Source organism: Streptomyces diversicolor, from assembly GCF_057537855.1.
In genome coordinates, this window is the sequence record NZ_BAAJXA010000015.1 from 113,536 (window position 1) to 214,199 (window position 100,664).

Genomic DNA, 100,664 nt, shown 5'->3' on the forward strand with positions numbered 1-100,664 from the left:
GCGGCCGACCTTGGTGGCGACGAAGGCGCCGCCGCCGGCGACGACGAAGCTGCCGGACATGACCCGGTCGCCGGGATGCTTGACGACGGGGTCGGCCTCGCCGGTGAGCAGTGACTCGTCGATCTCCAGACCGTCGGTCTCGGCGCACACGCCGTCCACGACGATCTTGTCCCCGGGGCCGATCTCGATGAGGTCGTCGAGCACGATCTCGGAGGTGCCGATCTCGACGGCGTCACCGTCGCGGCGGACGGTCGGCCGGGCCTCGCCGATGACGGCGAGCGAGTCGAGGGTCTTCTTCGCGCGCCACTCCTGGACGATGCCGATGCCGGTGTTGGCGAGGATCACGAAGCCGAAGAGGCTGTCCTGGATCGGGGCGACGACCAGCATGACCAGCCACAGGACGCCGATGATCGCGTTGAAGCGGGTGAAGACGTTCGCGCGGACGATCTCGGCGAGGGAGCGGCTGGAGCGTACCGGGACATCGTTGACCTGACCGCGGGCGACGCGCTCGGCGACGTCGGCGGCGGTCAGACCGGTCGAGGGGGTCGACGGAACGGGTACCGGGTGCACAGGATCCAGTTCGGCGCCCGCGTCGATGTGCGTCATGCCATCGACGGTACGTGTGCTCCTGCGGCTTCACCCGCCGAGGGGGCAGAAGATCCGACCTGGGGAGGAGACGGGTCGTGCAGTGGTAGTACGAGTCGGGCGGCGGGTAGGAGAGGCGGCCCGCCTCCGGGTCATTCCGCGGTCGTCGGACGGCCGGTCCCCCGCTGCTCGGCGGCCCGCTTGATCGCCGCGTCCCGCTTGCGGACGTACCAGATGCCGATCAGGCCGAGGCCGCCGCCGGCCAGGCAGGTCCACAGCCACCAGGTGTGGCCGTGCTCGTCGAACCAGCCGTAGAAGGGGAGTTGGACGAGGAAGAGGACGAACCAGATGATCGTGCCGCCGGTGATGGTGGCGACGACGGGGCCTTCCAGGGGCTCCGGTGCCTCGTGCTGGGGGGATCCGGAAGAGAGAGCGGCCATGCGCACAGCTTACGAGGCGCTGTGCCGACGCCCGCCGCCCGCCGTGGTCTACGCGCGGAGATAGCGATCTGGACCTTATACGTTCATACTGAAACCGTTTGTCTCTGGCCACTTCTGTTCGTATGAAACTCCAACGCGGTGAGGGGGAATCCCCGTTGGTGATGAGGTCCCGCATGTCCACCTCGGCACGCGCCAAGGTTCCCGCCCCGGAGCAGCCGGGCGGGGCGCCCGCCTTCGGCGCCCTCGACCGCCACTTCAAGATCTCCGAGCGCGGCAGCACCCTGGCGCGCGAGATCCGCGGCGGCTTCGCCACGTTCTTTGCGATGGCGTACATCATCGTGCTGAACCCGATCATTCTCGGCAGCGCGAAGGACATGTACGGGCATCAGCTCGATCACGGCCAGCTGGTGACGGCCACCGCCGTGACGGCCGCCTTCACCACCCTGCTGATGGGCGTCATCGGCAACGTACCGATCGCGCTCGCCGCCGGCCTCGGTGTGAACTCCGTCGTCGCGCTCCAGCTCGCACCCCGGATGTCCTGGCCCGACGCCATGGGCATGGTCGTCCTCGCCGGCTTCGTGGTGATGCTGCTCGTCGCCACCGGGCTGCGCGAACGCGTCATGAACGCCGTGCCCTACGGCCTGCGCAAGTCCATCTCCATCGGCATCGGCCTGTTCATCATGCTGATCGGGCTCGTCGACTCCGGCTTCGTCAGCCGTATCCCGGACGCCGCCCAGACCACCGTCCCGCTCCAGCTCGGCGGCGACGGCCATCTCAACGGCTGGCCGGTCCTCGTCTTCGTGCTCGGCGCGCTGCTCACCCTGGTGCTGCTCGTGCGCAAGGTCTCCGGGGCGATCCTCATCTCGATCGTCTCGATGACGGTGCTCGCGCTGATCATCAACGCCGTCGCGACGGTGCCGTCCTGGGGCCTGACCACCCCGAAGTGGCCCGGCAACCCCGTCGCCACCCCCGACTTCGGACTGCTCGGCAAGGTCAGCCTCTTCGGCGGGTTCGACAAGGTCGGCGTCCTGACCGGCATCCTCTTCGTCTTCACGGTCCTGCTGTCCTGCTTCTTCGACGCCATGGGCACGATCATGGGCGTCAGCGACGAGGCCAGGCTGACCGACGCACAGGGGCAGATGCCCGGCATCAACAAGGTCCTCTTCGTGGACGGCATCGCCGTCGCCGCCGGCGGCGCCAGCTCCTCATCGGCCACCACCTGCTTCGTGGAGTCCACGGCAGGCGTCGGCGAGGGGGCCCGCACCGGCTTCGCCAACATCGTCACCGGCGCGCTGTTCGCGCTGGCCCTGTTCCTGACGCCGGTCGCCACGATGGTGCCGTCCCAGGCGGCCACCCCGGCGCTGCTCGCGGTCGGCTTCCTGATCCTGGCCGGCTCGGTCAGGGAGATCGACTGGTCCGACTACACGATCGCGATCCCGGCGTTCGTCACGATGCTGATGATGCCGTTCACCTACTCGATCACCAACGGCATCGGCATGGGCTTCATCACCTTCGTGGTGCTGCGCCTCGCGGCCGGCCGCGCCCGGGAGATCCCCGTACCGATGTACGTCGTCTCCGCGGTCTTCGCCTTCTACTACCTGATGCCGGCCCTCGACCTGACCTGAGCGGGGGCCTTCGGCCCGACCTCAGCGGGGGCTCTCCGTTCGACCTGGGCCGGGGCTCTCGGCTTGGCCTGGGTGGGGGTTTTCGGTCTGGCTTGGGCGGGGACTTTCCGCCCGACTGGAGCGGGGGCTCTCGGCTCGACCTGGGCCAAGGCTCTCGGTCTGACCTGAGCGCGGGCCTTCGGCCCGACCTGAGCCGGGACCCGAGCGGGGATCCTCCGTCCGACCCGAGCCGGGGCGGTGCTCGGCCCCACCTGAGCGGGGATCCTCCGTCCGGCCTGAGCCGGGGTGCTCTGCCCCACCTGGGCCGGGGCGCTCGGGTCTACCCGGGTCGGGGGCGTGTCCCCCGTTCATCTGACCCCGTAGAACTTCTCCGTCTCCTCGACGGCGGTCTGGAACCGCTCGTCGAAGTCGTTCCGAATGAGCGTCCGGACCACATAGTCCTGGACGCTCATTCCTCTTCTGGCGGCATGGTGCCGGAGTCGTTCGAGCAGGTCGTGGTCTATCCGCAGGCTGAGCACACTGGTCCCCATGGACACGAGGGTCGCGGCAGTCACCGGAGCGGTGCGTCACGTTCCGCATCCACATCACCCGTATGAGTGACGATGGGAATCAGTGGCCGGGGTCACGGGCATCCGTGGCGCCCGGAGTGGTCTTTAGTCAGAGTAATGAGTTACCCTAACAAACATGTCGGACCTCACCCATGGCGACGACGCCGCCGCCGTGAACTCCCTGCGCTCCGCCGTGATGCGGCTGTCCCGTCGGCTCAAGCACCAGCGGGTCGACGAGTCGCTGAGCCCCACCGAGATGTCGGTGCTCGGCACCCTGTCCAACTGCGGCCAGGCCACCCCCGGCGAACTGGCCCGCAAGGAGCACGTCCAGCCGCCGTCGATGACCCGCATCGTGGCGCTGCTCGAAGCCAAGGGACTGGTCCGTCTGGAGCCGCACCCCGAGGACCGGCGCCAGAAGGTCGTCACCAGGACCGAGCAGGCCGAGGCGATGCTTGAGGAGAGCCGCCGCAAGCGCAACGCGTTCCTGGCCGGCCTGGTCGACGGCCTCGACGAGGACGAGTGGGCCACACTCCGCGCCGCCGCCCCCGTCCTGGAAAAGCTCGCACACCTGTGAACCCCGCCCGGCCCGTCCGGCCCCGCGAGTGAGCCGCAGGGGCGCACCGGCACCGGCGCAACGCGCCGGCGGCGGGCGCCCCGTTCATCATGACCAGTTCAAGAGGAGGCGAACCCTTTGAGTACGGGATCCGGAGCAGCTTCCGCCCCCGCACCGACCACTACCACCACTGCTCGCACCCGCCGGTCCTCGATGTTCAGCTCGCTGAAGATCAGGAACTACCGGCTCTTCTTCATCGGCCAGGTCGTCTCCAACACCGGCACCTGGATGCAGCGCATAGCCCAGGACTGGCTGGTGCTCAGCCTCACCGGTTCCTCCACGGCCGTCGGCGTCACGACGGCCTTGCAGTTCCTGCCGATGCTGCTGTTCGGCCTCTACGGCGGCGTCCTCGTCGACCGTCTGCCCAAGCGGCCCACCCTCCTCGTCACCCAGACGTCGATGGCCGTCACCGGCCTCGCGCTCGCCGCGCTGACCCTGTCAGGACACGTCCAGGTGTGGCACGTCTACCTCGCCGCCTTCGCCGTCGGACTCGCCACCGTCGTGGACAACCCCGCCCGCCAGTCCTTCGTCTCCGAGATGGTCGGCCCCGACCAGTTGCAGAACGCGGTCAGCCTGAACTCCGCGAACTTCCAGTCCGCCCGGCTGATCGGCCCCGCCGTCGCGGGTGTACTGATCACCGGCGTCGGCACCGGCTGGGCCTTCCTGTTCAACGGTCTGTCCTTCGTCGCCCCCATCGCCGGACTCCTGCTGATGCGCGCCCGTGAGCTGCACGTCGTCGAGCCGACCCCGCGCGGCAAGGGCCAGCTGCGGGAGGGACTGCGCTATGTCGCGGGCCGTCCCGAGCTGATCTGGCCGATCGTCCTGGTCGGCTTCATCGGCACCTTCGGCTTCAACTTCCCGGTCTGGCTGTCGGCCTACGCCGACGACGTCTTCCACGCGGGCGCCGGCGCCTACAGCCTCTTCAACACGCTGATGGCGGTCGGTTCGGTGGCTGGCGCGCTGCTCGCCGCCCGCCGTGGCACCGCACGGCTGCGGATCCTGACCGCCGCCGCGGTGGCCTTCGGCACCCTGGAGGTCGTCGCCGCGCTCGCCCCGTCCTACTGGCTGTTCGCACTGCTCATGGTCCCGATCGGGATCTTCGGGCTGACGGTCAACGTGACCGCGAACACCTCGGTCCAGATGGCCACCGACCCGGCGATGCGGGGCCGGGTGATGGCCCTGTTCATGATGGTCTTCATGGGCGGTACGCCGCTGGGCGCCCCCGTCGTCGGCTGGATCACCGACGCCTACGGCCCCCGGGTCGGCTTCGCCGTCGGCGGCGTCATCTCGGCCGCGGCGGCCGGCGTCATCGGCGTGCTCCTGGCCCGCATCGGCGGACTGCGCCTCGCGGTGGGCTGGCACCACGGCCACCCGCAGGTCCGCTTCGTACGGCGTGAGCCGGAGCGCGAGCCGGAGCTGGCGGCGGCGAGCCGCCGAGGCACAGCACAAACGCACGCCTGACTTTGGGGGATTAGCCGGGAGTTCACCTGGCGAGACACGGCGGCATCCGAAGGTCCGATCGCGGGCGGGGCACTCTACCGGCAGGGTCTGACAATCGGCCTCGCCCGAACCTCGTGTCGCCGGCACGCCTCACCGTACGGCCCAACACCGACACCCATGCCGGACCGCACAGCGTCCGCCGCGCCCACGCGTCCAACAGTCCACGTGGGACCCCCAGTACGCGCACCGTCACAGATCGAACTCCAGGTGTTCCACGTCGGTGAACTCCACCTCCAGGCCGTGGGCGCGGCGGCCGCTGTCGCGGAAGTAGATCTCGCCGAGCGTTTCGGCGGCGGCCTGCCGCAGCTGGTCGTCGGTGGCGCCGGCGTCCTGTGCCCGGAAGAGGCAGGCCGTGATCCGGGCCGTCAGGGCCTTGTGCCTCCTGCCCGGGAGATCAGTGGTTGCTGCCCAGGCGGTCGAGGACCGCGCCGACCGGACGGGCGGCGCGGTGGGGTTCGAGTTCGGTGGCGAGGCCGGCGAGCAGGGTGGTGCACCGGCCGGACTCGACCATGGCGGCTATGTCCATCGCGGTGGTCGCGGTCTCGGCGGCCGCGTCGAGGTCGCGGCGGCGGGCCTGTGCGGTGGAGATCCAGGTGAGGTAGAGAGAGGACGCGGTCGCGCATCGCGCCCGGCTCCAGCGCGGCCAGACCATCGGTCAGCAGGCTCTCGGCCGTCGCGGGGTCGCCCAGATCGAGGAAGGCTCTGCCGGTCTCGGCCATGTGGCTGGGCCGGCACATCCAGTACGCCCAGCCTGGGTTGTCGTCCCCCGTACGGGCGCGTTCGTACTCGGTCTCCGCTTGCGCCAGGAGGTGGGCGGCCTGCTTGGCGTCGCCGGTGGCCGCGGTCGCACGTACCCGCCAGGCGTCGATCATCGAGGCCACCAGCGGCGTCGTGCGGGTGCCGGCGATGTCCCGGGCGGTGGCGAGTAAGTCGCTGCCCATGCCGGGCTGATCGTCGTAGACGCAGGCCAGGGCGAGGTTGGCGAGCAGGTAGGCGCTGTGGGCGGGGTCGGCCGCTTCGGCGGAGGCCCGCAGGGCGGCGTGCCAGGCGCGCTGGGCGCCGGGGGTGTTGCCGGCGTCGAACTCGGCCCAGCCGAGGAAACGGGCGTACTCAGCGGCGAGGAAGTGGAGGTCAGTGGTGAGCTGGCCAAGTGTGGCGGGCGTGCCGCAGCAGCTTGGTGACCATCTTCAGGTCGGCGCGGGCGCTGGTGGTGCAGGCGGTGCCGCCGAGGGAGCGCTGCTGGCCGTCACCTATACCGATGAGCGCATGGGCGAGCAGGATGATGTCCTGTACGCCGAGCGGATCGCCGCGGACCGCACCTCGATCACCCACGCGTGGGTGCACGGAACGAGGGACAGTGTCCAGCACTTCGATGGACTGGCGGATCCGGCCGCGTTGCCGTTCACCGACACGCCGTGGTTCACGCTCGGGCTGCTGGCCATCAAGGCCGCCCAGCTCGCACCCGTGACCGCGTACGGTTCGGCCGCGCATCTGACCGGCCGCGGCGGCGACGACGTCCTGGACGCCGTGCCCAGCATGGTCATCGACCAGTACCGTTCCGGGAAGCGCCTGGGGTGGTTCCAGGACCGCTCCCATACGCCGGAACCCGACGGGTTCGGCGCATGCCGGGGCGGCCCTGACGGGCCAGCGGCGCTCCGGGCACGGCAGCCCGCCCGCAGGGTCAGACGTTCTCCGGGTCAAGGCCCTGCGCCCGTGCGAGAGCGGGCAGCACGCGCTCGATCATGTCGAGACGCTGGGTGACCCTGAGCACCACGTTGAAGAACGCCCACCCGCAGCAGCTCGTCGACGACATCCTGCGCGTCATCGCGGCCGATCAGTAGGGCAAACAGGAGGTCGCCGACGGGGTCGTGGTTCGTGGGCCGAAGCTGACCACGGCCGGGCCGAAGTGGAAATCGATGTGGGAATGGTGACTGAGCGCTCCACTTGGCGGATGAGCGGTCGATTTGGCGGACTGAGCACGCTGCATGGCGGGTGTGGAGGGTTGCCCGCAGGTGGATACGGGGGCCTGCCGGATGGCCTGCGCCCTGCGTGCGCGGTCAGGCTGTCGGGCATGACAAAGAGCCCCGGGACCCTGCTCAAGATTTTTGTGCTGGCGGGAGTGGCCGCGGTCCTGGCGACCCGTGCCTTCCTCGCCCTGACGGGTTACCCCAAGCTGGGCGGCGGCCCGGGCAGCCATTTGCACATCGCACACATGCTGTGGGGCGGTCTGCTCATGCTCGTGGCGTTGGTCTCGCTGCTGCTCGTGCCGACGCCTCGCGTGCGGCTGTGGGGCGGCGCAGTGGCCGGGGGCGCCGGCTTCGGGCTGTTTATCGACGAGGTCGGCAAGCTCGTCACCGACATCGGTTACTTCTACCGCCCGGCGGCCGGGATCATCTACCTCTCATTCGCCGCGCTGGCCGCACTCGCCTGGCATACGGACGGCCGGACCGGCACGCCACGAAGGTGCATGCTGCGCCCTGCCGCAGACCGCGTTGCGAGGAGCCGTCCGCTGGTCGCCGCCGTCGTTGCCTATACCGCTGTGCACGGCTGCCTGCTGCTCGGTGGGATCGCTGCCGACGCCGCCGCGGGTGACCTGGCCGGCGAGCGCGAGTGGGGCGCAGTCAGTGCGGCGGCCGGATGCGCGGCCGCCACGGTGGCGCTGAGCACACGGGGCCTGCTCCTATGGCGCCGGGATCGCCCCGCCGCGCTGCGGGTGCTGCGCGCATCGCTACTCGTGGACCTGCTGTTCGGGCAGGCATTCCTGTTCACCATCAACCAGTTCTCGGCCGTAACCGGATGGGCCCTCGGCCTGGTGCAACTCTGGGTGCTCTCGGCTGAGCTGAGGCTGCTCGACGCCACCATAGGAAGGAGAGGCCACCGGGATCCCCGCCCGCAGGACCGTCTCGCCGGCGCTGAGACCACACCCGCCAGCTCGCCTGCTCAACTCCGCCAACCAGAACGCTCAGTCGCCGACTGAAACACTCAGTCACAGGAATGCGGCCGTCGCGCCAAGAGACGACCGGCTACAGGCCGAACTCCAGGTGTTCCACGTCGGTGAACTCCACCTCCAGGCCGCGGGCACGGCGCCCGCTGTCGCGGAAGTACACCTCCCCGAGCGCTTCGGCGGCGGCCTGCCGCAGCTGGTCGTCAGTGGCGCCGGCGTCCTGGGCCCGGAAGAGGCGGGCCGCATGCTCGGGAGGCAGGGCGAGGGTGAGGTGCCGGAGGCGGGCGTCGTCGGTGGTGCCGGGCGCCGCGGTGAACCCGAAGCGGGCCCTGGTCTCCACACCGCTGGCATTCCCCGCGGCACCGGGCGCACAGCCCGTGTGGCAGGCCGTCCAGATGCGAGGCCGGACGCCTGCCGCAGCCGCGGCAGCACTTCGCGCACAGGGAACACAGGCGTTCGTTGCCGACGTACGTGTCCCACGGACGGCTCTGGCAGCGGCAGCACAGGTTGCTCTGACCTCCCGCGGGGCGGGCCGGCTCCCGCGGGGTGGGCCGGAGACGGCACCCGTCCCGGCCGACCCGGGAGGCACCTGCCGGGCTGACCCGGGGTGGGCCGGGGCGGCGCCCGCCCCGGGTCACACCCTGCGGGCCAGCACCTGCCCGGGCCAGGCATGCTCGCCGACCGTGAAGGACTCGGCCGGCGTGAAGCCGTTGCGCTCGTAGTAGGCGACCAGTTTGCGGTCGCCGCCCGCGTAGCAGTCCACCCGCAGCAGCGAGACGCCCGAGCGACGGGTCTGCGCCACCGCGTGCCCGAGCAGCGCGGCCCCGACACCGAGGCCCTTGAAACGGCGGTCGGAGGCCAGGATGTGGATATAGCGCTCGGGCTCGTCCGCGGGCCGGACATAGGGCGCGGGCGCGTCGGTGAGGGTGAGCGTGGCCGCCGGCACCCCGTCGTACTCGGCGATGAACGGGGTGCCCTCGGCGACGTACCGCTCGACCAGCGCCACCGCCCGCGGATTCGCCGACCAGGGCGTCGACCCCCACTGCTCCGTGCGCCCCTGGGCGACCAGCCACGCGACACCGCTGTCGAACATGCCGAGGATCAGCGGGACGTCGTCCGCCCCTCCCGCCCTGATCGTGATCTTCTCGCTTCGCTCCACGTCCGCCATGATGCCCCCCTCGGCCCGTCTGGGAGGGTGAGGTATGAGACTTTTCGCCGCCGTGCTGCCCCCGGAGGACGTCGCCGGTGAACTCGCCGCCGAGATCGCCCGGTTGCGGCGGCTGCCCGGCGCGGACGGGCTGCGCTGGACCGGCCGCCCCGGCTGGCACTTCACCCTCGCCTTCTACGGCGAGGTCGACGACACGCTCGTATGGGACCTGTCGGACCGCCTGGCGCGCGCGGCCGGGCGCAGCGCACCCTTTCCGCTGGCGCTCGCGGGCGGTGGGCAGTTCGGCCACGGGCAAGCGGTGTGGACCGGGGCGCGGGGCGATCTGGAGGCGCTGCGCCGGCTGGCCGGGCGGGCGGAGGCGGCGGGACGGAAGGCGGGGGTGCCGATGGGGGAGCACCGGCACTACAAGGCCCACCTGACCGTGGCCCGCGGCCGTGGCCCGGTGGACGCCCGGCCGTACGTCCGGGATCTCGCCGCCTTCACCAGCCGGACCTGGACCGTGGCCGACCTCGTCCTGGTGCGCAGCAACCTGCCGAGGTCAGGGGTCCCCGGCGAGCAGCCCCGTTACGAGTCGGTCGCCCGCTGGGCGCTCGGCGGGGCCGGTTAACCTCGGATACGTGGACCCGAAAACCCGGAACCGGATCATGGCCGGTGCGCTTGTGCTCTTGCTCGTCGTGGTGGCCTTGGCGGCGGCGTTCGGCTGACCGCGCTGGCCTTCGGCGACTTGGCCGTTTGTTGGGTGCGGTGCCGTCGTGGCTGTTTGCGCAGTTCCCCGCGGCCCCTTCGGGGACTTCGGCCGTCGGTTGGGTGCGGTGCCGTCGTGGTTGTTCGCGCAGTTCCCCGCGCCCCTTGGGGGGCTTTGGCTGTTGGTTGGGTGCGGCGTCGTTGTGGTTGTTTGCGCAGTTCCCCGCGCCCCTTGGGGGGCTTTGGCTGTTGGTTGGGTGCGGCGTCGTTGTGGTTGTTCGCGCAGTTCCCCGCGCCCCTTGGGGGGCTTCGGCTGTTGGTTGGGTGCGGCGCCATCGTGGTTGTTTGCGCAGTTCCCCGCGCCCCTTCGGGGCGGTTGCCGGGGAGGTTGTGTGTTGAGACGGTGCGGTCGGCCACAGGGGGTGGCCGGCCGTGCCGTGTGTTTTTCGTGCCGTCGTCGGCAGTCGCCCCGGTCGTGGGTCGGCTGCCGGAGGCTTCGGGGGTGTTACCAGGCGAAGGCCTCCGGGGAGGGGCCGGGGCCCGGGAAGATCTCGTCGAGGCCGTCCAGGAGGTCCTGGGACAGCTCCAGGTCCACCGCTCGTAGGGCCGACTCCAACTGCTCGGCGGTGCGCGGGCCGACGATCGGGCCGGTCACGCCGGGCCGGGTCAGCAGCCAGGCCAGGGCCGTCTCGCCCGGGTCGACGCCGTGCTTGTCGAGCAGGTCCTCGTACGCCTGGATCTGCGCCCGCCGGGAGGTGTCGGCGAGTGCGTCCGCCGCCCGGCCCGAAGCGCGCCTCCCGCCCTGTGCCTGCTTCTTGAGCACGCCGCCGAGCAGCCCGCCGTGCAGCGGCGACCACGGGATGACCCCGAGGCCGTATTCCTGGGCCGCCGGGATGACCTCCATCTCGGCGCGGCGCTCGGCGAGGTTGTACAGGCACTGCTCGCTGACCAGCCCGATGGTCCCGCCCCGCCGCTCGGCGACCTCATTGGCCTGGGCGATCTTGTAGCCGGGGAAGTTGCTCGACCCGACGTAGAGGATCTTGCCCTGCTGGACGAGGACGTCGATCGCCTGCCAGATCTCCTCGAAGGGGGTGCTGCGGTCGACGTGGTGGAACTGGTACAGGTCGATGTGGTCGGTCTGCAGGCGCTTGAGGCTGGCGTCCACCGCCCGCCGGATGTTCAGCGCGGAGAGCTTGTCGTGGTTGGGCCAGGCGTCGCCGTCGCCGGCCATGTTGCCGTACACCTTGGTGGCGAGGACGACCTTGTCGCGCCGCTCGCCGCCCTTCGCGAACCAGTTCCCGATGATCTTCTCGGTGCGGCCCTTGTTCTCACCCCACCCGTAGACGTTCGCGGTGTCGAAGAGGTTGATGCCCGAGTCCAGCGCCGCGTCCATGATGGCGTGACTGTCGGCCTCGTCCGTCAGCGGGCCGAAGTTCATGGTGCCGAGGACGAGGCGGCTGACCTTGAGTCCCGTGCGTCCAAGCTGCGTGTACTTCATGGACACCCAGCCAACGACTTGGAGTGCGCTCTATGCAAGCGCATGGAGAGGACGGATACCCTTCGTGGACGAGGGCTGCCGCGCGGTGCAACGGTACGCTCGGTGACCGGGACACGGGGAGAGTGGCACATGTCCGGTGATGACGGCGTCGGCATCGTCGTACGGCTCGTTCGTCGTGTTCTCGGCGATGGCGTGCTCGGTATCTATCGGCACGGCTCCGCCACCCTGGGCGGTCTGCGTCCGGACAGCGATCTCGATGTGCTCGTCGTCGTACGTGAGCGGCTGACGGACGGTCAACGCCGGGAGCTGACCCGGGACTTGCTCAAGATCTCGGGCCGTGACGGGCGGCGCTACGTCGAGCTGACCGTCGTCGTCCAGTCGGACGTCCGCCCCTGGCGCCACCCGCCCGTCTGCGACTTCCTGTACGGCGACTGGCTGCGCCCCGACTTCGAGCGGGGCGCGGTGCCGGCCCGGGAGCCGAGCCCCGACCTCGCCCCGCTCCTCACCATGACCCTGCTGGCCGGCACACCGCCCCTCCAGGGCCCGCCGCCCGCCGACGTCCTCGACCCCGTTCCGCACGAGGACCTGCTGCGCGGCATCACCGCCGGCATCCCGGAACTGATGGCCGACATCGAGCACGACACCCGTAATGTCCTGCTCACCCTCGCCCGCATCTGGACCACCGTCGTCACCGGAACCGTATGTGCCAAGGACGCCGCCGCCGACTGGGTGCTCCCTCGGCTGCCCGAGCCGCACCGGCCGGCCCTGACGCTGGCCCGGGACGCGTACCTGGGCCGCACCGCGGACGACTGGACCGACCGTCTGCCGCAGGCCCGCGCGTGTGCCGAGCACATCCGGCTGGCGGTCGCGACGGCATCCGCCACGCATGACCGCGGCGTTCCCGAACGGTCCTGGTCCGGTCCTAGTCCGTGGGGAACTCGTCCGTGTTGAGGATGAGGTCGACCACCGTTCCGGTCAGGTCGATGTCGGTGCCGAAGTCCACCCTCGTCTGTACTGCGTAGTCATCGCCCTTGGGGTTGGTGTGGACGTGGCACCGCCTCTGGTAGGGGTCGACGATGACGTAGACGGGGACTTCGGCGACCGCGTACGCGGCCTTCTTGGGGCCGTAGTCGTTGGCGGCCGTGCCCTTGGAGATGACCTCGGCGACGAACTCGACGTCGCCGCACCGCCACAGGCCGCCGGGTGTCCGCTCGGCTCCCTCGGCCACGAGCGTGACGTCCGAGGCGAAGCCGTTGAGGTGGCCCGGGTAGTCGATGCGGACGTCCGACTTCACGCGCTTGCGCGGATACTTGGTGCGCAGTTGGTCGTAGATGTCGGCAATGATCTCCCAGTGCGTGTCCCGCTGCGGCGACATGAAGACGGCCCCCTCGACGATCTCGACCTTGTAACCCTCGGGGGTGGTTCGCTCCAGTGACTCGAACAGATTGTCCAGAGTCAGCTCTCCGTCTTCCTCAGCCATCTCGATCCTGTCTGCAAGGACGGTCATCGTGGCGCTCCTCCCCGGCCGCCCCACGGACAGGTGCGGCCGCGCGGTACAACGATACGCACCGTGACCAGGAGACGCCGTAAATCGGTCAACTTGTTCCGGCCGCGTACTGGTGCCCGATCCCCCACGCCCCCCACATCGCCCCCGCGAACGCCTCCGCCAGTTTGTGTTCGCCGCTCCGGTTCGGGTGGGTGCCGTCGTAGGTGTCCGTGTGGATGTCGTACGGCTCCGGTAGGGAGGCCAGCAGGAGCGGGGAGGACGGCTCGTCCAGGTCCGCCACCGCCTTCGCCAGCAGTTCGTTGAACCGGGTCACCTGGTCGGCGAAGTGCGGGTCCGTCGCGGCGCGGATGTTCGGGATGACCGGGAGCAGCACCATGCGGACGGCCGGGTCGGCCTCGCGCGCGGCGGCGACGAAGGCGCGGGCGTTGCGGGCGGTCTGCTCGGCGTCCGTGTAGAAGCCGAGGTCGATCAGGCCCAGCGAGACCAGCAGCACGTCCGGCCGGCGCTCGCGGATCGCCTCGCCGATCAGCGGGGCCATGTGCAGCCAGCCCTCGCCCCAGCCGGCCAGGTGGCCGCGGGGGAAGTCGGGCTCGGCGTAGGCGTAGGAGGTCGGCGCGTCCGCGGACTTGTCGTACAGCGTCTCCCGCGGGCCGACGAGCGTGAACGGGCCGCCGTACGTCGCGCACAGGTGCCGCCAGAGCCGGTAACGCCATGTGTGGTCGCCCGCGCTTCCGATGGTCATGGAATCACCGACGGGCATCAACCTGAGCATCCGCTCATGATGGTCGATCACGGCGGCGGGCGGGGTGTGAGGCCCACCACGTCGGGCCGGCCGCGGGCCGGGATGGCAGGCTTGGGTCATGCGTCGATCGTTGGCCCTCTTCGCCGGGGCCCTGCTCACGGGTGCCCTCGCCGTGCCGCCCGCCTCCGCGGCCGACGGTGACGGGGGGTTCACGATCCAGGACCCGCGGATCACCGAGTCCAGTGGCCTGGCCGCCTCCCGGCTGCACCCGGGCATCTACTGGACGCACAACGACAGCGACGACGGGCCGTACCTCTACGCCGTGGACGGCGCCACCGGCAGGACCGTCGCCACGGTGACGCTGAGCGGCATCGGTTCCCCGCGCGACGTCGAGGCGATCTCCATCGGACCCGGCAACCAGATCTACGTCGGTGACATCGGCGACAACCTCGACGGCTCGTGGCCGTACGTCTGGATCTACCGGCTGCCCGAGCCCAGGACGCTGAAGGACCAGACGATCCGCGCGACGCAGTACGTGGTGAAGTACGCGAACGGCGCGCGCAACGCGGAGTCGCTGGCCGTGCACCCCACAACGGGACGGGTGTACATCATCGACAAGAAGGAGGACGGCGGGCACCTGTACGAGGGGCCCGCGCGGCTGTCGGCGTCCGGCACCAACGTCTTCGAGCCGGTCGCGCCGGTCGACCTGTGGGCCACCGACGCCGCCTTCTCGCCGGACGGCCGGCAACTCGCGGTGCGCGGCTACTTCGGCGGGATCCTCTACGACTGGAACGGCGGCGACATCCGGCGCCGGCAGCGGCTCGACGTGCCCTTGCAGCGGCAGGGGGAGTCCGTGACCTACTCGGCGGACGGGACCAAGCTGCTGTACGGCAGCGAGGGCGCCGGTAGTTCGGTGACGGCCGAGGACGCGCCCGGGGGCGGCGGGGGCTCCGCCCCGTCCTCCGGTAACGGGCACGCCGCGGCCGGCGGGGCGGGCGGCGTGAGCGCCGGCTCCGGCCTGAAGGTCGCCGGGCTCGTCGCGGTGGCCGCCGTCGCCCTGCTCTGGCTGCGTCGGCTGCGCCGCCGCGACTGAGCGCGGGCGGCGCGTGCCGCGCATCTTGACGCGTGCATGGTGTGCCAGTTTGCTGGGTGGTGCGCGGTGCATGGGAGCGCTCCCATGAGTTCCGGGGCCGCGCCTCCCCGAGAGGACTCAGCCATATGTTCCGCTGCCATATGTCCGACCCACACGTGTCCGGGCCGCACGTGTCCGGCCCTCACGTGTCGGACCGGAACATGTCGGATCGGCACGTGTCCGACCGCTCTATGTTCGGCTGGCACACGTACGGCCGCCCTATGCTCGACCGCCGCGCGTCCGGCCGCTCTATGCCCGGCCGCCGCGCGTCCGGCCGCTCTATGGTCGGCCGCCACACGTCCGGCCGCCCCATGTCCCGCTTCCGCGGATGGCGAAGGGCGCTGTGTGCCGTCGCCGCGGCGCTCCTGTTACCGCTGTTCTCCCTGGCCGCCCTGGTCGCCGCCGGGCCCGCGCACGCCGCGGCCGACGCCGGGGCCGGCTACTGGCACACCAGCGGCCGGCAGATCCTGGACGCGGCCGGACAGCCGGTGCGCGTCGCCGGCATCAACTGGTTCGGCTTCGAGACCGGCAACCACGTCGTGCACGGCCTCTGGTCCCGCGACTACAAGAGCATGATCGACCAGATGAAGTCGCTCGGCTACAACACCATCCGGCTGCCCTACAGCGACGACATCCTCAAGTCCGGCACCGTCCCCGACAGCATCGACTTCTCCGGCGGCAAGAACGCCGACCTCCAGGGGCTCACCTCGCTCCAGGTCATGGACCGCATCGTGGCCCACGCGGGCCAGGACGGCATGAAGGTCATCCTCGACCGGCACCGCCCCGACTCCGGCGGCCAGTCGGCGCTCTGGTACACCGCAGCCGTCCCCGAGTCGACGTGGATCGCCAACCTCAAGGCGCTGGCGACCCGTTACCGGGGCCAGGACACCGTCATCGGCATCGACCTGCACAACGAGCCGCACGACCCCGCCTGCTGGGGCTGCGGCGACCAGGCCACCGACTGGCGGCTGGCCGCGCAGCGCGCCGGCGACGCCGTCCTGTCCGCCAACCCCGACCTGCTGGTCTTCGTCGAGGGCGTGCAGACGTACAACGGGGTCTCCGGGTGGTGGGGCGGCAACCTGATGGGCGTCGCCCAGTATCCGGTCCAGCTCGACGTGCCCAACCGGGTCGTGTACTCGGCCCACGACTACGCCACCAGCGTCGCCCAGCAGAGCTGGTTCAGCGACCCCACGTTCCCCGCCAACATGCCCGGCGTCTGGGACAGGTACTGGGGCTACATCTTCAAGCAGAACATCGCCCCCGTGTGGGTGGGTGAGTTCGGTACGACGCTCCAGTCCACCGTGGACCAGAAGTGGCTGGCCGCCCTGGTGGACTACCTCCGGCCGACGGCGGCGTACGGCGCCGACAGCTTCCACTGGACGTTCTGGTCGTGGAACCCCAACTCCGGTGACACCGGCGGCATCCTGAAGGACGACTGGACGACCGTGGACACCGTGAAGGACGGATACCTGGCGAGCGTCAAGGCGCCCGGCTTCCCGGGCGGCGGTGGCGACGACGACGGCGGCGGGAGCACGCCCGCGTGCAGCGCCGTCTACACCGTCAGCAGCGACTGGGGCAGCGGCTTCAACGCCGATGTGCGGATCACCAACACCGGCACCACCCCCATCACCTCCTGGAAGGTGACCTGGACGTGGAGCGGCGGGCAGCGGGTGACCTCCCTGTGGAACGCCACGTACACCCAGAGCGGGGCGAGCGTCACGGCGGTGAACGCCGCGCACAACGGGGCGATCGCCGCGGGCGGTTCGGCCGGTTTCGGTTTCGGCGGCGCGCCGGGCGGCGGCAGCGTGCCGAGCCTGACCTGCACGGCCACCTGACCGGCCCGCACGAGCGAAGGGCGCCCGGCGACGAAGCACCGGGCGCCCGTGCGCCGTACCGGAAGCGGCGGGTCAGCGCCGTACGGAAGCGGTCAGAGCTTTTCGATCACGTAGTCCACGCAGCGGGTCAGCGCCTCGACGTCCGCCGGGTCGACGGCCGGGAACATCGCGATGCGCAGCTGGTTGCGGCCGAGCTTGCGGTACGGCTCGGTGTCGACGATGCCGTTGGCGCGCAGCACCTTGGCGACGGCCGCCGCGTCGATGTCGTCGGCGAAGTCGATCGTGCCGACGACCTGGGAGCGCTTGGCCGCCTCGGCGACGAACGGGGTGGCGTACTTGGACTCCTCCGCCCAGGAGTACAGGCGGGTCGAGGAGTCCTTGGTGCGGGCCGTGGACCAGGCGAGGCCGCCCTGGCCGTTGAGCCATTCCAGCTGCTGGTTCAGCAGGAACAGGGTGGCCAGCGCCGGGGTGTTGTACGTCTGGTTCTTGCGCGAGTTGTCGATCGCCGTGGGCAGCGAGAAGAACTCGGGGACGTGCCGGCCGCTCGCGTGGATCCGCTCGGCGCGCTCGATCGCCGCCGGGGAGAACACGCCGATCCACAGGCCGCCGTCGGAGGCGAAGGACTTCTGCGGGGCGAAGTAGTAGACGTCGGTCTCGGCGATGTCGACCGGGAGGCCGCCGGCGCCGCTGGTCGCGTCCACCAGCACCAGCGCGCCCTCGTCGGCGCCGGCCACCCGCCTGATCGGCATGGCGACACCGGTCGAGGTCTCGTTGTGCGTGAAGGCGTAGACGTCGACGCCCGCCTCGGCCCGTGCCTCCGGGTGGGTGCCGGGGTCGGTGGCGATGACCGTGGGCTCGGCCAGCCACGGCGCCAGCTTGGCGGCCTTGGCGAACTTGGACGAGAACTCGCCGAACGTGAGGTGCTGCGACTTGTTCTCGATCAGCCCGTGGGTGGCGATGTCCCAGAACGCGGTGGAGCCGCCGTTGCCGAGGACGACCTCGTAGCCGTCCGGGAGCGAGAACAGGGCGCCGATGCCCTCGCGCACCTGGCCGACCAGGTTCTTCACCGGGGCCTGGCGGTGGGAGGTGCCCAGCAGGGACGTACCGGTGGCGGCCAGCGCGTCCAGCGCCTCCACCCGGACCTTGGAGGGACCCGCGCCGAACCGACCGTCCGCGGGCTTGATGTCAGCAGGAATCTGGATCTCAGCCACGAGGTGAGGTTAGCCGCGGAAGAAACCCGGGCGAAACCTCGTCCGTCGGCTGAGACGGCGTTTCGGACGACGCGCCCTCGCGTGGCCGACACCCGTGCGCGGGGGCCCGGCACCGGCGCGCACGCCCACCGGCTCCGCGCCGGTGACGGCTTCGGCGCCGCGCGGCGCCGATGATCCGATGGGCGCCCCGGCCCTTGGCGGCGACCCGATGGCCGCCCCGCGACCCCCGTTCGCACGCCCGACTGCCCCCTGCGAACGCGGCCCCGGGCTCCATTCGTGCCCGAGGGTCCCGGCGGCGCGGCTCGCCCACATTCACGGTGCTCCCCGCGGCGCCCGGCGGGGCGGATCCCAGCGGATTCCAGGGGGCCCTGGCTTCCCGTGCGCGCCCGAGGATCTGGCGCCGTGCTCGAAGGCTTCCGCGTCCGCGCCCGAAAGGGTCGGCTCCGGTGGGTGTGGGCCACGCCCATGTGCCCGCGCCCCATCCCCGCCTGGGGCCCCGGCTCCCGTGCCCGTCCTCGGAGTGCTCGGCGTCCGCCGTGCAGGCCCCGTGCCCCGTGTGTGGGGGTGCTGGGGCAAGCGCCTGCGTTCCGGTGGCTGCCGTGCTCGCCGGGCGGCTGGTTTGCTGGGGGTATGACGGATCTTGCGGTCGAGCTGCGCGGGGCCGTCCGGGGTGAGGTCGCCTTCGACGTCACGTCCCGGGCGCTGACGACCATGGACGCCTCCAACTACCGGCGGATCCCGCTCGGGGTGGTGGCCCCGCGGGACGCCGACGACGTCGCCGCCGTCCTCGACGTGTGCCGGGCACGCGGCGTGCCGGTGGTGGCCCGCGGCGGCGGTACGTCGATCGCCGGGCAGGCCACCGGCACCGGCGTGGTGCTGGACTTCACCCGCCATATGAACCGGGTCCTGGACATCGACCCCGGCACCCGCACCGCCGTCGTCCAGCCCGGCCTGGTCCTCGACCGGCTCCAGGAGGCCGCGGCACCGCACGGCCTGCGCTTCGGCCCCGACCCGTCCACCCACGGCCGGTGCACGCTCGGCGGGATGATCGGCAACAACTCCTGCGGCGCGCACTCGGTGGCCTGGGGCACCACCGCGGACAACGTCCGGGAACTGGAGGTGTGCACCGCCCGCGGTGAACGGCTGCGGCCGGGACCGGACTGGGCGGGCGCCCCGCAGGGCCTGCGCGCCCTGGTGGAGGGCGAGCTGGCGCTGCTGCGCACCGGCTTCCCCGAACTGCCCCGCCGTATCTCCGGGTACGCCCTGGACGCGCTGCTGCCCGAGCGCGGCGCCGACGTCGCCCGCTGCTTCTGCGGCTCGGAGGGCACGCTGGGCGTGCTGACCCAGGCGGTCGTACGGCTCGTCGAGGACCCACGCGCGCGTGCCCTGGCCGTGCTCGGCTACCCCGACGAGAGCGCCGCGGCCGACGCCGCCGCGGGCCTGCTGGTGCACCGGCCGCTCACCGTGGAGGGCATGGCGGCCGACCTGGTGCCCTCGACTGCCGGGCTGCCCCGGGGCGGGGCCTGGCTGTTCGTGGAGACCGGCGGCGACTCGGCGGCCGAGGCACGCGCGCGTGCGGAGGGGATCGTCCGCGCGGCCGACGCCGTCGACGCGCTCGTCGTCACCGACCCCGGCGCCCAGCGGGCCCTGTGGCGGGTCCGGGAGGACGCGAGCGGCACGGCGACCCGGATGCCGGACGGCACGGAGGCATGGCCCGGCTGGGAGGACTGCGCGGTGCCGCCCGCCCGGCTCGGCGCCTACCTGCGGGACTTCCGCGCGCTGCTGGCCGCGCACGGGCTGCGCGGCACGCCCTACGGGCACTTCGGTGACGGCTGCATCCATGTCCGCGTCGACTTCGACCTGCTGACCGAGGCCGGCGTCGGCCGCTTCCGGTCCTTCTCCGAACAGGTCGCCGACCTGGTCGTGGCGCACGGCGGCTCGCTGTCCGGGGAGCACGGGGACGGGCAGGCGCGGGCCGAACTGCTCCCGAAGATGTACGGCACCCGGCTCGTCGGCCTCTTCGAGCGGGCCAAGGCCGTATGGGACCCCGACGGCCTGCTCAACCCGGGCATCCTGGTCCGCCCCGCACCCCTCGACGCGAACCTCCGCTTCGCCGCCCTGCCCCGCGAACCCGTCCCCGTCGCCTTCGGCTACCCCGGCGACGGCGGCGACTTCTCCGCGGCCGTACGCCGCTGCGTGGGCGTCGCCAAGTGCCGTACGACGACGGCGGCCGGCGCCTCCGTCATGTGCCCCTCTTTCCGGGCGACCGGCGAGGAGGCGCACTCCACGCGCGGGCGTGCCCGGCTGCTGCACGAGATGCTGGCCGGCGAACTGGTCACGGACGGCTGGCGCTCCACGGAGGTCCGGGACGCGCTGGACCTGTGCCTGTCCTGCAAGGGCTGCCGCTCGGACTGTCCGGTCGGGGTCGACATGGCCACCTACAAGGCCGAGTTCCTGCACCACCACTACGCCGGACGGCGCCGCCCGGCGGCCCACTACACGATGGGCCGGCTGCCCATGTGGCTGCGCTGGGTGGCGCGCGCCCACATGGCGCCCGCCCTCAACGCGCTCGCCGCCGTACGGCCCCTCGCCCGCCTGGCCAAGCGGGCGGCCGGGATCGCGGCCGAACGGGACCTGCCGCGGCTGGCAGGACAGCCGTTCGGCCGCTGGTGGCGGCGGCACGAGCAGGCCCCGGCGGACGGCGGTGACCTCGTCGTGCTGTGGCCGGACACCTTCACCGAGCACTTCTCGCCCGCGGTGGGCCGGTCGGCCGTCCGCGTGCTGGAGGCCGCCGGACTGCGCGTGGCCCTCCCGCCGACCCTGCACCTGGCGGCGCCCCCGGTGGGCGGCGGCAGGCGGGCCGGCCTGAACCCGCTCGCGATCCTCCGGGGCCGGGGCCGGGTCTGCTGCGGGCTGACCTACGTCTCCACGGGCCAGCTCGACCGGGCCCGCGCGGTGCTGCGCCGCACCCTGGACCTGATGGAGCCGGTGCTGCGGGCCGCCGTGCCCGTCGTCGTCCTGGAACCCAGCTGTGCCGCCGCCCTCCGCACCGACCTGCCCGAACTGCTCCACGACGACCCGCGCGCGGCCCGCCTGGCGGCGGCCGTCGTCACCTTCGCCGAGGCACTGGAGCGGTACGCGCCCGACTGGAGCCCGCCCGCGGTGGACCGGCCCGTGGCCGGCCAGACCCACTGCCACCAGCACGCCGTGCTCGGCGACGCGGCCGAGCGGCGGCTGCGCGAGGCCGCGGGCCTGACCGGCGACCTCAGCGGCGGCTGCTGCGGTCTGGCGGGCGACTTCGGCTTCGAGAAAGGGCATTACGAGGTGTCCGTGGCCTGCGCGGAGGAACGCCTGCTGCCCTCCGTACGCGAGGCCGCCGAGTCCGCCAAGGACACGGTGATCCTGGCGGACGGCTTCTCCTGCCGCACCCAGCTGGCGCAGCTGGCCGGGGTCCGCGGGCGGCACCTGGCGGAGGTGCTGGCCGCGGCCCTGGACGACGCCGGGGACGCCGGGGAAAGGTGAGCGCATGCCCTTCGACCGTGTCGCCGTGCTCTCGGACATCCACGGCGTGCTCCCCGCCCTGGAGGCCGTCCTCGCCGAGCCCGACGTGATGGCCGCCGACCGCGTCGTGCTCACCGGTGATCTCGCGGCCGGTCCCCAGCCGGCCGAGGTGATCGACCTGCTGCGGGCGCAGGGCGAGCGGGTCCTGTGGGTCTCGGGCAACGCGGACCGCGAACTGGTGGAGTTCCGGCGCGGCGCACGCGACGGCATCCCCGACCCCATCGCCCCGTTCGCCGCCGAAGCCCTGCGCGCCGACCAGGTCGACCTGCTGGCCGGTCTGCCCACGTCCCTGACCCTCGACGTCACCGGCCTCGGCCCGGTCCTGTTCTGCCACGCCACACCCCGCGACGACGAGGAGGTCGTGCTCGTCGACTCCCGTCCCGAGCGCTGGGCGGAGGTCTTCACCGGCCTCGACCCCGCCGTCCGCACCGTGGTCTGCGGTCACACACACATGCCCTATGTGCGCCTGGCCCATGGCCGCCTGGTCGTCAATCCCGGCAGTGTCGGCATGCCCTACGGCCGGTCCGGCGCCCACTGGTGCCTGCTCGGCCCCGGCGCCGACCTGCGGGTCACGCCGTACGACATCCCGGCCGCCGTCGCCCGCCTGGTCGCCGAGTGCGCCTACCCGGACATCGCCGCCTGGGCCGACTACTTCCTGCACGCGCGGGCCACGGACACCGAGGTGCTGGAGCAGTTCGGGCCCCGGGACGGGCGGCGCTGAGGCCGCCGGCGGTTCGGCCCGGGGGACGAGCACCGGCTCGTCTCAGCATCCAGGACAGTTGCATAAGGGGTTCACACCCCTGACGGAAGTCAACTACTCTGGACCCGAAAGTACATCATGATGAACGCCCTCTGATCGATCCCCTGGACCGCCCGTGACCACCCGCAGCGCCTCCACGCCGACCTCCGCCTCGACCACCGCCCCGCCCGGGGCCGCCCCCGCGCAGGGCGCGGCACCGCGCCGGTTCGGGGCGCTCGGACTCGTCATCTCCGGCTGCATCTCGGTCCAGTTCGGCGCGGCGCTCGCCGTGACCCTGATGCCGCGCGCCGGCGCCTTCGGCGTGGTGACGCTGCGGCTGCTCGCGGCGGCCGTGGTGCTGCTCGTGGTGTGCCGGCCCCGGCTGCGCGGCCACTCGCGCACCGACTGGGGCACCGTGATCGTCTTCGGCATCACCATGGCCGCGATGAACGGCCTGTTCTACCAGGCCGCCGACCGCATCCCGCTGGGCGCCGCGGTCACCCTGGAGGTGCTGGGCCCGCTGGCCCTGTCGGTACTGGCCTCCCGCCGGGCGATCAACGCCGTCTGGGCTGCCCTCGCACTCGCCGGCGTCTTTCTGCTGGGCGGCGGGAGCTTCGCCGACCTCGACCCACTGGGCGTCGCCTTCGCGCTCGGGGCGGGGGCCATGTGGGCGACCTACATCGTCTTCAGCGCCCGTACGGGCCGCCGCTTCCCGCAGGCCGACGGGCTCGCCCTGGCCATGGCGGTGGCGGCGCTGGTGTTCCTGCCGCTGGGCATCGCCGAGTCGGGCAGCAGGCTCCTGAACCCGACCACCGTGGCGCTGGGCTCTGCGGTGGCGGTGCTCTCCTCCGTCCTGCCCTACACCTTCGAACTCCTCGCCCTGCGCCGCCTGCCCGCCTCCACCTTCGCCATCCTGATGAGCCTGGAACCGGCCCTAGCCGCCGCCGCGGGCTTCCTGATCCTCGGCCAGTCCCTGACCGTGACCCAGTCCCTGGCCATCGCCCTGGTCATCGCGGCCAGCATGGGCGCGGTCCGCACCCAAGTTGGCCGCGGCAAGGCAAAGCCCGAACCGGAACTCCCACCGGCCTGACGATGGGGCGTACTCACTGCGTGGCGTGCGCCAGGAAGTCGGCCCAGGCGGTGGGGGACGTCACCGACAGTGGGAGCGGCTGCGAATCCGGGGCGGCACTTCCCTGCGGTGCAGGCCGATCGTTGCGATGCAGGACACGTGGGCGAGGCTTGTCGAATCCCGCCGCCCGCACCGCGCCGACGCCGTCCGAGAGCGCCGCCACCCACCTCTGGACCGCGCCAACTACGCAGCGGGTGTCGCCAAGTGAGGGCCGCAGGTGCAGGTCTGCTCCCGCATGCCGCCGGACCCGCACGGTCCGCATCTGTTTCTCCTGCGGGACAGTGTCGGCCCGGTCCGGGAAGGCGAGCGGACGACGAGTCCGCCGGTGTGTGTGCCGTGCGCCGGGATCTCCATCCAGGTCTGCCGGGCCCTGCGCGGGGGGCGGTTCGTGGCGGCGTGGGCGCGGCGCGTGCCCGCGTGGGGTGTGGTCGGTCCCCTCCACCACCCCGTGACGCTTCAGCCGATCCCTGGGTGTCACATGGAGCAGGTGAAGTACGGGTCGGAGTGGGCTCCGTGGGTCCGGGCCGCTCGCACGATGGTGGAGCTGCGCGGGGTGACACCGGCGGACCTGGACCGGGAGTTCGCGGCCCTCGGGCGGGACCGCCTGGAGGAGGAGTTCGCCCGGGTCGCAGCACTGGCGACGGTCGTCTGACGGCGGTCGCTTCTCACCGCACGCACTCATCACGCATCGCTGAGGAACGTTCGACCTCGGGTATTCAGCTACGCCTTCGGCGGTGGCTCGGTTCTGACGCCCTGACAGCAGAAGGGTGCCCCTTGCGATTGGAGCCCGACACCCCCGCAGCGCATGCGAAGGCCGCTGCACCGACCGGCCGAACTAACCAGGGCAAGACGCCGGATGAGCGGGACCGATCAGGCCGCAGACGAATCGAGGTTGAACTTCGTGTCCCAGGCCACCGTTTGCGACACCGAGGGCAAGATCTATGCCCGGGTTGACGACCCGGTGATTCGATCGCCGGCAGCGCCGTAACACGCCGGCGACGGCTCGGGCCGTCTGTGGGCCGTGTCGGGTGCCGCTGGTGAAGAGAGGGCCGGGCTCTCGCATACCCGAGGGGATGCCGAAAATCCGATAAACCCTCACACCGCTCACCGCCAGGTCCTACCGAACCTGAATATCATTCATGAATGAGCCGGGAGCCGCTGCCTTCGGCGCGGGTGTGACCGCCCTGGGCACCGGTGGCAACAGTCACGTCTGCACCTGCTCGGCAGGCCATGTGAAGGAGTCGGTGCGCTCGGTCATTGCGTGGTCACACCGGTGAAGGCGCATGTCGATCCGCGTCCCCTCCGGGGCCCGCACGGCTGGCCGCCCCATGGCCGGCCTGCTTTGATCCTTCGCGTAGCGCCGACTCGCGGGGACGCATTCCGGTACCGGGAGCCGAGCGAGCGAACGCTGCCATTCAAAAGTGCTCATTCGAAGGGAACCGCGTGATGAACCTCGCCCCCCAGGTTGCGACGGCCGAGATCTCCGACGCCGACTTGGACAACGTCTCCGGCGGCCTCGCGGTCGGCGGGTCCGGCGGTCTCTACCTTGAGACGCCGACCGCAGCCATCACCTCCGACCTCCTGGCCATCGCCACCCCCGAGGGCGTTGCGGCGGGCGCGGCCGTCCACACTGCCGCGCGCTGACAGCAGCGTCCAGCACCGATGGGTCCCGGGTCTCCTGATCCGGGACCCTAGTGGTCTTTGCCGCGCAGCCGGCGGGAGGGACGCCGGACCGCTCCTGCCGCAACACCCGGGATCACTTCGCGGGCCGCCACCCGTGACACGCAGGACCTGGAACGCGCTGAACACAGGGACAGGGCCGTTTACCCCGCGGGTGGCGGGACCACCGCCATGTTCGCCTCGTTCACCTCGCAGCGTTTCGAGCGGAGTTCACGTGCACCGTTGTGCCATGCCCACGGTTTGGACGACTGTGACGTTCTCCTCGGCGTGAGCGGCGGGCAACGCCCCGTCCGTCCGTGCACGCCCAGCGAAAGCCCCCACGTGACCGTCTCCTTGCACGAGGTCCAACCGGCCGGCCGGCACGCTGCCATCCCCGCGGGCAGCCTGTTCCGGCGTATCTACGCACCGCGCGCCTGCGACGCCCTCGCCTACTCCATGTCGACCTATGCCATGCCGCTCGTCGTGCTGGCCACCACCGGCTCCGCGTCCCTGACCGGCCTGGCCTTCGCACTGGAGTGGATACCCCGGGTGGCCGCGTTCGGCCTCGCCGGCGCCCTGGTGGATCGCAGCGGCGCGGCGATCGTGTGCTTCATCGCCTCGCTCGCCCGCGCCCTGCTGGTGGCGGGCGCCGCTGCCGTGCTGGTCGTACTGCCGCCGGGTACGGCCGAGACCGTCACCGTCATGGCCCTGGCCGCCGTGACCGGGGCGCTGACACAGTTCAGCTTCATCGCCAACGAGGCGGTCGGCGCCATCGTCAGCCGCCGCACCGACAGGCAGGCCCACAAGGTGCAGTCGGTGCTGATCGGCATCGACCAGACGGCCACCCTCATCGGCCCGGCCCTGGGCGGTGCCCTCCTGCTCACCGGCCCGACGCGCATGCTGGCGTGCTTGAGCGTGCTGTCCTTCCTGTCCGCCGGACTCGCCCTGCAGACCCCGCCCACACCCCTGCGCGCCGCGCGCCGCGGCGGACCGGCGCCGGGCGGTGGCCTGCGGGAAGGCTGGGAAACCCTGCGCTCCCTGCCGTCCCTGCGACGGCTCGTGGCCGGACTGGCCTGCTCCAACCTCATGCTCGGACTGCTGCAATCGGCCAGCCCCGTCCTCGTGGAGGACCGTTTCGGCCGGTCCGCGGCTGCCGTCGGCGCGCTCTGGTCGATCGCCGCCGCCACCACCTTGATCGCGGTCGCCTGCTGCCGGGCCGGCCTTGACCGGCTCGGCCTGTGGGGGGTCGGCGTCATCAGCGCAACCGTCGCGGCCGCCACCTGCCTCGCCGTGCCCCAGGCCCCGTCCTACACCGGCTATGTGGCCCTCGTGGCCCTCTTCATGGCCGCCGACGGAGGGCTCACCATCGTCCTGCGCACCCTCCGCTCGCTGATCATCCCGCCCGCGGCCTTCGGCACGACCCTCTCCCTGACCATCCTGCTCCTGCTGCTGCCCTTCCCCATCGCGGGCATCCTGCTCGCCCTCACCCCGCCGCCGTACCTGGGCAGCCTCATCGGGGCGTGCGCCCTGGTGCAGGCGCTCACCCTGCTCGTCACCTTCTTGGTCCTGCGCAACGACCCGATACTCCGCTCCACCACAGCCCCGGCCCGCCACGAGGCCTGATCCGGCCGTTCAACCTCATGTGACCGGGGTCACTGCGTGGCGTGAGCCAGGAAGTCGGCCCAGGCGGTGGGGGAGAAGGTCACATGGGGGCCGGTGGGCTGCTTGGAGTCGCGGACGGCTATGTGGGGGCTGAGGTCGGCGACTTCGACGCAAGCGCCGCCGTTATCGCCGCTGTACGACGACTTGTGCCAGGCGGCGGTGCCGAGGGGCGCGCATTCCACACACTCGCCTCCGGTGCCGCCGCTGAACGAGGACTTGCGCCAGGTGAGGGCGCCGAGGGGCGTGCACTCGACGCATTCGCCGCCGGTGTCGCCGCTGTGGGACGACTTACGCCAGTGGGCTCCCGTGAGATTCCGGTTGTTCCGCATGGCGTTCCTCCCGTGTTGGGTTACCGCGCGGCGTGAGCCAGGAAGTCGGCCCACGCGGCCGGTGTGAAGGTCATGTGCGCTCCGGTGGGCTGCTTGGAGTCGCGGACGGCTATGTGGGGGGTCAGGTCGGCGACCTCGACGCACTGCCCGCCGGTGTCTCCGCTGTACGACGACTTGCGCCAGGTTGCGGTGCCGAGGGGGGCGCATTCGACGCATTCGCCTCCGGTGCCTCCGCTGTAAGACGACTTACGCCAACGTGCTTCCGTGAGATGCCGGTTGTTTTGCATAGCGTTCCTCCCGTACGCGGGCGATCAGGTTGGCCGAGTCCTCAATGGAGAGAGCTGTGGCCTGAAGATGATCGTAACGATGCGAACAGTCCCTGACGATACTCACATTGGCCGTCACGAACCCGGAGTCGTAGTTCTCGGAGTAAGTGATGTCGGCGTGATCGTTGAAGCGCATCACTGTGAACCCGCCTGCTGTTGCAGGATGTTGGCCCACTCCCAACGGCAACACCTGCAAGCGCACCTCACGCCGGTCTCGGAAAGACAGCAGGTGCGTAAGTTGCTCCCGCATGACCCCCCGGCCGCCGAACGGTCTGTGCAGTACGACCTCGTCCAGCACCACCCACACCAGCGGCGCTTGCTTCCGGGTGAGGATCTGTTGCCGCTCCAGCCGAGCCGCCACCTGCTCGTCCGGCCTTTCCGCCAGGCCCGCCTCCAGCACGGCGCGCGCGTACTCGGGGGTCTGGAGGAGGCCGTACACCACCTGTGCCTGATAGGTGGCGATGCTCGTTGCCCTCGCCTCCATCTCCGCATACGGCTGGAACCAGCTCGGCAACTGGTTCCGCAGGACCAACCCCACCAGCCGTGAGAACAAGCCGTCCGTTCCCAGGGCCGCGTCCACCCGTTCGGAGAACTCTCTCTGCGGCACCCTTGCCGCGCATTCGATCTGGCCGATCAGTGACCCCGTGCAGAAGACGATCGAGCCCAACTGCGCCAGCGTCAGCCCCGCTGCTTCCCGTGCCCGGCGCAACTCGTAGCCGTAGTAGTCCAACGGCGATGCGCTGGGGTCCAGTTCGCGGCTTCGCACATCCACCACCTCCTTTCACTGAGAGTAGCGAAGGCCGAACACGCAGGTACCGGCGTTGTGGAAAACCAATTCATGCAAGCGTGCTTGATTGTTTCTGGGGGTGCTGCCATGCTCCTCCGCATGGCCGACCCCATGCCCGTCCTTGACGATCTGCGCGCAGAGAGCCAGCAACTGGACCGGCTTGTCAGCGCGTTGGAGCCGACAGGCTGGGCGCTCGCCACCCCCGCGCCGGGCTGGACCGTCGCGCACCAGATCGCGCACCTCGCCTGGACCGACCGTTCCGCGCTGCTCGCGGTCACCGACGCGGACGCGTTCCGGGGGCTGGCCGAGAAGGCCCTCGCCGCACCGGAGACATTCGTGGACGAGGGCGCGGCGGACGGGGCCCGGGAGGCGCCCGACGCGCTGCTGGCGCGGTGGCGCAAGGGGCGGACCGTGCTCGAAGAGGCCCTGCGTGCCGCGCCCGTCGGCGCGCGTTTCCCCTGGTACGGCCCGCCCATGTCGGCGGCATCCATGGCCACCGGCCGACTCATGGAGACCTGGGCCCACGGCCAGGACGTGGCGGACGCCCTGGGTGTGGTCCGCACCCCCACCGACCGGCTGAAGCATGTGGTCCGCATCGGTGTGCGGGCCCGGGACTTCGCCTTCGCCGCCCATGGGCTGCCCGCACCCGCCGAGGAGTTCCGGGTGGAGGTCGTCGGCCCGTCCGGTGAGGTCTGGGCGTACGGCCCCGAGGACGCCGCGCAACGCGTCACCGGGCCCGCGCTCGACTTCTGTCTCCTGGTCACCCAGCGTGCCCACCGGGCCGACCTCGCGGTGCGTGCGGTGGGTGCCGACGCCGACCGCTGGCTGGACATCGCGCAGGCGTTCGCGGGGCCGCCGGGTGCCGGGCGGGAGCCCCGGCGCGGGCCGGGGGAGCGGTCGTGACCGAGCCGCTGCGCATAGGCAACGCCTCCGGTTTCTACGGCGACCGGTTCGACGCGATGCGCGAGATGCTGACCGGCGGCGAACTGGACGTGCTGACCGGCGACTACCTCGCCGAGCTGACGATGCTGATCCTGGCCCGGGACCGGCTGAAGGACCCGGGCGCCGGGTACGCGCGTACCTTCCTGCGGCAGTTGGAGGACTGCCTCGGGCTCGCGCACGAGCGCTCGGTCCGGATCGTGACCAATGCAGGCGGCCTCAATCCCGCCGGACTCGCCGACGCCGTACGGGCGTTGGCGGACCGGCTCGGTGTCCCGGTGCGGGTCGCGCACGTGGCGGGCGACGACCTGACCGCCGCCCACCCGGGCCTGGCCGCCCACGCCTATCTGGGCGGCTTCGGCATCGCGGAGTGCCTGCGGGCCGGCGCCGACATCGTGGTCACCGGGCGGGTGACCGACGCGGCGCTGGTCACCGGGCCGGCCGCCGCGCACTTCGGCTGGGCGCCCACGGAGTACGACCGGCTCGCGGGCGCCGTGGTCGCCGGACATGTGCTGGAGTGCGGTGCGCAGGCCACCGGCGGCAACTACGCCTTCTTCGCCGAGGGTGACGTCCGCCGTCCCGGCTTCCCGCTCGCCGAGATCCACGAGGACGGCACCGCCGTCGTCACCAAGCACCCCGGCACCGGCGGCTTCGTGGACGTCGGCACGGTCACGGCCCAGTTGCTGTACGAGACGGGCGGCGCCCGGTACGCGGGGCCGGACGTCACCGCGCGCCTTGACACCGTACGGCTCACCCAGGAGGGACCCGACCGGGTGCGGGTCGAGGGCGTACGCGGGGAGGCTCCGCCGCCGGCCCTGAAGGTCGGCGTCAACCGGCTCGGCGGCTTCCGCAACGAGGTCGTCTTCGTGCTGACCGGGCTCGACATCGAGGCCAAGGCGGCGCTGGTGCGCGAGCAGATGGCCGACGCGCTCGCCAAGTCCCCGCCCGCGCAGGTGCGGTGGGAGCTGGTCCGCACCGACCGGGCGGACGCGGACACCGAGGAGGCAGCGAGTGCGCTGCTGCGGCTCGTCGTCAGGGACGATGATCAGGAGGTCGTCGGGCGGGCGCTCAGCGGTGCCGCCGTCGAGCTGGCGCTGGCCAGTTACCCCGGCTTCCATGTGCTCGCACCCCCGGGGAAGGGCACACCGTATGGGGTCTTCGAGGATGTGTACGTCCCCCATGGTGCCGTCGACCATGTGGCAGTCCTCTACGACGGGCGCCGTATCCCCGTGCCGGGACCCCAGGACACCCGGGTGCTCGATGCCGTACCGGAGCCGGACCCGCCGGCGCCGCCGCCCGCCGGGCCGACCCGCCGGGCCCCGCTGGGGCTGGTCGCCGGGGCCCGCAGCGGCGACAAGGGCGGCAACGCCAACGTCGGCGTCTGGGTCCGTACCGACGACGCCTGGCGGTGGCTGGTGCACGAGCTGACCGCCGACAGATTCAGGCAGTTGATACCCGAGAGCCGGCCGCTGGCCGTGACCCGTCATGTGCTGCCCGGCCTGCGCGCCCTCAACTTCACCGTGGAGGGCATCCTCGGCGCGGGCGTCGCCGCCCAGCATCGTTTCGACCCGCAGGCCAAGGCCCTCGGCGAATGGCTGCGCTCCCGCCACCTGGACATCCCGGAGGCCCTGCTGTGACGGTCCTTTCCTCCGCCGTCGACGTGCGCGGCGCCGACCACCGGGCGAACCGCGAGGCCATGCTCGCGAAACTCGCCGAACTGGACGCCGAGCACGCGAAGGCCCTCGCCGGCGGCGGCCCGAAGTACGTGGAGCGGCACCGGCGGCGCGGCAAGCTGCTCGCCCGCGAGCGCGTCGAGCTGCTGCTGGATGCGGACACGCCGTTCCTGGAGCTGTCGCCGCTGGCCGCCTGGGGCAGCGACCACACCGTGGGCGCGTCCCTGGTCACCGGCATTGGCGTGGTCGAAGGCGTCGAGTGCCTGATCACCGCGAACGACCCGACCGTGCGCGGCGGCGCCAGCAACCCGTGGAGCCTGAAGAAGGCACTGCGCGCCAACGACATCGCGCTCGCCAACCGGCTGCCCTGCGTCAGCCTGGTGGAGTCGGGCGGCGCCGATCTGCCCTCGCAGAAGGAGATCTTCATCCCCGGGGGCGCCGTCTTCCGGGACCTGACCCGGCTGTCCGCCGCCGGCATTCCCACCCTTGCCGTCGTCTTCGGGAACTCCACCGCCGGCGGCGCCTACATCCCCGGCATGTCCGACCACGTGATCATGGTCAAGGAGCGGGCGAAGGTGTTCCTCGGCGGTCCGCCGCTGGTGAAGATGGCCACCGGGGAGGAGAGCGACGACGAGTCCCTGGGCGGCGCGGAGATGCACGCGCGCGTGTCGGGACTCGCCGACCACTTCGCCGTGGACGAACGGGACGCCCTGCGGCAGGCGCGGCGCGTGGTGGCCCGCCTCAACCACCGCAAGGCGTACCCCGATCCGGGGCCGGCCGAGCCGCCGAAGCACGACCCGGAGGACCTGCTCGGCATCGTCCCGGGCGACCTGAGGGCCCCCTTCGACCCGCGCGAGGTGATCGCCCGGATCGTCGACGGCTCCGACTTCGACGAGTTCAAACCGCTGTACGGGACGAGCCTGACGACCGGCTGGGCCGCTCTGCACGGCTACCCGCTGGGCATCCTCGCCAACGCGCAGGGCGTGCTGTTCAGTGCGGAGTCGCAGAAGGCCGCCCAGTTCATCCAGCTCGCCAACCAGCGCGACATCCCGCTGCTGTTCCTGCACAACACCACCGGTTACATGGTCGGCAGGGAGTACGAGCAGGGCGGCATCATCAAGCACGGCGCGATGATGATCAACGCGGTCAGCAACTCCACGGTGCCGCATCTGTCGGTCCTCATGGGCGCCTCCTACGGCGCCGGGCACTACGGCATGTGCGGACGCGCCTACGACCCGCGCTTCCTGTTCGCCTGGCCCAGCGCCAAGTCGGCCGTCATGGGCCCGCAGCAGCTGGCCGGGGTGCTGTCGATCGTGGCCCGCCAGTCGGCCGCCGCCAAGGGACAGCCCTACGACGAGGACGCCGACGGGGCGCTGCGCGCCATGGTGGAGCAGCAGATCGAGGCCGAGTCGCTGCCGATGTTCCTGTCCGGGCGGCTGTACGACGACGGCGTCATCGACCCGCGCGACACCCGTACCGTCCTCGGCCTGTGCCTGTCAGCCCTGCACACCGCGCCCTACCAGGGTGCGCGGGGCGGCTTCGGCGTCTTCCGGATGTGAGGGACCAGCCGTGATCACTTCTGTCCTTGTGGCCAACCGGGGCGAGATCGCCTGCCGGATCTTCCGCACCTGCCGCGACCTGGGCATCCGGACCATCGCCGTGCACTCGGACGCCGACGAGAACGCCCTGCACGCGCGCGTGGCCGACACCGCGGTACGCCTCGCGGGCGCCGCGCCCGCCGAGACGTATCTGCGGGGCGACCTGATCGTGAAGGCCGCCGTGGCCGCCGGCGCGGACGCCGTGCACCCCGGCTACGGCTTCCTCGCCGAGAACGCCGGTTTCGCGCGCGCCGTGCTCGACGCCGGCCTGGTCTGGATCGGGCCGCCGCCGGAGGCGATCGAGGCGATGGCCTCCAAGACGCGCGCCAAGGAGCTGATGGGTCTCGCGCCGCTGCGCGAGGTCACCGCGGCCGATCTGCCGGTGCTGGTGAAGGCTGCGGCGGGCGGCGGGGGCCGTGGCATGCGGATCGTGCGCCACCTGGACCGGCTCGACGCGGCCCTGGAGGCCGCGCGGGCCGAGGCGGCGAGCGCGTTCGGGGACGGCGAGGTCTTCGTCGAGCCGTACGTCGAGGACGGCCGCCATGTCGAGGTGCAGATCCTCGCCGACGCGCACGGCACGGTGTGGACGCTCGGCACCCGCGACTGCTCACTCCAGCGCCGCCACCAGAAGGTGATCGAGGAGGCCCCCGCGCCCGGTCTGGAGCCGGCCCTCACCGACGAGCTGTACGGGCTGGCCGAGCGTGCCGCCCGCCGTGTCGCCTATGTGGGCGCCGGCACCGTCGAGTTCCTGGTCGCCGGGCACAAGGCCCACTTCCTGGAGATGAACACCCGCCTCCAGGTCGAACACCCGGTCACGGAAGCCGTGTTCGGCATCGACCTGGTGGCCGAGCAGATCCGCGTCGCCGAAGGCCACGCGCTGGCCGACCGGCCGCCACGCGCGCGTGGGCATGCGATCGAGGCCCGCCTGTACGCCGAGGACCCGGCCCGCGAATGGGCGCCGCAGACCGGCACCCTGCACCGTCTGGCCGTACCGGACGGCATCCGCCTCGACGCCGGCTACGCCGACGGCGACACCATCGGCGTCCACTACGACCCGATGCTCGCCAAGGCCGTCGCCCACGCCCCCACGCGCGCGGAGGCGATCCGCCGGCTGTCCGGCGCCCTGGAGCGGGCGGCCGTGCACGGCCCGGTCACCAACCGCGACCTGCTCGTACGGTCCCTGCGGCACCCGGAGTTCACGGCGGCCCGCATGGACACCGGCTTCTACGACCGTCACCTCGCGGACCTCACCGCGCCGGCCCCCGACCCGTACGCCCCGCTGGCCGCCGCCCTCGCCGACGCGCACGGCCGTTCCCGGTTCGGCGGCTGGCGCAATCTGCCCTCGCAGCCGCAGACCAAGCGCTATCTGATGGCCGGCGAGGAGCACGAGGTCCGCTACCGGCACACCCGCCAGGGCCTCGCGGCCGACGGCGTGCGGGTGGTGCGCGCCGACGCGGGGACGGTCGTACTCGAAGTGGACGGCGTACAGCGGCGCTTCGAGATCGCCCGCTACGGCGACCGGGTGCACGTCAACGCCACCGCCCTGACGGCCCTGCCCCGGTTCCCGGAGCCGACGGCCCGGCCGGCCCCCGGCTCCCTGCTGGCCCCGATGCCCGGCACGGTCGTCCGGATCGCCGAGGGCCTGACCGAGGGCGCCCCCGTACAGGCGGGACAGCCCCTGATCTGGCTGGAGGCGATGAAGATGCAGCACCGGATCGCGGCGCCCGGCCCAGGCACCCTCAGTGCCCTGCACGCCAGGCCGGGACAGCAGGTGGAGCCGGGCACGGTGCTGGCGGTGGTCGAACCAACCCAGGAGCGCGAGCAGTCACGGACAAGCCGACGCGGAGGTACCGCATGACCGCCCTCATCGAGTCCGAAGAGCACAAGGCGCTGCGGGCCGCCGTGGCCGCCCTCGGCGCACGCTACGGCCGCGCGTACCTCACGCGCGCCGTCGCCGAGGGCCGCCACCCCGCCGAACTGTGGTCCGAGGCGGGAAAGCTCGGCTACCTCGGCGTCAACCTGCCGGAGGCATACGGCGGCGGGGGCGGCGGCATCACCGAACTGGCCATCGTCCTTGAGGAGTTGGGCGCCGCCGGCTGCCCGCTGCTGATGCTGGTGGTCTCGCCCGCGATCTGCGGCACCGTCATCGCCCGCTTCGGCACCGAGGAGCAAAGACGCGCCTGGCTCCCCGGCATCGCCGACGGCACCCGCACCATGGCCTTCGGCATCACCGAGCCCGACGCCGGCTCCAACGCGCACCGCATCACCACCACCGCGCGCCGCGACCCCGCAAGCGGCGACTGGCTGCTGACAGGACGCAAGGTGTTCATCTCCGGGGTGGACATCGCCGACGCGGTACTGATCGTCGCCCGCACCGAGGATGCCCGAACGGGCCGTCTGAAGCCTTGCCTGTTCATCGTCCCGCGCGATGCAGAGGGCTTTGCCCGGCGGCCCATCGACATGGAACTCAGCGCCGCCGAGAAGCAGTTCGAACTCACCCTGGACGATGTGCGGCTGCCCGCCGGCGCGCTCATCGGTGAGGAGAGCGAGAAGGGTGGGGCGGGCGAGGCGGCGGACGCGGGTCTGCTGCACCTGTTCGCCGGGCTCAACCCGGAACGGATCATGACGGCCGCGTTCGCGATCGGCATGGGCCGCCACGCGCTGTCCAAGGCCGTCGCGTACGCCCGTGACCGCACCGTCTGGCAGACCCCCATCGGCGCCCACCAGGCCATCGCGCACCCCCTCGCGCAGGCGCACATCGACCTCGAACTGGCCCGGCTGATGACGCAGAAGGCCGCCCACCTCTACGACGCCGGCGACGACATCGGCGCCGGCGAGGCCGCCAACATGGCCAAGTACGCGGCCGGGGAAGCCTGCGTGAAGGCCGTCGACCAGGCCGTGCACACCCTCGGCGGCAACGGCCTCACCCGCGAGTTCGGCCTCGCCTCGCTGATCACGGCCGCACGCGTGGCGCGCATCGCCCCGGTGAGCCGCGAAATGATCCTCAACTACGTCTCCCACCAGACCCTCGGCCTCCCCAAGTCCTATTAGCCAGTCCGATCAGCCAGTCCTATTAGCCAGTCCGATTAGCCCCGTCCGGCCCCCGAGGAGTGACCGTGTTCCGCCCCTGCACACGAATACGGCACGTCACCTGCGTCGACGAGGTGTGCCGGTCCGGCTTCGGTGAGGTGCTTCGCCGTGGGCCGCGCGCGGTCGGGAGGCCGGTGTGACGCCGATCGGGCGTACGCGCGTGCGGGGCATCGAGACCGTCAGCCTGGACTCGGTCGACACCCGCAACGCCCTGTCGGCCGCCCTGGTCGGCGCTCTCGCGGACGCGCTGGCCGAATGCGCCGCCGACCCCGGCGTACGGGCCGTCGTCCTCACCCACACCGGCGGCACCTTCTGCGCCGGCGCCGACCTGCGCGACCCGCCCCACCCCGACACCGTCGTCGCGCTGCTGCGGCAGATCGTGGAACTCGACAAACCGGTCGTCGCCCGGATCACCGGACACGCCCGCGCGGGCGGCCTCGGCCTGCTCGCCGCCTGCGACATCGCGGCCGCCGCCACCGGGGCCACGTTCGCCTTCACCGAGGTACGCCTCGGGGTGGCACCGGCCGTCATCTCGCTGCCCGTGCTCCCACGCGCCGACCCGCGCGCCCTGGCCCGCTACTACCTCACCGGCGAACGCTTCGACGCCGCCGAAGCCACCCGCATCGGCCTGCTCACCCTCAGCGGGGACGACGTCGACGCGGCACTCACCCCCGTCCTCGACGGCCTGCGCAGATCCTCGCCCCAGGGCCTGACCGCGACGAAGCGCCTGCTCACGGCTAGGGTGCTGGAGACATTCGACCGGGCGGCGGCCGACCTGACCGCGCTCTCCGCCCGGCTGTTCTCCTCCGCGCAGGCCCGGGAGGGGATGACGGCCTTCCTCGAACGACGGGATGCCCCATGGGTGCTGTGACCGCAGTCGACCGCCTCCCCAAGCAGGACCGCAGCCGGGCCACCCGGCAGCGGCTGCTGGAGGCCGCCGTGGCCTGCCTCGCCGAGCACGGCTGGGCGGGCTCCACCGTCTCGGTCGTCGCCGAACGCGCGGGCGTCTCCCGTGGCGCCGCCCAGCACCACTTCCGCACCCGCGAGGACCTGTTCACGGCGGCCGTCGAATACGTCGCCGAGCAGCGGTCAGCCGCCCTGCGCGCCCTGTTCCCGGACGGCGCCGCGGCCCGCCCCGCCGTCGTCGCCGCCCTCGTCGACCTGTACACGGGCCCCCTGTTCCGCGCCGCCCTGCACCTGTGGGTCGCCGCCGGCGACGAGGAGCAGCTGCGGCCCCGGGTGACCGAACTGGAGGCCCGCGTCGGCCGCGAGACCCACCGGATAGCGGTGGAACTGCTCGGCGCCGACGAGTCCCGGCCCGGCGTCCGCGAAACCGTGCAGGGCCTGCTCGACATGGCCCGCGGCCTCGGCCTGGCCAACCTCCTCACCGACGACACAGCCCGCCGCGAACGCGTGGTCGCCCAGTGGACGATCCTCCTGGACGAAGCACTGACCTGAGCACCGCACACAGCCCCACCGCCACACCGCCGGCGGGCCGCGGAGGCCGGACGACGCGGGGACCGTCCCCAGGCGTACCTGGCGTGCCGGCCGGTCAGGGGCTCAGCCGTTCCAGCCGCCAGGAGCCGTCCGGTTCGGCGACGTAACGGAGCCGGTCGTGCAGCCGGTTCTCGCGGCCCTGCCAGAACTCGACCGTCTGCGGCGCGATGCGGAAACCGCCCCAGTTCGGCGGCACCGGCACCTGCTCGCCCTCCGGATAGCGGGCGGCCAACTCGGCGTAGGACGCCTCAAGACCGGCCCGGGACGGAATCACCGACGACTGGGCGCTGGCCCAGGCACCCAGCTGCGAACCATGCGGACGGGTGCGGAAATAGGCGGCCGTCTCGTCGCGGCCGGTACGCCGGGCGATACCCGAGACGACGACCTGGCGGGCGATCGGATGCCAGGGGAACACCACGGACACATACGGGTTCGCGGCCAGCTCACGGGCCTTGCGGGAGTCGTAGTTGGTGTAGAAGACGAAGCCGTACTCGTCGTACTCCTTCAGCAGGACCGTCCGGGAGCTGGGACGGCCCTCGGCGTCCGCCGTGGAGAGGACCATGGCGTTCGGCTCGTAGAGCGTGCCGTGCGCCGCGGCCAGCGCGGCATGCTCGAACCAGCGGGCGAACTGGTCCATCGGGTGCGCGGCCAGGTCGGTCTCGTCAAGACCTTCCACCCGGTAGTGCTTGCGCATGGCGGCGGGATCGAGAAGGGGATCGCGGTCGGTCACCCGGTCATCCTGCCGCATACCCGTCCGCACCCGTATGGCACCCAGTGCCGCGGACCCTCCCCAACGCCGACACCCGGGGTTATGGTGCTGATGCCCCGGTGGTCGGGTGAGCATCGGCCGACCGGAGCATCGCCGGGGTGACCGCCCGGACCGCGAGTCCTGAGAGCGACCGTGGAACCGTGGTGGTAGCCGCGTCCCGTCCCGCGCCGTACACACCACGAGGAGCCGCCCCATGTCCGACTTCGTACCCGGGCTCGAAGGAGTCGTCGCGTTCGAGACGGAGATCGCCGAACCGGACAAGGAGGGCGGCGCCCTGCGCTACCGGGGCGTCGACATCGAGGAACTGGTGGGTCACGTCTCCTTCGGGAACGTATGGGGGCTGCTCGTGGACGGCGCCTTCAACCCCGGCCTGCCGCCCGCGGAGCCGTTCCCGATCCCCGTGCACTCCGGCGACATCCGGGTCGACGTGCAGTCGGCGCTCGCCATGCTCGCCCCGGTGTGGGGACTGAAACCGCTGCTCGACATCGACGAGGAGCAGGCCCGCGACGACCTCGCACGCGCCGCCGTGATGGCCCTGTCCTACGTCGCCCAGTCGGCACGCGGCCAGACCCTGCCGATGGTGCCGCAACGGGAGATCGACAAGGCGCGGACGATCGTCGAGCGGTTCATGATCCGCTGGCGCGGCGAGCCGGACCCCAAGCATGTCGCGGCCGTCGACGCCTACTGGACCTCCGCCGCCGAACACGGCATGAACGCCTCCACCTTCACCGCCCGCGTCATCGCCTCCACCGGCGCCGACGTGGCCGCCGCGCTGTCCGGCGCGGTGGGCGCCATGTCGGGCCCGCTGCACGGCGGCGCACCCTCCCGGGTCCTCGGGATGATCGAGGAGATCGAGCGGACCGGCGACGCCGAGGCGTACGTCAGGCAGGCCCTGGACCGGGGCGAGCGGCTGATGGGCTTCGGACACCGGGTGTACCGCGCCGAGGACCCCCGCGCGCGCGTGCTGCGCCGCACCGCCCGTGAGCTGGGCGCGCCGCGCTACGAGATCGCCGAGGCACTGGAGAAGGCGGCCCTGGAGGAACTGCACAACCGCCGCCCGGACCGGGTCCTCGCCACCAACGTCGAGTTCTGGGCGGCGATCATGCTGGATTTCGCCGAGGTGCCCGCGCAGATGTTCACCTCGATGTTCACCTGCGCCCGGACCGCGGGATGGTCGGCGCACATCCTGGAGCAGAAGCGGACGGGACGCCTGGTGCGGCCCTCGGCACGCTATGTGGGGCCCGGACCGCGCAGCCCCCGCGAGGTCGCGGGATACGAGGCCATCGCCCGCTGAGGGCCGGGTCGACGGGCGCCGGTTCGACCGCGGCACGGCCCGCGGCGCGCTCCTCCATGCCGGGCGAGGGTCAGGGCGAGCGGCGCGGCGCGGCGGCCATCCGGGCCCGGCGGTCCCCCCGGGACGCTCCTCACGCCGGTACGAGCAGACTCCCGTGGTGGCGCCGGGCCACCCGCGGGTGGGCCCGCAGCTCGCCCCTCAGCGCGTGGTGGCCGTACTCGGCGCGCAGCGGGCCGTCCGGGGCGGCGGTGAGGCCGGGCGCCGCGCCCGCGTACGGGAACGGCAGCGGCGCCACGCGCGCGTCCAGCCGCGGGGCGCAGACGAACGCGACGGAGAAGCGCGGGGCGGGGCCCATGACCTGAGGGTCGGCGGCGACCAGATAGCCGTCGGTCGCCGCCTCCAGCAGGTCGCCTACGCCGACGACGAAGGCGCCGTCCAGCGGCACCGCGTCGGGGGAGCCGCCGACGGTGTCCTGGAGCAGCAGCGTCAGAAAGCCCCGGTCCCGGTGCGCGCCGCCGTCCCGGCAGGTGTCGCCGCCCGCGTTCCCCAGATGGCGTACGAGCCTGAGGTGCGGGTGGGCGCGGTCGCCGAGTACGGGGTCGTAGAAGCCGGCGGGAGCGCCGATCGCCGTGAGCAGTGCGCGCAGCAGCCGCCGGGCCACGCCGCCGAGCCGGTCGATCCAGGCGAGGGCGGCGGTACGCAGTGCGGGGAGGGCCGCGGGCCACTGGTTGGGGCCCTCAAGCCACCCGTACGCGGGCTCCCCGGGACCGGGGGCGCACGCCGGGCGCTCCGGACCCATGGCGAACTCCTCGCGCCGGCCGGCCCCGCCGGTGTAGCCGCGGAAGTGCGGCGAGTTGACCTTGTCCAGGGCGAGCCGGTCGGCCTCGGGCAGGGCGAAGAAGGCACGCGTCGCAGTGAGCAGCGCCTCCCTCTCGGGCCGGGGCACGCCGTGCCCGATGAGCTGGAAGGAGCCGGCGTCGTGGGCGGCGCTGTGCAGTTGCGCGCGCAGCAGGGCCCGGGCCTGCGGTCCGCGGTCGGCGGCCGACAGATCGATGATGGGCAGGTGGTCGTACGACGGGGGATGCGTCATGGGGGTGCGTCCGCGGGGTGTACGGGGCCGGGCAGCCGTCAAGGGTGGGCGCGGCCGTGGGTGCCTCGGCGGGAAGAGACGGGAAGAGACGGAAGAGCCGCGTTCGGAACGGGCGTGAGGGGCCGGTCAGGCGGTGCGCCGACACGCCATGCTCGTGACGCGCAGAAAGTCCACATGACGGCGCCGAACGAGCATCGCAAGCATGGGCCAAGGGTAACGCCCCTCCCCTCGGCGGTCGCTACCGCAGACGCAGACGACCCGCGGACTCGGGTCCTCCGTCGAACGACGAAGAAGCCGGCCGGACGTACCGGCGAGCCCGCGGGTCGGGTGACTGCGTTGGATTAGGCCGGCTGCGTGTCGCTTGCCCACGCTGGTCCGGCACCGCACTCGGTGTGGTGGCGGGCCGCTAGCCCGCAGCCACCTCGCGCGTCCGGGTTTCACTCATGTACCCGATCACCTCCTTTCTCACGTACCGATCACCTTAAGAAGGGGGCGGCGGGTGTTCAAGGGATTTTCTGAGGCGTTGACGACCCCCTTGCGGCGAAGGGAGCCTGGTAGCGGGTGTACAACGATTCTTTCAATCTTGCGGGAACCAAGTGTGTGCTGTGTCACGTTCGAGTTGAATGAAAGGCGGAGAGCGAATTTTCGCGCCGTGTGTGCGGACGCAGCCTGCAGGGGGTCCAGGTGAGTGCTTCCCGGCGTAGTGGGACCACCGACGAACTGGGGCCGGACGAGCCCGAGCGGGACGGTGGCGCCGGCGTATCCGGTCCGGAGGACCCGGGCGGCTCCGATCTGCTCGCCGCGCTGCTGGACGGGATGGACGCGGCGCTGTGCGCCTTCGACGCGGACGGCGTGGTCACCCACTGGAACCGGGAGGCGGAGCGGATCCTCGGCTGGACCGCCGCCGAGGCGGTGGGGCGGCAGGGGTTCGCGGGCTGGGCGGTGCGTAGCGCCGACGCCGAGGAGGTCGAGGGCCGGCTGCTGTCCGCGATGCATGCGCCCGGCCGGCAGGTGCATGAGTTCGCGCTGGTCACCAAGGACGGCGGCCGGGTCCTGGTGCGCACCCAGTCCGCGGCGGTGCGCGGGCCGGACGGCAAGCCGGCCGGCGTGTACTGCGCCTTCAGCGAGGTGCACGCGCAGATCGACCTGGAGCGGTCGATCGCGCTGAGCGAGGCGCTGTTCGAGGACGCGGCGTGGGGGGTCGTGCTCGTCGACGCCGACCTGCGGCCCGCGGTCGTGAACGCGCACGCGGCACGGGCGCTGGGCATCGGGCGTACGTCGGCGCTCGGCCGGCCCCTGGGCGAACTGCTCGCACAGGGTGTGGAGGAGCTGGAGGGCGCGCTCACCCATGTGCTGGCCGAGGGCGCGCCGCCCGCGCCGGCCGAGATGTGGGTGGCGGTGCGCACCCCGGAGGGCGAGCGGCGGCGCTGCTGGCGCAGCGGCTTCCTGCGGCTCGCCTCGCCGCTCGCGGAGGAGCCGGTGCCGCTCGGGGTGGGCTGGATGTTCCAGGACGTGACCGAGGCCAAGCAGGGCGAACAGGAGGCGTCGCTGCTGCGCTTCCGCGCCAACCAGCTGCACCGGGCGGCCCGTGCGGCGGCCGAGTGCGAGGACCCGGCGGAGGCGGCGACCGTCCACCTCGACTTCGCGCTCGCCGGTTTCGCCGACCATGCGCTGATCGACCGGGTGGCGGGTCCGCCGCCGGGCGACGCCGGTGCGGCACGGGCGCGGCTGGTGCGGATCGCCGCGACCCCCTCCGGGGCGCCGGGGCCCAGCCTGCTCACCGGCGCGGCCGGGCTGCCGGTGCGTTACGAGGAGGGCCACCCCGCGCTGCAGTGCGTCGAGCGGGGCGGGACGGTGCGGGCCGACGCCGGCGACGTGTCCGCGGGGCGGGCCCGGGAGTGGGCGCTGGCCCGGCAGTGGCCCGGGGACTGTGTGCACGCGCTGTGCGCGGTGCTGCGCAGCCGGGGGCGCACGCTGGGTGTCGTGACGTTCCTGCGGGGCGCTGCCCGCGCGGGCTTCGAACGGGTCGACGCGACGTATGCGGAGGATGTGGCGGCCCGGATCGCTGCGGCGCTGGACCTTGCGGCTAGCTCCGCTGGTTGAGCCGTTCAACGGGCCGTCGTTTGGGTGCGGGTGCGTTGTGGTTGCTCGCGCCGTTCCCCGCGCCCCTTTGGGGGCCGTCTGTCGGGTGCGGGTGTGTTGTGGTTGGTCGCGCCGTTCCTCGCGCCCCTTTGGGGGCCGTCTGTCGGGTGCGGGTGTGTTGTGGCTGGTCGCGCCGTTCCTCGCGCCCCTTTGGGGCGCTCTTGGGGCGGCCTGGGTTGTTAGTGGTGGTAGAAGATTCGGTCTTGGTACTCGGTCATGATCTGGGTGTTCCAGTCGTGGCCGCCGTCGACGTTGCCGGAGCGCAGCAAGGGTGGTTCGGTGCCTCGGGCGGCGAGGGCCTGTGCCGTCGTGGCCATGACCGCCTGGAGCAGGGCCGCGGTGACGACGGTGGAGGCGGGGGCGAAGGGGGCCGGGATGCTGTCGAGGGTGAGTTCCGCGTCGCCGACCGCGATCTTCGAGTCGAGGACGATGTCGCAGTGGTCCTTCAGGAAGGTGCCGGAGGCGTGCCGGGAGGAGGTCTGCGCGGCGTACGCCACCGAGGTCACGCCGATGACCCTGGCCCCCAGGGCGCGGGCGTGCATCGCCATCTCCACCGGGAGGGCGTTGCGCCCGGACAGCGAGATGACCAGGAGGGCGTCGCCGGCCCGGAGGGGCGAGGTGTCAAGGACGGCGGTGGCCAGACCGTCGACGCGTTCGAGTGCGGAGCCGAGGGTGGCGGGGACGACGTCGACGCCGACCGCTCCGGGGACGGGAAGCAGGTTCATCAGGGCGAGACCGCCGGCCCGGTAGACGATGTCCTGGGCGGCGAGGGAGGAGTGGCCTGCGCCGAAGGCGAACAGCCGGCCGCCGGCCTCGACGGTGTCGGCGAGGAGCGTGCCGGCGGCTGCGATGGCCGCGGACTCCTCGTCACGGGCCCGTCGCAGCAGGCCGATGGCGGCGTCGAAGAACTGGTCGGCCGGTGTGCCCTCGCTCATGCGGTGCCCCTTCGCAGCGTCCGTGTCGCGGATCACCGTGCGGTCTGGACCAGTGCGCTGTCAATACGCGGTGGCACGGTCCGGGGCGCGCCGCGCACGCACTCGTCACCCGGTGGTTTCGGCGGCGCGGCACGGTTGTCAGTGGTATGCGTCAGAATTGAGGCCAGGGCCAGCGCACGCCGGAGAGCGGTGAGCTTCCGGCACAGGTAATCAAGGGGCACGTATGTCCGGACTGATCGACACCACGGAGATGTACCTCCGCACCATCCTCGAACTGGAGGAGGAAGGCGTGGTCCCGATGCGCGCCCGCATCGCCGAGCGGCTCGACCAGAGCGGTCCGACGGTGAGCCAGACGGTGGCGCGCATGGAGCGTGACGGCCTGGTCTCGGTGGCGAGCGACCGGCACCTGGAGCTGACCGACGAGGGCCGCAGGCTGGCCACGCGCGTGATGCGCAAGCACCGCCTCGCGGAGTGCCTGCTGGTCGACGTGATCGGCCTGGAGTGGGAGCAGGTGCACGCGGAGGCTTGTCGCTGGGAGCACGTGATGAGCGAGGCGGTGGAGCGCCGCGTCCTGGAGCTGCTGCGCCACCCCACCGAGTCGCCGTACGGCAATCCCATCCCGGGCCTGGAGGAGCTGGGCGAGAAGGACGGGGCCGACCCGTTCCTGGACGAGGGCATGGTCTCGCTCGCGGACCTCGATCCGGGCGCGGACGGCAAGACGGTCGTCGTCCGTCGTATCGGCGAGCCGATCCAGACCGACGCGCAGCTGATGTACACGCTGCGCCGGGCGGGCGTGCAGCCCGGTTCGGTGGTGAGCGTGACCGAGTCGGCGGGCGGTGTGCTCGTGGGCAGCAGCGGTGAGGCGGCCGAGCTGGAGTCGGATGTGGCCTCCCACGTGTTCGTCGCCAAGCGCTGAGCGGGCGGCGCCCGGGCGCTGCCCGGTCCGCCGGCGACTGTCGTGGCCGACGCGCCGGCCGGGGGCCGGGGAAGCGGTGCCGCATCCAGGATTCGGTACGCCGAATGGCAGCGCTTCGACGGTTCCCGTGCGAGGCTGTCGCGAGAGGCATATGACCGCAGGGGGTGGGGAGGATGTGCCGCAGACAGGGGGAGGGCCCCGGCGCCAAGCGGCGCCGGGGCCTGTCCTCCCCTGTGCTGACCCGGAGCCCCGAGCTCTCAGGGTCATCCCCGCGGACCGTTTTCCCCGAGCGGTCCGCCTCCCGCGTAAGAACTCCCCTCGGTGGCGACGATCATTCCTCGCCGGGGGTCACTCGAATGAGGGGTGTTGCCCGCAGAGGCAGCAGTTCCGAATAGGCATTCGATAATCTGCGGCCGTCTTCGGCGGCAGCTGGGCAACGCAGCGGTACGACGGCAGGACAGCGGTACGGTCCGAGCGGAGCTAGGGGGGTGCCAGCGCATGGCACGGCGTATCGACGTGAGGGGAGCGGGCGGCGTGAGTCTGGCCGCCTGGGAGTTCGCCGACCCTCCCAAGACGGACCGGGAGCACGGGCCCGGGGTGCTGTTACTGCACGGCCTGATGGGGCGCGCCTCGCACTGGGCGGCCACCGCACGCTGGCTCTCCGAGCGTCATCGGGCCATCGCACTGGACCAGCGCGGCCACGGCCAGAGCGAGAAGCCGCCGCAGGTCGCCTACACGCGTGAGGCGTACATCGAGGACGCCGAGGCGGCCCTCGAACAGCTCGGTCTCGGCCCGGCCGTGCTCATCGGGCATGCCATGGGCGCGCTCACCGCCTGGCAGCTGGCCGCCAAGCGTCCCGACCTGGTGCGGGCGCTGATCATCTGCGACATGCGGGCCTCCGCGCTGGGCGGGGCCTCGCAGCGTGAGTGGGCCGACTGGTTCAAGTCCTGGCCCGTGCCCTTCGCCACGCTCGCCGACGTACGCAAGTGGTTCGGGGAGGACGATCCCTGGGTGGACCGTCCGAACCCGGCACGCGGCGCGTTCTTCGCCGAGGTCATGCAGGAGTCCGCCGACGGCTGGCGGCCCGTCTTCGAGCCCGAGCGGATGCTGAAGTCCCGCGAGACGTGGGTCTACGACGCGCACTGGGAGGAGCTGGCCCAGGTCCGCTGCCCCACCCTGGTCGTCCGCGGCCTCGACGGCGAGCTGGGCCGCGCCGAGGCCCAGGAGATGGTCCGGGTCCTGCCCCAGGGCCAGTACGCGGAGGTCGCCGACGCGGGCCACTTCGTCCACTACGACCGCCCAGAAGCCTGGCGCACCGCGATCGAACCCTTCCTGACCACAGTCACCGCAAACTGATCCCGGCCCCCTCGCGGAGTGGGCGGTCAGGGGGTTTGCCGGTGCGGGGGGGCGGAGGTCACCGGGGGACAGCCAAGGCGCCGCGGGGGCGGTCAGCCCTTGCTTACCGCTGTCAGGATCTCCGGGAGGCGGGCGGCTGTCTGGGGGGCCGCGAGGCGCAGGCCCAGCAGGGTGAGCGTGGCGCCGTAGGCGGCGCCGGCCGGGAGCAGCAGCCAGGTGAAGTCGTCGCCGCCCGCGCTCACGTTCAGCCAGATGGTGAGCGCGATGAGCGGCGCGCACAGCAGGGCCGCCGAGACCATGCCGCCGAAGATCGAGATCCAGGCGAGGCCGGCCTGCCCGGGCGCCACGTTCTTGTACCCCTCCTGCGGGATGGAGTACGGAAAGCGGGCCGAGGTCCACGCGCCGGTCGCCAGCATCGCCCCGAGCAGCGCGAAGGACAGGCCGAGCGCCTCCGGCAGCCGGGGCCAGTCGCCCAGCATGGCCGTGGTCAGCACGGTCACGAGGGCGGCGTACGGCAGGGTGATCACCAGCAGCGCCAGCGCACGGCCACGCAGTTCGACATACGCGTCCCGGCCGGACGAGATGGTCGCGGCCACCATCCAGAACGCCGAGGTGTCCTGCCCGAACTGGTTGTACATCTGGATGCCGAGCATCCCCGCGGCGAAGCACGCGAAGTAGACCGAACCGGTGCCCTGCAACGCGTTGAACACCGGCACGATCAGGCCGATGGCGAGCGAGGTCACCCACGCGGCCTTGGTCTTGGGGTCGCGCCAGATGTAGCGCAGGGAGCGTTCCATGACCGTACCGGTGCGGCCCGCGGGCAGCAGCCGCCCGAGTCCCATCGAGGCGCGTTCGCGGGCACCGCTGTCGGCGGTCTGAAGGGTGGAGCCGTCGGGCGCGGTCATCAGCCGGGTCAGGCTGCGCGCCCACACGGCGACCAGCAGCACCGACGCCGCGGCGGTCAGCAGCAGTTGGGCGGCGGCCGTGCCGTAGGACCGTTCGCTGACCGAGTGCACCGCGCCCACCGCGGCGGCGGGCGGCAGCCAGCGCAGCACGTCGGTGGCCGGGGACAGCTGTCCGAGCCCCGCCGATCCGAGCCGCTGCGCGCCGAAGTTGACCAGTTGCGCGCCGACCGCGATGACCAGCCCGCTGAGCACCGCGAGATCGCGGCCCTTCCGGCTGGTCAGCAGCCGTACGTTCGCGGCGGCCACGGCCCGGGCGAGGGCCACGCACACCAGCAGCCCGAGGGCGACCGCGACGACGGCGGTGCCGTAGGCCGCCGCGCCCCGGGCGACCGACAGGGCGCAGCCGGCCAGCAGGAGCAGGGTGAACAGCGGGCCGACACCGACCAGCGAGGCCGCCAGCAGGGCCCGCACCAGCGGGCGGGGGCGCAGCGGCAGCATCACCAGCCGGGTCGGGTCCAGCGTCTCGTCCCCGCTGGGGAAGAACAGCGGCATCACGGCCCAGCCCAGCGCGAGCACGGCCGTACCCAGCACGGCGACGGCGTCGGCGTGGGCGTGCCCGCGCAGGGCGAGCAGGCCGAGCAGGAGCAGCGCGGCGAACAGCAGCGCGATGACGGCCGAGGCGATGAAGGCGGCCCGCCGGCCGCCGGACTGCCTGAGCCCGTTGCGCAACAGGGACAGTTTCAGCCGTACGACGGTGGCGGTGACGTCGCTCATCGGGCGCCGCCGCCCAGCCAGTCCAGGTCGGACCCGGCGTCGCGGCCCTGTGCGCCGACCAGTTCGAGGAAGGCGTCCTGGAGGGTGGCGTGCCGACCGCGCACCTCGGGCAGCGGGCCGGTCGCGCGGATGCGGCCCGCCGCCATCACGGCCACCCAGTCGCACAGCGACTCGACCAGTTCCATGACGTGGGAGGAGAAGACGACGGTGGCGCCGGAGGCCGTGTACCGCTCAAGGACGCCCCGGATGGTCTGCGCGGACACCGGGTCGACGCCCTCGAACGGCTCGTCCAGGAAGAGGACTTCGGGGTTGTGGAGGAGGGCCGCGGCGAGCCCGATCTTCTTGCGCATGCCGGTGGAGTAGTCCACGACGAGCTTGTGCTGGGCCCCGGCGAGATCGAGTACGTCCAGCAGCTGGGTGGCCCGCTTGTCCACCTCGGACCCGGGCAGGCCCCGCAACCGCCCGGAGTAGCCGAGCAGTTCGCGCCCCGAAAGCCGCTCGAACAGCCGCAGCCCCTCAGGGAGCACGCCGATCCGTGCCTTGACGGCCACCGGGTCCCGCCACACGTCGTGGCCGACCACCTCGACGCTTCCCTGGTCGGGCCGGAGCAGCCCGGTCACCATCGACAAGGTGGTGGTCTTCCCGGCGCCGTTGGGCCCCACCAGCCCGATGAACTTCCCCGCGGGCAGCTCCAGATCGACCCCGGCCACGGCAACCTGCTGCCCGAACCGCTTCCAAAGCCCCCGCACACACACGGCGCCCCCGCCGCCCACTCCCGTTACCTCCGCCATACCAGCACCCTACGGCGAAGCAACCCCCCAAAGGGCCGCGGTGAACCGCGCGACAAGCCCCCACGCCCCCGCACCCGCCAAGCCTCCTCAGCCGCCCCAAGGGGGCGCGGGGAACTGCGCGACAAGCCCCCACGAGCCCGCACCCGCCAAAATCCCTCAGCCACGCAGACGGGTAGGCGCACGCCCCCCACGCCCGCGCACCCGCCAAAACCGCTCAGCCACGCAGACGAGGAGGCGCACAGCCCGCACCGCCCCCAGAACCTCAGCCCCGCCCCAAGGGGGCGCGGGGAACTGCGCGACAAGCCCCCACGAGCCCGCACCCGCCAAAATCCCTCAGCCACGCAGACGGGTAGGCGCACGCCCCCCACGCCCCCGCACACGCCAAAACCGCTCAGCCACGCAGACGAATAGGCGCCCCGCTACCGATCCCGACCGCACGCATACGCCAACGCCGAAATCAACTCCTCCGCATCCGGCAACCACCGATTGGCCACAGTAGGCCGGCAGGCCCACTGCACAGCCCCCTGCGACCCGAACCGCGTAGGCGGCGCAGCCACATACGCGTGTTCGCCCAGCACGACCAGATCCAGCGACCCCACCGACCACCCCAGCCCGCGGACCAGTTCCGGCAGCTTCTGGGCCGCGCCCGGCAGGACGAAGAAGTTCATCCGCCGGTCCGGGGTGAGCGTCACCGGCCCGAGCGCCAGCCCCATCCGTTCCATCCGGGCCAGCGCCAGGAACCCGGCCGACTCCGGGACGGACAGCGCGTCGAAGCTGCGCCCGGTCGGCAGCAGGATGGAAGCCCGCGGCTGCTTCTGCCACATCCGGCGGACGACGGTCACGCTCCCGGTCGCCTGCGCCGCCCAGTCCGCGCGCCCCGGGTGTGCGCCGGGGGCGGCGCACACGGGGTTGCCGCAGGAGCAGCGCTGTTCCCCGTCGGCGGCCTCCAGCCAGGTGCCGGGGACCACGTCCCAGTGCCGCTCCTCGGCGTAGCGAACGGCGGTTTCCAGCAGCGATGCCCCGCGCTGCGTCGGAATCTTGGCGGCTTCGGCGCCAGCGATCGTCTCTTCCACGCCCCACTCAACTCCCGCGCCCACCTCGGGTTACGGCCAGTGCGATGACAGGACCGCGCGCGGGGGAGGAGCATCGATTCCTCGACTGGGGCGCATGGGTGCATCTGCGGGGGCGCGCGGGAGGAAGCAGGGTGTGACGGGGTAGCCACCCCTGGGGCCGGCACCAGCCTTTACTCCGGCAATCCGTGCATGTCCCGCATTTTCGGCATGAGGCGGGGCATTGATCTTCACAGCTGGATCTTTTCGCTCCAGGGTTCGCAGGGGGTATGCCATGGCAGCAAGGCCTCTCGTCGCGCGGCAGCCGAACGAACGGTTGCAGGCGCTCATCCAGGAGGCGGGGTGCTCGAACGCCGGGCTGGCCCGCCGGGTCAACATGTGCGGCGCCGAGCACGGCCTCGACCTGCGCTACGACAAGACGTCCGTGGCCCGTTGGCTGCGCGGGCAGCAGCCGCGCGGACGCGCTCCGGCGATCATCGCGGAGGCGCTGGGCCGCAAGCTGGGCCGTACGGTCACCATCGACGAGATCGGGATGGCCAACGGCAAGAATCTCGCCTCGGGCGTCGGTCTCCAGTTCTCGCCGACGGTGCTGGGGGCCATCGAGCAGGTCTGTGAGCTGTGGCGCAGCGACGTGGGCCGCAGGGACTTCCTGTCCGGTTCGTCGGTGGCGGCGTCCGCGCTGGTCGAGCCGAGCCGCGACTGGCTGATCTCGGCGCCGGACGCGCAGGTGGCGCGGCAGGCGGGCGCGCGCGTGGGGCAGTCGGACGTGGCGGCCGTGCGCGCGATGACCCAGGCGCTCGTGGACTTGGACCACCAGTACGGCAGCGGGCATGTGCGCCCGGTGGTCGTGCACTATCTCAACAGTGTCGTCTCCGGGCTGCTCGCCGGCTCCTACCGGGAGGCGGTCGGCCGTGATCTGTTCGCCGCGGTGGCCCGACTGACCGAGCTGGCCGGGTACATGGCCATCGACACCGGCCAACCCGGGCTGGCCCAGCGGTACTACATCCAGTCGCTGCGGCTGGCGCAGGCGGCGGGCGACCGAGGATACGGCGGCTATGTGCTCGCCGCGTCCATGAGCCATCTGGCCGCGCAGCTCGGAAACCCGCGGGAGATCGCGCAGTTGGCGCGGGCGGCCCAGGAGGGGGCGCGGGGCCGCGTCACTCCGCGCGTGGAGGCGATGTTCCATGCGGCCGAGGCGCGTGGGCACGCGCTGCTGGGCGACGTACGGGCCACGCAGACGGCGTCCGGGCGGGCGATCGCTGCCATGGAGTCGGCCGACGCGGAGTCCGGGGACGACCCGGCGTGGATCGCGCACTTCGACGAGGCGTATCTGTCGGACGAGTTGGCGCACTGCCACCGTGACCTCGGGCAGGCCGGGGAGGCCGCGCGGTACGCGGAGCAGTCGCTGGCCGGGCACCCCGCGGGGCGGGCGCGCAGGCGGGCCATCGGCTATGTGCTGCTCGCCACGGCCCAGGTGCAGCAGCGGGAGGTCGAACTGGCCTGCCACACCGGGCTGAAGGCGGTCGAACTGCTGGAGACGCTGCGGTCCAACCGCGGCGCCGAGTATCTGGAGGACTTCCAGCAGCGTCTTGAGCCGTTCCGGGACGAGCCGGTGGTACGGGAGTTCGGGGCGCGACTCGACCTCCAGCAGGCCGCGTGAGGCGGTCACCGGCCGTGGCGTGAACGAGGGCCCGTTCGGTGTGTGAACGACGGCCCGCCGGGCGCGTGAACACGCGGGAAACGATGCGCCGACGCGCGGACGTGCCCGTAAACAGCGTGCCACGAGGTGGTTTTGTTACAGGCGTCACAGGGAAGAAGGTCACGCCCTGAGCTGCGTGGCACCCGGCTCGGGAGACCCGGTAGCGTGAGCCGACGATTCCGAAGGTCCCCCATTCGTAGGAGTCCCGGTGACGCAGAGTGGACAGGGCGAGCCCGCGCGCGAAGGCATCGTGCTGCCCTCCGACGGCGGCGAGCCCCTGCTGCCGGGCATGACGGGCGGATCCGCCCCGCAGCCGGCCGCGAACCAGCCGGCCGCCCCGGCTGCCGGCCCCCCGGCCGCCGCTCCGGCCGGCGGTCAGTCGTGGGACCGGCCCTGGGGCCCCGACCAGCAGCAGACCGCCGCTCCCCAGCCCGGCCAGGGCTGGGCTCCGGCCGGCGCCCAGGAATGGGCCGCCCCCGGCGGGCAGCCCGCCCCGTGGACGCCCCAGGAGCCGCCCGCCCCGGGCGCCGGCCCGCTTCCCCCGGAGGGCGCCCCGGCCCCGTCGTACGGCGGCCGGTCCCCCGAGGAGCCGGCGTACGGCTCCGGCGCGCACGGCGCGCAGCACCAGGCGTACGGCCCCGGCGGCGACGCGTCGCAGCGGCCGTACGCGGGGGACGGCGCCCCGCAGCAGCAGCCGTACGCGGGCGGTGGCGGCACACAGCCGTACCCGGCCCCGCTGCCCGCGGCCGCCGGGGACCACGCGACGCAGTACCTCCCGCCGGCCGCCGCCCCGCCGGCCGCGGACGAGGGCGCCACCCAGTTCCTGCCGCCCGTCGCCGCCGGCGCACCCGGCCCCGCGCCGGCTCCGGTGGACGAGGGCGCCACCCAGTACATACCGCCGGTGGCGCCGGGCGCGCTGCCGCCCGAGACGTCGGCCGAGGACACCCGCTTCCTGGGCCGGGCCGACCAGCCGCGGCCCGCGGCCCCCCATCCCGACGCGGAGGCCACGCAGTACATCGCCCCGGTGGCCGCCCCGTACGGCGCCGCCCCGGGCGGGGACCGGCAGCCGCCCGCCGAGTTCGACAACCTCTTCCGCGGCGCCGCGGCCGGTCCGGGACCGGCCCCGGCCACCCAGCAGCTGCCGCCCCTCCAGCAGCCGCAGGACCCCTACCCCGGGCAGCCGCAGCCCGCCTACGCCCCGCAGGGCCCGGGCGGCGGACGGCGCGGTGGGCAGGACGGCGGCGGGCGCGCGGGGCGCGGCGGCCGGTCCCGCTCGCGGGTGCCGCTCATAGCCGCCGCCGGTATCGGCATCATCGTCCTCGGGGTCGGCGCCGGCGCCCTGCTCAGCGGCGGGGGCGGCGACGACCAGGGCGACCGCAACAAGACCGTCGCCGCCTCGGCCCCGGCCGACGAGGAGTCGCCGTCGCCGTCGGCGTCCGCCGATCCCGCCGAGCAGCAGGCCGTCGCCCTGGACAAGCTGCTCGCCGACAGCGGCAGCAGCCGCGCCTCGGTGATCAAGGCGGTGTCCGATGTGAAGTCCTGCCAGAACCTGGACCGGGCCGCCGCGGACCTGCGGGACGCGGCCAAGCAGCGCTCCGAGCTGGTCACCCGCCTGTCCCGGCTGGCCGTGGACAAGCTGCCGAACCACGCCGAGCTGACCACCGCGCTCACCAAGGCGTGGCATGCCTCGGCGTCGGCCGACAACCACTACGCGGCCTGGGCGGACCAGACCGCTGGGAAGCACGGCTGCAAGAAGAAGCAGGCCCGCACCACCGGCCAGACCCAGGCGGGCAACCGGGACAGCGGCACCGCGAGCGCGGAGAAGGCCAAGGCGGCGCCGCTGTGGAACGCGATCGCGAAGACGTACGGTCTCACGCAGCGCCAGCCGACCCAGCTGTGAGCCGGGGCGGCGGGCGCGGCCGGCTCAGCTGAGGTTGGCGTTCAGCAGTGTCTTGGTGACGTCCACGGCGCCCCCGTCCTTGGCCGCCACCAGTCGGCCCCCGCGCACCACCTGGAGGGTCACCTGCGCGTTGACCAGGCGCGACAGCCCGACGGAGGCGAGCTTGCCCCGGCCCTGCTGGTGCCAGCTGAGGGCGGGGGTGAGCCCACCCGTGCCGATCTTGACCCCGGAGTTCAGGGTGCGGCGCACGGTGTCGGCGCTCACCTCGCCGTCGCCGATCTTCTCCAGGACGGCCCGCAGCGCGGTGTAGGCGATCCACGTGGTCTGCACCCCGGCGTCCGCGGGGTCGATCCGGTTGTCGCCGAACGCCTCCTTGTTGATCACCTTCTTCATGGGGTCCCAGCGCTTGTCGGAGGCCACCGGGTACCAGCCGGTGATGTACGAGCCCTCGTACGGCCCGCTCGCACCGCCCGTCGCGTTGATCACGCTCTGGTCGACGCTGCCGAGCACGGTGGCGGTGCGCACCTCCGGGTAGTCACCGCGGGCGCGCCGGAAGGAGTCCATGAAGGTGTCCGTGCGGCCGCCGAGCGCGGGCACCACGCACCCCTTGTGCAGCGGGTCAGCGGTCGCCGCCTTGAGCGCCTGCTCGGACTGGCCGCCGTACTCGGTGGCGTCCTCGGGCGCGAGCTGGTCCTTCGCCGCGTCGTGACCGCCCGAGGCCAGCCCGGAGTCGATCAGCTCGGGCAGCTGGTCGCCGGCGATGCTGTCGGGGCGTACCAGGGCGACGGGGCCGCAGCTGTCGGCGAGCGCCCTGCCGAGGCCGGCCATCAGGGTCGGCTGGCCGCCGTTGACCGGGTAGGACAGGGCGCTGGTGAACTCCTCGTTCGTCACGCCGTAGCCGCCCAGGTACGGGATGCCCGCGCCCTCCAGCGGCGCGAAGTAGGAGTCGCCGAACTGGCTGTAGGAGCCGACGACCGCGACCACGTTCTCGTCCACCGCACGCCGGGCGCACTTCGCCGCGCCCACCGCGTTGTTGTGGTCGTTGCAGGTCAGGACCTTCAGCTTGCGGCCGCCCATGCCGCCTTGTGAGTTGATCCAGCGGGCGTAGGCCGCGGCCAGGGCGGGCATGCCGGCCTTGTTGGTGGCGCTGGTGTCCTGGGGTGCCCAGGTCATCACCTTGATCGGGTCGTCCCCTGAGCCGCCCGCGGTGCCCGGGATGACCCCGCATCCGGCGGCGAGCGAGACACAGGCCACGAGCGCGCACGCGGACAGGGCGGCGGCTTTGACGGGCCGGGGGAGGGCGGGGGGAAGGGGCTTTCGGATGCGTCGCCTGCCGGTCATGCTCACGCACGATTCCGCCACATCGCTAACCGGCGAGTGACCCTCGGTCAACCAGAGGTGACATAGGGGTGAATTGCGGGGGGCGGTCAGGCGCCGCCGCCGGGGAACGTACGATCGGTGACCGTGCAAGGTTCGGAGAACTCTTCCCGTCGCGGCCGTCGCTCCTCCACCATGGGCGGCATGCCACTGAACGACATGCCGTGGTGGCGCTGGCGCAGCAATGTGCGCTCCGCGCTGCACATGCTCTCGGATCCGGTGTTCCAGCGGGACGTCTGGCTGGCCGGTGTCGACGGGTACGGGGACGTGACCGACGCCGTGTACCGGCTGGTGGAGGACACCTGGCTGGACAACTGGTCCGCCGAGAAGTACGTCGGCACGATCTTCCGGGACTCCCAGGAGGCGGCGCTCGTCGACACCGCCGTGCTGCGGGTGCTGCGGATCATGCACCAGGTCGGCCCGGACGCGCCGGTCGCCGCGTACCTCGAACACCAGGGCTGGCCGGAGGCGGTGCGGGCGGCGCGGGACGCGCACGTCCGGATGTCCATGAGCGACGGCGACGATCCCGAGGTGCCGCCGCGCAGCCTTGAGGTGCTGCGCATCATGACGCGGTCCGCGTAGCGGGCCGTGCCCGCCGCGGCGGGGTGGATGTGGGACCCTGTGCTGCATGAACGAGCAGTCCACCCGGGCCGCGGCCCCGTCCGACCAGTACGTCCTGACTCTCTCGTGCCCGGACAAGAAGGGCATCGTGCACGCCGTGTCGAGCTATCTGTTCATGACCGGGTGCAACATCGAGGACAGTCAGCAGTTCGGCGACCACGACACGGGCCTGTTCTTCATGCGGGTCCACTTCTCGGCGGAGGCCCCGGTCACCGTGGACAAGCTGCGGGCGAGCTTCGCGGCGATCGGTGACGCGTTCCAGATGGACTGGCAGATCAACCGGGCCGACGAGAAGATGCGCATCGTCCTGATGGTCAGCAAGTTCGGCCACTGCCTCAACGATCTGCTGTTCCGGGCCCGGATCGGCGCGCTGCCGGTGGAGATCGCGGCTGTGGTCTCCAACCACACGGAGTTCACCGAGCTGGTGGAGTCGTACCACATCCCCTTCCACCACATTCCGGTGACCAAGGACACCAAGGAGCAGGCCGAGGAGCGGCTGCTGGAGATCGTCCGCGAGCAGCGGGTCGAGCTGGTCGTCCTGGCCCGCTATATGCAGGTCCTCTCGGACGACCTGTGCAAGCGGCTGAGCGGCCGGATCATCAACATCCACCACTCCTTCCTGCCGAGCTTCAAGGGCGCGAAGCCGTATCACCAGGCGCATGCCCGGGGTGTGAAGCTGATCGGTGCCACGGCCCACTATGTGACGGCCGACCTCGACGAGGGACCGATCATCGAGCAGGAGGTCGAGCGGGTGGGGCATGACGTCACCCCGGATCAACTGGTGGCGATCGGCCGGGACGTGGAGTGCCAGGCGCTGGCGCGGGCCGTGAAGTGGCACGCGGAACGTCGCATCCTCCTCAACGGCCGCCGCACGGTGGTCTTCGCCTAGCAGCTCGGGACGCCAGATCGTCGGCGTCTGCGGGATGGTGGGGGTTGCCCGCGCAGTTCCCCGCGCCCCTGCGGGGCTGCATGTGGCTGAATGGGCCGCCGTGCGTTGGGTTTTCGCCCAGTGGCTCGGGGCGTCGGGCCGTTGGCGTCTGCGGGGTGGTGGGGGTTGCTCGCGCAGTTCCCCGCGCCCCTGACGGGGCTGTTTTCGGCTAGCGGGCCGGGGCCTGTGCCGGTCGAGGGGGCTCGGCTGGTCCGACCTCAGGGGCGCGGGGAACTGCGCGAACGGCCCCCACGAGCCGCGGTCGCCGGTGAACCGCAACCCGCTCCGACGAGCCGCGGTCGCCGGTGAATAGCAACCCGCTCCCGCCAGCCGCTACATGCGGCTCAATCCCGCCGTGGCGAACAGGACCTCGCGGATCGCCTCGCGGTCACCGGTCTGGCCCGCCGCGGCGTCCTGCGGGGGCACATGGCCCGCGGCCAGCCGGCAGAACTCCACGCCGTCCAGGGCGACATGGGCCACCTCCAGCTCGGCGGAGCCCGCCGCGCCCGGCGAGTCCAGCGGGATCAGCCACTCGCCGCCGCCCTCGCCCTCGATCTCCAGCCGGAGGCTACGGCCCGGGCGCCCGGCCGCGACCAGGTGCGGGGCGCCGCTCATGGCGGCCAGCCCCGCCTGCCGCCGGGCCGCCAGCGCCCCTGGCAGCATCCGCGCGGCCAGGTCGATCATGCGGTGCAGATGGCGCGGCGCGGGCGGCTCGTACGGGTAGTCCACCGCCACCGCGATGTCCTCCGCGTGCACCCAGCACTCGAAGGCCCGGTCCAGCATGGCGTCATGCAGCGGCAGCGTGAAGTCGCCGTAGGAGATGGGCAGTTTCCCGGCGCCGCCGCTGAAGGACACCGTCCGCACCAGGTTGTGGCTCTGCTCCCGCCAGGGCCCCCGCACGGCACGGGTCGGCGGGAAGTGCGAGGCCCGCCAGTATGCCTCGGTGCGCGCCGCCGGCCCCGTCACGCCCCGCTCGGCCACGGGGTCCTCCAGGCCGAGCGCCACCGCGACCAGACCGTCCACCGACAGCAGGTGCGCGATCACCCCGGCGACGGTGGTACGGCGGCTCGTCGCCGCCTCGCCCTCGAACCACCGCAGCCGCACCGGCGCATGCCATTCGCCGGCCCCGATGTCCTGGAGCAGCGCGTCGAGCCGGGCGGTCTCGGCGTCGTACGGCGTCGCCCACTCGGGCAGCGGGATGCGAGGCGGTCGCCGGTCCAGGCAGTTCGCGAGGACCCGGGTGCGCAGCGCCGGGTCCAGGTCGAGGCTTTCGGGCTGGTGCAGCAGGCCGACCGCCTCGCGCAGCCGCCGCGCCTCGTCGGCGCAGGTGCCGCACTCGCCCAGGTGCTCCTCGACGGCGGCGGTCTCGGTGGCCGAGCAGGCGGCCAGCGCCCACGCGCCGAGCAGTGATCTCAGCACGCCGTGCGGCAGTGTCGGGGCGGGCGCCACCGCGTCCGGCTGGGGCAGGGGCCGCCCGCCGTCCTCGACGGAGGCACGGGGCATCGGGATGCGCGGCGGGTGGTCCGGTTCGGGGCCGTCACCGGGCAGCGGCCCGTCGGGGCCGCCCGCCCCCGGTGGACGCCCGGCACCGCCGCCGGCATCCGGGCCGCTCGGCTCCTCGTGAGGGTGACGCGCATCGAACCACTCCGCTCCGCTCACCGCGCGCCCCCGTCTTCCGGGGGCGTCCCGGCGTCGTGGGCGGTGGACAGCAGTTGCAGGCCGAGGCGGAGCCGGCGGCGGGCCTCGTCCTCGGTGACGCCGAGATCGGCGGCGGTCTGCCGGTAGTCGCGGCGCTGGACGTAGGCCAGGTCCAGGGCGGCGCGCAGCGGGGCGGGCATGGAGTGGACGATGTAGTCGGCGCGGGCGGCGACCGAGGCGTGGCGCACCTTGCGCTCCAGTTCCTCGGCGCGGGACTCGGCGTCGGCGCCCTGGGCCAGCGCGGCGGTCTCCGTGGCGCGCAGCCGCTGCACGGCGAGCCGGTGGGTCAGCGCGGCCATCCAGGAGCGCAGCGGGCCCTGCCGGGGGTCGTAGGCGTCGGGGTGTTCCCACACGTGGGCGAAGACCTCGCGGGTCATGCCGTCGGCGGCGTCCTCGTCGCCGAGTACGCGGTGGGCGAGGCCGTGCACCAGTGAGGCGAAGCGGTCGTAGAGCTCGCCGAGGGCCGCGGCCTCGCCGCGTGCGAGCCGCTGCTGCATCGTGCGGTCCCAGCGGGGCGGTGTGCCCTTCTTCGCCATGCGGCCCCCTCCCCTTGCCCCTGTCCAGCGCCTACCCAACGTCTCCACGAATGTAATCGGCGGTTCCGACGGAGCACGCGCCTTTGCGTCAATGCGCGCCTCCGGCGGACCGCAGGTGGTAATGGACCTTCGTGGCCGTGCGTCCCCCATCCGATCGAACAGGATCGAAGACGACTGGAACAAGCCTCTTCTTCCGGTTTTTCGTTTCTGCTGCCGTGTTTCGGGGAACGGCCGCTGGGCAGCCGCGCTGCAAGGAAGCGTAGGGGGAACTTCCGTTTTCAGGTGGTTCCGGATGGTTCCGGGAGATCCCCGGAGGTCCCGGCGAGCGAAGGGCGTGGTGGTGGCGTTCACAGTGACCGAGGACGAGCGCGGCGGCTGGGCCGTGCTGCGGGTGTCGGGCGAACTGGACCTGGTGACCTCGCCGGTGCTGCGCCAGCGGGTGCACGACGCGGTGGCCGACGGGCACCGCCTGCTCGTGGTGGACCTCTCCGAGGTCTTCTTCTGCGACTCCAGCGGGGTCGGCGTGCTGATAGCCACCCGTCGCCTCATCCGCTCCTGCCGCGGCCGGCTGCGGCTCATCCTGCCCGCCCGGGGCGCCGACGACGGCTCACACGTCAACCGCGTCCTCGGCGCCCTGGGAGTACGCCGCCTCTTCGACATCCACCCCGACCTCGCCACAGCCACAACAGAAACCCCCAACCCCCTGACAGCCTGACCCGATCACCCCGGCACGGCCCCGCGGCCCGCGCTCCGGCGTGAGCGCACGCGTCTGTCACGGCGTGAGTCCGCCACGCCCCCGTCCCGGCGTGAGGCTGCGCGCCTGCCGCGGTCTGAAACCACCGCTCCCGTACCGGCATGCCTTCGCCGCCCCCGTCCGGCGGGAGGTCGCCGCGCGGCTGTTCCGACGTCAGGCCGCCGCATCGGCGTGAGGTCACCATGCTGTCCGGGCAAGCCACTTGCCTCCGTCCCGCATGCCACCGCCGCTTCTTGCCCCGGCGTGAGGCCGTCGTCCCTCCTCGGCGTGAGACCGCCGCGCCCGCCTCGGAGTGAGTCCGCCCTGCCTGTCCCGGCCTGCCACTTGCCCCTACTCCGGCGTGCTGCTGCCGTTCTCGTCCCACACGCCACCGCCGCCCGGCCCCGGCGGGAGGTCATTGTCCCGTCCCGGCGTGAAGGTGCCCCCCGTCGCGAGTTCGCCGCCTGCGCCCCCGTATGAGGGCGGCGTTTGTTTCGGGGTGACGCCCTTGTTGCGGGATGTCGGCGGTCTCGGCACAAGCGTGGGGTTGGCGGGGCGCGGGCCGTGTGGGCGTCGTACGCTCCGTGCGAGACGCATCCCTCGTGAGGTAAGGCGGCCCGAGTAGACATGGTCAGCACCGAGTACGAGCGGCGGATCGCAGCCCGGTTCGCCACCTTCGACCAGGACGGCAACGGCTGGATCGACCGGGAGGACTTCAGCGCGGCGGCCAAGGCGCTGCTCGCCGAGTTCGGCACGGCGGCCCGCTCCGACAGGGGCCAGGCGCTGTACGCGGGCGCCGAGGCGTTCTGGCAGGGCATGGCGGGGATAGCGGACCGGGACGGCGACCAGCGCATCACCCGGGAGGAGTTCGTGACCGGCGCGGTCAAGCGCCTGCGCGACAACCCCGAGCGGTTCGCCGAGATCGCCCGCCCCTTCCTGCACGCGGCCCTCGCCGTCGCGGACACCGACGGCGACGGAGCGGCCACGGTCGACGACACCGCGCGCGTGCTGCGGATCCTCGGCGTCCCGCAGGACATCGCGGGGCCGGTGGCGGCGGCGCTGGACACCGACGGCGACGGCCGGGTGGGCGAGGCGGAGATCGTCCCCGCGTTCGCCCGCTACTTCACCGTGCCGGAGTGAGACGCACCGCACACGCGGCGCTCACCGCGGCCCGCTGCCCGAAAAACGCTCCCGCAGCTCGTACTTGAGCACCTTCCGCAGCGTCTCGCCCCGCGGCAGGGCGTCCACCACCTCCAGCTGCTCCGGCAGCTTGTGCACGGACAGCCCTTCCGCGCGCAGGTACGCCGTCACCGTCTCCAGGGTCAACTCCCCGTCCGGGAGCGGTGGTACGGCCCGTTCGACCACCGCGCACACCCGCTCACCGCGCTCCGCGTCCGGCAGCCCGATCACCGCCACGTCCCCGACGGCCGGATGCCGGTGCAGCAGGTCCTCGATCTCCTTGGCCGAGATGTTCTCGCCCTTGCGGATGATCACGTCCTTGCGCCGCCCGGTGAGCACCAGGTGCCCGCCGTCGGTGAGGTACCCGAGGTCGCCGGTGCGCAGGAACCCGTCCGCGTCGAACGCCTCCGCGGTCTGTGCCGGGTCCAGATAGCCCTGGCACACGGCCTCCCCGCGCAGCCGCACCTCCCCGTCGACGATCCGTATCTCCATCTCCCGCGGCGGTCGCCCCTCCGTCGTCGCCAGGTTCTCGGCCGTGTCCCGCGGATCCCCCATGGTGATCATCGGCACCTCGGTCATGCCGTAGCCGTGGGCGAGCTGCACGCCCATCTCGCGGACCACGGCGTGGTACACCTCCGGCGGCTTCGGTGCCCCGCCGCCGGCGAGCAGCCGCAGCGTCGGGACGATCTTCTCGCCGGGCCGTTTGCGCTGTTCGGCGAGGAACATGGAGTAGAAGGCGGTGGAGCCGCCCGCCACGGTCACCCGGTGCCTGCGGTACCCGGCGAGCGCCGCCGGCAGCGCGAACTGCTCGAACAGCACCGCCGGGAAGCCGTACAGCAGCAGCATCACCGTGTAGTCCGGGCCGGCGATGTGCGCGTACGGGAAGGCCATCGAGCCCACGTCGTCCGGTCGCAGGCGCAGCGCGTGGGCGAGGCAGGAGCCGCCCGCGATCAGCGAACGGTCCGTGTGCAGCACGCCCTTCGGGGCGGAAGTGGTCCCCGAGGTCCAGTAGATCCAGCGCACCGAGGTGCCCTCGGCGGGCGGCGGCGGCAGCCGCGCGGGATCGCCGTCGGGCAGCGCGTCGTACGCCTCGAAGATCCCCTTCGCGCCCAGCCGCCGCGCCATCGCCGTGTGGTCGTATCCGCGCCAGGTGCCCGGTACGGCGAAGAACTCCGCCCTGGACTCGCGCAGCGCGAAGCCGACCTCCCGGTCCCGGTAGAACGGGATGACCGGCGACTGCACGGCGCCGAGCCGGGCCAGCGCGAAGGACAGCAGGGCCGTCTCGATGCGGGTGGGCAGCTGCCAGGCGACGACCGTGCCGGGCCGTACGCCCATGCCGTACAGGCCCGCCGCGACCCGCTCGGCGCCCGCGCGCAGGCCGTCGAAGGTCAGCGTCCGGTCGTCCTGGAGGAACACCGGGCGGTCGGGGGTGAGGGCCGCGCGGCGGGCGAGGAGCTGCCAGAGCGTGCGGGACGTGCTCAGTTCGTGTGCGGCGGTGTCCATCCCCGCCCCCCTTCGGCTGACGGAGCGTCAGATAGTGCGCAGAGCGTAGGGCCGTGCGCCTTGTCGGTCCAGGGGTGCGGGACTAGTCTCCTGTCCGGAGGATTTCTGATGGGCCATCAGATACGGCGGCCGTCAGCACACGTCAGGCGGAGGGGACCCATGCCCGAACTGCCCCGCATCATCAGCGTCGACGACCATGTGATCGAGCCCGCCCACCTCTTCGAGACATGGCTGCCGGCGAAGTACCGGGACCGCGGGCCCAAGCCGCTCACCGCGGGGATCGGCGAGCTGGCCTACATCGGCGGCAAGTACCGCATCACCATGGACCCGGACGGCCAGCCCACCGACTGGTGGATCTACGAGGACCTGAAGTTCCCCTACAAGCGCAACATCGCCGCCGTCGGCTTCGACCGCGACGAGATGACCCTGGAGGGGATCACCCGGGAGCAGATGCGGCCCGGCTGCTGGGACCCCGTCGAACGGCTCAAGGACATGGACCTCAACCACGTCGAGGCCAGCCTCTGCTTCCCGACCTTCCCGCGCTTTTGCGGGCAGACCTTCGCCGAGGCCCATGACAAGGAGGTCGCGCTCGCCTGTGTGCGCGCCTACAACGACTGGATGGTGGAGGAGTGGTGCGCGGGCAGCGGTGGCCGGCTCATCCCGCTGTGCCTGATCCCGCTGTGGGACGTGGACCTCGCGGTCGCGGAGATCCGGCGCAACGCCGAGCGCGGGGTGCGGGCGGTGACCTTCTCCGAGATCCCCACCCACCTCGGGCTGCCCTCCATCCACTCCGGCCACTGGGACCCGTTCTTCGCCGCCTGCCAGGAGACCGGGACCGTCGTCAACATGCACATCGGCTCCTCCTCGCAGATGCCGGCCGCCTCGCCGGACGCCCCGCCCGCCGTCCAGGCGTCGCTCAGCTTCAACAACGCGATGGCCTCGATGATGGACTTCCTGTTCAGCGGCGTACTGGTGAAGTTCCCGCGGCTCACACTGGCCTATTCCGAGGGCCAGATGGGCTGGGTCCCGTACGCCCTGGAACGCGCCGACGACGTCTGGGAGGAGCACCGCGCCTGGGGCGGCGTGCGCGACCTGATCCCGGAACCGCCGTCGACGTACTACTACCGGCAGATCTTCTGCTGCTTCTTCCGCGACAAGCACGGGGTCGCCTCCCTGGACGCCGTGGGCCGCGACAACGCCACCTTCGAGACCGACTACCCGCACGTCGACTCGACCTTCCCGCACACCAAGGAGGTCGCCCTCGACCATGTGAAGGGCCTCGACGAGGAGACCGTGTACAAGCTGATGCGGGGCAACGCGATCCGCATGCTCGGCCTCGACCTGGACCGCTAGTGGACCTGTCGTACACGCCGGAGGAGGAGGACTTCCGGGCGCGGCTGCGCCAGTGGCTGGCGAAGGCGCTGCCCACCCTGCCGGCCAGGCCGTCCCCGGAGGACTGGCCCGCGCGCCGCGCCTACGACCTCGGCTGGCAGCGGATGCTGTACGACGCCGGGTACGCCGATGTGCACTGGGACGCGCCGCCGACACAGCGGCTGATCTTCCTGGAGGAGACGGAGCGGGCGGGCGCGCCCTATGTGGGCGCGGGCTTCGTCGGGCTGCTGCACGCCGGCCCGACGATCGCCGCGGAGGGTACGGCCGCGCAGCGGGCGCGCTGGCTGCCGCCGATCCTGCGCGGCGAGCAGGTGTGGTGCCAGGGCTTCAGCGAACCGGACGCCGGATCCGACCTCGCCGCGCTGCGCACGCGCGCGTGGCGGGACGGCGACCACTACGTGGTGAGCGGGTCCAAGGTCTGGACGTCGCACGCCGAGGTCGCCGACTGGTGCGAACTGCTGGTCCGCACCGACCCCGACGCGCCCCGGCACCGGGGCATCACCTGGCTGGCGATGCCCATGGACGCCCCGGGCGTCACCGTACGGCCGCTGCGCACGCTCGCCGGGTCGGCGGAGTTCGCCGAGGTCTTCCTCGACGAGGTGCGGGTGCCGGTGGCCAACCGGGTCGGCGCCGAGAACGACGGCTGGCGCGTGACCATGGTGACGCTCTCCTTCGAACGCGGCACGGCCTTCGCCGGTGAGGTGGTCGCCTGCCGCCGGGTGCTGGGCGAACTCGCCCGCGAGGCCCGCGCGGGCGGCCGCTGGGACGATGCGGCGCTGCGCCGCAGGCTCGGCGCGCTCAACGCGGAGTTCCGGGCCCTGTGGCGGCTGACGCAGTGGAACGTGAGCGAGGCCGAACGGGGCGGCGGGGTGCCCGGAGTCGGCGGTTCGGTCTTCAAACTGAGGTATTCGCACGCCCGTCAGGAGCTGTACGACGCGGCGGCCGACGTCCTCGGCGCGGACTGCCTCGACCTGGACCGGCCGTGGGTACTCGACCGGCTGTCCTCCCTGTCGTACACCATCGCCGCCGGTACGTCGCAGATCCAGCGGAACATCGTGGCCGAGCGGATCCTCGGCCTGCCGAAGGGGCGGTGAACGGCCGATGCGCTTCCAACTCACCGACGAGCAGCGCGCGTTGCGGGACGGAGTGCGGCGGCTGCTGGCCCGGCGGCGGGAGGCGTGGCAGCCGCGGGCCGCGCTCGGCCCGCCCCGCCTGGACCGGGCGCTGTGGCGGGAGCTGGGCGCGGCGGGCCTGTTCGCGCTGCGGCTGCCCGAGGCGGACGGCGGGGCGGGGGCCGGGCTGCCGGAGGCGGCGCTGGCCTTCGAGGAGGCCGGCCGGGCGCTGCTGCCGGGACCGCTGGTGGCCACCCATCTCGCGGCCGGCACCGTGCCCGGGGCGGCCACCGGGGAGACGGTGGTGACGGCCGTGGACGGCGACCTCGTGGAGTGGCTGGCGGCGGCCGACGTGGTACTGGGCGACGCCTCCACGGCGGTACCGATCCGCTCAGTGGACCCACTGACCCCGCTGCACAGGGTGCCCCCGGCCGCGGCGTCGGGAGCGGCCGTCGGTGGGGCCGGGGTGATCGGTGAGGTCCGGGCGGCCGGGGCGGTCGACGGGGCTGGGGCGGTCGGCGGGGCGCCTGACCCCGTCGCTGTGCTGCTCACCGCGGCCGAACAGCTCGGTACGGCCGTGCGCGTGTGCGAACTGGCCGCGCAACACGCCCGGACGCGTGAGCAGTTCGGTCAGCCCGTCGGGGCGTTCCAGGCGGTCAAACACCTGTGCGCGGACATGCTGGTGCGGACCGAGACGGCGCGCGCGGCGGTGTACGCGGCAGCCGTCACCGGTGACCCGGTGGACATCGCGGCGGCCCGGCTGCTCGCCGACGAGGCGGCCGTGCGCGGCGCCCGCGACTGCCTCCAGGTGCACGGCGGCATGGGCTTCACCTGGGAGTCCGAGGTTCATCTCCAGCTGAAACGGGCATGGCTGCGGGCCCGGCGCGGCGGGGGCGGCACGGACGGAGCCGAACTGCTCGCCGCCGATCTGACCGGCTGACGGCCGGGGAGAACCCGCCGGGCCGCCGGGCGCCACGCACCCCTCGCCGATGTCACGGATCGTGGCATTCTCGGATCACGGAGCGTCGATAGCGGCTTGTGTCCTCCGCGTGACTCGTCACGGCCCGGAGTCGGCCGTCCCCTCCGGTACCTTGTGTGGGATGCGAGCGGTTCCGAGCACGAGCCATGCCGGTGTTGCCCCTGGGGTGGCTCCGCATCCGGCGGTGCGCGCCGCTGCTCGCGGGGCGACCAGGGCCTTCGCCCCCACCCGTGCGGCCCCCCGCCGCGAGCGTCGCACAGTATGCCGCACGCGTACTCCTTCGCGCTGGAATATGCCCGAAGCGCTTGTTGGGGTGACTGTACGTCAACCATGCTGTCTCGTAAGGGAGTCACGTTCCGTGACCCCTGCTGTGGTCGTTGTCCTGCCCATGCAGAAAATGGCTACGATCGTGGCCTTCGTCGTGGTGCTCGTCGCGGCCCTCGTCGTGGCGTGCGCGTGGCGTCGGGTCATGTGTCCGCCGGTTCGGATGGTGTGAGCGGTGCAGGTGCTTCAAGTGCAGCTGGAGATCCGGCCCGACCCCGCTGAGGTGGGGCGGGCCCGCAGATGGGCCCGCTCGCGGCTCGCCGGGTCCGGGATAGCGGCCGACGAGCAGTTGGCCGAGATCCTGATCCTGCTCGTGTCCGAACTGGTGACCAACGCCGTGGTGCACACCGGCCGTCCCGCCGTCCTCAGGCTCTCGCTGCCCGGTACGGCGCAGGAGGCGGCCACGGTGCGCCTGGAGGTGGCCGACACCAGCGCCCGGGCGCCGGTGCCGCGGTGTGCCGGCCGCGAGGCGACCGGCGGCCGGGGCCTCGCGCTGGTCGACGGCCTCGCCGACCGCTGGGGGTGGAGCCCGGAGGGCGGGGGCAAGCGCATCTGGTGCGAACTCGACCGGTGCGACCGGCCCCAGGGGAGCGCGGCGGCGGCGTACGGGGGCGGCGGGTCCGCGTACGAGGGGCTGGCGTTCGAGGCGGTGTAGCCCGCGGGCACGGCGATGCGCCGGTCCATGCATCCGTGCGCACCCCGTGTGATGAGGGGATGAGCGATAAATCCTCGTACGGGTGTTGACGCCTCGTGACCGTCTGATCACGCTGGTGGTCTGCGATTCGCCGCGAGGGGACGGCAAGGGCTTGGTGACGGAAGCCCTCGTCGAGTGTGGGTCGGGCCGGAGCCCCGGAAGAAGCCTCAGAGGATGGCCACCGGGGCGACCGGCGTACCCGTGGCGCCGGTGAACGGTTCGGGCATCGCCGACAGCAGGAAGGCGTACCGGCCCTCTTGTCCACAGGCTGTGGACAACTCTTCGAGATTCCAGTTCTGCCCCTGGAGCATCCCCATCTCCACCAGGTCGAGGGCGTGCACGGGCAGCCACAGCCCGTCGATCTCGGGCGGGAAGACCTCGAAGGTGAGCGTGTCGTTCGCGACGGCCGCGACGTCGCGCGCATGGAACCACTCCGGGGTACGCACCGAAAGACCCGGCGAGGGATGGGCGTAACCGTGCTTGTCGCCCGCCAGGTACACCCGCATCTGCCCCGTCCGCACCAGCACCACATCACCGGCCCGCACCCGGGTGCCGGCCAGTTCCTCGGCCGCGTCGAGATCCTCCGGGGTGACCGCGTGCCCGCCCGCCAGCCGGTCCGTGCCACGCGCGCGTGCCACGTCCAGCAGCACCCCGCGGGAGACCAGGTGCCGGACCTTGTCGATGCCGCCGAACTCCGCGCCCGCGTGCGCCGACACCGTGTGGGCGGGCCGCCCGTTGTAGAGCCTCCCGGAGTGCGAGACATGGGACAGCGCGTCCCAGTGCGTGCCGGCCTGGAGGCCCACCGTCACGGCGTCGTCGCTGCACGCGACCGTCCCCGGGCCGAAGACCTCCTGGTTGATCTGCACCATCGCGTGCAGCGGATTGACCCGGCCGGGGATCACCCCGGTCTGCACGCCGTCCTGGCGCAGCGGCAGCGCGAGCGGGACGCGGCGCCCGGAGCGGACGGTGGCCGCGGCCTGCCTGACCACCTCGTCGGTGATCAGGTTCAGGGTGCCGATCTCGTCGTCCGCCCCCCAACGGCCCCAGTTGTTCACGCGCTTGGCGATGGCGTGGAACTCGTCGGGCAGGGACATCGTGGCCTCCCGGGGCTTGTCTCCGGCTGTGTGCGGCGCCATAGAATCTAACGGTCCGTCAGAAACCGCGGGAAGGGGCCGGGCGTGGGGAACTTCTTGGCAGGCAAAGCCGTCGCCGTGACGGGCGCCGGGCGGGGCATCGGCCGCGCGGTCGCCCTCGCGGCGGCGGCCGAGGGAGCGCGGGTCGTCGTCAACGACTACGGCGTGGCGACCGACGGCACCGCGCCCAGCAGTGAGGTCGCCGAGTCCGTGGTCAAGGAGATCGAGACGGCGGGCGGCGAAGCGGTCGCGGTCGCCGACGACGTCTCCACGATGGCCGGTGGCCGACGGGTCGTCGAGACGGCCCTGTCGGCGTACGGGCGCCTCGACGGGGTCGTGTGCGTCGCCGGGATCCTGCGGGAACGGATGCTGTTCAACATGACCGAGCAGGAGTGGGACCCGGTGCTCGCCACCCACCTCAAGGGCACGTTCACCGTGTTCCGCGCCGCCGCCGCGGTCATGCGCGAACAGCGGTCCGGCACGCTGATCGGCTTCACCAGCGGCAACCACCAGGGCTCGGTGTCCCAGGCCAACTACAGCGCCGCGAAAGGCGGAATCATCTCCCTGGTCCGCAGCGCGGCGCTCGGGCTGCACCGGTACGGGGTGACCGCGAACGCCGTGGCACCCGTGGCCCGCACCCGGATGTCGGCCGGGGTCCCGATGGAGCTGACGGAGATCGGCGAACCGGAGGACGTCGCCGCGCTCGTGGTCTATCTGCTCTCCGACCGGGCCCGTGAACTGCCCGTCACCGGCCAGGTGTACACGATCGCCGGCCCCAAGATCGCCGTCTGGGCCCAGCCCCGCGAACTGCGCGCCGCCTACGCGGAAGGCACCTGGACCCCCCAACGCATCGCCGACTCCCTCCCCACCACGGTAGGCACCGACCCGATGCCGTTACTGTCCCAACTCCCGGCAATGGCAAAGGCAGCCCAAACAAACGCCCGCCCCAACGCATAAGCCCACAGCTGTGCAACGAGCCCCGTTAGGGGCGCGGGGAACTGCGCGACAAGCCACAACGCACCCGCACCCGCCCCACGACGCCCACCCCTACGGCGGGACCACACCCCACCCGCAGAACAACCGCCCCCCCCGACCCCCCCCGACCCCCACGGCCAAACCCCCGGAGGGCCCCGCATGGACTTCGGCCAAACGCCAGAGGACACCGCATTCCGCTCCGAGGCCCGCGCCTGGCTGGCCGCGCACGTCGGCGCCACCCAGAACCGCCGCTCCTGGGAACGCACGCTCGGCAAGGCCGGCTGGATAGGTCTGGGCTGGCCGGAGCCGGGCTACGGCAACCGCACCGCCGGCCTCACCCAGCAGGTCGCCTGGGCCGAGGAGTACGCCCGCTCGGGCGCGCCCCCACGCTCCGGGCACATCGGTGAGAACCTGCTCGCCCCCACCCTCATCGCCCACGGCACCGCTGAGCAGAAGGCCCGCTTCCTGCCGCCCGTCGCGGCCGGCGAGGAGCTGTGGTGCCAGGGCTACAGCGAACCCGGCGCGGGTTCCGACCTGGCCGGCGTGCGCACCGCCGCCGTACGCGAGCCGCACGGCTACCGTGTCAGCGGCCAGAAGATCTGGACCTCCCTCGCCCACGAGGCCGACTGGTGCTTCGTGCTGGCCCGTACCGACCCGGACTCCCGCCGGCACCACGGGCTCAGCTTCCTGCTCGTGCCCATGGACCAGCCGGGCCGGATCGAGGTCCGTCCGATCCGGCAGCTGACGGGCACGAGCGACTTCAACGAGGTCTTCTTCGACGGGGCGTACGCGCGCGTGGAGCACGTCGTCGGCGGGGAGGGCGCGGGCTGGCGGGTGGCGATGAGCCTGCTCGGCTTCGAACGCGGGGTGTCGACGCTCGCCCAGCAGATCGGCTTCGCGCAGGAGCTGGAGCAGGTCGTGCGCACGGCCGTGCGGACCGGCGCGGCAGCGGATCCGGTGCTGCGCGCCGGCCTGGTGCGGCAGTGGGCCGAACTGCGCACCATGCGCTGGAACGCGCTGCGCACCTTGGGCGGCGCCGACGACCCGGGCGCGCCCAGCGTGGCCAAGCTGCTGTGGGCGGGCTGGCACCAGCGGCTGGGCGAGCTGGCGGTGCGGGTACGGGGCGCGGCGGCCTCCGCGGGACCGGCGGACTGGTCCCCGCAGCAGCCGTACGCACTGGATCCGGCGCAGCACCTGTTCCTGTTCTCCCGGGCCGACACCATCTACGGCGGCTCCGACCAGGTCCAGCGCACCATCATCGCCGAGCGTGTGCTCGGCCTGCCGAGGGAGCCGAAGGGGTCGAGGGGAGTCGTGTGATGCGCGGTGTGGTGTTCGACGGTGAACGGGTGCGGGTCGTCGACGATCTGCGGGTGCGCGATCCGGGCCCGGGCGAGGTGCTGGTCGCGGTCGCCGCGGCCGGGCTGTGCCACAGCGATCTGTCGGTGGTGGACGGCACCATACCCTTCCCGGTTCCGGTGGTGCTGGGCCATGAGGGTGCGGGGGTGGTGGAGGCGGTCGGTATGGGCGTAACACATGTGGCGCCCGGCGACCATGTGGCGTTGTCCACGCTCGCGAACTGCGGTACCTGCGCGGACTGCGACCGCGGCCGGCCGACCATGTGCCGCCGGGCCATCGGCCGCCCGGGCCGGCCGTTCACCCGCGGTGGGGAGCCGCTGTTCCAGTTCGCGTCCAACTCGGCCTTCGCGGAACGCACGGTCGTCAAGGCGGTGCAGGCGGTCCGCATCCCGAGGGACGTCCCGCTGCCGTGCGCCGCGCTGATCGGCTGCGGGGTGCTGACCGGGGTGGGGGCCGTGCTCAACCGGGCCCGGGTGGAGCGCGGGGACAGCGTGCTGGTGATCGGCGCGGGCGGTGTCGGCCTGAACGTCATCCAGGGGGCCCGGATCGCGGGCGCGCTGCGGATCGTGGCGGTCGACGCCAATCCGGCGAAGGAGGCGGTGGCCCGGCGGTTCGGCGCGACCGACTTCCTGACCTCCGCGGACGCGGTGCGGGACGTGCTGCCGACCGGCGCGGACCACGCCTTCGAGTGCGTCGGCCGCACCGATCTGATCCGCCGGGCGGTCGACCTGCTGGACCGGCACGGGCAGGCGGTGCTGCTCGGGGTGCCGCCGGCCACGGCCGAGGCGTCCTTCCTGGTCTCCGCCATGTACCTGGACAAGTCGATCCTCGGCTGCCGCTACGGCTCCGCACGCCCGCAGCGCGACATCGCCCTGTACGCCGAGCTGTACCGCCAAGGGCGGCTGCTGCTGGACGAGTTGGTGACCGCGACCTACCCGGTCGAGGACTTCGACAGGGCGCGGGCTGACGCGGCGGCGGGACGGCTGGCCCGGGCGGTGCTGACCTTCTGACCGTCCGTCCGGCCGGCGGCGCGGAAAGTGCGCCGGTAGGCGGTGGGTGTGACGCCGAGCGCCGTCTGCAGATGCTGGCGCATCGACTGGGCCGTGCCGAAGCCCGCGTCCCGGGCCACCCGGTCGACGGGCAGGTCGGTGGACTCCAGCAGGTGCCGGGCGCGTTCGACGCGCTGCTGGGTGAGCCACTGGCCGGGGCTGACGCCGACCTCCTCGCGGAAGCGGCGGGTGAAGGTGCGTACCGACATGGCCTCCTGCTCGGCCAGGTCGCGCAGCTGGATCGGCTCGTGGAGGCGGTCCAGCGCCCAGGCGCGGGCGGCGGTCGTGGTGGCCAGCTGCGGGTCCGGCACCGGCCGGTGGATGTACTGGGCCTGGCCGCCGTCGCGGTACGGCGGTACGACCGTGCGGCGGGCCACCTCGTTGGCGACGGCGGTGCCGTGGTCGCGGCGTACGAGGTGCAGGCACAGGTCGATCCCGGCGGCGACCCCCGCCGAGGTCAGCACGTCGCCGTCGTCGATGAACAGCACGTCGGCGTCCACCTTGATCTTCGGGAACATCCGCTGGAACCGTTCCGCGTCGGCCCAGTGCGTGGTCGCCGGGCGGCCGTCGAGGCGTCCGGCGGCGGCGAGGACGTACACGCCGGTGCAGATGGAGGCGAGCCGGGTGCCGGGGCGGATCCGGGCGAGCGCGGCGGCCAGTTCCTCGCCGAGTACGCCCCGCTCGTAGGCGGGGCCCAGTTCGTAGGAGGCCGGGACGATGACGGTGTCGGCGGTGGCCAGGGCCTGCGGGCCGTGCGCGACGTGGATGGCGAAGTCGGCGTCCGTCTCCACCGGTCCGGGCGGGCGGACCGAGCAGGTGACGACCTCGTACAGGTGCCGCCCGCGGGCGTCCCTGGGGCGGCCGAAGATCCGGTGCGGGATGCCCAGCTCGAAGGGGAGCAGGCCGTCCAGCGCGAGGACGACGACGCGGTGCGGGCGGAAGTCCGGCTCTGCGGTCATGGCCCGATCCTAACGAACGCTGTCCTTCGGGCCACTCGCCGGAGGCGCCGCGGCACCGGAAGCTCTATGACGTGACTCAGACAAGCGATGCAGCGGCGGCCGTCCGGCGGCGGCGTAAGCCCCGGCCGACGCGTCCGTGGCGGGGCCGCCGCACGGCGGTGCACCGCGCGTGGTTCGTCGCCGCCGTCACCTTCGTCACGATCATCGGCGCGGCGGCCTTCCGGTCGCTGCCCGGCCTGCTCATCGACCCGTTGCACCAGGAGTACGGCTGGTCGCGCGGCACGATCGGGGCGGCGGTCTCCATCAACCTCGCGCTGTACGGGCTGACCGCGCCGTTCGCCGCCGCGCTGATGGACCGCTTCGGCATCCGCAGGGTGGTCGCCGTCGCGCTGACCGTGATCGCGCTGGGCTCGGGCCTGACCGTGTGGATGACCGCGGCCTGGCAACTGCTGCTGTGCTGGGGCCTGCTGGTCGGGCTCGGCTCCGGCTCCATGGCCCTCGCCTTCGCCGCGACCGTCACCAACCGCTGGTTCACCGAGCGCCGCGGACTGGTCACCGGCATCCTCACCGCCGCCTCCGCATCCGGACAGCTGATCTTCCTGCCGGTGCTGTCCTGGACCGTCGAGACGTACGACTGGCGTCCGGCCGCCGTGACGGTCGCCCTCGCCGCCCTCGCGGTCGTCCCGTTCGTGTGGCTGCTGCTGCGCGACCACCCGGCCGACGTGGGCCTCAAGCCGTACGGCGCACCGGAGTCCGTGCCCAAGCCGGCCCCCGTCACCGGCGCCGCCCGGCGCACCCTGACCGTGCTGGCCTCCGCCGCCCGCACCGGGCCCTTCTGGCTGCTCGCCGGCACCTTCGCGATCTGCGGGGCCTCCACCAACGGCCTGATCCAGACCCACTTCGTGCCCGCCGCCCACGACCACGGCATGCCCATCACGGCGGCGGCCTCGCTGCTCGCGGTCATCGGCGTGTTCGACGTGGTCGGCACGATCGCCTCCGGCTGGTTCACCGACCGCTTCGAGCCGCGCCGCCTGCTCGCCGTGTACTACGCCCTGCGCGGGATATCCCTGCTCTTCCTGCCCATGCTGCTCGGGCCGGGCATCCACCCGCCGATGATCTTCTTCATCGTCTTCTACGGCCTCGACTGGGTCGCCACCGTGCCGCCCACCCTCGCCCTGTGCCGCGAGCAGTACGGCACGGACAGCGCCATCGTCTTCGGCTGGGTACTCGCCTCCCACCAGGTCGGCGCGGCCCTCGTCGCCTACCTGGGCGGCGTCTCCCGCGACGTCTTCGGCTCCTACGACATGATCTGGTACGCCTCCGGCACCCTGTGCGCCGCAGCGGCCCTCATGGCCCTGCTCATCCGCCGCCATCAGCCGACCCTCACCCGACCGCTCCGGGCCGCCTGAGCGCTCCGCCAGCTGGGCCGCGTTGTGCCGCCGGTCGTCTGCGGCTCCGTTGTGGCTGGTCGCGCCGTTCCCCGCGCCCCTTCGGGGCGCTGTCGAACCGCAGCGGACTTCACCGGGCCTGCTCAGGCAGGGGCCGGGATTTCGGTCAGGTGTCTTGTACGAGCAGTCGGCCCTGCTTGGCGTCCGGTGAGACGAACGCGAACGCTGTGGGCGCGGCGCCGAGATTGAGGTGGAACGGCTGGAAGTTTGGGTTCAGCTGCAAGGCCAGGTTCCAGGGGCCGCCGTCGGGCCAGTCATCGCCTTGGAAGAACGCGGGAGTTCCGCCGATCTTGTCGCCGCTGATCCGCTCCCAGTATTGATCCTGATCGTCGGGCGGCAGCCTCCCGTGGTCGTGCCCAGGGCGGAAGTCGGGGTCCTCGTCCGGCCGGAGCCGGACGGTGTACTCGGCCTCGGACCCGTCCTCGACGTGGTACAGGGTGGGCCCGGTGGCCATCGGGAGCGTTGAACCACCGTAGACACCGCCCGGCTGCACGATGACCGCGTTCGCGCCCTCGTCGGGGTACATGATGTCGGGGTCGAAGAACGTCTCGTCGCCGTGCTCCGCGTGAGTCACGAAGATGTACGCCAGCTTGCCCCGACCCACGTCGCCGAGGACTGCCCCGAGGTCGATCTGGCAGATGAAGCGCATCGGCTCGTCCCACGCCTCGTTGACCGGCCACTGCGGCTCGGAGAGCCACACCGGCCGGCCCCCGAACTTGGTGACCGGGGCGGTGATCGGCACTTCGGCGGGAAGGAACGCCTCGATCCTCAGCGTGGGAACCATGAGCACTCTCCTCGTCGTGCCGGTCCGGGACGCGAGGGTGTCTCCTCGGACCGGATCGCTGACGTGACGATACGTCACCTTCGGACTGGAGCGCCGGCGCGTACGGAGAGAGGCGCCCGGCTAGAGGAAGCGGCCCCGGTGGAAGAGCAGGGGTGGGGGGTTCTGGGCCGGGGTGCCCAAGGTGGTCACCCGGCCCACCACGATCAGATGGTCGCCGCCCGTGTGCACCGCGTGGATCGTGCAGTCGATCCACGCGGCGGCGCCGGCCAGCCGGGGGGAGCCGGTGACCGGTGCCGCGTCATGGGGGACGTCCGTGAACTTGTCCGCGCCGCTCACCGCGAAGGCGCGGCACAGGTCGGCCTGGTCCGCGGCGAGGACGTTGACGCAGAAGACGCCCGCGCGGGCGATGCGCGGCCAGGTCGTCGACGTACGGGCCACCATGAACGCGACCAGCGGGGGATCGAGGGAGAGGGAGGAGAAGGACTGGCAGGCGAAGCCGGCCGGGGAGGTCTCGCCCTCGGCGGCCGGTGCCGTGATCACCGTCACGCCGGTCGCGAAGTGCCCGAGCACCCGGCGGAACTCCGCCCGGTCCACCGGCGCCCGCTCGTCCTCGCGGACGCACCGCAGATCCGGGCGCGGCAGCGGCTCGACGGGGCCGGGGGAGCCCGGCACGGACCTGAGGTAACGGACGGCGACGGCCGCCATCCCTGCGTGTCCCATCACACCGTCCATTGAAGCTGACGCATCGTCAGATAGGAAGGCCCGAGGCCGGAAAGAGGCGGTTCTGGAAGCCGGCTGCGGTGTTCAGCCGGCGCGGAGGTCAGCGCCCCTTGAACTCGGTGTCCCGGCGCTCGCCGAAGGCCGCCAGACCCTCCCGGGCGTCCTGGGTGGTCATGTTGATCTCCTGGGCCGTCGCCTCGGCGCTGAACGCGGTGGCCCGGTCGGCGTCGAGGGAGGCGTTGACGAGCTGCTTGGTGAGCGCGAGCGCCCGCGTCGGCCCGGCGGCCAGCCGCTCCGCCCAGAGCCCCGCCGTCTTCGCCAACTCTCCGTCCGGTACGACCCGGTTGACGAGCCCCAGCCGCTCCGCGTCCGCCGCGCACAGGGCGTCGCCGAAGAACATCAGCTCCTTGGCGCGCTGCGGCCCGACCAGCCGGGGCAGGAGATAGGCGCCGCCGCCGTCCGGCACCAGACCGCGCCGTACGAACACCTCGATGAAACGGGCCGATTCGGCGGCCAGGACCAGATCGCAGGCGAGCGCCAGATGCGCGCCGAGACCGGCCGCCGTGCCGTTCACCGCGGCCAGTACCGGCTTCTCACAGTCCAGCACGGCCGCGATCAGCCGCTGCGCCCCGAGCCGCAGCATCCGCGCCACGTCACCGGCGACCCGCTCGCCCCCCGCCGCACCGCCCCGCAGGTCCGCCCCCGCGCAGAAGCCGCGCCCGGTCCCGGTGAGCAGCACGGCCCGTACGCCCGGGTCGGCGGACGCCTGCGCCAGCAGCGCGATGACGCGCTCGCGCAGCTCGGGGGTGAGGGCGTTCAGCGCCTCGGGCCGGTCGAGCGTGATACGCGAGACGCGGTCGCGCACGTCATGCCGTAACCCCGCGCCCGCGCCCGTGCCCGTGCCCGCGCTCGCGCCCGTGCCCGTCACCGCGCTCGCGCCCGTCCCCGTTCCCGCGCCCGTCCCCGTTCCCGTGCCACCGGACGCCCCCGCCTGTGCCTCCCCGGTCACCGGCACACCGCCAGTGCGTCCAGGGCCACCGCGCCCTGTCCCTGCGGCAGCACCATCAGCGGGTTGATGTCCAGCTCGGCCAGTTCGCCGCCGAGTTCCAGGGCCATGCGCTGCACCCGCAGGACCACTTCGACGAGCGCGTCGAGATCGGCCGGCGGACGCCCCCGCACCCCGTCGAGCAGGGCCCGCCCGCGCAGGTCGCCGAGCATGTCCCGGGCCTGCTCCTCGCCGAACGGCGGCACCCGTACGGCCGTGTCCCGCAACACCTCGACCAGGACCCCGCCGAGCCCCACGGTCACGGTCGGTCCGAACAGGTCGTCGTGGGTGACGCCGACGACCATCTCCACGCCCCGCTCGACCATCTGGCACACCAGGACGCCGTCCAGTGCGACCTCCTCGTAGCGCGCGGTGTCGGTCAACTCGCGGTAGGCGTCCCGCACCTGGCTCGCCGAGGTCAGCCCGATCCGCACGAGGCCCAGCTCGGTCTTGTGCGCGATCCGCGTCCCGGACGCCTTCATCACCACCGGATAGCCGACCTGCGCGGCCGCCCGCACGGCGCCCGCCGCGCTGCTCACCAGCTGCTCGCGCGGCACCCGGATGCCGTAGGCGCGCAGCAGCTGCTTCGCCGCGTGCTCGCTGAGCTGCTGCCCCGGCCGCAGCAGCGCCCGCGCCTTGCGGAACGAGGGCGAGGGGGAGCGCGGCGCCTCGTCGAAGGGGGAGCGGTAGGCGTGTACGAAGCGGTGGTGGTCGAGGTAGGCGCGGACCGCGGTGAGGCAGTTGCCGACCGTGCGGAAGGTGGCCACCCGGGAGGAGCCGAGCAGGACCTCGCGGTAGGCGGGCTCGGTGCCCACCGGCGACCCCCACACCACGCACACCAGCTTGTCGGTGGTCTCCGCCGCGTCCACCAGGTCCCGTACGAGACGGTCGCTCAGCGGCGGGAACGGCCCGGTGATCGGGCAGATGAGCACCCCCACCTCGGGGTCGGCGAGGATCGCGTCGATGATCTTACGGCCGCGCTCGTCGCCGACGGGATGGCCGCCGTTGTCGACCGGGTTGGCCACGCTCAGGTACTCCGGTATCCACCGGTGCAGCTCCGCCTGCCGGCCGGCGGACAGCTCCGGCAGCCGGAGTCCCGCCCAGGCCGCCAGGTCGGCGACGTGCGCGCCGGTGCCGCCGGAGATCGAGTAGACGACGACACCGTCGGCGCGCGGGGGCCGGGCCCGGGCCAACAGGGCCGCGGTGTCCTGGAGTTCGTCGAGGCCGTCGACCCGGATCACCCCGTACTGTCGCATGGCCGCGTCGACCACGTCGTCCGCTCCGGTCAGCTTGCCGGTGTGCGAGGCGGCGGTGCGGGACCCCGCCTGCGTGCGGCCCACCTTGACCGCGACGACCGGCACCCGGCGCCGGGCGGCCCGGTCAGCGGCCAGCAGGAAGGAGCGGCCGTCCTTGAGACCCTCCACGTAGCAGGCGATGGCCCCGACCTCGGGGCGCCCGGCGAAGTAGGAGATGAAGTCGGCGGTCTCCAGGTCGGCCTCGTTGCCGGTGGGCGCCCAGTGGGAGAGCCGGACGCCCAGTTCCTGGAGGGCGAAGACCGGGCGCCCCTGGTGCCCGGACTGGGTGATGAGCGCGATCGCGGGCCCCTGGAGGTCGTCCCGGAACCGTTCGAAGGCGTTGAGGTTGGTGTTCGGACCGAGCAGCCGCAGCCCGGAGTCCCGTACGGCGGCGGCGAGTTCGGCCTGTGCCACGGCGCCCGCCGCGCCGGTCTCCGCGAAGCCGGAGGCGAAGGCGACCGCGAACCGCGCCTTGGCGTCCGCGAGTTCAGCGATCAGCGGCAGGGGGTCGGCGACCAGCAGCACCGCGAGGTCGACGGGTTCGGGCAGGTCGGCGACACGGGCGGCGCAGGGGACGCCGAAGACGGCGGGCCGGGTCGGATGCACCGGGTGCACCCGTGCGCCGACCCGTTCCGCCCAGGTCATCAGCTGCCGGGTGATGCCGGTGTTGGGCCGGCCCTCGGTGTCCGAGGCGCCGACCACGGCGACGGACCGGGGCCGGAAGAAGCGGTCCAGGTCCGGTACGTCCGCGGTCAGCGGCCGGCCGCTGACGTCGAGGTCGTCCACGTCGGCCGTACGGCCGTGGACGGCGGCCCCGGGGCGCTGCTCGCCGCAGGCGATGATCCGGGCCCGGCGGGAGTCGGTGGTGAGGGTGCCGTGGGTCGATCCAAGCATCGTTCCGCCCGCTCCTGTGTGACAGCACAATTAACTGACGCTGTGTCAGATTAACTGAACTGACGCAGCGTCAGGAACGCCTGTGCAGGCAAAGCCACACGGCTGCCGTCGGCTTGGCGCCTGCCGTGCCGGCTTGCGTCGCGTTCGCCGCGCCGGCCGCGCCACGTTTGCGGTGCTGTCGGTGCTGTCGGTGCCGTCGGTGCCGTCCGCGTCCGTGCCGCCCGTGCTGTTCGTGTCGCGTTCGCCGTGCCCCGCGCGTCGCGCCGCCCGTGCCTAGGGCTTCCCTGTCGGGCGCCTCAAGCTGTCCGTGCCCGCCGCCTCACGCTGCTCGTGGCGCCCGGCTCGCGCCGGCTGTGTTTGCCGAGTCGTGTGCCGCAGGCTCTTCGTTCCGCTGCCTCAATGGGGCCGTGCCGGGCGTGTTGCGATCTTCTTCGCTATCTTCTCGGCGTCGCGTGCCAGTTCGCGGAGCATGCCGCTGATGGGGTTGGTGAAGCCGGTGAAGTACAGGCCGGGGGCGTTCTTCGGGGTGTGACCGCCGTGCACGACCGGCCTGCCGCGCGCGTCGAGTACGTCGAGATGGCCGACCAGGCCCTCCAGGGCCCGCGCGTACCCGGTGGCGGCGATCACGGCGTCGGGCGCCAGCCGGCCGCCGTCGGCGAGGGCCACCTTCCCGCCCTCGAAGCCCTCGACGGCGGCCACGACCTCCACCCGGCCCGACCGTACGGCGTCGACGAGGCCCACGTCCTGCACCGGGATCGCCCCCGCGGTGACCCTGCTGTACAGCCCGGTCTCCGGTCGCGGCAGTCCGTACGCGGACAGGTCGGGCACGCTCATCCTGGCCACCGGCCGGGCGAGCCGGTCGACGAGCGCGACGGGCAGGCGCCGTACCAGTACGGCCGAGTACTGGGCGGGCCACCCCGCGGTGGACCGCCGCACGATGTGCGGGGCGGTGCGCACGGACAGCCGCACCCGGGAGGCGCCCCCTTCCACCAGGTCCACGGCGATCTCCGCGCCGGTGTTGCCCACGCCGACGACGAGCACGTCACGCCCGGCGTACGGCGCGGGGTTGCGGTACTCGCCGGCGTGCAGGAACGTGCCCGGGTACGTGTCGCGCCCCGGCCAGTCGGGCACGTACGGGGTGTGGTTGTACCCGGTGGCGACGACCACCGCGCTGCCGGTCAGCTCCCGGCCACCGGAGGCGCGCAGCAGCCAGCCCGTGCCGTCGGCCGGCCGCTCGACGCGGTGCACCTCGACCCCGGTGACGATCTCCAGTGCGTGGAACTCGGCGTACTTCTCCAGGTACCGCACCATGTCGTCGCGTGCCACCCAGCGTCCGAACCGGCGCGGGATCGGCAGTCCGGGCAGCGCCGACAGGCGGCGGGTGGTGTGCAGTCGGAGCCGGTCGTAGTGGTGCCGCCAGGACGCCCCGACCCGGTCGGCCTTCTCCAGGACGACGGCCCGTACGCCCCGGGCGCGCAGCGCGTGCGCGGCGGCCAGGCCGCCGGGTCCGGCGCCGATCACGTAGACGGGGCGGTCGGCGGGTGTCGTGGGGTGCGGCGCGGAGGCGCGGGAGACGGCCATGAGCGCGAGCGTAATCACGCCCCTCGTTGATGGGTCTCGGTCAAGACCGGAATTGGTTGCGGATTGATCACGGGTGTGGCGGGAGTGGTCGGAGTCTGTGATGTGCCGCACTCAGATGTGGGCGAATCCCGGTACCCGGGCGAGTGGTTCGTGGCGAGCTCGCCGTTGCTGACGCTCGTGACAAAGGCGATCAAGGAGCTTCGCGGGAGGTCGGAGCGGGGCCCTGCGTGTCCTTCGAGTCGCGCACTCCGATCTCCGTGGGGAGTTCAGCGGCCTCCATGTAGTTGTTGCCGGTGCCGTCGCTGTACGAGGACTTGTACCAGGCCGACTCCGGGGCGATGTCAGGCCCGGCGCTACGGTGATCGCGTTCTTATCTGTACGGCTGCTGGCTGCGTCGCTTCGGTAAGCTGCTGCGCCCCCGCTCGGGGAATGCGAGCGCGGGCGTTGCGTGTCATGCGGCAGGCTCGACATCATCTCGCGTGAGCTCGGCCCAGAGGTCGAGCAGCCGCCGGTACTCCACGGCGCGGCTGGGGCCGGCGGGTTGTCCCATGAGGTGTCGGATCCGGTCGTTGACGTCATCGGGGGCCGGCGGCACCTGGCCGTAAGGCCGGGGAGGACTGGGCATACCTGCACTGTGCGGGTGACCACTGACAAATGGTGGATCAGGCTGCGGGCTTGAGTTCCTTGAGCATCACGGCGTACAGCGGAGAGTCCGGGAACGGCTGACGCTCACCGACCTTCCGGTATCCCCAGCCCTCGTAGAGTGCCTGCAAGCGTGGGCGTTTGGTGTCGACGGTGAGCACGGCCAGGGCCTCTGGCCGGTCGGCGAGCAGTGCGGCATGCAGCTGCTCCCCGAGACCCTGTTTGCGCCACTTCGGCCTGAGCATGAGTTCGGAGACGGAGAAGGTGGAGGTATCGGCCGGCTCCTCGTCCAGGTACTCACGCCACCATTCGCGGCCAGGTTCGCCGGGCGCCCCGTAGGTGAACCCGACGGGTTCACCATCCTCGTAGGCGACCACGCACGTGAACCCTTCCCGGCCGCCCCAGTGGTCCACGAACCAGGGGAACCGCTGCACGAACTCCTCATGGCGCCTGTCGGCATAGGCATCGGCGTGAACGTCCAGCAGGGTTTGCCGGATGTTGGGAAGGTCGGCGTGGCCGTAGCGGCGTAGGTGAACTGCCGTGGTCAACGGGCGCTCCATTCGGATCGGTAACGGTCGGCCCACTCCTGTGCCACCTTGGCGGACGGTGCACGGGTGAGAAGGTCACGATAGAAGTCGCCAAGCAGGACCCGGAGACGGCCAGGCAGCGGGCTGCCGGACATCAGGTTGAAGACCCCCTCTGTGGACGCGCAGGCCTGCTCGGCGTCGCCTTGGTGGAGCTGGGCGACGGCGAGGTGGACCGTGGCCATCGCCCGGTTGCGCCGGTACTCCTTGGGAAGGGAGGCAAGAGCCCGGTACGAGGAGGCCTCAGCGTCGGCCGGCTTTCCCAGCCGCTCGCGGACGATCGCGGCCAAGGCATGGAGCTCTGCGGGTCCGTAGAACGCAACCCAGCCCGGCCGCGGCTGCTGCTGCGCCTTGTTCAGGGCCTCTTCGGCGTATCCGAGAGAGCGAATAGCTGCTTGCTGGTCCCTGCGATGGGCGTGGCCGACGGCGGCTCGGGCGTGAGCTAGGGAGCCGAACAGCGGATCATGGCGGGTGATCGTGGTGGACTGTGCGGCTTGAGCGGCGGCAACGCTTTCGCCGATGTCGCCGCGCTGGTGAGCGAGGATGGCGGTGGAGTTCCATACCCGCATCTGTGCCAGGGGGTCCTGTGCCATCCCGGCGAGGCGGAGCGCCTCGTTGAGGTGGGTCTGTGCGCGGTCGAGCTGGCGGGCGTCGATGCAGGACCAGGCGGCCATGGCGGTGTAGTCGGCGGCGACACTGAACAGGCGTTGTCTGATGCGCTGCGTTGCAGCCTTGCCTTGAAGAGTCACGGCTTCGCTTGCGCCGGCGAGAGCCTTGCGTTCGAGATCAGTGTGTCCGCCCCGGCTCTGGTCCAGAGCGGTCAGGCCGTCCATGCCCTTGCGGAGCCGGATCACGTCCGAGGTGCCGACGCTGGATGGTCGCGCGGAAACGAGGGGTATCGCGACGGCGGCGGCGGTGCCTCCGGCGCTGGCCAGGAAGCGTCGGCGGATCACGTCGGGGTCCTCCTGCGGCGGTGCTGGCGATCCTGGCGGGTAGAACCCAAGGGTCTCGATGGTGCACCGGAATACTGCCTCCAAGGCGTTGCGCTTCGCACGGTGAGGCCAGGTGGTATTTCCGGTCAGCCACGTCCGTACGGTGCGGTCTCCTACGCTGTCCCGCTCGCCTGCGGCCAGTAACTCAGCGTTGACAGCTTGGGCCAACTCCGTTTGCTGAAAGCCCCGTTCGGCCATCGCGATCTTGAGACGGACATTTCCGGTCACCTACTCACCGTAGCTCTGCGGTGATGCTCGGTGAATCTGGCGACCGGAAATTTCCGGTCGGCTGCGACCATCAACCCCGCTGTTTTTCCTGCCCTTTACGGGCTCCTTCCCGTTGAACTGGACACGCATCGCGCCGGCTGCCATCTCCGGCCGGTGCAACGGGCTCGTCCCCTACCCGTGAGGGGCGGGCCCCCTGGGTAGGCAACCACCGAGGGGCAGCGATGACGACGACAGCTGTACGTGCCTTCCGCGCGTCCCCCTACCGTTGCGGCGACGTGCTGAACGAGTGCCTTCGTGTCACTCCCCGTTGCGGCGACGACGAGCCCCGCGCCGAGGACGCGGTCCGCGTCGGCATCATGCGCCGGATTGCGGCCGCCCGCCTCAGGTACTGCCGTCTTGAGGCGCTGCACGACGAGGTGATGCTGATCGTCTCGGAGCTCCTTACGAACGCACTCCTGCACAGCGGTACCACGCAGATCACGCTGAGCATCAGCGTCGAGGAAGACGGCATCCTGCGGATCTCTGTGGGCGACGGCATGCCGGGCGCCGCCATCTCCCAGCAAGTGGACGATGGCGCAGAGTCCGGGCGGGGGCTGGCAATGGTCGAGCACGTGGTCAAGGAGAACGGCGGGGACTGGGGCACCAGCGACGACGGCGCGACCACCTGGTGCCGGCTCAATCTCCTGGCTGGGGAGACGTCATGACGGCCGTGTCCACCGTCCCGCAGCGCTGGACGCGCCGGCGCCGGTGTGGACGCCGCCTCTCGATCCCGAAGCGCTTCAGCCGGTTCTGGCGAAGGTCCGCCGGTGGCAGCCGTTCGACGGTGACGCATTCCTCGACGACGTCGGTGAGGTGCTGGACGACTCCATACCGTCCGAGGAGCAGGTGGACGAGCTTGCGCAGCGCTACGAACCCGCCCTGGTCGGGCCGGGCATACCCCGCCGTCGCCGCAGAGCGACCACCGGGGTGTAGAGGTCGTGTACTCCCGCCATGGCCTCGGCGAGGGACTGCGCCGCGAGCACGAACCGCTCCCGCCGGCCCAGGCCGCCCTCGCGTCAGTGGCCTGACCGAACGCGGCTCGGGTAACGGCAGCCGCCCAGCACGGTCCGGTCGGGGCCCGTCGGTGGGCCCGGCCGGACACCAGGAAGACACCGCGTGATCATCCCGTTTCCAGACCTGGAGAGTGTGCCTTGCTCACAGCACCCACCTTCCGCAGCATCGAAGACGCCTACATCGCCTTGCTGGAGCATGCAACCAACGAACCCGCGCAGCGCATTGACGCACGCGGCAATGCGGCGCTTGAAGTGCTCGGAGCCAGTTTCAAGCTGCCCAACCCCAGGCAGCGCCTGCCCTTCCTGGCCGAGCGCAAGGTCAACCCGGTCTTTCAGTTCGCTGAAGCACTCTGGTACCTCGCCGGCCGCCGCGACCTGGAGATGATCGGCTACTACGCGCCATCCATGCAGGCCAGCAGCGCCGACGGAGCCAACCTTGGGGGATCTGCGTACGGCTACACGCTGTTCACCCCCGCCGACGGCGAGAAGCAGTCCCTCTTCGAGCAGGTCGTGGAGCTGCTGCGGAACGAGCCTGACAGCAAGCGCGGATACCTGCCCGTGTTCTCCGCGAAGGAACTCGCCGACCGAGCCAATCCGGACGTCGCGTGTCTGGCCGGTCTGCATCTGCTGGCCCGCGGAGGCCGCCTGCACATGGTGTGCAACATGCGCGCCAACGATCTGGACTGTGGCCTGCTCAGCGACGTGTTCTCCTTCACGCTGATCCAGGAGTTCGCCGCCATCCAACTCGGCCTGCGACTCGGCACGTACATCCACACCATCGGTTCCGCGCACGTCAACGACGCCAACGCCGACCGGGTTCGCCGCGTCCTCGACGAGGCAGCGACCCGCTCCGCACCGACCAGCTTCCCCTTCCCTGCGATGCCCCAGACCACAAATGCGAACACCATCGCCGACGTCTTGCGGCACGAAGAGGCACTGCGGACGAACCGACTCCGCTACAGCGCCGAGCAGGTTCAGTGCCTTGACCTGGAACCGTACTGGCAGCAGGTCGTGATCTTGTTCGAGCTGTACCGGCAGATGCAGCACGACAAGACCGAGTCCGTCGACCCCGTCCTCCTGGCCGCACTCGACCCGGGCCTGCGCTGGCTCATGAAGCACAAGTGGCCTGCCTGCAATGTGGCCGCCAGCGGGAGCGCGCAGTGAGCGCCGTCGGCAAGCCGGTGGGCGGCGCCGTCGTAGACGGTGTGGACTTCGACCGCTGGGCGGTCGTCCTGTGCAAGCCGGACGCCGTGGTGCGGGGCCTGGTCTCCCGCATCCTGGACATGATCGCGGCGGCAGGCATCACCGTCTCGGGCCGCATGGACGTGGTTGCGCAGCCTTGGCAAGCGCACGTTGCCTATCGGGACATGCTCGCCGACACCGGCGGCCGTAACCTCAGCGATCTGCCGTCCTACATCGACGCCGCCTATGTGGGACAGACCGTCACCGTCGCTCTGGCGCATGGTGAGCCCGGTGTGCACGCCCGGCTGCGGCAGCTCATCGGCCACACCGACCCCACCCGGGCGGTGCCCGGCACGATCCGGGGCGACCTCGGCGACGACAGCACGGCCGCCGCGGCATCGGAGAAACGGCTCGTGCGCAACCTGGTCCACACCTCCGACGACCCGGCCGGCGCCCGCCGCGAGTTCGGCACCTGGTACGGGCCTGGTATCCGCCTGCGAGTGTCCGACTTCGACCGCTGCTCGGTCGTCCTGTGCAAGCCGGACGCCGTGGTGCGGGGCCTGGTCGACGCCGTGCTCGACCGGATCGCCGCTGCCGGCGCCACGATCGCCAACCGGAGAGACGTCACCGTGCAGCCGTGGCAGGCCCACGTGCACTACTGGGATCTCCTGGTCGACGCCGACTGGTTCCCCGACCGGGACATTCCCGCCTGCCTGGACGACGCGTACGCGGGCAAGCAGGTCACCATCGCCCTCGCATACGGCGAGCCGGGCATTCACGGGCGCCTGCGGCAGCTCATCGGGCACTTCGACCCCACCCACGCCGCCGCCGGCACCATCCGCGGCGACCTCGGCAACGACAGTCTCGCCGCCGCTCTCGAACACAAACGCCTCGTGCACAACCTGGTGCACACCTCCGACGACCCGGACGCGGCCCGCCGTGACTTCGGCACCTGGTACGGCGCCCACCGCCGCGCGCTGCTCACCTCCCCGTCGGCCGGCGTGCCCCTCCAGACCACGCGCACCCACCGCTGACCGTCTTCCTGCCCTGGAGGCCCCATGTCCGCTCCCGCCATACCGCGCCGCCGCCTGCTGCCCCTCCTGAGCGCCGAACAGATCAGCGCGCTCAACCCCGGTCTCGCCGACGTGATCGAGTACCGCAAGTCGGGCCTGTCGCTGAACCACATCGTCGGCTGCCCGCTGGAGTGCGGCTACTGCGTCCGGCACCTGTTCGACAACTTCGAGATGAAGACGCCGCGGCGCCTGACGAGCGACGAAGCCGCCGTCGCCCAACTGGTCGGCCACCCGTACTTCCGGCCGCACAAGACGCCGATCCAGGTGTTCAACCGGGCCACCGACCCGATGCTGCCGGTGGTCAAGCCCCACACGTTCGAGGTGCTGCGGCTGCTCGACGGGCAGGGTCTGACCAACCACGTCCTCGTCATCACCCGGTGGCGGGTGAGCGCGGAGGACTGCGCCGTCCTGAATTCCTTCGCGAACCTGCGGCTGACGGTCCTCGTCACCCACTCCGGGATCGACCATCCGCAGATCGAGCCCGTCGACTCGGCGTACGCCGCCGACAGCCTGCGCATGCTGTACGAGCACGCCGAGAACTACCGGACCGTTCTGTACTGGCGGCCGATCGTGCCCGGCCTCAACGACTCCGACGAGCACATCGAGCGGGCCCGCGAGTTGTCCCTGCACGCGCACGCCACGGTCTTCACGGGCCTGTTCTTCCGCGACGAGATCAAGGCGTACTACGAGAGCCACGGCCTGCCCACGCCCTACGACAACACGGCCCGGCGCAAGATCATGCCTGAGCAGGCGGAGCAGCGGATCCTGGACGCCTTCGACCTGGCCGAGCACCCGGGCGGGGCCGAGTGGGGGACGCTGTTCCGCAAGACCAGCTGCGGCGTCGCCCACGCCTGGGGCGAGGCCGACTACAACGGCCACTACGGCGTCAAGGAACTGTGCGACATCTGCCCGCCCGAGCAGATCGCCCTGTGCAAGAAGGCATGGATCAAGCCGGAGTTGGACGACGTCGTGCGCGAGGCACGCGCCCTAGGAGCCGTCGGCGACATCGAGGTCAACGACCGTGCCATCGTCGTGGAGGGACTGGATGAGCCACCCCGCTACTACCTGCAGCACGGGTTCGGCTACCAGTGCCACGACCGCACCAAGCCACACCACTACCGCCAGCACGGCCGGGCCCCCATCGGCTGGGAGGCGGGGGACGGACCCGAAACGCCATGAACTTCGCCACCTGGCCCGCGCTGCTCGTCGTCGACGTCGAAGGCAACGGCACCAACCCGCCCGACCTCGTCGAAGTCGCCGCGCTGCCCATCCGCGACGGGCGCCCTGACAAGAGCACCGCGGGCTGGTGGCTGACCCGCCCGAACCGCCCCGTCACCCCCTTCGCCGCCCGGGTGCACGGCCTGACCAACGATGCCCTGGCCGACAAGCCGGCCTGGGCCGAAGTCGCGGACCAGGTGCGCGCCTTCCTGGGCAACGCCTGGATCTGCGCGCACAACGCGCACACCGACTACCGCGTGCTCAGCGCGCACCTGCCCGGCTGGGAGCCCGCCGGCGTCCTGGACACGCTCCGACTGGCCAGGAACGCCTTCCCCGACCTCGGCAAGTACAGCCTGGACAAGCTGATCGAGCACGTGCAGCCCGACCTGCGCGAAGCCCCTGGCGCCCGGCATCGGGCCACGTTCGACGCCTTCACCACGGCGCAGCTGCTCATCGCCATGGCCTCCCGCTACGACACCTGGGACCGGCTGGTCGCCGCGGCCGTGCCGCCTGGCCTGCCCGGTGTCGCCCGACCAGAACAGGATCCGACCCTGTGGTGACCACCTTCCAGCCCATCCGGATCGGCGTGCTCGGCACCCACTCGACGGGCAAGACGACGCTCCTGAAGCGCATAGAGATGGAGTTGCGCGGCCACGGCCTCACTGTGGCGCGCACCGGGCAGCTCGGCAAGCGCGCCGCCGCGGCCGGCCTGCCGAAGATGCAGCGTCACACCGCTCTGTCCACCGAGTGGATCATCGGCCAGGGCATTCTGGACGAGACCACCGCTGCCGCTCAGGGCGCCGAAGTGATTCTCATCGACCGCGCCGCCCACGACGCCATCGCCTACTTCGAGGCCGCGATGGCGTTCCGGGCCGAGACCCCGCCCCGGCTCGAACGCGAACGCCTGCTGACCCTCGCCTCCACGCAGCTCCCCACATACAACCTGCTGTTCGCGACCGTGCTCGACGAGAGCGTGCCCGTCGATACCAGCCACGACTACGACGCCACCTTCCGGCGTCTCGTCGACGACCGCGTACACCGTCTCCTGGCCAACGACGTCATCCCTCACCAGCGGGTGACCAGCGACCCCGAAAGCCAGGCCCACGCCGTTGATGTCGCCGTCCAGCGTTGCCTGAAGGAGGAGTTCGTATGATGCCCGCGCCGCCCGCCGGCAGCATCACCATCGCCGGGAAGATTGTCTCCCGGCTCGGTTTCGGCACCATGCGCCTGACCAGCCCCGGCACGTGGGGTGACCCGGACGACCGCGACACCGCCCTCAGCGTGCTGCGCCGGGCCGTGCACACCCACGGCATCAGCCACATCGACACCGCTGACGCCTACGGCCCTCACACCGTCGAACACCTCATCCGTGAAGCGTTGTACCCCTACCCCGAACACGTGCTGATCGCCACGAAGGTCGGCATGGTCCGCCCCGCCCCCGGCCAGTGGAAGCCACTCGGCAACCCGTTCTACCTGCGGGCATGCGTCGAAGCGAGCTTGCGCCGCCTGAAGATGGAGCGGCTGGAGCTGTGCTACCTGCACCGCATCGACCAGGATGTGCCACTCGACGACCAGATCGCCGTCCTTCAGTCCCTGCAGGACGAGGGGAAGATCGGGCACATCGGCCTGTCGAAGGTCACGCCCGAAGACATCCGCAGAGTGATCAAGGACCAGCCCGTCGCCGCGGTGCAGAACGCCCTCAACATCACCGACCGCAAAGACCCCGCAGTGGAGTTCTGCCGGGAGCTGGACATCCCTTACGTGGCCTACCGGCCACTCGACGCCGGCGCCCTGGCCCGAGTCCGCGGGCCGCAGGCCCCATTGACCTGGCTCCTGAACCACGGGCCCCGCATCGCGCCCATCCCGGGCACCGGTCACCCTCGCCACCTGGACGAGATTGTGACAGCCGTACAGAGCAGTACAGCTTGATATGCCGGCTGCCACTGCCGCTACGCCCGTAAGACGTCGCGCTGCCTATGAGAACTGGCGGCCACCGGTGGTTGGCGTCGCGCTGTTGCTCCCCATCGGTGCCGACCGTCTTGCCGTCGCCGACTTGAGCGGAACGCTCATGCTGCCGGTGGGGGGTGTGCTCGACGGACAGACTCCAGAGGACGCAGCGCACCGCGTGCTTTCCGGGCCTGAGCTGTGGTCCTTACGCCGCGTCGTGGTGGACTCGGTTCAGACACGACGCAGGAAGATCATCACGCACGTCCTGGCAGCACCGTCCGTGACCAGCGAAGTGGTGACCACGCTGGTTTACCGCGATCCCCGAGCCACGATACGCACCGTCCCCACCTCGCAGTTCCTGAACGAGGCGTGGCCGATGACGCGGCTGCGGGTCCTGGCAGGACTGCGGGCGCTCGCTACCGGCGTAGCCGTCCACATCGAAGACGGCAAGGCACGGGGAGTGCCAACGCCATCTGCCACCTGAGCCTGCTGTGCCATCCCGGCGGGCGCCACTCAGCGAACCTCCTGGGCGCTCGCGCGTGAAGCCGACTGCGGCACGCTGGGCGCATATCGCCCGTGTGGCCGTCTGCGGCATCGGATACGGCGGCCTCACCGGCTGCGCGGCCTTGCGTGAGCGCTCGGTGTCCGCTGAACTAGCTGAACTGACATACCGTCAGATTCGAAGCGGCGGGCGGGGAGGGTCCATGGACACGATCTGGCTCAGCGGTGCCGAGTGGCTGGCGGTGCTGCGCGTCGGGCTCGGGCTGTGGTGGCTGGAGAGCTGGCGGCACAAGGACCGGACGGCATGGCTGCGGCGCGGCACCGGCATCACCTGGGCCGCGGACATCGCGGCGAAACACCGCTGGGCGCTGGTCCGCTCCGGCTTCGACACCGTGGTGAAACCCCGGCCGAGGACGATGGCGTACGTCGTCCTGTACGCGGAACTCGCCCTCGGCGTCGGCCTGGTGCTGGGCTTTCTGACCCCGCTCGCGCTGGCCTGCGGGGCGCTGCTGAACCTCGTCTACCTCGTCCTCATGATCCACGACTGGGCCGAGCAGGGACAGAACTCGATGATGGCGCTCATCTCGGTCGTCGGGCTGTTCGGCATGGCGTGGCAGACGTGGTCCCTCGACGCCGCGCTCGGGTGGTTCTGATGCGCCCGGAAGGCTTCGACCGGCCGGAGACCGACGCCTTCACCCGGCCGTACTGGGACGCGGCGGCCGACGGCCGGCTCCTGCTGCGCCGCTGCCGGGCCTGCGGCCGGGCGCACCACTACCCGCGGGAGTTCTGCCCGCACTGCTGGAGCGAGGACGTCGAGTGGGAGCGGGCGAGCGGTCGGGCGACGCTCTACACCTGGTCCGTGGTGCACCGCAACGACCTGCCGCCCTTCCACGAGCGCACGCCGTACGTGGCCGCCGTCGTGGACCTCGCGGAGGGGCCGCGGATGATGACGGAGGTGGTGGACTGCGACGCGGCGGCCCTCCGGGCGGGGGCGGATCTGACGGTGACGTTCCGCGCGGGCGTGCCGGTGTTCCGCCCCAGGCCGGATTGACCGACCCCGTCTGCGAAGCCCTCCGGGGGTGCCGCGGTGCGGTGTCGTTGTCGTGTGCGGCGCCGTCGTGGCTGGTCGCTCCCCCAAGTTCTCGGCTTCGCTCGAACAGGGGGGACCCCCATCGCGGCGGAGCCGCACATCGATACAGTCCCGCGCCCCTGTGGGGCGCGGGCGGGTTTCAATGGGTGTCATGGCACCGACGCACGAACAGCACTCAGGCCCCGTCCGTACCCCCGACCCGCTTCCCGTTCCTCCCGATCCGGAGCCGTGCGGTCACGGTCTGCGGCTGCGGCTGTGGGACGCGGAGTCGGAGGCCGACGTGGTGGCCTGGCACCGCGGCCGGTCGGATCCCGACTTCCGGCGCTGGAACACCCCGCTGCGCATCGCCTCCGACCTCGAAGGCGCACGCGCATCGCTGCGCGCGCAGATGCAGAGCGCGGCCGACGGCTCCTGCGTGCCCTTCCTCGTCATGGACGCGGCCACGGGCGCGACGCTCGGCCATGTCGCCGTCAACGCGATCGAGCACGCCCTGCGCCTGGCCCGCGTCGGCTACTGGGTGCTGCCCGAGGCGCGCGGGCGGCGGGTCGCCACCCGGGCGCTCGCCGTCGCCTCCCGCTGGGCGTTCACGGAACTGGGGATGCACCGACTGGAACTCGGCCATGCGCTCGGCCACGAAGCGTCGTGCCGGGTCGCGCAGAAGTGCGGCTTCCCGTACGAGGGGACGCTGCGGGACGCGATGTTCGCGGCGGAACGGCACGACGCGTTCCGGGACGTGCATCTGCACGCCCGGCTCGCCACGGACGCGGAGCCCGACCTCGACCCGCCACCCGGAACCGAGATCAAGACCGGGATCGGGACTGGAACCGAGCCCGGAACCGGGACGGGGACTGGAACCGAGACCGGGACTGGAACCGGGACCGGGGCGGGTGCGGTGCCGGGGTCGCAGGGCGCCTCGGCATCATGAGGCATGCCCTGTGACCGCACCTGGTACCTGACCGAAGACCTCGGCGACTTCCTCGCCCGGGCCGGGGACTTCCTGCGCTCCCGCCCGACCCTGCACACGGTGCCCCTGACGGTGGCCGACACCCTGCGCACCCGCGGACCACACGTCTACGGCGCGCGGAACCCGCTGTACGGCGTGCTCGGCGACGACACCGGCGGGGTGCGGGCGGCCCTGCTGCACACGCCCCCGCATCCGGTGAACCTGACACCGCTCGCCCCCGGGGAGGCCGAGGAGCTGGCGGCCCGACTGCTCGCGCGCGGGCACGTCGTACCGGGGGTGTCGGCCGAACGGGAAACGGCCGCAGCGTTCGCGGCGGCCTGGCACCGCACGACGGGCGGCCAGCATCGCACGGCGGGCGGCCACCCCGCCGACGGCCAGAGGCAAAGGCTGTACCGACTGGGCGAGTTGACGGCACCTGAGCCGTCGCCGCCGGGCCGGGCGAGGCCGGCGACGACGTCGCAGCCGACGGTCCTCGTCGCGCCGGCGGAGTCCCGGCCGTCGCCGCCGGGCCGGGCGAGGGTGGCCGGGCCGCCGGACGGGGAGCTGGTGCGGCGCTGGTACGAGGAGTTCAGCGCGGCGGTCGGCCGGCCCGCCTCCGCGGCCTTCGCCGCCGACTGGGCCGACAGCCGCATCGCGCACGGCGGCGTCACCGTCTGGGAGATCCCCGACGGCACTCCCGTCGCCCTGGCCGCCGTCACCCCGAAGATCGCGGGACAGATCCGGGTGACCACCGTGTACACCCCGGCCCACCTGCGCGGACGCGGCTACGCGGGGGCGGTCACCGCGACGGTGAGCTGGGCGGCACGGCAAGCGGGCGCCCAGGAGGTCCTGCTGTTCACGGACCTCGCCAACCCGACGAGCAACGGCCTGTACCAGAGGATCGGATACCGGCCCGTCGCCGACTTCGCGGTGTACGGGTTCGCCACGGACGGGTAGCCGGGGCCTACGGCCACAGCAGTTCCCGCGCCCAGCGCCCTTCCCGGTGCGTGTACGCGAGGCGTACGTGGCGGCGGTCCGCGTCCCCCTGGAAGAACTCGACCTCCGCCGGGCGGAGCCGGTACAGCGTCCAGGTCGGTGCCGGCGCCGTCGGATCCTCCCGGGCCCGCCGCCAGGCGGCGTCCGACGCGCGCCGCAGCTCCTGCGGCGACGCCAGCACCTCGCTCTGGCGGCCGGTGAGCGCCGCGGCCAGCGCCCCCGTCGAACGCGCGTGCAGGTCCGCCTGGCCCTGTTCCGGCGGGGCCGGCGCGACCGGCCCGCGCACCCGGACCTGGCGGCCCAGCACCGGCCAGTAGAAGGCGAGGGCCGCGTACGGCCGTTCGGCCAGCTGGCGGCCCTTGCGGCTGGTGGCGTGCGTGGCGAACGACCAGCCCGCCGCGTCCGCGCCGTGCAGCATCACGATCCGCACGTCCGGCCTGCCGTCCGGGTCCGCGGTCGCCAGCGACATCGTGTGCGGCTCGGGCTGACCGGCCGCGACCGCCTCCGCGAACCACGTCGTGAACAGGGGCAGAGGGGTGTCGGGGGCGGTGGCCGGGTCGAAGGGCGGCAGCCGCGTGACCGCCGGGTCCCACACCCGCAGCGACCGCAGCAGCTCGTGGAGATCGGTTCCCATGGGCCCGAGTATGGCCCGGCCGTCGTTCCGGCCGCCCGCACGGCCGCGCGAGCAGGGCACCGTACGACAGGTCGTGCGGGTACGTGGCAGCGTAGGGCGCCATGGTTGAAGTCCAGCTACGGCGGCGACGTCGCCCCGCATCCCGTTCTTGCCGTCACTCCCCGCGCCGGGACGGCCTTCACGCGCGTCGTCCGATGAGGGCGCGCTGCGCGCAGCTCGCCGTCGGCGTCCTGCTCGGTGCTGCCCTCACCGCATGTGCCGACGGGTTCGGGGCGGGCGAGGACTCCTGGATATCCGCCCCTGAGGTCTTCTATCTGCGGCCCCACGGCGACGAGTCGGGGCCGAAGAACAAGGTGCCGTTCCATCTGCGGGCCGAGGACGGCGCGGTGCCCGACCGCACCGGACCGGCGGACCACCGGCTGACCATGGACCTGGAGGGGGCCGGGGGCGCGGTGCGGCTGTGGGTGAAGACCGGGCACGGCTGCCACGGCAGCGACACCCGGGTCGTGTGCGAGGTCGGCGGGCTGTACGACAGCTGGGTCGAGTCCGACCGGGTGTATCCGGTGGCCACGAAGAAGGGCAGGCCCGGCGACTCGGCGCGGATCCGCTTCTCGTTCACCACGAGGGCGGGGAAGAAGGTGACCGCCCGCACCCGGGTCGTGGTCGGCGAACCGGTGCTGGAGCTGCGCTCGGTGCGGGCGGGTGCCGAGGTGCGGCCCGGCGCGCGGATCGGCGCGTCGGTCGTGGTGCGCAACACCGGCGAGGTGCCGGTGCGCGGGCTCGGACTCACACTGCACGCCGGGGAGTCGGAGTTCCGGCAGCGGTACGCCAACTGCCGCTATCCGGAGCAGATGCACGGGCGTCAGGCCGTCTGCGCGTTCCCCGACCTGCGGATCGCGCCCGGCGAGACGGTGGCGGTCCGGCCCGAGGTGCCGCTGCGCGCGGGCAAGGTACGGATCTTCAGCGAGGTGAGCCAGGAGGTCTGGCCGCTGGACGTGGGCCCGGCCAAGTACAGCGTCGTACCGGACAACGGCGACCGCGGCGACGGGCCCGCGCTGACCGTGAAGACGCTGCCGGACAGCGGGGGCGGCACATTCGTCCAGGGGATCGTCCGCACGCCCGTCACCCTGGACCTGCACGCCGACTTCCGGGTGACCGCGACCACCCTGCGTGTCGGCACGGGCCGCGAGGTGCGTCTGACGGTCGCCGACGACGGGCCCGGAAACCCGGGCGGCTCAGGGCAGTTGAGGTTCACCCCGCCGCCCGGCGCCGTGGTGCGCGAGCAGCCCATGGTGGAGATCGACGACGACGTGTACGAGCCCGCCTGCGACCTCGACGACGGCACCTACGTCTGTCAGGTCTACGAGGTCGCCCCCGGGGCCGAGCGCACCTTCGACTTCACCCTGGACGTGCCGGAGCCGGGCCGCGGCATGGTCGAGTTCACGATGGCGTCCCTGGAGTCCGGCGGCCGCGATCCCGATCTCAGCGACAACTCCGCCGAGGTGATCGTCCTGCCGTGACCGCCGCGGCGCCGGGGCAGGGTTCAGCGGCCCAGCACCACCGTGCCCGACGAGCAGAACCACCCGCCGGTCCCGGACGCCAGCCCGAGCCGGGGCAGCCGGCCGGCCGGGGAGCGCACCTGCCGCTCCCCGGCCTCGCCGCGCAGCTGCCGTACCGCCTCCACCAGCAGGAACAGCCCGCGCATGCCGGGATGCTGGGCCGAGAGACCGCCGCCGTCCGTGTTCACCGGCAGTTGCCCGCCCCGCACCAGCAGCCGCCCCCGCTCCACGAACGCCCCGCCCTCCCCCTTGCCGCAGAACCCCAGGTCCTCCAGCGTCACCAGCGTCATATAGGTGAACGCGTCGTAGATCTCGGCGAAGTCGATCTCCTCGGGGCGCACGCCCGCCCGTTCGAAGGCGAGGCGTCCGCTGACCGCCGCCGGCGACACCGTGAAGTCCGGCCACTCGGACAGGGCGGTGTGCGAGACGTGCTCGCCGGTGCCGAGCACCCAGACGGGGGCGGTACGGCAGTCCCGCGCCACCTCCTCGGACACGAGGAGCACGGCCGCGCCCCCGTCGGAGCGGATGCAGCAGTGCAGCCGGGTGAACGGGTCGGCGATCATCGGCCCTGACAGGACGTCGTCGACCGTGATCGGGGCGCGGAACATCGCCTGCGGGTTCAGGGCCGCGTTGGCTCGTGCCTGCACCGCGACCTGGGCCAACTGCTCGATGGTCGTGCCGTGTTCGATCATGTGGCGGCGGGCGGCCATCGCGTACTTGGCGATCAGGGTGTGGCCGTAGGGCACCTCGAACTGGAGCGGGCCGCCGCGGCCGAAGGACAGGGTGCCCGTGCGCCGCCCCGCCCTGACATCCGCGCGGGCCGTCGAGCCGTAGACCAGCAGCACGGCCCGCGCGTGGCCCGCCGCTATCGCGTCGGCCGCGTGCGCCGCCATGACCTCCCAGGTCGAGCCGCCGACCGAGGTGGAGTCGACCCAGGTGGGGCGCAGGCCCAGATACTCGGCGACCTCCGCAGGTGCCAGCGTGCCCAGTCCTGCCGAGGCGAAGCCGTCCACGACGCGGCGGTCGAGGCCGGCGTCCGCCAGGGCGCGGCGTGCGGCCTGCGCGTGCAGGGCGTACGGGGTCGCGTCGTCCAGCCGGCCGCAGTCCGAGAGCGCCGCCCCGACCACCGCCACCCGCGTCCCGCCGCCCGATGACCTGCCGTCCGATGCCATGGCTCTGCCCTCCGGATGTCCTGACGCACCGTCAAGTGGGGCGGTCCGCCGGAGGTGTCGAGACCCTGGGCATCCGCCCCCGCGCCGCCTAATATGACGGCTCGTCAGATCCGGAGGGAAGAGCCATGGACGCACGCCTCACCGCCGAACAGGACGAGATGCGGCGCACCCTGCGCGCCCTGCTCTGCGACCGCTGCGGCCCACACGACCTGCGTGCCGCCCTCGACACCCCCGCGGGACACGACCCCGCCCTGTGGCGCGCCCTGGCCGACCGGCTCGGCCTGCCCGGACTCGCCCTCCCCGAGGCGTACGGCGGCGTCGGCTGCACCGCCACCGAACTCGCCCTCGCCGCGGAGGAGACGGGCCGGGCCCTCGCCCCCTCGCCGCTCCTCGCCACCACCGTGCTGGTCGCGCCGCTCGTCCTCGCCCTCGGCACCGACGCCCAGCGCGCCCGGCTGCTGCCCCGTCTCGCCTCCGGCGCGCTGACCGCCGCCCTCGCCGTACCCGGCACCGCGCTCGCCACCGCGCTCGCCCTGACCGGCGACAACGGCGGCGACTGGGCGGGCGGGGGCCGCGCGGGCGGGGTGCAGGCCCGGCGGGCGGACGGCGGATGGCGGCTGTACGGGGAGGTCCGGCAGGTGCTGGACGGGCACAGCGCCGCCCTGCTGCTGGTCGCCGCCCACACCGGGGGGTTCGCCCGCTCGCGGACCCGGCTCTTCCTGGTCGCGGGCGACGCGGCCGGGCTGACCCGCGGGCGGCAGACGGCGCTCGACGCGACCCGGCCGCAGGGGTGGGTGCAATTGCGGGACACCGCGGCAGAACCGCTCGGCGGAGGCGGCGCGAGCGAGGCGGAGGGGGACGAGCGGCAGGTCCTCGACGCGCTCGGCGCGGCCGGTGACTCGGCCGCCGCCGTGCTGGCCGCCGAGGCCGTCGGGGCCGCCGACCGGGCGCTGGAGCGGACCGTCGACCACGTACGGCAACGCGAGCAGTTCGGGCGGCCGATCGGCTCCTTCCAGGCCGTGAAACACCGGTTGGCCGACGTGTACGTACAGGTCCAGGCGGCCCGCTCCGCCGCCTACTACGCGGCCTGGGCGACCGTGCACGGGGAGCGGGCGGGCGGGCTCGCGCTCGCGCAGGCGCTGGAAGCGCTGCGGATCGCCGCGGGCGAGGCGATCCAGTTGCACGGCGGGATCGGGTTCACCTGGGAACACGAGGCACATCTGTACTTCAAGCGGGCGGCGGGCGACGAACTGCTCCTCGGCCCGGTGCACCGCCTGCGCGACCGCGCGGCGGAGGGCTCCGCCTGGTTCAGCGGGGCCATGGTGAACGGGGTTCGACTGTAACTGGGGGTTGCGTGCGGCGTGCGGCGCCGTCTTTCGTCTGCGGCTGCGTTGTGGCTGGTCGCGCAGTTCCCCGCGCCCCTTTGGGGGCGTTGTCGGGGGCGTCGGCTGGGATGGTCCGTGGGTTCCGTGTCCCTTTGGGGTGCTGGTTTGGGGCGTGGCACTGCGGGCGGTGGGTCACTTCTGTGAACCGCCGCCCGTGAGACAGGACTTGGTGTGCCGGGAGAGGGGATCGCCAAAGGGGGAGGTTACTTGGTTGGTTTTCTGCCGGTCACTCCCAGGTGGACCAGCAGCGCGAGGTTCGGTTTGAGTTCGGCCTGCTTCACGCCCCAGGACTGGAAGCCCTTCTGGTGCGAGGCCACCGCGGCGAGCATCGCGACCAGCGAACCCGCGACGGCCGCCGGATTGACGTCCTTGTCGACCCGGCCCTTCGCCTGGAGTTCGGCGATGGACTCGGAGAGGGAGTTGTTCACCGAGTTCAGGATCTTCATGCGGATCTTGTAGAACCGTTTGTCCCCCTCGGCGGCGCCGAGGTCCACGACCCGCAGGATCGCGTCGTTCTTGCGCCAGAAATCCAGGAACCCGTCCACGAGTTCCTGCGCGGTCTGCCAGCCGGCCTTGCCGGTCCAGGTCCGCCCCGCCAGGAGTTCGGTCAAACCGGCACCCTCGGCGGCCATTTGCTCGGCGATCTCCAGGACGGCACCTTCGACGTCCGGGAAGTACTGGTAGAAGGTCGCGGGCGAAGTCCCTGCCTTCCGGGCGACATCGATGACCTTGACGTCCCGGTAGGGGGAGGAGCTGAGCATCTCGCTGAGGCAGTCGAGCAGCTTCTGCCGGGTCGCCTGCCCACGCCGGCCGGCCACGCGGCCGTCGACGGTACGCACTTGTCCTGTCATGCCGTCAGCTTACCGAGGGGCGATGGGAGCGCGATTCGGCCGACTGCAAATGGGGTGCACGGGGGTATGGAGGGTGGTGTGCCTGGTCTGCGGGGTGCGCGCGGTCCGGTTACTTTGGCGGCATGGCCGAAAACAGGGCATCGGTGTACGGAGAGGGCGTCCCGTGCTGGGTGGACGCACAGCTTCCCGACGTGGCGGCGGGCCGGCGGTTCTACGGTGAGCTGTTCGGATGGACCTTCGACGAGGAGGTGCCCGCGTCCGCGTCCGCAGTGTGGGCGCGCAAGGACGGCTCGCCTGTGGCCGGGCTCACATACAAGACGGACGGCCGGATGCCCACCGTCTGGACGGTGTACTTCGCGACGCCCGACGCCCGGGCGCTGTGCGGGCGCATCAGCGCGGCCGGCGGGCAGATCGTCACGCCCCCGGTGACCGTGGACGGCCTGGGCACGGCCGCACTCGCCGCCGACCCGGAGGGCGCCGTCTTCGGCCTGTGGCAGGCGGGCGGCCACCCCGGGTTCGGGCGCCGGCACGAGGCGGGCACCTTCGGCTGGGCCGAGCTGTACTCCCGGGACACCGAGGCCGCCAACGCCTTCTACGGGGGTCTCTTCCACGACGCCCTGTTCGGTGCCGACGCCGAGCCGGACTTCGGCCGCGCCCCCGTCTCGGACGTCTTCCCGGCCGAGATGCCGCCCCACTTCCTCGTCCATTTCCTGGTCGCCGACTGCGAGCGGGCGCTGGGCGCGGTACAACGGCTGGGCGGGCGGGCGCAGGCGCCGGTCTTCGACGCGTCATACGGACGTGTGGCCGTCGTCACGGACAATCAGGGGGCGTCCTTCGCGCTGCTGCAACGCTGACGCGTCAGCACTGCCGCAGCGCTGATGCGTCAGCAGTGCCACAGCGCTGCCGCGGCGCCGATATATCGGTGGAATGTCTTACTTGTCGTGAGACACCCCCAATGTCGTCGGGTTCGCAACCTGTGCCCGTGGCAGGAAGAATCGGGGTGCGTGCCGCCTCGGCGGTGCGGTGGTGAGACGCTGCACTGGGTCGCGTACATATGGAGGTGGCGCGGCTCGTACGGGGAGGTGGCAGGCAAGTGGTGGATCAGCTGACGCAGCACGACCCACGGCGGATCGGGCCGTTCGAGGTGCTGGGGCGGCTGGGTGCCGGCGGCATGGGGCTGGTCTACCTCGCGCGCTCGGCGTCCGGGCGCCGCGTGGCGATCAAGACGGTCCGCACGGAACTCGCCGAGGACCAGCTCTTCCGGGTCCGTTTCACCCGAGAGGTGGAGGCGGCGCGCGCGGTCTCCGGCTTCTACACCGCCGCGGTCGTCGACGCCGACCCGCGGGCCGCGGTGCCGTGGCTGGCCACGGCGTACGTCCCCGCGCCGTCCCTCGAAGAGATAGTGAACGAGTGCGGGCCGCTGCCGGCCCAGGCGGTGCGCTGGCTCGCCGCGGGCGTCGCCGAGGCGCTGCAGTCCATCCACGGCGCCGGGCTCGTCCACCGCGACCTCAAGCCCTCCAATGTGCTCGTCGTCGAGGACGGCCCCCGCGTCATCGACTTCGGCATCGCCTCCGGGGTTTCGAACACCCGTCTGACCATGACGAACGTCGCCGTCGGCACGCCCGCCTACATGTCACCGGAGCAGGCCAAGGACTCCCGCAGCGTCACGGGCGCCAGCGATGTCTTCTCCCTCGGTTCGATGCTCGTCTTCGCCGCCACCGGACACCCGCCCTTCCACGGCGCCAACCCCGTCGAGACCGTCTTCATGCTGCTGCGCGAGGGCCCCGACCTGGAGGGACTGCCCGACGAGCTGCGCCCGCTGATCGAGTCCTGCATGCAGATGGAGGCCACCGGCCGGCCCAACCCGGCCGACCTCCAGGCCCAGCTCGCCCCGCATCTGTTCGGCTCGGGCTCCGACGACAGCGGCACCGCCTCGGCCTGGCTGCCCGAGAAGGCCGTCGCCCTCATCGAGTCCCGCCGCGGCGGGCGCACCGCGGTCCAGCCCCCGCCCGTCGGCCCGCGCAGCGGCGGCCGGCCCGCCGTCCCCGCGGTGCCGCCCCCGCCCGCGCACGACCCGGTGATCCCCGCGCCCCCGGCCCCGGTCCCGGTCGGCGCCCCCGACGCCGGGCCGGTCCGGCTGGCCGGCGCCCAGGTGCCCATCGGGCCCGGCCCGCGTGTCGCCGACGCCCGCGCCGCCGCGGTCAAGGCGCCGCCGCCGGAGGCCGGACTGGTCGCCAACTGGTCCCGGCCCCGCCCCGGGGTCAACGGCGCCGACCCCGCCGTACCGGCGGCACCGCCCGCGCCCCCGGAGACCGCGGCGGGCTGGCGCCCCTGGCGTTTCCGCATGTCCAACGACGTCTGGGGCACCCCGTCCGTCGCCGACGACATGGTCTACGTCACCTCCTTCGAGGTGCACGCACTCGACGTGGCCACCGGCCGGCGCCGCTTCAAGACGCGGGACGTGGCCTGGTCGATGGCGGTCGCGGACGGCCGTATCCACGCCTCCGACGGCCCCACCCTGTTCGCGCTGGACGCCCGCGAGGGCACCGACCTGTGGCGGCTGTCCACGGACGCCTGGGTGTACTCCCTGCAGGCCGACCGCGGCACCGTCGTCACCGGCACCCGTGGCGGCGGCGCCCAGGGCTGGGAGGCGGCCGGCGGGCAGAAGCTGTGGGAGATCTCCGGCTGCCAGACCGACTTCGAGTCCCCCGAATCCGGGCCGGCCATCCATGACGGCACCGTGTTCGTCTGGCAGGACGCCCGGCTGCGCGCCCTGGAGGCACGCACCGGCGAGGAGCGCTGGGCCTACCCGATCGGTGACGCCGCCTCCTGCGGCATGGTGCCGGTGCGGCTGACCCACGCCCCCGACGGCTGTGTGTACGTCTGCGCGGGCTCTCGCGTCCTCGCCATCGACGTGGCGAGCGGCATGGTGCGCTGGCACTTCGAGGCGCCCGCGGTCTTCCTGTGCCCGCCGGCCTTCGTGCCCGGGCCCGCCGTCGCCGGGGGCGGCATCTATCTGGCCGACTACCTGGGCACGGTCTACGCCCTCGACGCCGCCGACGGCCGCGACCGCTGGCGCATCGCCACGGAGGCGCGGTCCTCGATCGAGCCGGTGCTGGTCGCCGCGGGCCATGTCCACGTCGGCAGCGGCAAGGGTCTGTACACCCTGGACGCCGTCACCGGCACCCCCAAGTGGCGCTTCCAGGCGGGCGGCGACATCGTCGGCTCGCCGGCGGTCGCCGAGGGGCGGATCCATTTCGGCTCCACCGACCATCTGCTGTACACACTCAAGGCCGACGACGGCCGGCTGCGGTGGAAGCTGGCCACCGGCGGGGAGATCACCGGGTCGCCGGTGGTGACGGACGGGGTGGTGTACGCGTGCAGCAAGGACCGGTGCGTGTATGCGTTGGACGCGGAGAAAGGCACGGGCACCTCGCGGTGAGCGTTCGCCGGGGGTAGGGGGTTGTTTCTCTGCGGGTGCGGTGTGGTTGGGGCGGGGTGCGGTGTTTTGCGGCTGCGGGTGCGTTGTGGCTTGTCGCGCAGTTCCCCGCGCCCCTTTCGGGGCGCGTTCGGCGTCGGGTCTGCGGGGCGGCTGCGGGTGCGTTGTGGCTTGTCGCGCAGTTCCCCGCGCCCCTTTC

Annotated in this window: 92 protein-coding genes and 2 pseudogenes (1 of these 94 running past the window's edge); 57 read left to right on the forward strand and 37 right to left on the reverse strand. The window is 72.3% G+C overall.

Annotated features, from left to right (window positions below):
* A protein-coding gene (locus AC27LF_RS19520) for a cation-translocating P-type ATPase (RefSeq protein WP_479657462.1) crosses the window boundary here: on the reverse strand, positions 1 to 606 show its 5' end (the start). 1,791 nt of this gene lie to the left of the window's left edge; only the first 606 of its 2,397 coding nucleotides appear in the window; it begins with the start codon at positions 604 to 606; its stop codon lies off the left edge, out of view.
* Positions 607 to 737: 131 nt separating this feature from the next.
* A complete protein-coding gene (locus AC27LF_RS19525; protein WP_479657461.1) occupies positions 738 to 1,025 on the reverse strand; it encodes a DUF2530 domain-containing protein in 288 nt (95 codons plus the stop codon).
* A gap of 173 nt (positions 1,026 to 1,198) precedes the next feature.
* Between AC27LF_RS19525 and AC27LF_RS19530 the strand changes: the two genes are divergently transcribed.
* Positions 1,199 to 2,650, forward strand: coding sequence for an NCS2 family permease (locus AC27LF_RS19530; protein WP_479657460.1), 1,452 nt, complete (start codon positions 1,199 to 1,201; stop codon positions 2,648 to 2,650).
* A gap of 347 nt (positions 2,651 to 2,997) precedes the next feature.
* Here AC27LF_RS19530 and AC27LF_RS19535 read toward each other — a convergent pair whose 3' ends face one another.
* On the reverse strand, positions 2,998 to 3,180 hold the full coding sequence (locus tag AC27LF_RS19535) for a ribbon-helix-helix protein, CopG family (RefSeq protein WP_479657459.1): 183 nt from the start codon (positions 3,178 to 3,180) through the stop codon (positions 2,998 to 3,000).
* A gap of 154 nt (positions 3,181 to 3,334) precedes the next feature.
* Here AC27LF_RS19535 and AC27LF_RS19540 point away from each other — a divergent pair, with 154 nt between their 5' ends.
* The gene (locus AC27LF_RS19540; protein ID WP_404035050.1) at positions 3,335 to 3,772 is read left to right on the forward strand and encodes a MarR family winged helix-turn-helix transcriptional regulator; all 438 of its coding nucleotides are present in this window, start codon (positions 3,335 to 3,337) and stop codon (positions 3,770 to 3,772) included.
* Between the two features lie 192 nt (positions 3,773 to 3,964).
* Positions 3,965 to 5,272 carry an MFS transporter gene (locus AC27LF_RS19545; RefSeq protein ID WP_479657458.1) on the forward strand — a complete coding sequence of 436 codons (1,308 nt, stop codon included), beginning with the start codon at positions 3,965 to 3,967 and terminating at the stop codon, positions 5,270 to 5,272.
* 433 nt (positions 5,273 to 5,705) lie between these two features.
* Here AC27LF_RS19545 and AC27LF_RS19550 read toward each other — a convergent pair whose 3' ends face one another.
* Both AC27LF_RS19550 and AC27LF_RS19555 read right to left on the reverse strand, forming a co-directional pair.
* Positions 5,706 to 5,963 (reverse strand): hypothetical protein, encoded by a 258-nt coding sequence (locus tag AC27LF_RS19550; protein WP_479657457.1) that lies wholly within the window; start codon positions 5,961 to 5,963, stop codon positions 5,706 to 5,708.
* A 7-nt stretch (positions 5,964 to 5,970) separates the two neighbouring features.
* A pseudogene (locus AC27LF_RS19555) lies at positions 5,971 to 6,405 on the reverse strand (NsdA family TPR-like regulatory protein); the annotation flags it as partial.
* Positions 6,406 to 6,472: 67 nt separating this feature from the next.
* Between AC27LF_RS19555 and AC27LF_RS19560 the strand changes: the two are divergent.
* Together AC27LF_RS19560 and AC27LF_RS19565 are read left to right on the forward strand one after the other, a co-directional pair.
* A complete protein-coding gene (locus AC27LF_RS19560) occupies positions 6,473 to 7,072 on the forward strand; it encodes a hypothetical protein (RefSeq protein WP_479657455.1) in 600 nt (199 codons plus the stop codon).
* A gap of 310 nt (positions 7,073 to 7,382) precedes the next feature.
* Positions 7,383 to 8,288: a hypothetical protein gene (locus AC27LF_RS19565; protein ID WP_479657454.1), complete on the forward strand. Its 906-nt coding sequence runs from the start codon at positions 7,383 to 7,385 to the stop codon at positions 8,286 to 8,288.
* A gap of 46 nt (positions 8,289 to 8,334) precedes the next feature.
* On the opposite strand, the gene tpg is transcribed toward AC27LF_RS19565, so the two are convergent.
* Together tpg and AC27LF_RS19575 are read right to left on the reverse strand one after the other, a co-directional pair.
* Positions 8,335 to 8,844 (reverse strand): telomere-protecting terminal protein Tpg, encoded by a 510-nt coding sequence (gene tpg / locus AC27LF_RS19570; RefSeq protein ID WP_479657453.1) that lies wholly within the window; start codon positions 8,842 to 8,844, stop codon positions 8,335 to 8,337.
* A gap of 45 nt (positions 8,845 to 8,889) precedes the next feature.
* Positions 8,890 to 9,423 carry a GNAT family N-acetyltransferase gene (locus AC27LF_RS19575; RefSeq protein WP_479657452.1) on the reverse strand — a complete coding sequence of 178 codons (534 nt, stop codon included), beginning with the start codon at positions 9,421 to 9,423 and terminating at the stop codon, positions 8,890 to 8,892.
* Positions 9,424 to 9,457: 34 nt separating this feature from the next.
* Here AC27LF_RS19575 and thpR point away from each other — a divergent pair, with 34 nt between their 5' ends.
* Complete coding sequence (thpR, locus tag AC27LF_RS19580; protein WP_479657451.1) at positions 9,458 to 10,030, forward strand: RNA 2',3'-cyclic phosphodiesterase; 573 nt, start codon at positions 9,458 to 9,460, stop codon at positions 10,028 to 10,030.
* A gap of 582 nt (positions 10,031 to 10,612) precedes the next feature.
* Here the strand turns inward: thpR and AC27LF_RS19585 are convergent.
* Complete coding sequence (locus tag AC27LF_RS19585) at positions 10,613 to 11,605, reverse strand: aldo/keto reductase (protein ID WP_479657450.1); 993 nt, start codon at positions 11,603 to 11,605, stop codon at positions 10,613 to 10,615.
* Positions 11,606 to 11,734: 129 nt separating this feature from the next.
* On the opposite strand from AC27LF_RS19585, the gene AC27LF_RS19590 reads away from it, so the two are divergent.
* Complete coding sequence (locus tag AC27LF_RS19590) at positions 11,735 to 12,556, forward strand: aminoglycoside adenylyltransferase family protein (protein WP_479657449.1); 822 nt, start codon at positions 11,735 to 11,737, stop codon at positions 12,554 to 12,556.
* Here the strand turns inward: AC27LF_RS19590 and AC27LF_RS19595 are convergent.
* Together AC27LF_RS19595 and AC27LF_RS19600 are read right to left on the reverse strand one after the other, a co-directional pair.
* A complete protein-coding gene (locus AC27LF_RS19595; protein WP_479657448.1) occupies positions 12,528 to 13,112 on the reverse strand; it encodes a Uma2 family endonuclease in 585 nt (194 codons plus the stop codon). The genes AC27LF_RS19590 and AC27LF_RS19595 overlap by 29 nt on opposite strands.
* A gap of 88 nt (positions 13,113 to 13,200) precedes the next feature.
* Positions 13,201 to 13,884 (reverse strand): GDSL-type esterase/lipase family protein, encoded by a 684-nt coding sequence (locus AC27LF_RS19600; protein WP_479657447.1) that lies wholly within the window; start codon positions 13,882 to 13,884, stop codon positions 13,201 to 13,203.
* 88 nt (positions 13,885 to 13,972) lie between these two features.
* Here AC27LF_RS19600 and AC27LF_RS19605 point away from each other — a divergent pair, with 88 nt between their 5' ends.
* Together AC27LF_RS19605 and AC27LF_RS19610 are read left to right on the forward strand one after the other, a co-directional pair.
* Positions 13,973 to 14,947, forward strand: a complete 975-nt coding sequence (locus tag AC27LF_RS19605) for a TolB-like translocation protein (RefSeq protein ID WP_479657446.1) — start codon at positions 13,973 to 13,975, stop codon at positions 14,945 to 14,947.
* A gap of 350 nt (positions 14,948 to 15,297) precedes the next feature.
* Positions 15,298 to 16,821, forward strand: coding sequence for a cellulase family glycosylhydrolase (locus AC27LF_RS19610; RefSeq protein ID WP_479657445.1), 1,524 nt, complete (start codon positions 15,298 to 15,300; stop codon positions 16,819 to 16,821).
* 92 nt (positions 16,822 to 16,913) lie between these two features.
* Here AC27LF_RS19610 and serC read toward each other — a convergent pair whose 3' ends face one another.
* Positions 16,914 to 18,032, reverse strand: coding sequence for a phosphoserine transaminase (gene serC, locus AC27LF_RS19615; protein ID WP_479657444.1), 1,119 nt, complete (start codon positions 18,030 to 18,032; stop codon positions 16,914 to 16,916).
* Positions 18,033 to 18,662: 630 nt separating this feature from the next.
* Between serC and AC27LF_RS19620 the strand changes: the two genes are divergently transcribed.
* The 6 genes from AC27LF_RS19620 to AC27LF_RS19645 all read left to right on the forward strand — a co-directional run bounded on the left by AC27LF_RS19620 (position 18,663) and on the right by AC27LF_RS19645 (position 26,743).
* A complete protein-coding gene (locus tag AC27LF_RS19620) occupies positions 18,663 to 21,554 on the forward strand; it encodes an FAD-binding and (Fe-S)-binding domain-containing protein (protein WP_479657443.1) in 2,892 nt (963 codons plus the stop codon).
* A gap of 4 nt (positions 21,555 to 21,558) precedes the next feature.
* Positions 21,559 to 22,314 carry a metallophosphoesterase family protein gene (locus tag AC27LF_RS19625; protein ID WP_479657442.1) on the forward strand — a complete coding sequence of 252 codons (756 nt, stop codon included), beginning with the start codon at positions 21,559 to 21,561 and terminating at the stop codon, positions 22,312 to 22,314.
* Positions 22,315 to 22,468: 154 nt separating this feature from the next.
* Positions 22,469 to 23,422 carry an EamA family transporter gene (locus tag AC27LF_RS19630; RefSeq protein ID WP_479657441.1) on the forward strand — a complete coding sequence of 318 codons (954 nt, stop codon included), beginning with the start codon at positions 22,469 to 22,471 and terminating at the stop codon, positions 23,420 to 23,422.
* Positions 23,423 to 23,939: 517 nt separating this feature from the next.
* The gene (locus tag AC27LF_RS19635; protein WP_479657440.1) at positions 23,940 to 24,113 is read left to right on the forward strand and encodes a hypothetical protein; all 174 of its coding nucleotides are present in this window, start codon (positions 23,940 to 23,942) and stop codon (positions 24,111 to 24,113) included.
* 794 nt (positions 24,114 to 24,907) lie between these two features.
* A complete protein-coding gene (locus AC27LF_RS19640) occupies positions 24,908 to 25,105 on the forward strand; it encodes a hypothetical protein (protein ID WP_479657439.1) in 198 nt (65 codons plus the stop codon).
* Positions 25,106 to 25,462: 357 nt separating this feature from the next.
* Complete coding sequence (locus AC27LF_RS19645; RefSeq protein ID WP_479657438.1) at positions 25,463 to 26,743, forward strand: MFS transporter; 1,281 nt, start codon at positions 25,463 to 25,465, stop codon at positions 26,741 to 26,743.
* 29 nt (positions 26,744 to 26,772) lie between these two features.
* On the opposite strand, the gene AC27LF_RS19650 is transcribed toward AC27LF_RS19645, so the two are convergent.
* Genes AC27LF_RS19650 through AC27LF_RS19660 form a run of 3 tightly spaced genes read right to left on the reverse strand, consistent with a single transcriptional unit; the run spans position 26,773 to position 28,212 of the window.
* Positions 26,773 to 27,111 carry a DUF397 domain-containing protein gene (locus AC27LF_RS19650; RefSeq protein WP_479657437.1) on the reverse strand — a complete coding sequence of 113 codons (339 nt, stop codon included), beginning with the start codon at positions 27,109 to 27,111 and terminating at the stop codon, positions 26,773 to 26,775.
* Between the two features lie 20 nt (positions 27,112 to 27,131).
* On the reverse strand, positions 27,132 to 27,398 hold the full coding sequence (locus AC27LF_RS19655) for a DUF397 domain-containing protein (protein WP_479657436.1): 267 nt from the start codon (positions 27,396 to 27,398) through the stop codon (positions 27,132 to 27,134).
* A complete protein-coding gene (locus AC27LF_RS19660) occupies positions 27,358 to 28,212 on the reverse strand; it encodes a helix-turn-helix domain-containing protein (protein WP_479657435.1) in 855 nt (284 codons plus the stop codon). Before AC27LF_RS19660 ends, AC27LF_RS19655 begins: the two co-directional genes overlap by 41 nt.
* 111 nt (positions 28,213 to 28,323) lie before the next feature.
* On the opposite strand from AC27LF_RS19660, the gene AC27LF_RS19665 reads away from it, so the two are divergent.
* The 7 genes from AC27LF_RS19665 (at position 28,324) to AC27LF_RS19695 (ending at position 36,982) form a co-directional block, all read left to right on the forward strand.
* Entirely contained in the window at positions 28,324 to 29,127 is an 804-nt protein-coding gene (locus AC27LF_RS19665; protein ID WP_479657434.1) for a TIGR03084 family metal-binding protein, read from the forward strand.
* Positions 29,124 to 30,800: an acyclic terpene utilization AtuA family protein gene (locus AC27LF_RS19670; protein WP_479657433.1), complete on the forward strand. Its 1,677-nt coding sequence runs from the start codon at positions 29,124 to 29,126 to the stop codon at positions 30,798 to 30,800. Before AC27LF_RS19665 ends, AC27LF_RS19670 begins: the two co-directional genes overlap by 4 nt.
* The gene (locus tag AC27LF_RS19675) at positions 30,797 to 32,395 is read left to right on the forward strand and encodes an acyl-CoA carboxylase subunit beta (protein WP_479657432.1); all 1,599 of its coding nucleotides are present in this window, start codon (positions 30,797 to 30,799) and stop codon (positions 32,393 to 32,395) included. Before AC27LF_RS19670 ends, AC27LF_RS19675 begins: the two co-directional genes overlap by 4 nt.
* Before the next feature lie 10 nt (positions 32,396 to 32,405).
* Entirely contained in the window at positions 32,406 to 34,292 is a 1,887-nt protein-coding gene (locus AC27LF_RS19680) for an acetyl/propionyl/methylcrotonyl-CoA carboxylase subunit alpha (protein WP_479657431.1), read from the forward strand.
* Complete coding sequence (locus AC27LF_RS19685; RefSeq protein ID WP_479657430.1) at positions 34,289 to 35,485, forward strand: acyl-CoA dehydrogenase family protein; 1,197 nt, start codon at positions 34,289 to 34,291, stop codon at positions 35,483 to 35,485. The genes AC27LF_RS19680 and AC27LF_RS19685 overlap by 4 nt, the downstream gene beginning before the upstream one ends.
* A gap of 175 nt (positions 35,486 to 35,660) precedes the next feature.
* The gene (locus AC27LF_RS19690) at positions 35,661 to 36,395 is read left to right on the forward strand and encodes an enoyl-CoA hydratase family protein (RefSeq protein WP_479657429.1); all 735 of its coding nucleotides are present in this window, start codon (positions 35,661 to 35,663) and stop codon (positions 36,393 to 36,395) included.
* Positions 36,383 to 36,982, forward strand: a complete 600-nt coding sequence (locus tag AC27LF_RS19695; protein WP_479657428.1) for a TetR/AcrR family transcriptional regulator — start codon at positions 36,383 to 36,385, stop codon at positions 36,980 to 36,982. The genes AC27LF_RS19690 and AC27LF_RS19695 overlap by 13 nt, the downstream gene beginning before the upstream one ends.
* Positions 36,983 to 37,076: 94 nt before the next feature.
* Here the strand turns inward: AC27LF_RS19695 and pdxH are convergent, their stop codons facing one another.
* Positions 37,077 to 37,769 carry a pyridoxamine 5'-phosphate oxidase gene (gene pdxH, locus AC27LF_RS19700; protein ID WP_479657427.1) on the reverse strand — a complete coding sequence of 231 codons (693 nt, stop codon included), beginning with the start codon at positions 37,767 to 37,769 and terminating at the stop codon, positions 37,077 to 37,079.
* A gap of 214 nt (positions 37,770 to 37,983) precedes the next feature.
* Here pdxH and AC27LF_RS19705 point away from each other — a divergent pair, with 214 nt between their 5' ends.
* A complete protein-coding gene (locus AC27LF_RS19705; protein WP_479657426.1) occupies positions 37,984 to 39,084 on the forward strand; it encodes a citrate synthase 2 in 1,101 nt (366 codons plus the stop codon).
* A gap of 130 nt (positions 39,085 to 39,214) precedes the next feature.
* Here the strand turns inward: AC27LF_RS19705 and AC27LF_RS19710 are convergent, their stop codons facing one another.
* The gene (locus AC27LF_RS19710) at positions 39,215 to 40,174 is read right to left on the reverse strand and encodes an isopenicillin N synthase family dioxygenase (protein WP_479657425.1); all 960 of its coding nucleotides are present in this window, start codon (positions 40,172 to 40,174) and stop codon (positions 39,215 to 39,217) included.
* A gap of 684 nt (positions 40,175 to 40,858) precedes the next feature.
* Between AC27LF_RS19710 and AC27LF_RS19715 the strand changes: the two genes are divergently transcribed.
* A complete protein-coding gene (locus AC27LF_RS19715; protein ID WP_479657424.1) occupies positions 40,859 to 42,277 on the forward strand; it encodes a PAS domain-containing protein in 1,419 nt (472 codons plus the stop codon).
* Between the two features lie 218 nt (positions 42,278 to 42,495).
* On the opposite strand, the gene AC27LF_RS19720 is transcribed toward AC27LF_RS19715, so the two are convergent.
* The gene (locus AC27LF_RS19720; RefSeq protein ID WP_479657423.1) at positions 42,496 to 43,251 is read right to left on the reverse strand and encodes an SIS domain-containing protein; all 756 of its coding nucleotides are present in this window, start codon (positions 43,249 to 43,251) and stop codon (positions 42,496 to 42,498) included.
* Positions 43,252 to 43,474: 223 nt separating this feature from the next.
* On the opposite strand from AC27LF_RS19720, the gene AC27LF_RS19725 reads away from it, so the two are divergent.
* Positions 43,475 to 44,167: an iron-dependent transcriptional repressor DtxR gene (locus AC27LF_RS19725; protein ID WP_351739142.1), complete on the forward strand. Its 693-nt coding sequence runs from the start codon at positions 43,475 to 43,477 to the stop codon at positions 44,165 to 44,167.
* Positions 44,168 to 44,665: 498 nt separating this feature from the next.
* A complete protein-coding gene (locus AC27LF_RS19730; protein ID WP_479657422.1) occupies positions 44,666 to 45,523 on the forward strand; it encodes an alpha/beta fold hydrolase in 858 nt (285 codons plus the stop codon).
* A gap of 92 nt (positions 45,524 to 45,615) precedes the next feature.
* Here the strand turns inward: AC27LF_RS19730 and AC27LF_RS19735 are convergent, their stop codons facing one another.
* The 3 genes from AC27LF_RS19735 to AC27LF_RS19745 form a co-directional block, all read right to left on the reverse strand.
* Positions 45,616 to 47,202, reverse strand: coding sequence for a transporter (locus AC27LF_RS19735; protein ID WP_479657421.1), 1,587 nt, complete (start codon positions 47,200 to 47,202; stop codon positions 45,616 to 45,618).
* A complete protein-coding gene (locus AC27LF_RS19740) occupies positions 47,199 to 47,993 on the reverse strand; it encodes an ABC transporter ATP-binding protein (protein ID WP_479657420.1) in 795 nt (264 codons plus the stop codon). The genes AC27LF_RS19735 and AC27LF_RS19740 overlap by 4 nt, the downstream gene beginning before the upstream one ends.
* Before the next feature lie 419 nt (positions 47,994 to 48,412).
* Complete coding sequence (locus tag AC27LF_RS19745) at positions 48,413 to 49,066, reverse strand: bifunctional DNA primase/polymerase (RefSeq protein WP_479657419.1); 654 nt, start codon at positions 49,064 to 49,066, stop codon at positions 48,413 to 48,415.
* A gap of 271 nt (positions 49,067 to 49,337) precedes the next feature.
* On the opposite strand from AC27LF_RS19745, the gene AC27LF_RS19750 reads away from it, so the two are divergent.
* Both AC27LF_RS19750 and AC27LF_RS19755 read left to right on the forward strand, forming a co-directional pair.
* Positions 49,338 to 50,723 (forward strand): NsdA family TPR-like regulatory protein, encoded by a 1,386-nt coding sequence (locus AC27LF_RS19750; protein WP_404034980.1) that lies wholly within the window; start codon positions 49,338 to 49,340, stop codon positions 50,721 to 50,723.
* Positions 50,724 to 50,970: 247 nt separating this feature from the next.
* Positions 50,971 to 52,662 (forward strand): hypothetical protein, encoded by a 1,692-nt coding sequence (locus tag AC27LF_RS19755; RefSeq protein WP_479657418.1) that lies wholly within the window; start codon positions 50,971 to 50,973, stop codon positions 52,660 to 52,662.
* Between the two features lie 24 nt (positions 52,663 to 52,686).
* On the opposite strand, the gene AC27LF_RS19760 is transcribed toward AC27LF_RS19755, so the two are convergent.
* Positions 52,687 to 54,003 (reverse strand): ABC transporter substrate-binding protein, encoded by a 1,317-nt coding sequence (locus AC27LF_RS19760; protein ID WP_479657417.1) that lies wholly within the window; start codon positions 54,001 to 54,003, stop codon positions 52,687 to 52,689.
* A 117-nt stretch (positions 54,004 to 54,120) separates the two neighbouring features.
* On the opposite strand from AC27LF_RS19760, the gene AC27LF_RS19765 reads away from it, so the two are divergent.
* Both AC27LF_RS19765 and purU read left to right on the forward strand, forming a co-directional pair.
* Positions 54,121 to 54,621 (forward strand): SCO4402 family protein, encoded by a 501-nt coding sequence (locus AC27LF_RS19765; RefSeq protein WP_479657416.1) that lies wholly within the window; start codon positions 54,121 to 54,123, stop codon positions 54,619 to 54,621.
* Positions 54,622 to 54,667: 46 nt separating this feature from the next.
* Positions 54,668 to 55,549: a formyltetrahydrofolate deformylase gene (gene purU, locus AC27LF_RS19770; protein ID WP_479657415.1), complete on the forward strand. Its 882-nt coding sequence runs from the start codon at positions 54,668 to 54,670 to the stop codon at positions 55,547 to 55,549.
* A gap of 372 nt (positions 55,550 to 55,921) precedes the next feature.
* On the opposite strand, the gene AC27LF_RS19775 is transcribed toward purU, so the two are convergent.
* Positions 55,922 to 57,247, reverse strand: a complete 1,326-nt coding sequence (locus AC27LF_RS19775; RefSeq protein ID WP_479657414.1) for a zf-HC2 domain-containing protein — start codon at positions 57,245 to 57,247, stop codon at positions 55,922 to 55,924.
* A complete protein-coding gene (locus AC27LF_RS19780; protein WP_479657413.1) occupies positions 57,244 to 57,822 on the reverse strand; it encodes a sigma-70 family RNA polymerase sigma factor in 579 nt (192 codons plus the stop codon). The genes AC27LF_RS19775 and AC27LF_RS19780 overlap by 4 nt, the downstream gene beginning before the upstream one ends.
* 334 nt (positions 57,823 to 58,156) lie before the next feature.
* Between AC27LF_RS19780 and AC27LF_RS19785 the strand changes: the two genes are divergently transcribed.
* Positions 58,157 to 58,537 carry an STAS domain-containing protein gene (locus tag AC27LF_RS19785; RefSeq protein WP_479657548.1) on the forward strand — a complete coding sequence of 127 codons (381 nt, stop codon included), beginning with the start codon at positions 58,157 to 58,159 and terminating at the stop codon, positions 58,535 to 58,537.
* Between the two features lie 645 nt (positions 58,538 to 59,182).
* On the forward strand, positions 59,183 to 59,695 hold the full coding sequence (locus tag AC27LF_RS19790; protein WP_479657412.1) for an EF-hand domain-containing protein: 513 nt from the start codon (positions 59,183 to 59,185) through the stop codon (positions 59,693 to 59,695).
* A gap of 21 nt (positions 59,696 to 59,716) precedes the next feature.
* On the opposite strand, the gene AC27LF_RS19795 is transcribed toward AC27LF_RS19790, so the two are convergent.
* The gene (locus tag AC27LF_RS19795) at positions 59,717 to 61,237 is read right to left on the reverse strand and encodes a class I adenylate-forming enzyme family protein (protein ID WP_479657411.1); all 1,521 of its coding nucleotides are present in this window, start codon (positions 61,235 to 61,237) and stop codon (positions 59,717 to 59,719) included.
* Positions 61,238 to 61,396: 159 nt separating this feature from the next.
* On the opposite strand from AC27LF_RS19795, the gene AC27LF_RS19800 reads away from it, so the two are divergent.
* The 4 genes from AC27LF_RS19800 to AC27LF_RS19815 all read left to right on the forward strand — a co-directional run bounded on the left by AC27LF_RS19800 (position 61,397) and on the right by AC27LF_RS19815 (position 65,699).
* Positions 61,397 to 62,590 (forward strand): amidohydrolase family protein, encoded by a 1,194-nt coding sequence (locus AC27LF_RS19800; protein WP_479657410.1) that lies wholly within the window; start codon positions 61,397 to 61,399, stop codon positions 62,588 to 62,590.
* Positions 62,590 to 63,723, forward strand: a complete 1,134-nt coding sequence (locus tag AC27LF_RS19805; protein ID WP_479657409.1) for an acyl-CoA dehydrogenase family protein — start codon at positions 62,590 to 62,592, stop codon at positions 63,721 to 63,723. The genes AC27LF_RS19800 and AC27LF_RS19805 overlap by 1 nt, the downstream gene beginning before the upstream one ends.
* A 7-nt stretch (positions 63,724 to 63,730) precedes the next feature.
* Positions 63,731 to 64,681, forward strand: coding sequence for an acyl-CoA dehydrogenase family protein (locus AC27LF_RS19810; protein ID WP_479657408.1), 951 nt, complete (start codon positions 63,731 to 63,733; stop codon positions 64,679 to 64,681).
* A 553-nt stretch (positions 64,682 to 65,234) separates the two neighbouring features.
* Entirely contained in the window at positions 65,235 to 65,699 is a 465-nt protein-coding gene (locus AC27LF_RS19815) for an ATP-binding protein (protein WP_479657547.1), read from the forward strand.
* Positions 65,700 to 65,905: 206 nt separating this feature from the next.
* Here the strand turns inward: AC27LF_RS19815 and AC27LF_RS19820 are convergent, their stop codons facing one another.
* Positions 65,906 to 66,832, reverse strand: a complete 927-nt coding sequence (locus AC27LF_RS19820; protein ID WP_479657407.1) for a cyclase family protein — start codon at positions 66,830 to 66,832, stop codon at positions 65,906 to 65,908.
* Between the two features lie 84 nt (positions 66,833 to 66,916).
* On the opposite strand from AC27LF_RS19820, the gene AC27LF_RS19825 reads away from it, so the two are divergent.
* The 3 genes from AC27LF_RS19825 to AC27LF_RS19835 all read left to right on the forward strand — a co-directional run bounded on the left by AC27LF_RS19825 (position 66,917) and on the right by AC27LF_RS19835 (position 70,212).
* Entirely contained in the window at positions 66,917 to 67,828 is a 912-nt protein-coding gene (locus tag AC27LF_RS19825; protein WP_479657406.1) for an SDR family NAD(P)-dependent oxidoreductase, read from the forward strand.
* A gap of 177 nt (positions 67,829 to 68,005) precedes the next feature.
* On the forward strand, positions 68,006 to 69,163 hold the full coding sequence (locus tag AC27LF_RS19830; RefSeq protein ID WP_479657405.1) for an acyl-CoA dehydrogenase family protein: 1,158 nt from the start codon (positions 68,006 to 68,008) through the stop codon (positions 69,161 to 69,163).
* The gene (locus AC27LF_RS19835) at positions 69,163 to 70,212 is read left to right on the forward strand and encodes a Zn-dependent alcohol dehydrogenase (protein WP_479657404.1); all 1,050 of its coding nucleotides are present in this window, start codon (positions 69,163 to 69,165) and stop codon (positions 70,210 to 70,212) included. Before AC27LF_RS19830 ends, AC27LF_RS19835 begins: the two co-directional genes overlap by 1 nt.
* Here the strand turns inward: AC27LF_RS19835 and AC27LF_RS19840 are convergent.
* Positions 70,134 to 71,210, reverse strand: coding sequence for a GlxA family transcriptional regulator (locus tag AC27LF_RS19840; protein ID WP_479657403.1), 1,077 nt, complete (start codon positions 71,208 to 71,210; stop codon positions 70,134 to 70,136). The two genes, AC27LF_RS19835 and AC27LF_RS19840, sit on opposite strands and share 79 nt — an antisense overlap.
* Positions 71,211 to 71,281: 71 nt before the next feature.
* Between AC27LF_RS19840 and AC27LF_RS19845 the strand changes: the two genes are divergently transcribed.
* Positions 71,282 to 72,619 (forward strand): MFS transporter, encoded by a 1,338-nt coding sequence (locus AC27LF_RS19845; protein ID WP_479657402.1) that lies wholly within the window; start codon positions 71,282 to 71,284, stop codon positions 72,617 to 72,619.
* Between the two features lie 145 nt (positions 72,620 to 72,764).
* Here the strand turns inward: AC27LF_RS19845 and AC27LF_RS19850 are convergent, their stop codons facing one another.
* The 8 genes from AC27LF_RS19850 to AC27LF_RS19885 all read right to left on the reverse strand — a co-directional run bounded on the left by AC27LF_RS19850 (position 72,765) and on the right by AC27LF_RS19885 (position 81,423).
* Positions 72,765 to 73,442, reverse strand: coding sequence for a DUF1963 domain-containing protein (locus tag AC27LF_RS19850; RefSeq protein WP_479657401.1), 678 nt, complete (start codon positions 73,440 to 73,442; stop codon positions 72,765 to 72,767).
* 120 nt (positions 73,443 to 73,562) lie between these two features.
* Entirely contained in the window at positions 73,563 to 74,162 is a 600-nt protein-coding gene (locus tag AC27LF_RS19855) for a flavin reductase family protein (RefSeq protein WP_479657400.1), read from the reverse strand.
* Positions 74,163 to 74,262: 100 nt separating this feature from the next.
* Positions 74,263 to 75,027 carry an enoyl-CoA hydratase/isomerase family protein gene (locus AC27LF_RS19860; protein WP_479657399.1) on the reverse strand — a complete coding sequence of 255 codons (765 nt, stop codon included), beginning with the start codon at positions 75,025 to 75,027 and terminating at the stop codon, positions 74,263 to 74,265.
* 140 nt (positions 75,028 to 75,167) lie between these two features.
* Positions 75,168 to 77,396: an acetate--CoA ligase family protein gene (locus AC27LF_RS19865; protein WP_479657398.1), complete on the reverse strand. Its 2,229-nt coding sequence runs from the start codon at positions 77,394 to 77,396 to the stop codon at positions 75,168 to 75,170.
* A gap of 396 nt (positions 77,397 to 77,792) precedes the next feature.
* Positions 77,793 to 78,977, reverse strand: coding sequence for a flavin-containing monooxygenase (locus tag AC27LF_RS19870; RefSeq protein ID WP_479657397.1), 1,185 nt, complete (start codon positions 78,975 to 78,977; stop codon positions 77,793 to 77,795).
* A gap of 190 nt (positions 78,978 to 79,167) precedes the next feature.
* On the reverse strand, positions 79,168 to 79,257 hold the full coding sequence (locus AC27LF_RS19875; RefSeq protein WP_479657396.1) for a DUF397 domain-containing protein: 90 nt from the start codon (positions 79,255 to 79,257) through the stop codon (positions 79,168 to 79,170).
* Between the two features lie 382 nt (positions 79,258 to 79,639).
* The gene (locus AC27LF_RS19880) at positions 79,640 to 80,179 is read right to left on the reverse strand and encodes a GNAT family N-acetyltransferase (RefSeq protein WP_479657395.1); all 540 of its coding nucleotides are present in this window, start codon (positions 80,177 to 80,179) and stop codon (positions 79,640 to 79,642) included.
* Positions 80,164 to 81,423, reverse strand: a complete 1,260-nt coding sequence (locus tag AC27LF_RS19885; RefSeq protein WP_479657394.1) for an NsdA family TPR-like regulatory protein — start codon at positions 81,421 to 81,423, stop codon at positions 80,164 to 80,166. The genes AC27LF_RS19880 and AC27LF_RS19885 overlap by 16 nt, the downstream gene beginning before the upstream one ends.
* A gap of 221 nt (positions 81,424 to 81,644) precedes the next feature.
* Here AC27LF_RS19885 and AC27LF_RS19890 point away from each other — a divergent pair, with 221 nt between their 5' ends.
* The 13 genes and pseudogenes from AC27LF_RS19890 (at position 81,645) to AC27LF_RS19950 (ending at position 91,386) form a co-directional block, all read left to right on the forward strand.
* On the forward strand, positions 81,645 to 82,127 hold the full coding sequence (locus AC27LF_RS19890) for an ATP-binding protein (protein ID WP_479657393.1): 483 nt from the start codon (positions 81,645 to 81,647) through the stop codon (positions 82,125 to 82,127).
* Between the two features lie 43 nt (positions 82,128 to 82,170).
* Positions 82,171 to 82,395, forward strand: a complete 225-nt coding sequence (locus AC27LF_RS19895) for a hypothetical protein (RefSeq protein WP_479657392.1) — start codon at positions 82,171 to 82,173, stop codon at positions 82,393 to 82,395.
* Positions 82,396 to 82,613: 218 nt separating this feature from the next.
* Positions 82,614 to 83,639 (forward strand): thymidylate synthase, encoded by a 1,026-nt coding sequence (locus tag AC27LF_RS19900; protein WP_479657391.1) that lies wholly within the window; start codon positions 82,614 to 82,616, stop codon positions 83,637 to 83,639.
* Positions 83,636 to 84,691 (forward strand): nucleoside-diphosphate kinase, encoded by a 1,056-nt coding sequence (locus AC27LF_RS19905; RefSeq protein WP_479657390.1) that lies wholly within the window; start codon positions 83,636 to 83,638, stop codon positions 84,689 to 84,691. The genes AC27LF_RS19900 and AC27LF_RS19905 overlap by 4 nt, the downstream gene beginning before the upstream one ends.
* A gap of 24 nt (positions 84,692 to 84,715) precedes the next feature.
* Entirely contained in the window at positions 84,716 to 85,909 is a 1,194-nt protein-coding gene (locus tag AC27LF_RS19910; RefSeq protein WP_479657389.1) for a radical SAM protein, read from the forward strand.
* The gene (locus AC27LF_RS19915; protein ID WP_479657388.1) at positions 85,906 to 86,508 is read left to right on the forward strand and encodes a 3'-5' exonuclease; all 603 of its coding nucleotides are present in this window, start codon (positions 85,906 to 85,908) and stop codon (positions 86,506 to 86,508) included. Before AC27LF_RS19910 ends, AC27LF_RS19915 begins: the two co-directional genes overlap by 4 nt.
* The gene (locus tag AC27LF_RS19920) at positions 86,505 to 87,101 is read left to right on the forward strand and encodes an AAA family ATPase (protein WP_479657387.1); all 597 of its coding nucleotides are present in this window, start codon (positions 86,505 to 86,507) and stop codon (positions 87,099 to 87,101) included. Before AC27LF_RS19915 ends, AC27LF_RS19920 begins: the two co-directional genes overlap by 4 nt.
* Entirely contained in the window at positions 87,098 to 87,877 is a 780-nt protein-coding gene (locus AC27LF_RS19925; protein WP_479657386.1) for an aldo/keto reductase, read from the forward strand. Before AC27LF_RS19920 ends, AC27LF_RS19925 begins: the two co-directional genes overlap by 4 nt.
* Positions 87,878 to 87,944: 67 nt before the next feature.
* Positions 87,945 to 88,379 carry a hypothetical protein gene (locus AC27LF_RS19930; RefSeq protein WP_479657385.1) on the forward strand — a complete coding sequence of 145 codons (435 nt, stop codon included), beginning with the start codon at positions 87,945 to 87,947 and terminating at the stop codon, positions 88,377 to 88,379.
* 220 nt (positions 88,380 to 88,599) lie between these two features.
* The gene (locus AC27LF_RS19935; protein WP_479657384.1) at positions 88,600 to 89,049 is read left to right on the forward strand and encodes a DoxX family protein; all 450 of its coding nucleotides are present in this window, start codon (positions 88,600 to 88,602) and stop codon (positions 89,047 to 89,049) included.
* Positions 89,049 to 89,447 (forward strand): Zn-ribbon domain-containing OB-fold protein, encoded by a 399-nt coding sequence (locus tag AC27LF_RS19940; protein WP_479657383.1) that lies wholly within the window; start codon positions 89,049 to 89,051, stop codon positions 89,445 to 89,447. Before AC27LF_RS19935 ends, AC27LF_RS19940 begins: the two co-directional genes overlap by 1 nt.
* A gap of 190 nt (positions 89,448 to 89,637) precedes the next feature.
* A pseudogene (locus AC27LF_RS19945) lies at positions 89,638 to 90,264 on the forward strand (GNAT family N-acetyltransferase); the annotation flags it as partial.
* 150 nt (positions 90,265 to 90,414) lie between these two features.
* A complete protein-coding gene (locus AC27LF_RS19950; RefSeq protein ID WP_479657382.1) occupies positions 90,415 to 91,386 on the forward strand; it encodes a GNAT family N-acetyltransferase in 972 nt (323 codons plus the stop codon).
* 7 nt (positions 91,387 to 91,393) lie between these two features.
* Here the strand turns inward: AC27LF_RS19950 and AC27LF_RS19955 are convergent, their stop codons facing one another.
* Positions 91,394 to 92,059 (reverse strand): pyridoxine/pyridoxamine 5'-phosphate oxidase, encoded by a 666-nt coding sequence (locus AC27LF_RS19955; protein ID WP_479657381.1) that lies wholly within the window; start codon positions 92,057 to 92,059, stop codon positions 91,394 to 91,396.
* Between the two features lie 194 nt (positions 92,060 to 92,253).
* Between AC27LF_RS19955 and AC27LF_RS19960 the strand changes: the two genes are divergently transcribed.
* Positions 92,254 to 93,579 (forward strand): COG1361 family protein, encoded by a 1,326-nt coding sequence (locus AC27LF_RS19960; protein WP_479657380.1) that lies wholly within the window; start codon positions 92,254 to 92,256, stop codon positions 93,577 to 93,579.
* A 23-nt stretch (positions 93,580 to 93,602) separates the two neighbouring features.
* On the opposite strand, the gene AC27LF_RS19965 is transcribed toward AC27LF_RS19960, so the two are convergent.
* Positions 93,603 to 94,790, reverse strand: a complete 1,188-nt coding sequence (locus tag AC27LF_RS19965; protein WP_479657379.1) for a thiolase C-terminal domain-containing protein — start codon at positions 94,788 to 94,790, stop codon at positions 93,603 to 93,605.
* Between the two features lie 125 nt (positions 94,791 to 94,915).
* On the opposite strand from AC27LF_RS19965, the gene AC27LF_RS19970 reads away from it, so the two are divergent.
* Positions 94,916 to 96,133, forward strand: a complete 1,218-nt coding sequence (locus tag AC27LF_RS19970) for an acyl-CoA dehydrogenase family protein (protein WP_479657378.1) — start codon at positions 94,916 to 94,918, stop codon at positions 96,131 to 96,133.
* A gap of 245 nt (positions 96,134 to 96,378) precedes the next feature.
* On the opposite strand, the gene AC27LF_RS19975 is transcribed toward AC27LF_RS19970, so the two are convergent.
* Positions 96,379 to 97,026 (reverse strand): TetR family transcriptional regulator, encoded by a 648-nt coding sequence (locus AC27LF_RS19975; protein WP_404033939.1) that lies wholly within the window; start codon positions 97,024 to 97,026, stop codon positions 96,379 to 96,381.
* Between the two features lie 122 nt (positions 97,027 to 97,148).
* Here AC27LF_RS19975 and kbpA point away from each other — a divergent pair, with 122 nt between their 5' ends.
* Both kbpA and afsK read left to right on the forward strand, forming a co-directional pair.
* Positions 97,149 to 97,880 carry an AfsK-binding protein KbpA gene (gene kbpA / locus AC27LF_RS19980; protein ID WP_479657377.1) on the forward strand — a complete coding sequence of 244 codons (732 nt, stop codon included), beginning with the start codon at positions 97,149 to 97,151 and terminating at the stop codon, positions 97,878 to 97,880.
* Between the two features lie 239 nt (positions 97,881 to 98,119).
* Entirely contained in the window at positions 98,120 to 100,468 is a 2,349-nt protein-coding gene (gene afsK, locus AC27LF_RS19985; protein WP_479657376.1) for a protein serine/threonine kinase AfsK, read from the forward strand.
* The last annotated feature ends 196 nt before the right edge of the window (positions 100,469 to 100,664 follow it).

Excerpts from the sequence above, each read along its gene's own strand:
- AC27LF_RS19840 (WP_479657403.1), bottom strand. The coding sequence starts at position 71,210 with ATGACCGCAGAGCCGGACTTCCGCCCGCACCGCGTCGTCGTCCTCGCG.
- AC27LF_RS19600 (WP_479657447.1), bottom strand. The coding sequence starts at position 13,884 with ATGCTCAGGTTGATGCCCGTCGGTGATTCCATGACCATCGGAAGCGCG.
- AC27LF_RS19705 (WP_479657426.1), top strand. The coding sequence starts at position 37,984 with ATGTCCGACTTCGTACCCGGGCTCGAAGGAGTCGTCGCGTTCGAGACG.
- AC27LF_RS19795 (WP_479657411.1), bottom strand. The coding sequence starts at position 61,237 with ATGGACACCGCCGCACACGAACTGAGCACGTCCCGCACGCTCTGGCAG.
- AC27LF_RS19955 (WP_479657381.1), bottom strand. The coding sequence starts at position 92,059 with ATGGGAACCGATCTCCACGAGCTGCTGCGGTCGCTGCGGGTGTGGGAC.
- AC27LF_RS19735 (WP_479657421.1), bottom strand. The coding sequence starts at position 47,202 with ATGAGCGACGTCACCGCCACCGTCGTACGGCTGAAACTGTCCCTGTTG.
- AC27LF_RS19595 (WP_479657448.1), bottom strand. The coding sequence starts at position 13,112 with ATGACCGTCCTTGCAGACAGGATCGAGATGGCTGAGGAAGACGGAGAG.
- AC27LF_RS19975 (WP_404033939.1), bottom strand. The coding sequence starts at position 97,026 with ATGACAGGACAAGTGCGTACCGTCGACGGCCGCGTGGCCGGCCGGCGT.
- AC27LF_RS19585 (WP_479657450.1), bottom strand. The coding sequence starts at position 11,605 with ATGAAGTACACGCAGCTTGGACGCACGGGACTCAAGGTCAGCCGCCTC.
- AC27LF_RS19655 (WP_479657436.1), bottom strand. The coding sequence starts at position 27,398 with ATGCAAAACAACCGGCATCTCACGGAAGCACGTTGGCGTAAGTCGTCT.
- AC27LF_RS19545 (WP_479657458.1), top strand. The coding sequence starts at position 3,965 with ATGTTCAGCTCGCTGAAGATCAGGAACTACCGGCTCTTCTTCATCGGC.
- AC27LF_RS19610 (WP_479657445.1), top strand. The coding sequence starts at position 15,298 with ATGTCCCGCTTCCGCGGATGGCGAAGGGCGCTGTGTGCCGTCGCCGCG.
- AC27LF_RS19575 (WP_479657452.1), bottom strand. The coding sequence starts at position 9,423 with ATGGCGGACGTGGAGCGAAGCGAGAAGATCACGATCAGGGCGGGAGGG.
- AC27LF_RS19880 (WP_479657395.1), bottom strand. The coding sequence starts at position 80,179 with ATGGAGCGCCCGTTGACCACGGCAGTTCACCTACGCCGCTACGGCCAC.
- AC27LF_RS19760 (WP_479657417.1), bottom strand. The coding sequence starts at position 54,003 with ATGACCGGCAGGCGACGCATCCGAAAGCCCCTTCCCCCCGCCCTCCCC.
- AC27LF_RS19750 (WP_404034980.1), top strand. The coding sequence starts at position 49,338 with ATGGCAGCAAGGCCTCTCGTCGCGCGGCAGCCGAACGAACGGTTGCAG.
- AC27LF_RS19970 (WP_479657378.1), top strand. The coding sequence starts at position 94,916 with ATGGACGCACGCCTCACCGCCGAACAGGACGAGATGCGGCGCACCCTG.
- AC27LF_RS19530 (WP_479657460.1), top strand. The coding sequence starts at position 1,199 with ATGTCCACCTCGGCACGCGCCAAGGTTCCCGCCCCGGAGCAGCCGGGC.
- AC27LF_RS19640 (WP_479657439.1), top strand. The coding sequence starts at position 24,908 with ATGAACCTCGCCCCCCAGGTTGCGACGGCCGAGATCTCCGACGCCGAC.
- AC27LF_RS19890 (WP_479657393.1), top strand. The coding sequence starts at position 81,645 with ATGACGACGACAGCTGTACGTGCCTTCCGCGCGTCCCCCTACCGTTGC.
- AC27LF_RS19960 (WP_479657380.1), top strand. The coding sequence starts at position 92,254 with ATGAGGGCGCGCTGCGCGCAGCTCGCCGTCGGCGTCCTGCTCGGTGCT.
- AC27LF_RS19725 (WP_351739142.1), top strand. The coding sequence starts at position 43,475 with ATGTCCGGACTGATCGACACCACGGAGATGTACCTCCGCACCATCCTC.
- AC27LF_RS19800 (WP_479657410.1), top strand. The coding sequence starts at position 61,397 with ATGCCCGAACTGCCCCGCATCATCAGCGTCGACGACCATGTGATCGAG.
- AC27LF_RS19525 (WP_479657461.1), bottom strand. The coding sequence starts at position 1,025 with ATGGCCGCTCTCTCTTCCGGATCCCCCCAGCACGAGGCACCGGAGCCC.
- AC27LF_RS19965 (WP_479657379.1), bottom strand. The coding sequence starts at position 94,790 with ATGGCATCGGACGGCAGGTCATCGGGCGGCGGGACGCGGGTGGCGGTG.
- purU (WP_479657415.1), top strand. The coding sequence starts at position 54,668 with ATGAACGAGCAGTCCACCCGGGCCGCGGCCCCGTCCGACCAGTACGTC.
- AC27LF_RS19650 (WP_479657437.1), bottom strand. The coding sequence starts at position 27,111 with ATGCGGAACAACCGGAATCTCACGGGAGCCCACTGGCGTAAGTCGTCC.
- AC27LF_RS19605 (WP_479657446.1), top strand. The coding sequence starts at position 13,973 with ATGCGTCGATCGTTGGCCCTCTTCGCCGGGGCCCTGCTCACGGGTGCC.
- AC27LF_RS19830 (WP_479657405.1), top strand. The coding sequence starts at position 68,006 with ATGGACTTCGGCCAAACGCCAGAGGACACCGCATTCCGCTCCGAGGCC.
- AC27LF_RS19910 (WP_479657389.1), top strand. The coding sequence starts at position 84,716 with ATGTCCGCTCCCGCCATACCGCGCCGCCGCCTGCTGCCCCTCCTGAGC.
- AC27LF_RS19850 (WP_479657401.1), bottom strand. The coding sequence starts at position 73,442 with ATGGTTCCCACGCTGAGGATCGAGGCGTTCCTTCCCGCCGAAGTGCCG.
- AC27LF_RS19875 (WP_479657396.1), bottom strand. The coding sequence starts at position 79,257 with ATGGAGGCCGCTGAACTCCCCACGGAGATCGGAGTGCGCGACTCGAAG.
- AC27LF_RS19915 (WP_479657388.1), top strand. The coding sequence starts at position 85,906 with ATGAACTTCGCCACCTGGCCCGCGCTGCTCGTCGTCGACGTCGAAGGC.
- AC27LF_RS19620 (WP_479657443.1), top strand. The coding sequence starts at position 18,663 with ATGACGGATCTTGCGGTCGAGCTGCGCGGGGCCGTCCGGGGTGAGGTC.
- AC27LF_RS19730 (WP_479657422.1), top strand. The coding sequence starts at position 44,666 with ATGGCACGGCGTATCGACGTGAGGGGAGCGGGCGGCGTGAGTCTGGCC.
- AC27LF_RS19685 (WP_479657430.1), top strand. The coding sequence starts at position 34,289 with ATGACCGCCCTCATCGAGTCCGAAGAGCACAAGGCGCTGCGGGCCGCC.
- kbpA (WP_479657377.1), top strand. The coding sequence starts at position 97,149 with ATGGCCGAAAACAGGGCATCGGTGTACGGAGAGGGCGTCCCGTGCTGG.
- AC27LF_RS19665 (WP_479657434.1), top strand. The coding sequence starts at position 28,324 with ATGGCCGACCCCATGCCCGTCCTTGACGATCTGCGCGCAGAGAGCCAG.
- AC27LF_RS19925 (WP_479657386.1), top strand. The coding sequence starts at position 87,098 with ATGATGCCCGCGCCGCCCGCCGGCAGCATCACCATCGCCGGGAAGATT.
- AC27LF_RS19855 (WP_479657400.1), bottom strand. The coding sequence starts at position 74,162 with ATGGGACACGCAGGGATGGCGGCCGTCGCCGTCCGTTACCTCAGGTCC.
- AC27LF_RS19835 (WP_479657404.1), top strand. The coding sequence starts at position 69,163 with ATGCGCGGTGTGGTGTTCGACGGTGAACGGGTGCGGGTCGTCGACGAT.
- AC27LF_RS19720 (WP_479657423.1), bottom strand. The coding sequence starts at position 43,251 with ATGAGCGAGGGCACACCGGCCGACCAGTTCTTCGACGCCGCCATCGGC.
- AC27LF_RS19870 (WP_479657397.1), bottom strand. The coding sequence starts at position 78,977 with ATGGCCGTCTCCCGCGCCTCCGCGCCGCACCCCACGACACCCGCCGAC.
- AC27LF_RS19550 (WP_479657457.1), bottom strand. The coding sequence starts at position 5,963 with ATGGTCTGGCCGCGCTGGAGCCGGGCGCGATGCGCGACCGCGTCCTCT.
- AC27LF_RS19635 (WP_479657440.1), top strand. The coding sequence starts at position 23,940 with ATGGAGCAGGTGAAGTACGGGTCGGAGTGGGCTCCGTGGGTCCGGGCC.
- AC27LF_RS19940 (WP_479657383.1), top strand. The coding sequence starts at position 89,049 with ATGCGCCCGGAAGGCTTCGACCGGCCGGAGACCGACGCCTTCACCCGG.
- AC27LF_RS19565 (WP_479657454.1), top strand. The coding sequence starts at position 7,383 with ATGACAAAGAGCCCCGGGACCCTGCTCAAGATTTTTGTGCTGGCGGGA.
- AC27LF_RS19710 (WP_479657425.1), bottom strand. The coding sequence starts at position 40,174 with ATGACGCATCCCCCGTCGTACGACCACCTGCCCATCATCGATCTGTCG.
- AC27LF_RS19810 (WP_479657408.1), top strand. The coding sequence starts at position 63,731 with ATGCGCTTCCAACTCACCGACGAGCAGCGCGCGTTGCGGGACGGAGTG.
- AC27LF_RS19540 (WP_404035050.1), top strand. The coding sequence starts at position 3,335 with ATGTCGGACCTCACCCATGGCGACGACGCCGCCGCCGTGAACTCCCTG.
- AC27LF_RS19935 (WP_479657384.1), top strand. The coding sequence starts at position 88,600 with ATGGACACGATCTGGCTCAGCGGTGCCGAGTGGCTGGCGGTGCTGCGC.
- AC27LF_RS19590 (WP_479657449.1), top strand. The coding sequence starts at position 11,735 with ATGTCCGGTGATGACGGCGTCGGCATCGTCGTACGGCTCGTTCGTCGT.
- AC27LF_RS19740 (WP_479657420.1), bottom strand. The coding sequence starts at position 47,993 with ATGGCGGAGGTAACGGGAGTGGGCGGCGGGGGCGCCGTGTGTGTGCGG.
- AC27LF_RS19790 (WP_479657412.1), top strand. The coding sequence starts at position 59,183 with ATGGTCAGCACCGAGTACGAGCGGCGGATCGCAGCCCGGTTCGCCACC.
- AC27LF_RS19625 (WP_479657442.1), top strand. The coding sequence starts at position 21,559 with ATGCCCTTCGACCGTGTCGCCGTGCTCTCGGACATCCACGGCGTGCTC.
- thpR (WP_479657451.1), top strand. The coding sequence starts at position 9,458 with ATGAGACTTTTCGCCGCCGTGCTGCCCCCGGAGGACGTCGCCGGTGAA.
- AC27LF_RS19695 (WP_479657428.1), top strand. The coding sequence starts at position 36,383 with ATGGGTGCTGTGACCGCAGTCGACCGCCTCCCCAAGCAGGACCGCAGC.
- AC27LF_RS19865 (WP_479657398.1), bottom strand. The coding sequence starts at position 77,396 with ATGCTTGGATCGACCCACGGCACCCTCACCACCGACTCCCGCCGGGCC.
- AC27LF_RS19780 (WP_479657413.1), bottom strand. The coding sequence starts at position 57,822 with ATGGCGAAGAAGGGCACACCGCCCCGCTGGGACCGCACGATGCAGCAG.
- AC27LF_RS19535 (WP_479657459.1), bottom strand. The coding sequence starts at position 3,180 with ATGGGGACCAGTGTGCTCAGCCTGCGGATAGACCACGACCTGCTCGAA.
- AC27LF_RS19950 (WP_479657382.1), top strand. The coding sequence starts at position 90,415 with ATGCCCTGTGACCGCACCTGGTACCTGACCGAAGACCTCGGCGACTTC.
- pdxH (WP_479657427.1), bottom strand. The coding sequence starts at position 37,769 with ATGCGGCAGGATGACCGGGTGACCGACCGCGATCCCCTTCTCGATCCC.
- AC27LF_RS19820 (WP_479657407.1), bottom strand. The coding sequence starts at position 66,832 with ATGTCCCTGCCCGACGAGTTCCACGCCATCGCCAAGCGCGTGAACAAC.